The organism is Musicola paradisiaca NCPPB 2511, from assembly GCF_000400505.1.
In the GTDB taxonomy this organism is placed as follows: Bacteria; Pseudomonadota; Gammaproteobacteria; order Enterobacterales; family Enterobacteriaceae; genus Musicola; species Musicola paradisiaca.
Genome location: NZ_CM001857.1, coordinates 347,490 through 442,485, shown reverse-complemented (window position 1 = coordinate 442,485; position 94,996 = coordinate 347,490). Strand labels below are relative to the sequence as shown.

The following is a 94,996-nucleotide window of genomic DNA, read 5'->3' as shown; positions in this document are numbered from 1 at the left end:
GTTTTTTCACGTAGTCGGCGTGCCCTGGGCAGTCAACGTGTGCGTAGTGACGAGTCGGGGTATCGTATTCAACGTGAGAGGTGTTGATGGTGATACCACGCGCTTTTTCTTCCGGCGCGTTGTCGATCTGGTCGAATGCGCGAGCCTGACCACCGTAGGTTTTAGCCAAAACGGTGGTGATGGCAGCGGTCAGCGTTGTTTTACCATGGTCAACGTGGCCGATAGTACCGACGTTAACGTGCGGTTTTGTACGTTCAAATTTTTCTTTAGACACGGCTATATTCCTTACTCAAATGCTCTTTCCTGACAGAGAGAGCACGGGATCAATGTGTTGTTAAACCCGAATTACTTACCACGGGCTTCAATAACGGCCTGGGCAACGTTGTTCGGCGCATCATCGTACTTCAGGAACTCCATGGAGTAAGAAGCACGACCTTTGGTCAGAGAACGCAGCTGAGTTGCGTATCCGAACATTTCAGACAACGGAACTTCAGCGTGAATCACAACGCCAGTAACGTTGGATTCTTGACCACGCAGCATACCACGACGGCGGCTCAGGTCACCGATGACGTCGCCAGTGTTCTCTTCCGGCGTTTCTACTTCAACCTTCATGATAGGCTCAAGCAGAACAGGATTCGCTTTACTGAACGCGGCTTTAAAGGCGAGAGAAGCGGCCAGTTTAAACGCCAGTTCAGAGGAGTCAACGTCATGGTAAGAACCGAAGTGCAGACGCACGCCGAGATCAACCACCGGGAAGCCAGCCAGCGGACCGGCTTTCAGCTGTTCCTGGATGCCTTTATCAACGGCCGGGATGTATTCGCCAGGAATCACACCACCTTTGATATCGTTGACGAACTCATAACCTTTCGGGTTTGAGCCCGGCTCCAGCGGATACATATCGATAACGACATGACCATACTGACCACGACCACCAGACTGCTTGGCATGTTTACCTTCAATATCGGTAACTTTGGCGCGAATCGCTTCACGGTAAGCAACCTGCGGTTTACCCACGTTTGCTTCCACGTTGAATTCACGCTTCATGCGGTCAACGATGATGTCGAGGTGCAGCTCACCCATGCCCGCGATGATGGTCTGGTTAGATTCTTCGTCAGTCCATACACGGAAAGACGGGTCTTCCTTCGCCAGACGGCCCAGAGCCAGACCCATTTTCTCTTGGTCAGCTTTGGTTTTCGGCTCTACCGCGATGGAGATAACCGGCTCCGGGAATTCCATACGTTCCAGAATGATCGGGTTGTCCGGGTCACACAAGGTGTCACCGGTGATCACATCTTTCAGACCGATAGCAGCTGCGATATCGCCCGCACGAACTTCTTTGATCTCTTCACGTTTGTTGGCGTGCATCTGAACGATACGGCCAAAACGCTCACGCTCAGATTTTACTGAGTTCAGTACGGTGTCACCGGAATTAACCACACCAGAGTACACACGGAAGAACGTCAGGTTCCCCACAAACGGGTCGGTTGCGATTTTGAACGCCAATGCAGAGAAAGGCTCATCATCGCTAGCGTGACGCTCAGCCGGCGTATCTTTACCGTCGTCCAGCATACCGTTGATTGCCGGTACGTCAGTCGGAGCCGGCAGGTAATCGATGACGGCGTCCAGCATTGCCTGTACGCCCTTGTTCTTGAACGCAGAACCACAGGTTACCAGGATGATTTCGTTGTTCAGAACGCGCTGACGCAAAGCACCTTTGATTTCAGCTTCAGTCAGTTCCTCACCGCCCAGATATTTCTCCATCAGCTCTTCTGAAGCTTCTGCGGCAGACTCGATCAAATTCTGGTGCCATTCAGCGGCCAGATCCTGCATATCAGCAGGAATATCTTCATAAGTGAAGGTAACGCCCTGATCAGCTTCATTCCAGTTGATGGCTTTCATTTTCACCAGGTCAACCACACCGGTGAAGTGTTCTTCTGCGCCGATAGCCAACTGCAACGGAACCGGGTTCGCACCCAAGCGCACTTTAATCTGATCAACAACTTTCAGGAAGTTCGCGCCCATACGATCCATTTTGTTAACGAACGCAATACGCGGAACTTTATATTTGTTTGCCTGACGCCATACGGTTTCAGACTGCGGCTGAACACCACCTACTGCACAGTAAACCATCACTGCGCCATCCAGAACACGCATGGAACGTTCTACTTCAATAGTGAAGTCAACGTGCCCCGGGGTGTCGATGATGTTGATACGGTGCGGTTCATACTGCTTAGCCATACCAGACCAGAAAGCAGTGGTCGCAGCGGAGGTAATAGTGATACCACGCTCCTGTTCCTGCTCCATCCAGTCCATGGTGGCGGCGCCATCATGAACTTCACCGATTTTGTGGTTCACACCGGTGTAGAACAGGATACGTTCAGTAGTAGTGGTCTTACCGGCGTCGATGTGTGCGCTGATACCGATGTTACGATAGCGCGCAATGGGTGTTGTACGAGCCATTTGTTTCCTCTATTCCTAGGGCGTTCAAAGTAGTAAACCCAGGCGGGTCAGCCTTTGAAGCGCCCGCCGGGTTATTAACGTCTACGCAGGGATTACCAGCGGTAGTGAGCGAACGCCTTGTTGGCTTCAGCCATACGGTGAACGTCTTCACGTTTCTTCACAGCAGTACCTTTATTGTCTGCTGCATCAGAAAGTTCGTTCGCCAGGCGCAAAGCCATGGATTTATCACCGCGTTTACGAGCAGCTTCAACGATCCAACGCATAGCCAGTGCATTGCGACGAACCGGACGAACTTCAACTGGAACCTGATAAGTAGAACCACCAACACGGCGCGACTTCACTTCGACAGTCGGGCGCACGTTGTCCAGCGCTGCTTCAAAGGCTTCCAGGTGGTCTTTACCAGAACGCTGAGCCAGGGTCTCCAGCGCGGTATAGACGATTGTTTCTGCAGTAGATTTTTTACCATCTACCATCAGGATATTGACAAATTTAGCCAGCAGTTCTGATCCGAACTTCGGATCCGGCAGAATTTTACGCTGACCAATGACGCGACGACGTGGCATGGAAATACTCCGTTGTTAATTCAGGATTGTCCAAAACTCTACGAGTTTAGTTTGACATTAAAGTTAAAACGTTTGGCCTTACTTAACGGAGAACCATTAAGCCTTGGGCTTCTTCACGCCGTATTTGGAGCGGGATTGCTTACGGTCTTTAACACCAGAGCAGTCCAGCGCGCCACGTACAGTGTGGTAACGCACACCTGGCAAGTCTTTAACACGACCGCCACGGATCAGGATCACGGAGTGTTCCTGCAGGTTATGACCTTCACCACCGATATAGGAGGTAACTTCAAAACCATTGGTTAAACGAACACGACATACTTTACGCAGTGCGGAGTTCGGTTTTTTCGGAGTGGTGGTATATACGCGAGTACATACGCCACGTTTCTGCGGGCAAGCTTCCAGCGCAGGGACGTTGCTCTTAGCAACCTTCCTGGCGCGTGGTTTGCGTACCAGCTGGTTAATTGTTGCCATTAAAAACTCCTGGTTTTTGCATTTTGCTTCGTAAACACGTAATAAATCGACCCATATCAGCCCAAAGGCGGAATATAGGGACGCAGAATTTTAGGGCTGGCCGGATAAGGAGTCAAGAAATATACAAAAATGGAATTACCAGGCCAGTTGCCGGGCGTGTTTAACCGTTAATTGCACAAATTCAGTATAGTCGATGAGCTGAATTTCAGTTGAAATTTGGTTCCCCAAACCACGCGCGTCAACATCAGACCGCAACGCATAAACTCGCACGCCGGACTGCTGTAATCGGGACAAAACCGATGCCGCGCCAAGCGCCGCGATCACGCCATCCTGCAACAACAGCACCGCATCACCAACACCCAGACTGTCCAGCAGGGCATCAATATCGGTTTGGTAGGGGGAGTGAGAAAACGTATGCAACATGTCGGGCCCTTAGAATGTCAACACGGCATCATAGGTATTCAATGCGGAGCGCCAGGCGTCCGGCGTCAATAACTCCACGTCCAGCACCCAATTGGTATTTTCCGGAATTCCACGCCGTTGCAGCGATGAACGACAGAGATAACAACGCTCGACATCATACAATGGCAGAACGCCAAAAGTGGCGATGTAGTTACGCATCAGAATGAGATCCGGCTGTTGATGCGGCAGCAGTTGCAACACGCCGTCCGAAATAAAGAACACGCCTATCTCGTCCGTCAACGCCGACATCGCCAGCAACGCATCCAGACCTTCTCGTCCTGCAGCGCTGCCGTGGGGAGGTTGGGTAAAAACGAACGCAACACGCTTCATCGTCAGAGGGCCTCTTCTGGTCAGAACTGGACGACGCGATCGCAGGTCAGCACCGACTGCGACAACTCGCCCAACCCGCTCAACACAAACCCCGGCTGCAGATTATCTGCGGGAAGTCGCAGTTGATCCGCCTGTTGACGATCGGTGACACCGCGCCGCAGCGCCGCCGCCACACACACATTCAACGTAACCGAATGTTCGCTGGCCAGTTGTCGCCAGGCTCGCACGAGATCAAACTCATCATTGGCCGGAGAAGTGAGTTGATTGGCATTCAACACGCCTTCTTGATAGAAAAAAACGCTTTGTAATGCATGCCCCGACGCCAGCAACGCTTGTGCAAACTGAAAAGCACTACTGGCCTGCTGGGTGCCATAGGCAGGGCCGGTGACCAGCAGACAATAGCTCAGCATCAGCGGTCGTGCCCGCTGAAATCGCCGCTTTTGAATTGGCGGATATAGAGGTAGACCGTGTGCTTGGAAATGTTCAGACGATCGGCGACCTGATTAATAGCATCCTTGATATCGAAAATACCTTTTTCGTAAAGGTTCAGCACAATCTGCCGGTTCTTGGCATTGTTGGACACATTACGGTCGGCATTGACCTCTTCGATAGTGAACTCCAGCGTCTGAGCGACCAGGTCATCCACCGAAGAGGCAAAATTGACTGACGAAGCCACTTCCTTGATTTCCGGTGGCATAAAGGTCTGCATGATCTGCGAAAAAGGCACATCCAGATTCATATTGATGCACAACAGCCCAATCACACGTTGCTCGCGGTTACGAATGGCAATCGTGACCGATTTCATCAGTACGCCGCTTTTAGCTCGGGTGAAATAGGCTTTTGAAACGCTACTGTCCTCCCCCGCCATATCATGCAGCATACGCAGCGCCAAATCGGTAATTGGCGAACCAATCTTACGGCCAGTGTGTTCACCATTGGCGATACGAATTGCCGAACACTTAAGGTCATCAAGCGAATGCAACACTATCTCGCAATGATCGCCGATCAGCATCGCCAGACCATCGACCACCGCCTCATAGGATTTCAGGATTTCGTAATCCGTTTGCGTAAACGGACGCTCATCCAGCATATCAAGATCACCGGATTCGCCGTTAACAAGCGAAGTAGACATGGCAGACACCACCCTCAACGTCATCATAATCAATCGTCCCGACAGGCCTGCCAGTCTAACAAAGAAGCCTGACGTCGTCCCTGTATTTCATGGCGGATGATTTTACCGCGCAGGTATACATTTCTTAAGGTTGACTTAATTTATGCTCCCCAAAATGCTCTACAATTCTCTTTTTCTGCATGGATGTCATGGTTGTAATGCGTAAATTTCCTTTCTCTTTCGTTCGTCCCACCTGGAGCAGCCTCACCTACAATCTGGTGTTCACTGCCTTTATCACTGCCATACAAAACATCGCTTATTATCGTCAGGTTATGCATCTGGTCGCCATCGACTCCTGGCGTGAAGTGGTTTTCGTCATGACCATGCCGACCGTCATCTTCGCCGTGCTGAATATTCTGCTGACGCTGATCTTTCTGCCCTGGCTACGCCAGGGCGTACTGGCGATATTGTTGATTGCCGGGGCTGCCGCCCAATATTTCATGATCAGCTACGGCATCATTATTGATCGCACCATGATGCAAAATATCTTTGAAACCAATCTGGCGGAGTCCATGGCACTGGTGACGCCGCAATATATTATCTGGCTGCTGCTGACCGGTATCCTTCCCGCTCTGCTCGCACTGTGGATCCGGATAAAACCGGCATCGCTGACTTGGCTTACTGTCGGCGCTCGCCTCTTTAGCATCATGGTTTCGGTCATCACCATCCTGCTGGTCGCCACTTTCTTCTACAAAGATTACGCTTCGCTGATGCGCAATAATAAAGAGCTGGTGAAATCCCTGACGCCCAGCAACCTGATTTTGGCGAATATTTCCTACTATAAACATCGCGCAGAGGCCAACCTACCGCTGGTGCAAATCGGTCTGGACGCACATCAAAAACCGGCGGCGGCCAATGCAGCGAAAAAGAACCTGCTCATCCTTATCGTTGGAGAAACATCCCGGGCCGGTAATTTTTCACTGGGTGGCTATGCCAGGCCCACCAACCCCCTGTTGAGCAAAGACAACGTCATCTACTTCGGGCAGACGTCCTCTTGCGGCACATCTACCGGCGTATCGGTTCCTTGCATGTTTTCCAATATGCCGCGCTCTGGCTACGACGAACAACTCGCCAGCCATCAGGAAGGGTTGCTCGATATTCTGCAACATGCGGGGGTTAATGTGCTGTGGCAGGAGAACGACGGCGGCTGCAAAGGCGCCTGCGATCGCGTGCCCAATCGTGACGTCACCAAATTGAATACGCCGGGGCTGTGCAGCGGCGGCGACTGCTACGACGATATCCTGTTTGATGGGCTGCAACCAGTTGAACAGCGACGGCATTATCGTCCTGCACACCATGGGCAGCCACGGGCCGACTTATTACCAACGCTATCCGGACGCATTCCGAAAATTCACGCCGACCTGTGACACTAATCAAATCCAGACCTGTTCGCAGGAAGAATTAATCAACACCTACGACAATACCGTGCTTTACGTAGACTATATTGTTGATAAGGCGATAAACACGCTGAAAACGCATCAGGATAAATTTAACACTGCGCTGGTCTATCTTTCCGACCATGGCGAATCGCTGGGAGAAAACGGGGTTTACCTGCACAGCATGCCGTATTCGGTAGCCCCCGAACAACAGACCCATGTTCCCATGTTGATGTGGCTGTCCGGCGATTACCAGCAACAGTTTGCCATCAATGATACCTGCATGCGGAGTAACGCCAACCAGCAGCGCTTTTCTCAGGACAACCTATTTCATACCGTTCTGGGGATGTTTGACATCGAGACTACCGAATATCAGGGCCGGCTTGATATTCTCCAACCGTGTCGGGGCCATTCATGAAACTTTTGATTGTTGAAGACGATGCATTGTTACAGGAAGGATTACTGCAGGCGATGCGCAACGAGGGTTACACCTGTGATTGCGCCACCACCGCCAAAGAGGCCGATGCGCTGATCAACAGTGCCCACTACAGCCTTATTGTGCTTGACCTGGGGCTGCCGGATGGCGACGGACTGACATTGCTGACGCGCTGGCGCAACAATCAACATTCTCAGCCGGTGCTGATCCTCACCGCGCGCGATACGGTGGACGAACGAGTCACCGGCCTCAACATCGGCGCGGACGATTACATGATCAAACCCTTTGCGCTCTCGGAACTGCTGGCGCGGATTCGCGCCCTGATCCGTCGCCATCAGGGTTCCAGCGAAAACCTGATTCAGGTCGACAACATCACGCTCGACCTGAACAGCCAACAGGTCATGCTCGACAGCAAACCGGTTATTCTCACCCCGAAAGAGTTCGCCATTCTGTCCCGTCTGATTCTGAAAGCCGGCTCGCAGGTGCATCGCGAGGTACTGCATCAGGACATCTACAACTGGGATGACGATCCGTCGTCCAACTCGCTGGAAGTTCATATTCATAACCTACGCCAGAAAATCGGTAAAAACCGCATCAAAACGCTGCGCGGCTTCGGGTATCTGTTGACCAAGGATGACCAGCAATGACCCCCGTCCCTGAAGGACAGACCGCCAGCATCCGCACCCGGTTGATTCTGACGCTGGGCAGTATCCTGCTGGTGTGTCAGGTATTAAGCGTGGTCTGGCTTTGGCATGAAAGTGAAGAGCATATTCAATTGCTGGTAGAACAAACGCTGACGGCAAAAGATCTCAACCATGACATTCAGTTTGAAATCAACGAAGCCATCGCCTCGTTAACCATCCCCAGCCTGGTGATGATTATCGCTGCGCTGGTGATGAGCACCCATGCCATCAACCGCATCACCCAGCCATTGCTGACGTTACAGGATGAGCTGCAACAACGTTCTTCAGAAAATCTGGAGCCGCTAAAACAGCGCAGCGATGTCACCGAAATTGCCGCGGTCATCACCAGCATGAACCAGCTTTTTGTCCGTTTCAGCGAATCCTTGCGCCGCGACCGACAATTCGCCTCGAACGTTGCGCACGAACTGCGCACCCCGCTGGCCGGCGTCCGGTTGAGCCTGGAACTGCACGAACAATTGCACCATATCGACTGCCAACCATTGATAAAGCGCGTCGACTACCTGACCAAAGTCATCGAACAGCTTCTGTTGCTGGCCAGAGTCGGAAACGCGCTTGCCGCCGGGCATTACGACAACGTATCGCTGGTCAACGATGTGATTACACCCAAACAGGAAGAACTGCTGGAAATGGCGGCGCTGCGGCATCAGCAGCTTGACTGGCAATGGGATACCGCGGCGGGAACGGTGCCGGGCAATACAACCCTGCTCCAACTGCTACTGCGAAATCTGGTGGAAAACGCTTATCGCTACAGCCCGGAAAGCAGCACCATCCGGGTACGGATCATTCATCTTGACGACGATAGCTGCGAATTGCGGGTAGAAGATGAGGGCCCCGGCATTGACGAAGCCCAGGTAGGCGAACTGACCAAAGCGTTTGTCCGCATGGACACGCGCTACGGTGGGATCGGGCTGGGCTTGAGCATCGTCACTCGTATCGTCCAACTGCACCACGGCGAATTCTTTCTTGAAAACCGGAAGGATTGCAGCGGCACCTGCGCCCGCGTGGTGCTGCCTACGCATCTCTGATTCTGGGCCGAGCCCCACCAAACGGCGGTGAGCATGATTGGCCAACGCGGAAGAACTTCCGGCCCGCCGATATTGTCTTGACCAACGCTATCAACAGGCCGGAAGTGGACACACCCGGAGTCAACCGATATCCCGGCTCAGATAAAACGACTAAGGAACGCCTGAGTACGCGGGTGGCGAGGATTACTCAGCACCGCTTCGGCGCTGCCTTGCTCCACCACCACACCCCCATCCATAAATACCACCCGATCGGCCGCTTCCCTGGCGAAACCAATTTCATGGGTAACGACGATCATCGTCAGTCCCTGCTCCGCCAACGTGCGCATGGTGGCCAAAACCTCCCCCACCAGCTCCGGATCAAGCGCCGACGTCGGTTCGTCAAACAGCATCAACCGCGGTTTGACTGCCAGCGCGCGGGCGATCGCCACCCGTTGCTGCTGGCCGCCGGACAAATGGCGAGGCCAGGCGTCAATCTTATCGCTCAGCCCAACGGTGGTTAGCAGCTCTTTCGCATAACGAACCGCTTCCTCTCTGGGCTGTTTATGCACGCCGATCGGCGCTTCGATAATATTCTGCAGCACTGTCATATGGGGATACAGATTGAACTGCTGAAACACCATGCCGATCTCCTGGCGCTGCCGTGCGATACGGCGGGGCGACAAACGATGCAGGCGGCCGTGTTTCAGTTCGTAGCCAATTTGTTCTTCCCCCACCATGATCGAACCGGCGTCCATATCCTCCAGGTGATTGATACAACGTAAAAACGTCGATTTACCCGAGCCGGAAGGCCCCAGAATCACCACCACTTCACCTGGATAGACATCCAGATCGATCCCTTTCAGGACATCATTATCGCCATAACTTTTCTGGACATTGCGGGCACGTACCAACGGCGTGATATCGCTCATGCCTCCTCCTTCTTCATCCAGGGCTGCCCGGCGACGGCAGACACGCGCTCCTGTTCCTGGCCCGACGTTTGTCGCCGTTTGCCGACCGACACCGTGCGGCGCGAGCCGCGGGCGTAATAACGTTCGATCGCCGACTGGCCGACATTCAGTATCGAAGTAATCAGCAGATACCAGATCACCGCCACCATCAGCATCGGAATAATTTCGAAGGTTCGGTTATAGATGGCCTGCACCGAATACAGCAGGTCGCCCATAGCGATGACGCTCACTAACGAGGTCGCTTTGATCATGCTGATTAACTGGTTGCCGGTCGGTGGGATAATGGCGCGCATCGCCTGGGGAATAATAATGCGACGCAGCGCCCGCACCCGGCTCATACCGAACGCCTGCGTGGTTTCTATCTGCCCTTGATCGACCGACAACAGCCCAGCGCGGATAATCTCCGCCATGTAAGCCGCTTCGTTCAACGCCAGACCGGCGATAGCAGCGGTCAGCGGCGTAATCAGATCATTGGTTTTCCAGCTGATGAACGTTGGGCCGGTAATGGGGATCGCCAACGAAATGGTCGGAAACAGCGTGGACAGGTTGTACCAGAAAATCAGTTGCACCAGCAGCGGCGTCCCCCGGAAGAACCAGATATACAAACCAGACAACCCACTCAGCAACCGGTTGTCCGACAAGCGGGCCACCGCCAACAGCAACCCCAACGCAACACCGAGCAGCATGGCGATAACCGTCAGCCCCAGCGTGACCTCCAGCCCTTTCATCACCGAACCTTCGGTAAACCACTGCACCACGACTTGCCATTCAAAGTTGGGGTTGGTCGCCACCAGCCAAAAAAAGTCGGCGGCGACCAGCGAAACCACAATCCAGGAAACCAGACGCCCATAGCGCGGCGCGCTGTGGGCAAACGCCACGTCACGCGCCTTTACATCAGCATTTTCGCTGGTTCGAGAATCCGTGGCGTCGTCAATCATTTTGCCGCCCCCTTCGCCAGATTCACTCCCGGTTCGGCGATAGTGTTATTGTCCAGCTTCCACTTTTTCATGATGGCGGCGTAAGTGCCGTTTTTAAACAGTTCCTTATAGGTGTCCAGCAGCACTTTCCCCAGTTGCGAATCCTTCGGTACGACCGAGCCCTGGAAAATATCGCCGAAACCGTTTTTCTTGCCGACGGCGGTCAGTTCAAGCTGGCCATTGGCCTGATCCACGAAATACACCAGCGGAGCCTGAGAAGAGAAAAATGCATCAGAGCGCTTGGATCTTACGGCCAAAATCGACGAAGGCTGATCCGTAAACGACTGCACCGTTACCGCGGGTTTACCGGCATCGGTACATACTTTGGACTGCTGGCGGATGACCTGTTCAGCGGAACCGCCAGCCATCACCGCGATACTTTTGCCACAGGTGTCATCCAACCCATTAATTTTTTGTGGATTGCCCTTCTGCACGGCAAACACCACGAACTCCTGTACGTAGTCGATGAAGTCATTCTCTTTTTGACGATCCGGGTAATCACCCACCGGGCCAATCGCCATCTGATACCGGCCGGACTTAATCCCCGCCAGTACCCCGGACAGACCGCTTACCGTCGCATGTTCAATCTTGACCCCCAGCAATTGTCCCACCGCTTCGGCCAGATCGGCGCTGGCGCCATCCATCTCGGTCGGGCTTTTGACAATCTCATACGGAGGGAAAGAACCATTATTAACCGCAACGATTTTCCCGGCTTGTTTGATATCGTCCGGCAGACGGTCGTGCAACGCCTGATCCACCTTCTGTACCGGAATACTTTCGGCGGCATAACCGACGCCAGTCACCATTCCCAGAGCCAAAGCCAGTGCGTAGGCACTCTTCTTCATCATAAATATCTCCCTGTCTATTATTGAGTGTTTAATTCAGGACGAGCAAAACGACGATTCTTCAAAACCGGCAGCGCATCACGCGCCGAGGCGATACGTGCCGGGTCAAGCTCAGCCATCACCAACGCCGAACCTTCAGCAGCTTTAGCGATAGACACGCCCAGCGGATCCACCACCATACTATTACCAATATTGCGCGGCCCGCACTCACCGACCGCCACCATATAACAGGTGTTCTCCAGCGCGCGAGCCGTGACCAATACGTCCCAGTGCATCTCTTTAAGCGGCCCTTTTACCCAGGCGGCCGGCAGCACCAACACATCGGCGCCGTCCAGCACCAGCCGGCGAGCCAGTTCAGGGAAACGCACGTCATAACAGGTCATCAATCCCACTTTCATCCCCGCGACATCCACCAACGGCGGCACCACATCGCCCGGCGTCACTCGTTGCGACTCCTGCATGGAGAAGGCGTCGTAAAGATGCAATTTGTCGTAGCGAGCGACAATCTCACCATCACGGATGGCAATCAGCACATTCAACGCGCGCTGATTCTCCGTCGGCACATGCACGCTCATCATGGTCGTCAGCTTATTGCCGCGGCTGGCCGCCAACAGCTGGCTAACGAACGGGCCATCCAACGGTTGTGCCGCTTTCAGCACCAAATCCGGATCGGCGATATCGCGCGCCAGCACGCCTTCCGGCATCACCAGCAGATCGGCGCCGGCCTCAAGCGAACGGGCCATCAGCGACAAACAGATATCGGCGTTTTCTTGCCATTCGCGACTGACGGCAAATTGTCCCATGGCTACTTTCATGTTTTAGGCTCCCTGAGAGGCAAAGGCCGGGAATATGACTTCCGGCGTCAGCAATGTAGCGGTGATCTCTTGCTCGTAGAGTTCACGGGCGAAATCGGCAATCATGTTGCGGTTGGCGTCAAAACCGTTGTCATTCCAGTTAGCCGGCAGATCCTGCGCGGTGCGGCGCAGGTCGTCCAACAGCCATGGCGTGGTGTCCGCATACTTCTCACGCTTCTGTTGCCAAACCTGGGCGGACTGCTCGATAAGCTGGCTCAGTTCCCCCGGCAGCCACGGCAGCGATTCAACCAACGCCGGCTTGATCCCCAACATATGGATACCCGGCACATAGCCTACGCGGCGAAAATAGGCCAGTTCGGCCTGACGGAAATCAGCCTGTACCTGACGTAACCCGGACGCCGGCAGGAAGAACCCCTGCGGCATGAACGGGGTGAAGACGGCGTCCAACTCGCCGGCGTGCAGCAATTCGATCAGCGGACGCTCACCCGGCGCAGCTTCAATACGACCGGGACGGCCAAACCGCCCCAGCCGATCGACAATAGGATGATCCTCCGTCAGTCGCCCTGCATACCAGTGCACATCCTCAATACCCACGCCGACTTCCCGCAGCAAGGCGCGCGTCCAGGTATTGCCGGAATCCTGCCAACCGGTCACGCCGATGCGCCCGCCTTTCAACTGCTCCAGCGAGGTAACGGGATTCTCTGCAGTGGTGATAATGCAGCGCTGACGAAACCCCCGCATCAAAAAATGGGGTACGCCCAGCAATGACGTATCACCTTTAGCGCGTGCCTGTGCATAACGGCTAAAAGACACTTCACCGGCGTCGTAATGCTCGCTGGTGGCCAGATCGTCCACCAGCGTATTCACCCGGTGTACCTCGATATGGAACCTTTCCGACCTGACGTCGCCGAGCGCCAGTGGCGTGAAATAGTCCCAATCCCGAACTGCCAATCTGATTGTTATCATTATATTTTTTCCTTACTTTCCCGGTGTTGCGCACAACCCACATTTAAGCAGATCGTTTTGCATCCAAATATCGCTTGAATTTGATACTATGGCGATAGCATTATCTGTACAATAATTTATTTGTTACTGAACAAAGTTTTTTCTTATGACAAACACACTGGATTCAGCCTGGCTGGCAGAACAGATTGATGATGCCTCGACCAAAGGGATCGCTCAGATTACCGCCACCCTGATTCGCGAAGGGCGCATTCCTATCGGCACTCAACTCCCTGCAGTGCGGGAGCTGGCGGAGCGCCTGGGGGTTAGCCCGGCGACGATTTCCGCCGCCTGGGGGCAGTTAAAACGGCAAAAAACAATCGCCGGGAAAGGGCGCAGCGGTGTCTGGGTTTGTGGCGATCACGCCACGCCCCGACCAGTACGCTTCGAGAAGATCGGTAATTACGGCTGTGGTATTCAGGCTGATCTGGCGATGGCATGCCCAGATCCGCAATTACTGCCCGATTTGCAGGAGGCCATGCAACAGGGGGTTCGCTCCGGCAAGTTGAACAGCTATCAACGCGATCTGATCACGCCGACGTTGCGTCAAGCGCTGGCGCCGCGCTGGCCGTTTCAGGCACAGGCTTTCATGGCTACCGACGGCGGCTTCGACGCCATGAACCTCATCATCCAGACACTGGTGTCGCCGGGCGACAAAGTCATGATTGAGGATCCCACCGCGACCCGGCTGCTGGATATGCTGGATAACGTCGGCGCCGAGTTGCTGCCATTGGCCTGCGACGAGCAAGGGCCACAGCCCGAGATCCTGGAAATGCAGTTGAAGAAATCGCCGGTCATGTTTATCTACCAGCCCCGCACCCACTCCGCCGCCGGGCATACCGTCAGCGAAAGCCGCAGCGCCGAACTGGCGCGCCTGCTTGCCGATAGCGCCACCCTGGTGGTAGAAGACGACGGCATCGGCGAACTGTCCGCCTGGCCGGTCTGGAGCCTCGGGCGTTACTATCCGGAAAGAACACTGCACGTCCGTTCGTTTTCCAAAGCCTACGGCCCTGATTTGCGGCTGGCGGTACTGTCCGGCCCGGAATCGCTGGTCAAACGTCTGCAATCGTTTCGCAACTTCGGCGCCAGCTGGACCAGCCGCATTCTGCAGGACGCCGTCGCCTGGATGCTGACCGACCCGGCAACCCAACGCAAACTGCAACGGGCCCGCGACTGCTACGCCGATCGCCGCCGCCAACTGCTGAACGCGCTGGCCCAGCGCGGCATGCCCCTGCCCGACCGCGACGGATTAAGCATTTATCTTCCGGTCGCATCCGAACAGTTCGCCATGATTACCCTGGCCGCACGCGGCATTGCCGTCTTGCCGGGCGAGCGTTGCCGCTGCGGCAGCGCACAGTTTATTCGCGTCAGCACCTCGATGCTGAACAAGGAGCAGGTGGAAAGCATTGCCGATGCGCTCGTCCTCGCCGCCGGCATGGAAATAGGCGGGCACCACGCCGACCTCTGATCGCGTTGCGATACGCCGCGCGTGTTGGGCCACATATAACGAACGCGCTGTCAGATGACGAGCATCAGCCATATCGCGTGGTTTTTTCAACGACGCTAACGTCAGCCCGCAGAACGACGGGTGGAATCCCTGCCATAAAAAAACCGCAGACTTTCCTGCGGTTTTGTTCCAACGTCCAGGCTCATTACTGGGCGCTTTTCTTGGCTTTGGCATCAGCCGGTTTTTCACCTTTGGCATCAGCCGCCTTGTTCGCCGTATCGGACTTGATATCCAGCAACTCAACGTCAAACACCAATGTGGAGTTGGCTGGAATGCCCGGAACGCCGGATTCGCCGTAAGCCAGTGACGGCGGGATGACCAGCTTGATCTTGCCGCCTTTCTTCACATGTTTCAGGCCTTCGGTCCAGCCCGGGATCACGCCATCCAAACGGAAGGACAACGGCTCGCCGCGTTTGTAGGAGTTATCGAACTCGGTGCCGTCCACCAGCGTACCTTTATAGTTTACAACCACGGTATCGCTGTCTTTCGGCGCTGCGCCGGTACCTTCTTTATCCACCTGATACAGCAGGCCGGATTCGGTTTTCTTCACGCCTTTGTCTTTAGCGAATTCATCACGGAACTTGGTGCCTTTATCCGCATTGTCCTTGGCGTCCTGCTTCATCTTGGCCTGTGCCGCTTCTTTCACACGGCCTTCGAACGATTGCAGGGTCTTTTCGATATCTTCGTCGGACAGCTTGCTCTTATCAGCAAACGCATCCTGAACCCCTTGAATCAGCAGTTGTTTGTCCAGCTTGATGCCGAGTTTTTCTTGTTCTTTCAGAGAATTATCCATATAACGCCCCAGAGAGGCGCCCAGAGCGTAGGCCGCAGCCTCTTCATCGCTCTTAAATTGTGCAGCTGGCGCTTTCGCGGCATCCGTGGCGGCAGCGACAGGTTTTGCGGCTTCTTCAGCCATCGCGCCGGTATTCAGAGCCAGGGTCATGGCCGTTGCCAACAAAGTGACTTTAAACAGTGATTTCATCCATCTCTCCAACATCCGGAGCAATGTTCTCCGGCAAGCATTGACATTCCGACAGCTACTATAAAGTCGCGCACAAAGACAATACAACGACTGTCGGCATTATAGGGAGAAATCCGTGATCGCGCCTCATACAGACCGGTTTTGCTACCAGAAATTTACGCTTTCTGACAAACTCTGGCGGTAAAAATGAAGAGAGGTATTCAGGATGTCGCAACAACAGCTGGAACAGCGAATAGAACTACTGGAAAGCCGCCTGGCGTTTCAGGAGCTCACTATTGACGAGCTCAACCAGACGGTGGTGCAGCACGAGCTGGAAATGACCCGTCTGCGGGAGCAACTGCGCATGTTGGTGGAAAAACTACAGGCGGCGTCGACATCCATGATCGCCTCGCAATCCGAAGAAACACCGCCGCCGCACTATTGACGCTCAACCCGCCCGCGCCGGGCATCACGCCTTGCGCCACTGCCGCGGGCTGATGCCGAACCAACGGCGAAATGCGCGGGAAAACGCGCTGACTTCGGAGTACCCCAGCAAAAACGCCATTTCAGAGATAGAAAGCTGGCGCTGCTGGAGATAGTGGGTCGCCATCTCACACCGCACCTTCTCCACCAGCTGGGTAAAGTTGATACCCTCCTCTTTCAGCCGGCGTTGCAGCGACCAGCTGGACAGGCCGATATTTTCCGCCACCTCATCCAGCGAAGGCTCCCCTTGCGGCAATATCTGGCGCAAGCGGGCGCGCGCCATATCCACCACGCTCTGCTGATGCACATCGCCATTCAACTGACGCAGCGCATCCTGAACCAACAATTGCAGCAATGGATCGTGATCCGGCATGGTTCGTAGCAGATCGCGTTTGGGTATCAACAGCGAATTAAACGGCTGATCGAAATAAACCGGCGCATCAAACACCTTACAGTGCTCATGCCACTGTTCCGGACGAGGATGCTCGAAATGTACCTCTCTCGGCGCCCAGGACTTGCCCGCCGCGTGGCGAATCAGGTTGAGGATCATCCCCAGCGTCAGCTCGGCATCCTGACGGCAGTGCAGAATGGCGCCGTGCCGCACCTGATAGTCGAAACGCCAGCAGTCCCCTTTGTCCACCAGGCGAATCAGGGTGTCATGCTGATGCAGGGGAAAGGCATTGACTACGTTATGCAATGCCTGCTCCAGAGTGGCACTGCATAACCCAACATAGCCTATCAACCCGAGCGCCTGCGGCTTGAACTGCCTGCCGTAGTGCAAACCGAAATTATCGCAATCCGAATAGCGAGCCGCTTCCTCCAGCACCCGGCAGTAATTGACCAATCCCAGACTGAGGGTCGGGCAGGCCAACAGTTCAGGGTCGACGCCGCTGACGCCGAGAATACGGTCGGCATCGCCGCCCTTCTCGCCGATGAACCCGGCCAGGCCGGATGCGGCCGCCGCCAGGATACCGCGATGCCCGATGGAAAGATCCGCCATCGGTGGAAGTCGAAAAGACGTGGTTTCCATGATCCCTGCCTCACACAATCAACGGAATAGCAAAAGCTAGCAAGTTCCATACCACTCACAACACATTGATTTTCAAGAATCATAAAAACAAAAAAGCACCACTGCGGGACAGTGGTGCGCTGAAGTGGTGCACAACCGGCGATTCAGGCGCCGACGGGCAACGCACGTCTTTCGAGATAACGCCGGCATAACCGAACGGTATGCGCGCTCCACTGTGCTCCCAGACTGACAGCCTGTTCCGTCTGGCGGTGGGAGCCGGCCCAGGCCATCAGTTGGATGCGGCGCTGGATCAGCAACGACGGAATGACCGCCAGATCGGCATCATTCAGGGAACATACGCGCTGATAGCCGTTGATCCACCCTTCCACCCAGGCCGGTGCGCTGGGATGATGTTCGACAAAACTGATCGCGGCGGCCAGATCGTGCAAATACCAGCCAAATCCGCAATCGTCAAAATCGATCACCCGGGTTTCGCCCCGGTGCAGCAGCAGGTTGGTCAGCCGCAGATCGGCATGGATCAGGCCGTAACGCTGGCTGTCTTTCCCATAAACAGCGACGGCGTCACCCACCTGTTGCAGCGTTTCCTCGATAACGCCGTGATCAGACACGGCCAGATTCGGCGCATCCTGCCAGCGGCCCCAGTGACTTTCCCGCCCCACCATGGTGTCGTGATCCCAGATGATTCGGCGAAAACCGGCCGGTTGCGTCCAGCGACGGCTATGTTGGTGCAGGCGCGCGGTAATCATCCCCAACTGTTCAAAGGCGCCGGCGTCCACCTCCGTGGTGGGCATTTCACCGTCAATCCAGTGGAACAGCACCACGTTACGCTGTGTACCGTCCGCCAGCGTCACCCGTTGCACGGTTTCGCCGTCCAGCCCGCGCAACGGCTCCGGCACCATAATTCCCTCTTCACGCAACGCGGTAAGCCACTGCAGTTCGCAGGCAATCTCCTCGCGCTGGTGATATCCCGGACGGTGAATACGCATCGCATAACGTTTACCGCCCGCCGCCAGACGGTAGGTCGCGTTTTCCGAACGGCACAACAGGGTCAGTTTGCCCTGTAACGCGGGCGGATAACGTTTCATCGCCAGCCCGGCCAGATGATCCAGCGTGGTGTTGTCAAGCGTATCGTACTGTTCTGCCATAGTGTCGTCTCAATCCTGAACTCAATTACGAAGAAGTACCTCACTGTCCCTCAGCATGGAACGGCGGCCCAAACCGCGCTTGACGTCACAAAACCGGGAGTTGACCGCGCATGACATCCCGGCAGGCACGGCATACGGTTTGACCGCAGAACGCAAAAATCACCGTGCAGATGTCAAGTCTCCAGCCTTACCCCGGCGGCATTATCGGAACCTTGCGGAAGTACCGGGCGTGTCCCGTCGCAGAAGAGTCAAAAGAAAAGCGTGTTTTTAAAACTTAAACAATGGGTTACATGAATGCTTACGCTTCTGACCCACCTTTTGTATGGGAGACAGTCATGACAATGCAGTTGAAACCCACCTTGGGGACGCTTCATTTGTGGGGCATTGCCGTCGGCCTGGTCATTTCCGGCGAATATTTTGGCTGGAGCTATGGTTGGGGCGTCGCCGGCACGCTTGGTTTTCTGATCACCACTCTGATCATCGCCGCCATGTATACCTGTTTTATTTTCAGTTTTACCGAGCTGACCACCGCCATTCCTCACGCTGGCGGCCCGTTTGCCTATAGCCGCCGCGCCTTCGGCGAAACCGGCGGCCTGATTGCCGGCATGGCGACGTTGATCGAGTTCGTGTTCGCACCGCCGTCGATCGCCATGGCCATCGGCGCGTATCTCAACGTGCAGTATTCCTCGCTGGATCCGCGTTACGCCGCCGCTGGCGCCTATGTGATCTTCATGACATTGAATATTCTGGGCGTCAGGCTGGCGGCGATGTTCGAGCTGTTTGTCACCGTGCTGGCGGTAATCGAACTGCTGGTGTTTATGGGCGTGGTGGCGCCGGGCTTCAGCATCAGCCACTTTGTGGCCAACGGCTGGGCCGGCAGCGATAGCTTCGACAGCCCGGCCATTTCCGGCATCTTCGCCGCCATTCCTTTCGCCATCTGGTTCTTTCTGGCGATTGAAGGGGCTGCCATGGCGGCCGAGGAAGCCAAAGATCCGCAACGCACCATTCCCAAGGCCTACATCAGCGGCATCATTACACTGGTGGTGCTGGCGCTTGGAGTGATGATCATGGCGGGCGGCGTGGGCGACTGGCGCACCTTGTCCAACATCAACGATCCACTGCCGCAGGCGATGAAAGCGGTGGTAGGTGAAAACTCCGGCTGGATGCACATGCTGGTGTGGATCGGGCTGTTCGGACTGATCGCCAGTTTCCACGGCATCATCCTCGGCTATTCCCGCCAGTTCTTTGCGCTGGCCCGCGCCGGCTATCTGCCCGCCGGGCTGGCGAAACTGTCCCGCTTCCAGACGCCGCATCGCGCCATTCTCACCGGCGGCGTCATCGGTATCGCCACTATCTTCAGCGATAGCTGGATCAACCTGCAGGGACTCAGTCTGACCGCCGCGATGATCACCATGGCGGTATTCGGCGCCAACGTCATGTATCTGATGAGTATGCTGAGCCTGTTCCGCCTGCGCCGTACCGAACCGGGTTTGCATCGTACCTTTTACGCGCCGGGCTATCCCATCATCCCGGCTATCGCACTGGTGCTGTCCGTCGTGTGCCTGTTAGCCATGCTGTGGTTTAACCCGGTGATCGGCGGCCTGTTCATCGTGCTGATGCTGGCGGGTTACAGTTACTTCCTGATGACCCGCAGCCAGCGCGACAACGCGCCGCAGGATGCAATGCTGATGGGAAAAGAGTGATTCCAGCCGTACCGGAGACACAAAAAAGGCCGCGAATGCGGCCTTTTTCATACGTTGCGATGTCGGGCAATCAGTGGCAACCGCAGCCGCCATTACCGCCGCAACCGCCTTTGCCGTGTTCATGACTGTGGTCATGGTCATGACCACCGCAGCAACCATCGTGGTCGCCATGACCGCCGCAGCAGCCGTCGTGATCGTGGTCATGAGCGCCATGAACATGGCCGTGGGCCAGTTCTTCTTCAGTCGCTTCACGAATCGCCACGACTTCCACATTGAATTTCAGGTTCTGGCCGGCCAGCATGTGGTTGCCGTCAACCACAACGTGTTCATCCTGAACTTCGGTGATTTCTACCGGTAAGGGGCCCTGATCGGTTTCCGCCAGAAAACGCATGCCGACTTGCAGCTCATCGACACCCATGAAGACGTCTTTTGGTACGCGCTGTACCATATTTTCATCATATTCGCCGTAGGCGTCGTTCGCGCCGACGCTCACATCGAAACGTTCGCCGACATCACGGCCTTCCAGCGCCTTTTCCAGGCCGGAAATCAACGATCCATGGCCATGCAGATAGTCCAACGGTGCGCTCACCGGAGACTCATCAACTAATACACCATCTTCTGTACGTACCTGATAGGCCAGGCTGACCACCAGGTCTTTTGCTACTTTCATGATATCTCCTAGCGTTGGAAATCGATTTGGCGCAAATTGTAGCGGAAAAATACGCCCATGTACTGTCCGGGGTAAAAAATCACGCGGCTGTCGCACAGGCGACGCTTACTGCGGACGGAAAATCCCGATCAGCCGATCGGAAGCCGCCTCTTCCGGTTTCTGCCCGGCTTCCGGCTGACGCTGGCGGTAGCCGCAACGCACACACACCACCACGTCCTGCTCGTCTTCCCGGCCCACGGCCAGCGTATCCTGCGAGTGGCATTGGGGACACACCGCCCCGGCGATAAAACGTTTTCGCATATCACAATCCGCCTTTGTCTACTTCAGCCCGGTGTCGCACGGGGCGAAACACGGTTTAATACTCATCCCAGTCATCCGGGCGCCAGCGTTCGCGTTGCATCTCGCGTTCGAAAATATCTTCCAGCTCGCGTCGCGCTTCCTTAACGCGGGAAATCTGCGAAACATCACCCATATGCTGGGGCATCAGTTCGCGCAACATACGCATATCCAGCCGTCGAAAGTGCTGTTGGGCACGGTAAGCCTGATGAGGGTGCACGCCAAGCGAAATCAGCGTTTTACGCCCAAGTTCCAGGGCGCTGGAGAATGTCTCGCGCGTGAACTGGGTCACGCCGGCCTGCAGCAGTTCGTGCGCCTCCACACGCCCCCGGGCACGCGCCAGAATGGTCAGGTGCGGAAAATGCTGTTGGCAAAGGCGCACAATGGTCATCAAATGTTCCGGATCGCTGCACGTAATAACCAGCGACTCCGCCTGCTCTGCGCCGGCTGCGCGTAGCAACTCCAGTTGCGTCGCATCGCCGTAATACACCTTATAACCATATGCTCGCATCAGCCGCACTGCGCTGATATCCCGATCAAGTACGGTAATGCGCATCTTGTTCGCCATCAGCAGGCGGGCGACGACTTGCCCGAAACGACCGAATCCCACGACGATCACCTGTGGTTTGTCGTCTTCCACATAATGGGCCTCATCGTCGTGCTCTTCCTGATGGTTGAAGCGACGCTTCAAGATTCGATCGATCACCTGCATCAACAAGGGCGTCACCATCATCGACAGCGTGACTGTCACCAACAGCAACGGCAACTGATTGCCTTTCAAGACGTTATGAGCAGCCGCAGCGGAAAACAGCACAAAGGCGAACTCGCCGCCCTGGCTCAGTACGCCGGCAAACTGCATCCGCTCAGAAGAGCGCAACCCATACATACGCGCCAGCAGGTAGAGAATCGCCCCTTTCACCACCACCAGGATCACCACGGCGGTCAGTACCAGCAAAATATTGGCGTACAACACCCCGAGATTGAGCGACATGCCCACCGAGATAAAAAACAGCCCCAGCAGCAGTCCCTTGAAGGGCTCAATGGCGATTTCCAGCTCGTGACGATATTCGCTTTCCGCCAACAGCACGCCCGCCAGAAACGTCCCCAACGCCATCGACAGACCCAGCGCTTCCATGAACATCGCCGAACCCAGCACCAACAGCAGCGCGGCGGCAGTAAACACTTCCCGTACACCAGAAGCGGCGATAAAACGGAATAACGGACGCACCAGATAACGGCCGCCCACCAGCATGCCGGCAAACGCCATCACCTTGAAGGCTATCTGCCGCCAGTCCCCCAATTCGCCCTGCACGCCAGCCAGTACCGGGATCAACGCCAACGCCGGGATCACCGCCAAGTCCTGAAACAGCAGCACGGAGAAACCCAGTTGCCCCGATTCGCCGCGGTGCATGCTCTTTTCACGCATCAGTTGCAACGCAATCGCAGTGGAGGACATCGCCAGACCGATACCGCCAATCAGCGCCGCCTGCCAGGAAAACTGGTTGACATACAACACGCCACCCAACACCGCCGCGCTAAGCGCCACCTGCGTGGCGCCGGTACCGAAAATGGAACGCCGCAAACGCCACAGTTTGGCGGGCTCCAGCTCCAGACCGATGATAAACATCAGAAATACCACCCCCATTTCGGAGAAATGCAGGATAGCTTCCACATCGCGAATAAACCCCAACCCCCACGGGCCGATGGCGATCCCGGCCATCAGGTACCCCAGCACCGCGCCGATGCCGAGGCGACTGGCCACCGGCACCGCCAATACGGCGGCGAACAGAAACAGAATGATCGCGCTTAATACGGCTGACGACTCCATGATTAACGATCTCCCTGCGGTAAAGGCGACATCAGCCAGTCGCCATAGGCCCTGGCGTGTTCCACCAACACATCGCGCGGTAAACGGCGGGCCCAGTAGATGACCAGCGGCGACAACCAGTGCATATGGCACATGGCTGCGGTCATTTCGAACGGCACTAATGCTTCAGACAGCGTAAAACGGTTCACGCCGGATGGATGGTAAGCGCTCTCCGGCTCGCCGGTGGTGATCACCGAACGCCAGTATTTCCCCGCCAGCGCGTTGCCGCCCACACCATTGGCAAAACCGCGAGTCAACACCCGATCGAACCACTCTTTCAGCAGCGCCGGGCAACTATAGGTATACAGCGGGTGCTGAAACACGATCACCTGATGCTCGCGCAACAGTTGTTGTTCGTAGTGAACGTCGATAAAAAAATCCGGATACTGCGCGTAGAGGTCGTGCACAGTGACATGCCCCAAAGGCCGGGCAGATTGCAGTAACAGCTTATTCGCGATCGAATCCTGTGATTCAGGATGGGCAAACAGCAGCAGAATCTTCGGTGGCTGCAACATCATTCCCCTCCCAAGCGTCGTCATTGCAGGTATTTTCGGCTACCATGCTGCGCAACACTACATGGGCGCAACATCCTGATACCCGAACCGTAATTTAACATAGTTGAGCATTTGGCGCGTTATGATTGTTTTATCCTCCTTACAAATTCGGCGCGGTACGCGGGTACTGCTGGACAACGCCACCGCCACCATCAACCCCGGCCAGAAAGTCGGGCTGGTGGGTAAAAACGGCTGCGGCAAATCGACGCTGCTATCGCTGCTGAAAGGAGAGCTCAGCGCCGACGGCGGCAACCTGACGTTCCCGCAAAATTGGTCGCTGGCCTGGGTCAACCAGGAGACACCGGCGCTTGACCGCTCCGCACTGGATTACGTCATCGACGGCGACCGTGAGTACCGCCAACTGGAAGCCAGTCTGCAACAGGCCAACGCGCATAACGACGGCAACGCCATCGCCACGCTGCACGGCAAGCTCGACGCTATTCACGCCTGGTCGATCAACGCCCGCGCCGCCAGCCTGCTCAACGGTCTCGGTTTCCAGCAAGAACAGTTGCAGCAACCGGTCAGTGCGTTTTCCGGCGGCTGGCGCATGCGGCTCAATCTGGCGCAGGCGCTGATCTGTCGCTCTGATTTACTGCTGCTTGACGAACCGACCAACCATCTGGATCTGGACGCGGTGATCTGGCTGGAAAAGTGGTTGAAGAACTATCCGGGAACGCTGATCCTGATCTCCCACGATCGCGATTTCCTCGACCCCATCGTCAATAAGATCCTGCACATCGAGCAAGAAATCCTGTTCGAGTACACCGGCAACTACACCTCGTTCGAACAGCAACGCATCACGCGGCTGGCCCAGCAACAAGCGCTGTACGAACACCAGCAGGAACGGGTTTCTCACCTGCAAAGCTATATCGACCGTTTTCGCGCCAAGGCCTCCAAAGCCAAGCAGGCGCAAAGCCGCATCAAGATGCTGGAGCGCATGGAGCTGATCGCGCCGGCGCATGTGGACAACCCGTTTCGCTTCAGCTTCCGTGCGCCGGAAGCATTGCCGAACCCACTGCTGCGTATGGAGAAAGTCAGTGCCGGTTACGGCGAACGCCTGATCCTCGACTCGATCAAACTCAATCTGGTGCCCGGTTCGCGCATCGGTTTGCTGGGCCACAACGGCGCGGGCAAATCCACATTGATTAAACTGCTGGCCGGAGAACTCCAGCCGTTCAGCGGCGAAATCGGTCTGGCCAAGGGCGTGCGTCTGGGCTATTTCGCCCAGCACCAACTGGAGTTTCTGCGGGCAGACGAGTCTCCGTTGCAACATCTCACCCGGTTGGCGGATCGGGAAACCGAGCAGCAATTGCGCGACTATCTGGGTGGGTTCGGTTTTCGCGGCGATAAAGTCACCGAAAATACCGAGCGTTTCTCCGGGGGAGAGAAAGCGCGGCTGGTGCTGGCGCTTATCGTCTGGCAGCGCCCCAACCTGCTATTGCTGGACGAACCGACCAACCACCTGGATCTCGACATGCGTCAGGCGCTGACCGAAGCATTGATCGATTTTGACGGCGCGCTGGTGGTGGTTTCGCATGATCGCCACCTGATTCGCTCCACCACTGACGACCTCTATCTGGTACACGATGGCAAAGTCGACCCCTTCGACGGCGACCTGGAGGATTATCAGCGCTGGTTGCTGGATGCACAAAAAACACAGGGCAACGCCGCAGACGACACGAAGGACACCAACGCCAACAACGCTCAGGCCAGAAAAGAGCAGAAACGGCGCGACGCCGAGTTGCGCGCCATGACCCAACCGTTGCGTAAAGAGATCGCCCGGCTGGAGAAGCAGATGGAAACACTGCAGAACACGCTGGCCGGGGTGGAAGCGCGCCTGTCGGACAACGCCATTTACGAGGCGGATCGGAAAAACGAACTGACGGAATGCCTGCAAACGCAGAGTAAAACCAAAGCCGAACTGGAAGAGGTGGAAATGGCCTGGCTCGACGCGCAGGAACAGCTTGAAGCCTTGTCCCGCAGCACGGAAGACTGACTATGACGTATCGCGGCACGCGAAACTCACCGTGCGTGCCGCGCCGTTCTCCCGGCGCTTAATGCCAGATCATCAACACGCAGGCGGCCGTCAGGATCCCCATCGAAATATTAAAGCGCTTCCAGGCGACCGGGCTACGCAGCAGACGGCCGATGGCGGCGCCGAACGCCAGCCAGACGGCGCCCGCGACCGCGTTCACCAGCGCCATCGCCACGCTGATCGACAACACCGACCCGGTATAACCATCGCCCGCCAGACTGAAACCGGCAACCGCGCCCAGCGACATCAGCCACGCCTTGGGATTGAGAAACTGCAACAACCCGCCCTGATACAACGGCATCGGCGCCGACGGCGCGGTGTCCAGATCCAGCCGTTCGTAGGCTGCGGAGGCTATTTTCCACGACAGCCACAACAGATAAGCGCTACCCAACACTTTCAACGCCAGATGCAAAGGCGGATAGAGCAGAATCAAGCTGCCCAGCCCCAGCGATACCAACAGCAGAATGCTCTGCATGCCGATCATGATCCCCAGCATTAACGGCAGAGAGCGCAAAAAACCAAAATTGGCGGCGGATGCGGTGAGTAGCATATTATTGGGGCCGGGAGTAATCGCTGCGACCCACAAGAAACCCAACATAGAAAGAAACAGGCTGACGTGATCCATGAAACGGCAATCCTTTAAAGCCGGAAGGGATTAGCAGAAAGCCATCAACCTAGCAGCGCGACGTCACCCATACAAGTTTTTTGCCATGAATACTTATCCACTACACAACAGCGCTTTTCAGCCGTTGGGCGGGATGCGCAACCCACATCTGCAAACACTGCTGCCGCGGTTGTTTCGCCGACGCCCCAGCCTGACGCCCGTCTGGCAAACGCTGGATACCCCCGACGGCGACTTCGTCGAACTGGCCTGGAGCGAACCGCCGCAACCTGCGGCGCATAAGCCGCGCGTGGTGCTGTTCCACGGCTTGGAGGGGAACTTCCGCAGCCCTTATGCGCACGGTTTGATGGCCGCCTGTCGGGAACGCGGTTGGCTGGCGGTGATCATGCATTTCCGCGGCTGCAGCGGGGTGCCTAATCGCCGGACGCGCATCTATCACTCCGGCGAAACCGGCGATGCCGACTATTTCCTGCAATGGCTGGAAAAAACGCTGGGGCCGGCGCCCACGGCGGCGATCGGCATTTCGCTCGGCGGCAATATGCTGGCCTGCCTGCTGGGCCGTCAGGGGGAGCGCTGTTCGCTCAACGCCGCCGCCGTCGTCTCGGCGCCGTTGTTGCTGGAGCCTTGCAGCCGCCGCATCGAACAGGGGTTTTCCCGCATCTATCAATCTTATCTGGTCAATTCGTTGCGCCAGAGCGCACTGCGCAAACTGGCGGCGTATCCCGGCACCATTCCGGTATCGCCGTCCCGCATCAAACAGGTACGCGGGTTGAGGGAGTTCGACGACCTCATCACCGCCCGTCTTCACGGCTTTCACGACGCCGCGGATTATTACCGGCGTTGCAGCGCCATGCCGCTGCTGCCGCAGATCCGTACTCCAACCCTGATCATCCAGGCAAAGGACGATCCTTTTATGACGCCTGAAGTCATTCCCGATCCCTCGCAGTTACCGCCCTGCGTCGAATACCAACTGACAGAGCATGGCGGGCATGTCGGCTTTGTCAGCGGATCATGGCGCCACCCTGAAATGTGGCTGGAACATCGCATCCCCGATTGGTTCACCCCTTATCTGGAGCAATAAAATGATCATTCCCTGGCAGGCGCTGGCGCCCGACACGCTGGAAAATTTGATTGAATCATTCGTACTGCGGGAAGGCACCGACTACGGCGAACATGAACGCTCGCTGGCGGAAAAGGTGGAAGACGTACACCTGCAACTGCAACGCGGCGAGGTGGTGCTGGTCTGGTCCGAACTGCATGAAACCGTCAACATCATGCCGCGTAACGCCTTGCGCAGCGGCGTGATTCACGACGGCTGACACGCCCGCTGGAAAACGTAAATTGGCGTGTCAGGCCGGAACAAACATGATAACAATAAGGATATTGCGTTATGGTCGATCACGACCCGCGCCGCCTGACCGACCGGAGTTTGCATCATGTCGCATCAACACCCGATTATTGCAGTAACCGGCTCCAGCGGCGCCGGCACTACCACCACCAGCCTGGCGTTTCATAAAATTTTCCAGCAGCTCAATATCCGCGCCGCGCAGGTCGACGGTGACAGCTATCACCGTTATACCCGTCCGGAAATGGACATGGCGATCCGTAAAGCGCGGGATCTGGGCAGGCACATCAGCTACTTCGGCCCGGAAGCCAATGATTTCAGTTTGCTGGAACAGGCGTTTATCGACTATGGTCGCAGCGGCAGCGGTAAAACCCGCAAATATCTCCACACCTACGACGAAGCCATTCCCTACAAGCAGGTACCGGGAACATTCACCCCCTGGGAACCGATGCCGGAACCCACGGATATTCTGTTTTACGAGGGGCTGCACGGCGGCGTCGTGACGGAATCCCATAACGTCGCCCAGCATGTGGACTTACTGGTCGGCGTGGTGCCGATCGTCAACCTGGAGTGGATGCAGAAACTGGTACGGGATATCAACGACCGCGGCCACTCACGCGAAGCGGTGATGGATTCGGTGGTTCGCTCGATGGAGGACTACATCACCTATATCACCCCGCAGTTTTCACGCACGCACATCAACTTCCAGCGCGTCCCGACAGTCGATACCTCCAATCCGTTTGCCGCCAAATCCGTTCCATCCATGGATGAAAGTTTTGTCGTGATCCACTTTCAGGGGATGAGCAACATCGACTACCCCTACTTGCTGGCCATGCTGCAAGGTTCGTTTATTTCGCACATCAATACGCTCGTGGTGCCGGGAGGGAAAATGGGGCTGGCGATGGAGCTGATTATGACGCCGCTGGTACAGCGGCTACTGGCGGGCGATAACATCGGTTAAAGCGTGGCGCGGCAGCCGTACAACCGCCGCGCATGATGTGCAACCGACCGGGTCATTCCAGTTCGACGACTTCATGGCTGTGAGTGATATGTACCGTTTTTCCCAACATCAGCGCGACGGAACAATATTTTTCCGCCGACAGCGCGACGGCGCGCTCAACTGCTTTGTCGGTCAAGCCGCGCCCTTTCACAATGAAATGCAAATTAATCGTGGTGAACATACGCGGCGCTTCTTCGCGGCGCTCCGACGTTAATCGTACTTCGCAATCCGCGACATCCTGACGCCCTTTCTGCAAGATGGATACCACGTCGACGGCGCTGCATCCACCCGCCGCCATCAGCACCATTTCCATCGGACTCGGCGCTTTGTCTCCGGCGTTTCCATCCATCAACACCTGATGCCCGGAGGCGGACTCGCCAAGAAACGTTAACCCTTCAACCCACTTCACCCGCGCCTGCATAACATTGACCCTCAACTATTTTTTAAAAATTACATCGCTTATGTATAAACCCGACTAAAATCAGAGTTTAATCATGCTGAAGCGAGACAACACGAGACACTACACACAACCTGTGTTAAAAACGGGGAAATAATCCGGTGTGTGAGCCTCTACCAGACACATCCTGATTATGACGTCACCCGATAGACAGCCTCAGTATATTCCCTGACGTCATTCCGCCTGAGTGGAATTTAAATATAACTATGTTATCACGCCGTACAGGGAACTCTGAGCCCTGTGATTTGCGCAGTGAATTACAACAGAGGATAACAGCGAATGGTTCTCGGCAAACCGCAAACAGACCCGACTCTCGAATGGTTCCTTTCTCATTGCCATATTCACAAATACCCATCGAAGAGCACGCTTATTCACCAGGGTGAAAAAGCAGAGACGCTTTACTACATCGTGAAAGGCTCGGTCGCCGTGCTGATCAAGGATGAAGAAGGTAAGGAAATGATCCTGTCCTATCTCAACCAGGGAGATTTCATTGGTGAACTCGGCCTGTTTGAAGAAGGTCAGGAACGTAGCGCCTGGGTTCGGGCCAAAACCGCCTGTGAAGTCGCCGAAATTTCCTACAAGAAATTCCGCCAGCTGATTCAGGTCAACCCCGATATTCTTATGCGTCTGTCTTCACAGATGGCGCGCCGTCTACAAGTCACGTCCCAGAAAGTGGGAAATCTGGCGTTTCTTGATGTAACGGGCCGCATCGCCCAAACACTGTTAAACCTGGCCAAGCAACCCGATGCCATGACGCATCCTGACGGCATGCAGATCAAGATTACCCGTCAGGAAATCGGTCAGATCGTCGGATGTTCTCGTGAAACCGTCGGCCGTATTCTGAAGATGCTGGAAGACCAGAATCTGATTTCCGCGCACGGCAAAACCATTGTGGTGTACGGTACACGCTGAGTCATTGCGACGCCGGATCAAAAAGAGCGTGCTGCGGCACGCTCTTTTATTTTCAGCAACAGACGAACTTATTGCTCCACAACCTTCGCGACCGCCTGTTCGAACAGCGCCATGCCTTGATCGATATCGTCCAGTTCAATCACCAGCGACGGCACAAAGCGAATCACATCCGGCCCGGCGACCAGAATCATTAACCCCAGTTCGGCCGACGCCGACAGGAAATCGCGCGCACGACCATGCCACGCTTTCTTGAGTTGTGCGCCAATCAACAGCCCCATACCGCGGACTTCATCAAAAATGCCAAACCGCTCATTGATACGGTGCAACGCCGCCGCAAAACGTTCATGACGAGCTTCCACCCCAGACAGCACTTCCGGCGTATTGATCACATCCAGCGCCGCTTCCGCCACCGCGCAGGCCAGCGGGTTGCCGCCGTAGGTGGTGCCGTGCAAACCGACGCTCATGACGGACGCCACTTCCTCGGTGGTCAGGCAAGCGCTGATGGGGAAACCGCCGCCCAACGCCTTGGCGGTGGTCAGGATATCCGGCCTCACGCCGTAATGCATGTAGGAGAACAGCTTGCCGCTGCGGCCCATGCCGCACTGCACTTCGTCGAACACCAGCAGCGCGTTGTACTGGTCGCACAATTCACGCACACCGGTGAGGAATTCCGGCGTCGCCGGCGTAATACCGCCCTCGCCCTGGATCGGTTCCAACACCACGGCACAGGTATGATCGTCCATCACCGCCTTCACCGCCGCCAGATCATTGAAAGGCACATGGATGATATCCGCCGGTTTCGGCCCGAAGCCGTCGGCGTACTTGGCCTGCCCGCCTACTGAAACCGTGAACAGCGTCCGGCCATGAAACGCCTGATAGAAAGCGATGATCTTGGTTTTATACGGACTATGGCGCTCGATGGCGTAATGACGAGCCAGTTTGAACGCCGCTTCATTGGCTTCCGCCCCCGAGTTGGCAAAAAACACCCGGTCGGCGAACGTGGCGGCAATCAGCTTGGAAGCCAGACGCAAAGCCGGCTCGTTGGTAAACACGTTGCTGGTGTGCCACAGGGTTTCGCCCTGCGTTTTCAACGCCTCAACCAGCGCCGGATGACAATGTCCCAGCGCGGTAACGGCAATACCGCCGGAAAAATCGATGTATTCTTTGCCCTGCTGATCCCAGACACGGCTCCCTTTACCCTTCACCGGCACGAACTGCGCGGGCGCATAAATCGGAAGAATGACCTTGTCGTATGTTTCCCGCGTTACTGCTGATTTTTCTGTCGCCATCTGCTGCCCCGTGATGATATCCCATTGTCCAACATGAAAATATAGTCAATAAATATGCATAAAAAATCACACGAGCGCAATCGATAAATCCGCTCGCCCGTCGACGCTATTCACTATCCGTTTATAAATTCATGAAATTTTTCAACAACTGATGCCCCTGTCGGCTAAGAATACTCTCCGGATGAAACTGTACACCTTCCAACGGCAACGCTCGGTGGCGAATACCCATGATTTCATCCGGTCGCCCATCCCGTTCCGTCCAGGCGGTCACGTCAAAACAGGCCGGCAACGTTTCAGATGCCAGAATCAGCGAGTGATAGCGAGTCACCGTCAACGGATTTTCCAGCCCGAGAAACACCCCTTGTCCGGAATGACGAATCGCCGATGTTTTGCCGTGCATTACCTGCCGGGCCCGGATCACCTGAGCGCCAAACGCTTGCCCTAACGCCTGATGACCAAGGCATACCCCCAGAATCGGCAGTTTGCCGGCAAAGTGACGGATGGCAGCCAGCGAAATCCCGGCGTCGTCCGGCGTACAAGGGCCGGGCGAGATCACCAGCCGCTGCGGCGCCAAACGCTCAATATCCGCCAGCGTCAATTCGTCATTACGCATAACCGTTACCTGCGCGCCCAGCTCGCAAAAATATTGGTAGAGGTTATAGGTAAAGGAGTCGTAGTTATCGATAATCAAAAGGCTCATCGTATTAACCTGTGGATATTATTTATGTAAATCAATGCGGTAACTCCCGTTACCGTACGATGCCCGTCACGGGATAGGAGTATAGCGGGGGTGGCGGAAACGTGTCGACCAGACGGGGCGGATTTCACCTTACCGGAACCCTCCGTTGCGCCATAAACGTCATTTGCCTGCATCAGTTTGGACGAGAACGGTGCGAAGACAACATACAACGCCTGTTCAACGGACAGGGTCATGTTCGCGCCAACGGAACGAATGAGTGCAGCGAGTAAACCGAGGCGTACACGCCGTGCGTGAAGATTTAGGGCGTCACCCTGGGCAATAGAATAGCCTGGCGGGATCGACCGGGCAGCACCATGGCGGTGGCCCGGTACCGGGAATATCGCTACAAAGCTCTCCCCGTCATCATTCAACTTATCGCTATGTTTGCCTCACGACTTCAGGCGCTGATCAGGCAAGACAGGCGCAGATTCTGCCCCCAGCCTTTGCCGCCGTTATCCACGCGCCAGATATTGACGGTAAATCCCGTATTGTTGATGCCAGTGATCGTCAGCGCGAAGGTGTCCGGAATACTGCCCGGCGCATACTCGGAGCCCTGCAACGGCGTCACCGCCACCACCGGCGTCACGCCAGCGGCCAGCGGCTGGGGGAAACTAACCCGCACCTGCTGCGCACCGGCAGTAGTACGATTGGATGAACCAACGCCGGCGACAAACGCCAGAACCTTGGGCATTTCGAGAGATGGCATAGTCATATAACCTCCTGAATAGATTGAATTATACCTGAAGTCAAATTCGCTCAGGTGGTCATATACTGCCGCGGTATTCTTCGGCTGGATTGGCGAAAACCGGGTGTTTTACCGCCAAAATAACGGTGCCATCATCCATGAATTCTCAGCCGTCAGGCGTAGAAAATCCTATCCGTCGTCGAGTGCGGCTCAACGCAGATGCAGACGGTGACGGCAGCGTAGCCAGAATGAAGGCTTCAGGGCCGGACGCGCAGCCGCCAGCGGATAGAAACTGTGCACCCTCAATGGTCCCCTGTCCGACGTCAACCAGAATCGTTGCTGCTCCTGATACAGCCATACTGTCCGTTGCTGCATCGGGTCATGACATTCCAATCGCAGTGCGTCCGATTGCGCGACCAGCAACAATGCCAGGCTTTGCCAGGGCTTGCCGTCGGGAAATACCCGCAACGGCAACCAGCAATGCTGTGCGGCGGCCTGACACAACATAGGCCAGTGCCGCTGCATGGTATCCAGCCCCAGCCGGTCGCCATCCGCCAGCGAGGGCTGCAATGAAACGTCCAGCTCCACCTGCCGGAGCAGCTCGAAGCGCCGCAACCACTGCTGCAACGCCGCGACAACTTGCTGTGCATCGGGGTATACCGGGGAACCGGCAAACTGACAAGCCCACTGAAACCAGAGATCTCCCGCTTCCTGTTCCAGTTCCGGCAGGTCGACGAGGATATCCGCTGGCCAGCGCGGCTGGCGTTTGCCGCCGTGGCACAGCGACCGCCAGAGCACCCAGAGACTCAGTGTCTGTTGATACCAGCGCCCCCAGTGGTCGTTGCAACCGTAACCCTGCCACCACCAGCTACCGTCATACTGTTCAGGATGCTCAAAAAACGCCTGTTCAAGCCGCACTTTCAACGCCGGACGAATCACCTTCCAGCATTGTTGCAGTCGCTGTTCCACCAGGGTCTGCCGGTTCAACACCGAGGGCGGCATGCCCTTCAACCCATAGAAATCCGCGCGGAACATCAGCGCCTCCCGGGAGGCATCGCAGCCAGACGCCGCCGCTCTGCATCGTCGAGGCGAGTATTCAACTGCTCCGCCGCATCCAGCGCGTCGGCGGAACTGGCTCGATCGAGTTCCAGCGTCAGCCCGCAATGCGCGCAGCGCGGGTTGACGCCCTGTTGCAGCAATTGCCAATGTACCGCGATCGGGTGCTGACACCCTGGGCAGGCGATGGAGCCCGCGTCGATAAATTGTTTCCGACTCATGCTTTATTCTCCCCTTCCGGCAACGGGCGGCTATAGCCCGCCTCATCCATCAGCCGTAACAACCGGCTGATACCGTTAGGAAAATCCCCCGGCTGGATTGTCAGCTTGATGCGCATATCCATCTGGGCGCCGCGGTGCTGTCCGCCGTCTCCCGCGTCCATACGCCCCAGCGAGGCTTTCATCTGCAAACGCCGGGGCGCCATAAAGCCGTTTTCTTCCTCGGTCGAGGCCAGGCCGGGAGAGGTGGCAGACAACTCAAAATCATTGATTTTTATACCGAACTCAAGATCGGCATGCTTGGTCTGCATCATCGGGATCGGCATCAGCGACAGAATGGGAATCTGGTGCTCCGTGCGTTCAATCCTGCCGTCCGCACCACACTTCTCCGTAAAAAAGGCGGTGGTTCGCAGCCGTTTTCCCTCGCTGGTGTGCTCGAAACCGAGCTGTTCCACCATTTCCAGCGTCGCTTGCGCCGCCTGATGTTCTGCCTGAACAAACCCAAGCAGCGGGGCGCCAATCAGTTCGTAGAACTCGATGGAGTCTTGTTTTGACATACATCCACTCCTTATTCATGCACCAGTTTCTGCACCAGGGTGCCATCCTGCTGATGACTCTGCGTCCAGACATAGTTTTTGAAACCGCCTTTTAACTTCAATGTCGACAACGTATTCACCGGACGCTCACGTAAACGATCAGCACAAACTTCTACTTCCAGATTGAAATCTTCGCTGCACTCCATCAGAAAACGCACCGAGTTTTCCAGCTCATCCAGCTCGCGATCCGTCACCTGCTTCAGTTCGTTGCGCAGCTCCGGCATCACCAGTCGCAGGCTTTCCGACAGCTCCAGATCCTGGGTCGCTATCTGCACGAAACGGTCAACCAGCAGCGGCGCCGCCTTATCGGACTGAAAATGCCCTTCCTCGTCCACCAGCTGCGCTTCGTTAAGCAGTTGAATCAGCGATTGGCTCAATTTGCTGCGCTCGGAACTATTGCGCAGACGCATCAGCAACGTGCGCACTGCGGGCTGCATGGTGTCGATGCCGTCGCGGTTGGTGAGGTATTGATCGCTGTGCTGGCACATTTTCTCCGCCAGTTGCAAACCACCGCAGGCGTACATGCGTTCCAGTTTAAGTTTGTCGTCGTAATCGTTTTTCCGTACCTTGACCCCGGTGATGGCGAACTGCAGTTCAAACTCGAACGAATCCAGCGCCACCCGGGGGACGGAATAGCTGCGCAGCACCGGATCCTGCTGATAGAAGCGGCTGGTGTCGCGGGAACAGATATCGGATGTCACGCGCGCTTGGGTCAGGTCGGTCAATACCGTGCCTAAAAATTGGTCTAGCTGTGCCATGATGCTCCTCGTGATAGATCAATAGGCGGAACCTCGTTTGAGGTTCCGCCTGGCGACGGATTACGCGCTGGCCGTTGTCGTGGTGGCGCTGGCGGGTTTGCTGGTAATGCACTCCTGCAGAATATTCAGCACCTTGTTCATCCCTGCCGGCATGTCGTCCTGAACCGCATGCAGGTTGATATCCATGGTGTATTCCACGTTGTATTTGGAATCACGCGCGCTGCTGGAGTCCTTCTTGCTGGAATAGGCGGCAGAAAAATTGACTTTCGCCCCCCAGCCAGACCAGGAAGCATTCGCCTTCACATCCAACTGCGAGCTGGAAGAGCTCTTGTCGCTGGTGGTGGTGGAGGCGGAGATGTTGGCCTTGAAGGCGATATCCAGATAATCGATGCGCAGATACGGGATCGGCACGATGGTTAACACGGGGACGGACAGTGTTGCGTTCTGGCCTTCTTTTTCATACTTGAACACCACGGAACGAATCTGCCCATCCTCGCCAATCGCCACCTGGCGGATAAAATCCACACTGCTTTTCGCTGCGTTGGCCTGTGCTTCTACCGCTGCATTCAACGGGCCGCCGATCAGAGTACCAAACGGAATATTACCCAATTGCGCAGTGGCGCTGTCCTGAACACTAGAATCAGCCATGACTTTACTCCATATATAGTAGATGAATTGGAATGCTCATTCAGACTCCGAAGATTCTGCGTGAACATATTCAGTCTATATTTCCATTAATAATAAATATTGTGCTTTCGTGTAGAATAATTGTTGTTTCATCATTATTTGTTCGCATGAAAAATACATGACTGCCTATATTCTCGTGGGGAAATCCCATATTTTAATTTAAATGAATGGCAGAAATTCGCCGCATCTGAAAACCCCAATTCAACGGCAACAAGACAAACTGACATATCAGTGAGATATAACAACTCCGCTGCTTTTTTTAATCGTTGCTCTCGTAACCAGCGGGCCACGCCATAACCACAACGAGCACGAAATAACGCCGAAAGTTTATTTCTATTGGTACCGACAGCCTGACATACATTATCGAGCGATATTTTTTCGCACAAATGTTTAAGCATATAATCACACGCCTGCTGAAAAAGACGATCCTGACAGGAAAGTGGCATTACCGGAGTAAGAATATCTGTTGCTGCTGGAACCATCGCCGACATAATTAAGTATCCTCCCTTACAATAACCGGCTTGAGGGTTTTTCTAAATTCTACCGGTGTGAGGCCGGTATAACGTTTAAACATCTTTTCAAAATGGCTCAGATCGCCGTAACCGCAATCCAGATACAGATTAGTAATCCGGCTTAACGGACGACATTTCAGTTGCTGGCAGGCATAGAAAATACGTATCTGATTCAGGATCTGTTTAAAAGACAACTTCAGGCTGTGCTTCAACAGATAGGAAAGATGCGACGGGCTGATATGGGCTTTTTCCGCCAGCGCCGACAATGTCAGTTCCCGCTGGAAATTTTCCCCCAGAAACAGCAACGCCTTGCTGACGGAGGGATGAAACTGCCGCAACGCCTGCTCATCACACTTGAGTAGCGTGTCGCACAGTACCGGATCCGTCACAGCCAGAGACGCCGAGGCGGACACGGCAGGCAAGCGGATAATCTCCGGCAGAATGCCGTGCGCCTGATTGAGCCCGATTTCCCGATTGTCGCTCAACATCAGCAGACGGGCGATACTGCGTCGCAGTTGCTGGGCATTCCCCGGCCAGTCGTAATGCTGGAGCTGCTGCAACACGTCCGGGTGGATCTGCTGGCTGCCGGACTGACGGAATTCCCGACAGGCGATGTGCAACAGTTCGACGACATCCTGCGGCCGCTCGCGCAATGGCGAGATATACACCTGGTGATAATCAAGATGTCTGCCCAACATCACGCTCAGCCGGCCGCTTTGTTGGCTCTGCGCCAGCGTATGGCGTAAACCGAAAATCAACCGGGCGAAATGCAGCGGCGTGCGGCCGATAAAACGCAGCATCTTCAGCCGGTTCATAATATCCTGCTGTTGATCGGCGGAGAACTCATCGAAATTCTGGAAAAAAAGCGTGAAATTTTGTTGCCGATTTAATTTTCGAATAACGTCATCCAACATGGCTGGCTGGTAGGTTGCATGATGAAATTCAATATACCCGGCTTGCGGTTCTTGCGTCTGCATAAAAATATAGGCGGCGACATCCGATAATTCCGTGCCGGGCTCGCCATAAAGAATAATACTTTTCTTCAATGCGGCGATCTTCTGTATCTGATTACGCAGAGAGGCGGATAAAGAAATAAATTCCGGCAATGCTGTGGCGACCGGGATTTCCCATCGATTTACCTGCCCAGTTCTAAAAACATTAATCTTACTTTTTTTAAAATATTGCCTGCTGTTTTCATGACACCTTCCTTTTTTAGGTTATGGCATTCCCTCCCCTAGGGAAATTCATGCTAAACCGAACTATCACGCATAATGAGAGGTAATTTATTAATAATTACGCTGAAAGAATGGCAATATTTTTACCACAATTGAATAAACAGAAAGGGCATTCGCTGCATCATCCACAATGAAGCAATGACTATCCATACGATTTGCGACAAACCGAAGGGGAAGGAACTATCGCAAGACTACATCCTTATATTTACGCCATTATTACTCAATACGCTTTCAGCATCAGTGATAACGCGATCAGTCCTGGTGTTCATTAAAAACAACAATATGATTTCCGTACTTCCGGCAGTTGCTCTGCCAGTCATTATTTATTTCATCCACAGACCCAGGGACGGCCGCCATACCGCACGGCTCGACGCCGCAGGATGACGACCTGCCGCGAGAAAACGCCTCTTCGCGAGGCCTCCCCTCGCCGGAATAACCTGGATAGGTATTAAAACAGACGTTTGGCTTTTTCCAGATACGCTTTCCGATCCTCCAAACCATTCAGGCCGCCGTTGATACGGCGCGTAATCGCATTCAAATCATCCTGATCCGCCAACACATTGAGTTGGTTCCGGTTCCAGAACCAGATGGCTACCGCCACAGAAATCTCTGGTTTCTGACCGATCACGTCCGGATCGTCGGTCAGCTTGTGGCCAATCGCCTCGCCGCATGTGCGGTAGTTATCCCGCCCGGTCAGTTGGATTAGACCGCGGCCCCGGAACGCCCAACCGTCGCCGGATTCAGTCGCGCCGTTTCCCAGCCGATTAGCGTACACAACATTGGCGATCGCCTCCGGCTTGCGGGCATACTGCTCCGCCATCTGATCGGTGGTGAAGTAGCGTCCGAATACCGCCCGCAACCCTTTGGCACTGTAATTCAGGTTTTCCGAACGGGCGCGCAATTCGGCGCTTTCATGCGCAATCTGGGCAATAAAATGCGCGAAGCGCAACGACGTATTGATGCCCGCCTCAAGACACTCCTGTTGCAGTGCCGGCTGAAACAACGCAATATCCTCCGCGCTGGCGTTAGGCATGAGTTGTTGCAGTTTTTCCTGAGTAATATCAAGAGCCATGATGTCCTCCTCGTTATGTTTGCCATGCCAGTGTGCAGAAGAAACCAAGCGCCATTCTTGGGTAAATGTCGGCAAAAGACAGGGAAAAACCATAAGCCCGGCAAACCTGGCCTCATCATGACAGAAATACCGCCGCAGCCGGTTACTGAAAAGGTGTCCTCATCTCGGTCAGTTCCCAGACCAGGTAACACAGGAACGTACAGCCCACCACCACCAGCACCATGGTCATGCCCTCGGTTCCCATGACATCCATCATCAACCCTATGCCGATCAAGCCGACGATACCGCCCAGCGAATCCATCATGGTGTAACTCATATTGGCGGACATCTGCTGCTGTGGGTGGAACCTGTCGCCAATCAACGATAACCCGATGCTGTAAACGCCGCCCATGCAGCCGCCCCAGACGTAAAGCAGCCCGAGCGTAACGCCATAGTCGGAATACACCGCCAGCGTCAGGAATACCGCGCACACCACCGCGCAGAAAATGCAGGAAACCACGATCCACTGTCGGTTAACCCAATCCGACAACAAGCTCACCAGCATGCCGAGCGTCACGCTGCCTAACATGAACATGGTCATCAGCAACGAGGCGCGCTCCTCCGTGAGCCCATCACTCATCCCGTATAACGTCAGGAAATTGGGCAACCCGTAAAAACTGACGCCGCCCACCAGCGCAGAGACCAAAATGGCGCGAGCGTGACGGTGCACGAACCGAAAGCGTACCGCCGCCATCCCACCGGACTGCGGGCTGACAAACGCCACCCACACCAGCGTCAACTCTCCCAGGCTCAGCAGCGCCGTCAGCCAGAATCGTTCCGCCAGCGTCATCGACAACATTTGCAGCAACACCGGCCCCAGCGCCACCCCCAACGACAGCGCGGCGGAAAACATCCCCATCACCATCCCTCGTCGGCGCAACGGCAACCGGTTAAGCCAGGTCTGCAACAAAATCAGTTGCATCCCGGTACACAGGCCATATCCCAGAATGGCGACCAGCCACCCCAGAAAAAATTGCTGCCACATCATGCTGGCACACAGCGCGGCTCGTAATAACACCAGCAGCAGCGTGACCCACACCAGCCCGACTTTGCTGATCATCAGACTCAACCGCTGGTGGAACAGCAGAACGCCGACGATCTCGCACGCCATGGCGATGCCAATCCACAAATTACTGTTGCCTTGCTGGTTCATGAGCACGGGAATGGTGACGTAATTAATGCCGGAGACCAGTTGCAGTACAAAGGTCTGGAATATCAGTAGCGCGGGCAGGAAACGTTGTATCATAGCGCCTCCTCAAATTTCGGCACCCGCCAGTCAAGGCACAGTTGACCACGCGCCACTTCCCGAATGACGACCTGCTCCGCCGCCGCCTCGCCCTGCCAACGCAGAAAACGATTCCACCAGTCGCGATCGTCATCCGATAAGGCTTCCGGCTCGCAGGTTAACGTCAGACGGATATCCAGCACCCAATGCATCAGGTCTTCGTCTTTCACGCCAACCACAATCGTCAGCGGCTGTCGGGCCAGCTGGCGCCACAGTAAAAAACTGCGCTGCCAGAACGCATGCAGATGTTCCGGCGCAAAACAGGCTTCAGTGGCGTCATTCAGGTTCACGACCAGTTCAGACGCCGCGCAGGGGCGCAGCGACAATGTCTGTGACAACCACCAGTCGCGCAAGCTTGCCTGCCGCACGTCCCGCGTGGCGCCGCCTGGCGAGGCGTCATCCGATGGCAGCGCCTCCATCAGCCTGGGGTAAGCGCCGCCGCGCAGAAACAGCAGCGGCAGCGGCCAGTCATACACCCGTCGCAGTTGCAAAGGCTCGGTCGCCTGTTGCAGCGACTGATAATCCTGTTCGCGGCTGGCCAGCTGTTGCCTCACCTGCTGACTGCTGCGGCGCAGCCAACACACCATCAAACCGACCATCAGGCCGAGAAAGGCGATGGTGACGTTAGCCTTGCTGAAGACACGGTTGATGGCCTCCAGCCGCTGATAGAAGCTCGACAACTCGAGATCCATCGCTAGAATGCCGCTAAACCGCCCTTGTCGATCGTAAAACGGCGCATACGCGCTGATAAAAGTCCCCCACTGATCGCGGTACGGTTCCACCGACACGCCAGTCTGATGTTCACGCAACGCCGTCACCAGTTCCGGCGGCGCATTGTCATACACCTGCATCAACGCCGGCGCAGGATCCGGCAGACCATCGCCGTCGTTGTCATTCTGCGGGCTGGGATTGACCACAAAACGCACCGTATCGCCATCCAGCACGGTGGTATAGATATAACGAACATCCTGAGACGCCTCGCGCATCCGTTCCATCTCCGCGGCCAGTTGCTGATAGACCGGATCATCCGGCGATGTCTGCCCGGTAATGCGCTGATGGAGATCGCCCGAGAGGGTCGACGCCGCCGAACGCACGTTGGACAGCAACCCGATTTTTATCTCCTGTTCCAGCGCATTGATCGATTTGTGGTACACCATGTACGTGGAAAAACCGAGCAGGCCGACAAAAATCAGGCTGGCGAACAGCGCTTCCAGCAACACGGATTGCCATGATGAGTGCCTCATAGCCCCATCCCTCTGACAATCAGCAACCCGCAGAACAGCACCACCGCGACCGGAAATATGACCCGGCAGCGGCGTATCAAGACCCGATCGGGAGTCCCCTCCATTTGGTGGTGATAGGCGAAAATAATCAGCAGGATCGAGGCGAAGATGCTGCCGTAACCGGTGATGATCATCTGATCGATAATGGTGGTGTAAGGCAGACGCGGCAGAATATTGCTGGTGTAGAAGGCATAGGCCACCACCGTCAGCATCAACGTAAAGGCGGTTTGCAGTTGTTCGGAAAAGGACTCCAGCCAGAAAACGCTCCAGGACGCGGCGATAATCAACCCCAGCGGCAAAATGAAACTCCACAGGTAATAAGACGGGTTGCGACGCGCATCAATCTGTACCGTTACCCGCGAGTATTCGTTTTCGCCCGCGTCCAGATGATCGTAATGGACATTACTGATACGAGTGACGGGCGTCCCGGTCATCCACCATTCATCGATATCCTGATTCCCGACATTCTCGTTATAGACCGTTACCTTGCTGAAACGCAGATGCTGGTTGCTGTAGGAAAAGGGTTCCAGCTCCAGCACGAACTGCTGACGATCGAACGGAAAACGTCGGAAATCCATGTCATTGCTGAAGGTGCCCAGAAAGCGGGCGTTGTAGATCACCCGTCCGTCCGGATACAGCACCAACCGTTTGTTGCTGGTATCCGGGCTGCCCACCACATTGATGAATTCCAGCGCGGGAACCCATTGCCCTTTGGCGATGAAAGGATCGATTTGGTTGTTTTCAATGATGAGCGGCTTATTGTTCGGCGTCTTGCGCGGCGCGTCCGTCCACTGGGCCACCATGTAGCCGTCCACCTTGTAGGTCTGCTCCAGCGTGTTCACGCTATAAATTTTGTTGATAAATATACTGACTTCCACGCTCGTCGGCCGCGCGTCAGACTGGCTATTCTGCGGCAGTGACCATGCCGGCAGAGAAATAAAAAACACCATACATAACCATAAGATACGCATATCACTGCCCCCCAACGGATGTAAATGCCCCGGGTTGTTCCAGCCTGCGTACCAGCTCATCAATCAGAGCACGACGACAATGGGGCAATAGCACCAGGTGGCACACCTGCGTCGGCTGTCCCCGCCACATCCGCTGTTCGGTCGACAGCGAGAAGTAGTCGATAACCGCCGGCGACGGCGCCGTAAACTGCACCATCAGTGAACCGCAGACCAGGGGATACAGACAGAGACGCACGCCCATAGGATCCAGCCGGGCAAACAGCTGCTGTAGTTGGCTGTGGGCATATTCCCTCACCGCGAAACAGTGGCGGATTAACGCCTGTTGCCCCTGCTCACCCAGACGGGACAACATTTCCCACAGCACGACGGCGGTCAACCCGGGGCGGGAGCCGGACAAGGTGGCGTCCCGGCTGCCGATGTAGTCCGGTCGCGCGCGCGCCGTTACCTGAAACGCTTCCGATAACATGACCACCCCGCACGGCCACGACATGCCCAGCCATTTGTAGGGGCTACAACAGACGGAGTGCAACGCTGACGCTTTGCCGTGCACCGCCAGATGTCGGCCATCCGGTTCCGGCCAAAACGACAAATAATTCGCGGACAGCGCGCCGTCGATATGTAACCAGTAGTGCCGCTGTTGTTCCGTATTCGGCGGCAACAACCGACGCAGGTGTTCCGTAATTTGCGGCCAGTCATCGCAGGCGCCGCTAAACGTGGTACCGCAGGTCAGGCAGAGGATCACCGGCCGCCCGTGGCGATAAAAAAACGTCGTCAGTCGCATCAGTTCGTCTACCTTGACGCGCCCGGCGGCGTCGCACCCGACCGTGGGCGACCACACGCCGTCGTTCACCGGGCAGCGTCCCAACGTCGGCCCGATATCGGCGGGGGTCGGCAACTGTAAGAGTTGTGCGGCTTTGGCCAGCGAGTAATGGCCGCGATCAGAATAGAGCACCACCGGCGTCGTGGGCGCCGTCGCCGCGCCGCAGAGATATTCACGCGCATTCCATAACGCAAACAGGTTGCCTTCGGTGGACCCCATCGCGGTCAGGTATCCCCAGGCACTCAACGGCATGTTCCACAGGCGGGCATAGTAGTCCAGAACCGCCAGTTCGAAGGCTTTACTGTTCACCTGATAGGCGCCAGGCTCCGTGTTATCACCCAGATTCAGCAAATTCATTTGCAGCAACGGGCGCAGATCCTCCTGAAAACTGCCGGACTGATTAGTCTGAAAGCCGACGAAGTGGCTCCGTCGTTCATGCATGTTGGCCATATAGGCCCGCAGGATGTCTTGCCGTTGCGCATCCGGGATCCCTTCAGGAGGGATCATGAGTGTTTTATCCAGTTTCATTTTCTTTTCCCGCCTATCTTCAAGGTGTTAGCGGCAGCGTACAAAACGAACTGACCGCAGGCGCGGCGGTTAAACGTGGAAATACGGTGAAATGCGTGAGGCGGGCGCGCGTTATCCCAAAAAAACAGGAACAACCGCACAGAAATAGTAAAACAAACTTAACAATTTCATTTGTAAAATAACTGGATGTTCATTCGTCATGGGTTCGTGACAGTGATCAAATCTCTTGTAAATCACACCAATTTAAAGAATGAAATTGCATTTCAACTCTTGAATTGTTCATTTTTTACGCCAAAACTGACAACGGGTTGCGCCGAATACATTGTCCTTATTTATCTATTTTTGCCGGTGCGACCATTAATCTGGGCAACAGGAATGAATATGCCCGATACGTTTTACTCATTTGCAAACAGGAACACTTCCCATGAAATCATTAGTGACCCCGATCGCTACGGGCCTGCTGTTGGCCGTCGGCCTGCCGACGCTCGCCGCCAGCACCGACACCGGCGGCTATGCCACCACCGCCGGCGGTGACATCACCGGTGCCGTCAGCAAGACCGCCACATCGATGCAGGATATCGTGGATATCATTGCCGCCGCCCGTTACAACGACAGCGGCAAGAAGGTCAAAAACGGCGCCTATCCGCTGATTATCACCTATACCGGCAATGAAGATTCGCTGATCAACGCCGCCGCCGCCGACATCTGCAGCCAGTGGAGCAAGGATGCGCGCGGCGTGGAAATCAAAGAGTTCACCAAAGGCATCACTATCATCGGCGCCAACGGTTCTTCCGCCAACTTCGGTATCTGGATTAAAAAATCCTCCGACGTGGTGGTACGGAATATGCGCATCGGGTACCCGCCGGGCGGCGCCAGCGACGGCGACATGATTCGTGTGGACGATTCCCCGAACGTATGGATCGACCATAATGAGCTATTTGCCGCCAATCATGAGTGTGACGGCACGCCGGACGGCGATACCACATTCGAAGCCGCAGTGGACATCAAAGGCGACTCAGAGTACGTCACCGTTTCCTACAACTACATCCACGGCGTCAAGAAGGTTGGTCTGGATGGTTCCAGCTCCAGCGATACCGGTCGTAACGTCACCTATCACCATAATCTCTACAGCGATGTGAACGCCCGTTTGCCGCTGCAACGCGGCGGCCTGGTGCATGCCTACAACAACCTGTACACCGGTGTGACCAGCTCCGGCCTGAACGTTCGACAAAATGGCCTGGCGCTGATCGAAAGTAACTGGTTCGAGAATGCAGTCAATCCGGTGACTTCCCGCTACGACGGCAAAAATTTCGGTACCTGGGAGCTACGCAATAACAACATCACCAGCGCGAGCGACTTCACCACCTACGGCATAACCTGGACATCCGACACCAAGGCTTATGTCAACGCCGATACCTGGACGTCTACCGGCACCTTTCCGACCGTCTCTTACAGCTATAGCCCGGTCAGCGCCCAATGCGTGAAGAACAAACTGGCTAGCTATGCCGGGGTCAGCAAAAATTTGGCGGTGCTGACCAGCTCGGCCTGTAACTGACACTCCGCGACAAACGGGCTGCGGCCCCTTGTCGCTCATCGACAGGAAAATACACAGAGAGGCCCAGAAGGCCTCTCTTCTCTATGCAAACACCCGGGGTGTAGCGCCTCATGGCGCCAAAGACGTCGCCCTGCACCTCGCTCTTCCCACGTTTTTGTTATTAAACGTATTGAACGATAAATAATTAGTTATCAATTAATATTGATGATTGATAATTAGCGAATATGAACTCAGACCACTGAAAGTGACTGCCGTCAAAACTCTGAAAAAAACACCATTCCCTTAATAATGAACCCGTGTTTCATCAATTGAAATATTCCTCTTTTCCGCTAACACTGAGTCAGGGTCATGCTGCATATACGGGTTCTATTTACCCCTTTTTTTATGCGCTCCCCAACCGGGCATCAGGAACAGAACATGCCCACTCATCACTTTTCTTAAACAGGAACACGACGCATGAAAGCACTTATCACACCTATCGCTGCAGGTCTGCTGCTGGCGCTGAGCTTGCCCGCCCTGGCTGCCAGCACGGGGGGCTACGCCACCACTGCCGGCGGCAACATCTCCGGCGCCGTCAGCAAAACCGCCACATCCATGCAGGATATCGTGGATATCATTGCCGCCGCCCGCTACGACTCCAGCGGCAAGAAGGTCAAGAACGGCGCTTACCCGCTGATCATCACCTATACCGGCAATGAAGATTCGCTGATCAACGCCGCCGCCGCCAACATTTGCGCCCAATCCGCCAAGGATGCACGCGGCGTGGAAGTCAAAGACTTCACCAAAGGCATCACCATCATCGGCGCCAACGGGTCTTCCGCTAACTTCGGTATCTGGATCGTTAACTCTTCCGATGTCATCGTTCGCAACATGCGCATCGGTTACTTGCCGGGCGGCGCCAGCGACGGCGATATGGTTCGTATCGATAATTCGCCAAACGTATGGATCGACCACAACGAACTGTTCGCCGCCAACCACGAATGCGACGGCAGCAAAGACGGCGATACCACCTTTGAATCCGCAGTGGATATCAAAAAAGGCGCCACCTACGTGACCGTCTCCTACAACTACATCCACGGCGTGAAAAAGGTTGGGCTGTCGGGCTTTAGCTCTTCCGATACCGCCGAGCGTAATATCACCTATCACCACAACGTCTATAACGATGTGAACGCTCGTCTGCCGTTGCAGCGCGGCGGCAATGTTCACGCCTACAACAACCTGTACACCAACGTCACCAGCTCCGGTCTGAACGTTCGCCAGAGCGGCAAGGCGCTGATCGAAAGCAACTGGTTCCAGGATGCAGTCAACCCGGTCACATCGCGCTACGACGGCAGCAACTTCGGTACCTGGGTATTGAAGAACAACAACATCACCAAACCAGCTGATTTCACCACTTACGGCATCACCTGGACCGCCGACACCAAGGCATACGTCAACGCTGACAGCTGGACGTCTACCGGTACCTACCCGACGGTGTCTTACAGCTACAGCCCGGTTAGCGCCCAGTGCGTGAAGAACAAACTGGCCAACTATGCCGGCGTGAGCAAAAACCTGGCCGAGTTGACCAGTTCATCGTGTAACTGATCCCATCAGCCGACGGGGCAGCGGATTATTCGCGATCCGGCGCCCCATCCATGCCATGGAATGGCTGAAATACCGGTGCAGGTCTGATAGACCTGCACCGTGATATCCGACTCTCCCCCCAGGAAACACACCACCATGAAACGCAATCTTCTGTTTGCCGTACTGTGCGGCGCCAGCGTACTGAGTGCACAGGCTGCCAGCACCGCGGCGCCCGACCTCAAAGGATTCGGCACCGATACCGTTGCCGGCAGCGGCGGAAAAATCATCCGCGTCACCACGCTGGCGGCCAGCGGTTCCGGCTCCCTGCGAGAAGCGCTCGCCACCAAAGGGCCTCGCATTATCGTCTTTGAGGTAGGCGGCGTGATCGACCTTAACGAAGCCGACCTGAAACTCAGCGAGCCATACGTCACCATCGCCGGACAAACCGCGCCGTCACCCGGCATCTCGCTCATTAAAGGCGGTATGGTCATCTCCACACATGACGTGCTGATGCAGCACATCCGCTTTCGCATCGGCGACGCCGGGCACGCCAAAAAGAGCGGCTTTGAAAAAGATGTTTCCCTGTACGGCCCGAACGCCTACAACGTCGTCGTCGACCATTGCAGCTTCGCCTGGGGAACGGATGAAAACCTGTCCGTCTCCGGGCCGCGCTATGATGGCCAGTCAGGTACCGCGCACAACGTCACCTTCTCCAACAACATCATCGCCGAGGGGCTTTATAACGCCAGCCACTCCAAAGGGATCCATTCCATGGGAACCCTGGTGCACGATAACGTTACCAACGCCGCCATCATCGGCAACCTGTATGCACATAACAATGAGCGTAACCCTTGGTTCAAGGGCGGCAGCACCGGCGTTGTTGTCAACAACCTGATTTATAACCCCGGCGTCTGGGCAATTCGCGTCGGCGCGATTCAGAGCGAGTGGGAAGGCAAGACGCTGCCGGAAAACCCGAAAGTGGCGATCGCCGGAAACGTGATGTACTACGGCGCGAATACCCCCTCCGGGCTGGCGCTGGTCGGCAGCAACACCACCGGCGGCAACGTGTGGATGAATGACAATCTCGCCTATAACGCTGCGGGTAAAGCCGTATCGCAGACCTCCGGCACCGACATCACCCAGTTGAAAGCCGCGCCGGTCTGGCCGACCGGTCTGACCGCCATCAGCGCCAGCTCCGTCGCAAGCCAGGTCACGCAGAAAGCCGGCGCACGTCCGAACGATCGCGACAGCGTGGATCAGCGAATTGTGAGCAACTTCCAGAAACGCACCGGCGCCTTCGTCGACAGTCAGGACGATGTGGGCGGCTACCCGACGGCAACCACCGTCAAACGCACGCTGACAGTGCCGTCCAGCAACGTGGATGCCTGGTTACAACAGCTCGCCAAGGCGTTGGAAGAGTAACGCGCGGTCATCTCCTGGCGCTTCCGGCATGGGGGCCTATCATGGCATCCACGGTTTCCGGCGTTTTACCCATGCAAAAGCCGTTGTTGTACAACGCGAAGACGGCGCGTCCAATTTACGGCTGCGCGCGCCTTATGCCGATAAGCTGGCCCGACTCGACACTGCCCTGAAAGGGTAATCACCTAAACAGGTAAGACATTCATTGCAATCAAGGAATTAACATAATGAACGTATTGATGGTTTTAACTTCTCACGATCAATTAGGTCATACCGGCAAGAAAACGGGGTTTTGGCTTGAAGAGTTCGCGGCACCTTATTACACCTTCAAAGACGCCGGGATGAATGTCGTATTGGCCTCGCCGGCTGGTGGACAACCGCCGTTGGATCCGAAAAGCGATTTACCCGATTTTCAGACCGCGTCGACCCATCGTTTCAAAGCCGATGCCGCGTCACAGCATGCGTTGGCCACCACAGTGAAGCTGGATACCGTAAACATGGATGATTTTGATGCGGTGTTCTATCCCGGTGGCCACGGCCCGCTGTGGGATCTGGCGGAATCCGCAGACTCCATCGCACTGATCGAAGCCTTCGAGCGCGCCGGCAAACCCATTGGCTTCGTCTGCCATGCACCTGGCGTACTGCGTCATGTAAAAGCAGCCAACGGCGATCCGTTGATCAAAGGGCGCCATGTCACCGGATTTACGAATAGCGAAGAAGCTGCGGTTGAACTCAGCGCTATCGTCCCCTTTCTGATCGAAGATGAATTCCAGCAGCTGGGTGGGCTGTATACCAAAGGCTCAGACTGGACGCCTTATATCGTTGAAGACGGTAAATTGATTACCGGCCAGAACCCGGCCAGTTCAGAAGGTGTCGCTGAAGCATTGTTAAAACAACTTCAGTGAAAGGGCATCACGATGATGCCTGAGGCTACGTCATTTGAACGAGTCTCGCTCAATATGCGTTCTTTGGTTACTGGAAGCGGCACATATTCCTTATGAATTGATCATCTACCAAAGGAATCAAGACAATCCACTGGCGCCTGATACATTGAAAGCGACCCCTCCGTTGGGAAAATCGCCCGAGCTGGAAGACAACGGAGAAATCATCGTTGAGTCAGGCGCCATCGTTGAATATTGGATAAAACGCTACGCCAGCCAGTTTGCCCCCGCCGAGCACAGTGAAGATAACATTGCTTATTTGCAATGGATTCGCTGTGCGGAAAGCGCAGCAATGACGCCGATGTTATTCATATTATTCAACGGTACGTTAAGCCAACCATGTCATCCTTCTCGGGCTTATTTCTCATCATGACCGCCGCCGGCGGTCATATCATTCATTCTCGAGATGACCTCGCAATGAATTTCCCATATTTCCCTGCCTTGTCTTTCCCTTACGCCAACCAACGACGCCGACATGTCTGTCGAAATGGTGACAAATGAAAACCCATGACGCCACGGTTTCACGAAATAGACAGCGATAAAATCCTGTCACTATTAAGGAATACTCTATCGTTGCGACAATCCATTATCATATTGACAAATTCCATGAGCCCCCCGTATACAGAATGGTATATCCACAGCAATGCTTATCTCTGGCAATATTTCCAGCCGACATATTTCACAGAGATATCATGATGAATACGCCATCCACTATTTTGATAATGCGTAAGTAATGACGGCAATTTTTCCTGTCATGTTGAGGTGATTGCATGCACGCCGATGTTCCAACTATGTTCATGATGATCATCGTTTGCAGCAGTGCACTCGCTATCTGTATGCGCTGGTCGGCTCATGGCATAAAGGATCGCGCGCTGATCATCTGTACCCGGGCTCTGGTCTGTCACGCAACCGCCTATAGCCTGTACGCCTTACGTGGCACGATCCCAGATGTGATTTCTATCGTGGCCGCCAATATTCTGATCGCCACCACCTACTCGACGCTGCTGTTGGCCATTACCCAGTTTCAACAACGCCATATTCGCCCGGTCATTCTCTGGTTGCCGGTGATTTTTACCGCCGGGTTCTTTTCCATCATGCTCGACAACCAGTACGCGCGAACCCTGGCCAGTTCGCTAATCTGCCTATCGCAAGCTATTCTCGTCGTCACTTATCTGATGACCCAGGATCAAAGCCTGCCAACGCGCGGACGCAACTTGATGGTGCTGGGACTGACGATAAACGTCATGGCTTTTATCGTGCGGATTATCCTGTTGATATATACCGGCGCCACCCCGTTTTCCGTACTGTCCAGCTCGACAGCTCAAACCGTCACCTATATGACCAGCTTTATGACGCTGCTGTTTATCGCCAACGGTATGATCATGATGGCCAAAGATCGCGCCGAGCACCTCAACAACCTGATGGCGCGGCAGGACAGCCTAACCGGCTGTTGGAACCGCATTCGTATTCAGGAAATCGCCAGACAGGAAATGGAGCGGCTGGAACGCTACGGGTATCCGGTATCGCTTCTGATGTTCGACCTCGATCACTTCAAGGAGGTGAACGACAAATTCGGACACAGTGTGGGAGATAAAGTATTAAAAGGGTTTTCCGATACCGCGCTCGCCTTGCTACGCACGACTGACGTCTTCGGACGCTGGGGAGGAGAAGAATTCGTCGCCATCCTGCCCGCCACCGGCTTTACCGGCGCAGTGCAAACCGCCGAACGTATCCGGGCCGCGTTGGAGGCTCAAACCTTTCCCGGCGGGGTCAAGATCACGACCAGTATCGGTGTTTCCGTTTGCCAATCCACCGACCATTGGGAAAGCTGGCTTGGCCGCGCCGATGCTGCATTGTACCGGGCCAAGGCCGCGGGAAGAAACCGAACCGAGACGGAAACGTTGGTATCTCAGGGCCATGATGTCTCTCTGCCGGACAGCAACCTGGTCAGACTCATATGGAACGACGCCTACAACATAGGCAACCAAGCCATCGACCAGGAACACCGCCAACTGTTCAACAGGGCTAATCAACTGCTGCAGGTGATCGTCCTAAACGGTTCGCAGACAGCGTTTATGGTGCAATTACGCGAGCTGATCGATGAACTCAGCGATCACATGCAACACGAAGAACAGTTTCTCTGGGACGCCCACCATCCCGACGCCGATCAACACGCCAAAATCCACAACCATCTGTTGTGGCGGGCGGAAGAGATGGTGCAACGCTACGAACAGCAGCAGATAGGGCTCATCGAGCTGTTCCATTACGTCGTTTATGAAGTTATCACCCAGCACATGCTGATCGAAGACCGAAAGCTGAATCTGTCCAGCTATAACGTTGAAGTACATCACGCACTGCAGGAATAAAAACAGCCCTCACCGAATGGCGAGGGCTGCTTACCCGGCAAGAATGCCAGACAAAAAACGTTATTTTTTAATGACTTTGGCAGACTGAATCACAATAGGTTTGATGGGAACGTTCTGGTAAGGCCCAACATTTTCGGTCTGCACCTGAGAAATCTTATCGGCGACGTCCATGCCTTTCACCACTTTGCCAAATACCGCATAGCCGAAATCACGTTGACCGTGATCCAGAAACGCATTGTCGGCTACATTGATGAAAAACTGGCTGGTTGCACTGTCTTTCTCACTGGTACGCGCCATGGCAATGGTGCCGCGCAGGTTACGCAGGCCGTTATCTGCTTCATTTTTAATCGGTGGATTCGGCGACTTTTGTTTCAGGTCGCTGCTGAAGCCCCCGCCTTGCACCATGAAGCCTGGGATCACCCGGTGAAAAATAGTGCCGTTATAAAAACCACTGTTCACGTAATCAACGAAATTTTTTACCGAGCCCGGCGCTTTTTGATCTTCCAGCGCCAACTCGATATTTCCGGCTGACGTAGTCAACAACACATGGGTAGAGCCAGAGGCGGCAAAGGCCGGAGAAAAAGCAGTCAGCGAAAGCACCGTTGCGACGGCTGCCAGTATACGTTTTGACATGGAGAATTCCTTTTGAGGCCTGACTATAGAAAGCGCAATGATTTTAAATAGCGATCTCTTCCTGCGCTACCTATTTACTTTTTTTTACCCATAATTCTCGGTCGCGCTCAATAAAAAAGCACTAATTGCGCGCCATTTTTACAATCGCAGATGTTGCGATTCCCTACTTCACGACGTTTCGTTGCGTAACCACGCGCGGGCGAATGTCTTTATAGCAACGGCTACTGGGGAAATCCCGGGAATTAAGAAAGACTGGAAAGAAAACCAATCAGATACAGCCAACTGGCGTGGAGGACTTCCCCGGCGGATTACCGGGGAATCAGGCAGGCTAGCTCACATTCATGCTTTGCTTATGGTATGAGCGTCAATCCACGCGAAGTTGATGTCTTCACCTAAACCAGGGGCTTGCGGCAAATGAACAAACCCATTTTCATCCATCGGATCAACCAGCGCGTTCAGGTATGCGGCCGGCTCGTCATAGTTCAGGAATGGATGCAGCAGACCACGTTCGTACCAGCGGCAATTTTTGATCGCACCGACCACCGCCAGGTTCGCCGCGCCGTTGCCATGAATTTCGCAGTCCATCCCGAAAGACTCCGCCAGATGCGCCACTTTCACACAGGGAGCTATCCCGCCAACGCCCTGCACGCCGGCACGTAAGATATCGCAGGCGCCTTCCTTCACCCAGTCGGCGCGGCTGAAGTATTTGCCGCCCAGGCTTTCCGGCCCAATCACGTCAATCTCAAGGTTTTTGCTGAGCCAACTGTAGGAAGCCATGCTTTGCTCCTCCATCGGCTCTTCAAACCAGGTGAAGTTCAGCTTCTGCAACTCCCGGCCGATATAGAGCGCATCGCTGCGGCTATACCAGTGATATCCATCCAGCATCAGGCAGATATCAGGCCCGACCGCTTCGCGCACGGCGGCGCAAGCTTTGACGTCCATTTTCGGGCTGGGCGCGAAAGAAACCGGCGGCATCCAGGTGTGCAGCTTGATGGCTTTATAGCCGCGCTGTACCAGTTTTTCAGCAAACAACCCATACTCTTCCGGCGTCGACAGCCCTCCAGACAGTTCATCGCCGCACATGGTGCTGCCATAGGCGGGAACCTTGTCGCGATACCCTCCCAATAATTGATAAACCGGGACATTCAGTTTACGGCCAATCAGATCCCACAATGCCTGTTCGACAATCGCCAACGCCCGATCCGTCAGTTGATGCGCGCTGCCGCGCTGCCAGTGCACCAGATCCTGCCAGAGGCGTTCACGCTGGAAAGGATCCTGCCCAATCAACACTTTACGGAAAAATGCATTCACGACGTAAGGCCGGACAACTTCCACCGGTGAAAACGCATACCCTTTGCTGCCCTCATCTGCCGTAATGGTCAGCAACGCCATAGATGCCTGGTGTTCATCGCCTGGATGAGAATGCCCAGCGCTATCAGAAACCCGACGTGTAGGATAGGTGAAGACGGTGACATCAATAGATTCTATTTTCACGTTAATACCTGCCTGAATGATGGTTTTTCTCAATGAACATTAGCGACACAAAACACAGTAACATTTTTAATAAAATGGTGTTTTATTTATTATCAAGAAGCATAAAGGGCACGTCATCAGGCAATTTGTGCATTTTCAAGAAAATATAGCGTGATAAATTGTGCAATAGACCACATCACAACGTATTGTAAAAACAACAAAGCCCTGTAGCCTCACGGCATACAGGGCTTTTTTATTGCGACGGGCGCATCAAGGGCGGGCAACGAACCCAACGACGTCATACACCTTACGCAGCGTTTCCTGAGCACGGGCGCCGGCTTTGGCTGCGCCGTCACGCATCACCTGCTGCAGGAAGGCTTCGTCATTGCGGAAACGGTAATAACGCTCCTGCAATTCACTCAACATGCCCGAAACGGCATCCGCCACAGCGCCTTTCAAATGCCCGTACATCTGGCCTTCAAACGCCGTCTCCAGTTCCGCAACGGTCTGGCCGGTCACAGCAGAGAGAATATCCAGCAGGTTGGAAACCCCCGGTTTATTCTCCAGATCATAACGCACTACCGGCGGCTCATCAGAATCAGTGACCGCGCGTTTGATCTTCTTCACCACCGATTTCGGATCTTCCAGCAAACCGATCACATTGTTGCGATTGTCGTCCGACTTGGACATCTTTTTGGTCGGCTCCAGCAGCGACATGACACGGGCGCCGGACTTCGGAATAAACGGTTCGGGCACCTTGAAGATATCGCCATAAATCGAGTTGAAACGCTGCGCGACATCGCGGCTCAGCTCCAGATGCTGTTTCTGATCTTCGCCCACCGGCACTTGATTGGTCTGATACAACAGAATGTCCGCCGCCATCAGCACCGGATAATCGAACAGACCGGCGTTGATGTTTTCCGCATAACGGGCGGATTTATCCTTGAACTGGGTCATACGGCTTAATTCACCGAAATAGGTATAACAGTTCAACAACCACCCCAGCTGCGCGTGTTCCGGTACATGGGACTGAACAAAAATCGTGCTTTTTTGTGGATCAATACCGCACGCCAGATAAAGCGCCAGCGTATCCAGCGTCGCTTTTCTCAGTTGCTGCGGATCCTGACGCGCGGTAATGGCATGCTGATCCACAATGCAGTAAATGCAGTCGAACTCATCCTGCATGTTAACCCACTGACGTAACGCACCCATGTAGTTACCAATGGTCAACTCGCCGGACGGCTGTGCGCCGCTAAATACAATGGGCTTACTCATAATGCATCCTGATGGTTTGAAAGTGATGCCCCGACTAAGGGCAATAAATCCGCGAAACGATCGAGCACCACATCAGGGCCGCTCAGGGCGATCGCTTCACCATAGTTATATCCATACGTCATGCCGACACAAGGGCAACCTGCTGCCTGGGAGGCCTGTATATCATTGCGCGAGTCGCCGACAAACAGCAACTCGTTTGCCCGCAGCCCCAGTTTTCCCATTACCAGGTAGAGCGGCGCCGGATGCGGTTTTTTCTGCGGCACATCATCGCCGCCGACGATCAGCGAAAAGTAATGACCGATACCCAGCACCTCCAGCAACGGCGCAACAAACGGCGTCGGTTTGTTCGTCACCACCGCCAGCGGTACGCCCTGAGCAGACAATGCAGCCAGCGTTTCCTCTACGTCGGGAAACAGGCTGCTGCCGCTGTCGACCGTTCGAGCGTAATACTTATCGAACAGTGAACGAGTATCCTGAATCAGCCGCGTCGTTATCTCTCCGCCAGCCCAACGCAAGGCGCGTTCCACCAGCACATCCGCACCGTTGCCGATCCAGGTGATCACCCGCGCTTCTCCCGCCGGAGTGAGCGCCATGGCGCGTAATGCCATATCGACCGCGTCGGCCAGCCCCGGCGCACTATTCACCAACGTACCGTCAAGATCGAACGCTATACCGCGAATCGACGTCAAATCAGCCATGAGACACCTTCGCCAGTTCCTGTCGCATACGCGCAATCACCGCCTGATAATCCGGTTGACCAAAAATGGCGGAGCCAGCAACAAACATATCCGCACCCGCTGCCGCGATGTCGGCAATGTTATCCACCTTCACACCGCCATCCACTTCCAGATGGATATCATAACCACCGTCGTCAATCCGTCTGCGCACCTGGCGCAGTTTGTCCAACGTAGCGGGAATGAAGGATTGCCCGCCGAATCCGGGGTTGACGGACATCAGCAAAATAATGTCCAGCTTGTCCATCACATAGTCGAGGTAACTCAGTGGCGTCGCCGGGTTAAATACCAACCCGGCTTTGCAACCGTTATCTCTGATGAGCTGTAAAGTGCGGTCGACATGTTCGGATGCCTCTGGATGGAAGGTGATGAAATTGGCGCCCGCCTGGGCAAAATCGGGAATCAACCGATCTACCGGCTTCACCATCAAATGAACATCAACCGGGGCCGTTATGCCATAGTCGCGCAGCGACTTGAGCACCAGAGGCCCGATGGTCAGGTTTGGAACATAGTGGTTATCCATTACATCAAAATGAACCACATCCGCTCCCGCCTTCAGCGCTTTCTCAGTGTCTTCGCCAAGCCTTGCGAAATCGGCAGACAAAATAGACGGAGCAATCAAAAACGGTTTCATTCGCTTCTCCAAACTCGTTGAGTCCGCGCTGCCGGGCCTGGCGACCACATAACGACACTCCCGAACAGCAGCTGTTTTCCAGGGGCATCAGTTGCCCATCGGCAGTGGATTTGACTCCACGACCTAACAGTATAAGGCCAGCAGCTCATTCACTTTGCTGCGCCCGGTAATATTACGACTGATGGTTCGACGCGCTCTGACCACATACAGCGAGGAAGCATCCTGATACCACTCACGTGTCAGCAACGTGTCATGATTGGATATCAATACCGGGATCCGGCTTTCCGCCGACAGCCTTAACGCCAGCCGCGCCAGATTCAGTTGATCCTGATTATTGAAATTATTGGTGTGGTAAGCCGTAAAATTGGCCGTTGCCGACAGCGGCGCATAAGGTGGATCGCAATACACCACCGAACCGGCCGCCGCGTTGATCAATGTCTGATGATAATGTTCGCAGACGAAAGTGGCATTCTGGGCTTTTTCCGCAAACCAGTGTAATTCCTCTTCCGGAAAATAAGGCTTTTTATAACGGCCAAATGGTACGTTGAATTCGCCCCGCATGTTGTAACGGCATAAGCCGTTATAGCAATGACGATTGAGGTACAAAAATAGCAACGCCCGTCGATACGCATGTGTGCAAATATTGAACTCGTCCCGTAATAAATAAAACGCATCCGGGGTATTTACGCGATCAATAAAAAGCTGACGGGCATCGCCAATAAATTCGTCCGTTTCATTTTTGACGATGTTATAGAGATTGATGAGATCACTATTAATATCGGCCAAAATATAGTGGCTATAGTCGGTATTGAGAAACACAGAGCCCGCACCGACAAAGGGCTCGATGAGGCACTCTCCCGCTGGCAAATATCGGCGAATCTCTTCTACCAGCGGATATTTCCCACCAGCCCATTTTAAGAAAGCGCGGTTTTTCTTCATGCCGTCGTTAATTACTCATACATTGCAGAGCCGCGGATTGTACTCTGTTTCAGACAGCACATCAGGGCCAATTGAAGTTATTTGGTTAAGTCCTGCTTCACCTGGCGGATTGGCTTGACCCACGGTTTTTTCGCCTGTACATCGGCAGGCAACGATGCAATGGCACGCTTGGCGTCATCGGATGACGCATACACGCCATTCACCAATACATACCAGGGCTTACCATCACGTTTCGTTTCATACACCCAGTAGTTTGCTAACCGCTGGTCGCGAGCATAGGCCTTCAGGGACTCCTCCCGGGAAGCGCTACTCAGTTGCAGCGTGAAAGCGCTAACAGGCGCACTCTGAATTGAGCCGCCGTGACCACTGGCAGCAACAGTCGCCGGTTTAGATACTGCAGCAGGCTTGCTGGCAGGAGCCGGTGTAATCGCCGTCGTCGGCATTTTATGAACATTGTCAACAACATGCCGGGATGTTTCTTTATCGGCTTTGATTTCCGCCGGTTTAGTCGGTTGCCGCATCGTTGGCGATTTATCCATCGATTGAGTATGCCCTTTCCCCGTCGGAACGACGGTGGCTGGAGCGGTTGGCAAACCGGATATAGCGCCATCCCCCATCGCCCCTTGGGACAATGCATTCACTCGATCCTGCTGTTGAGGCTGGGAGAGCGCGTCCGTAATATTGCCGGGCAATTCGATACGTTGTTGGTTGCCATTCGGGCTCGACGGCACGGCTTGCGTCGGCGAACTGGAGATAGGCTGGCCACTGAGCGACTGCGGATCGGCAGCACTCTGATTGCCGGAAGGTACTGACGTAGTCTGGGCAGGGGCGGTCGGCGGCGGCAGCGAACCGCTTTGTTGGCTCTGGGTCATGGAGGATGACAAATCGATATTTTTCGCCGCGCCTGACTGTTGCGTCGGGCCTTGTCCTGGGGACTGTAGGGCAGAACCAATACCGACGATAAGCAGCAGCAATACCACAATACCAATACCGATCATGGTATGTTGCCGGGACAACGACACGCTGGGCATCGAAAAGCCTGCGCTTCTGTTTCTGCTCTGCGGGCGCGTCGGCCGACGATCGCTGGCATCCGGCTTCAATTCTTCTTCCGGATTGAACTCATCCATTTATACCCTCCAACTGAAAGGCCAGTTTCCGCTGACATTTTACGCAACGGAAGACTAAATCATAAGGCATTGTATTTTAAACGTAAACCATCACAGTCCCTCGACTGTGATTTATCTGGGTGGGGGCTGGCGTCAGGGGAGACAATCTGCTATCGACGCCAGAACCAGCTCATGCGGCACGCCGCCACGCATTTCTGACCGTCCAATCGCCGTAGGGAGCACCAAACGCAGTTCGCCCGCCAGAACTTTTTTATCTCTCATCATATGGGGAAGATAGGATTCCGGCGCCATTTCCGCAGGCCCAGTCACCGGTAGACCCGCGCGCAGCAACAACGAGGCGACACGTTCGATATCTTCGACGCTAAACTGACCGAGCCGATGCGCAGTATGGGACGCCATCATCATGCCCGCCGCGACAGCTTCGCCGTGCAGCCAATTGCCATAACCCATTTCCGCTTCAATAGCATGCCCGTAAGTATGGCCCAGATTCAGCAATGCGCGCAGCCCAGATTCACGTTCATCCGCAGCGACAACGTCAGCTTTCAGTTCGCAACAACGACGGATACAGTAAGCCAAAGGCCCTTCCTTCAACGCACGCACCTCTTCAATATGCCCTTCCAGCCATTCAAAGAAAGCGCGATCGAGAATAATCCCATACTTGATGACTTCCGCCAGACCAGAAGACAACTCGCGAGCGGGCAACGTTTTTAGGCAGTTGATATCGATAACGACGGATGCAGGCTGATAGAACGCGCCGATCATATTTTTGCCCAGCGGATGGTTTACCGCCGTCTTGCCGCCGACGGAGGAATCCACCTGAGACAACAGTGTCGTGGGAACCTGAATGAAACGCACGCCCCGCTGATAACAGGCCGCAGCAAAGCCGGTAAGATCGCCAATCACGCCGCCACCCAGCGCTATCAGAGTAGTATCACGACCATGGGGCTTCTCCAGCAGCGCAGAAAACACCTGTTCCATAACCGCCAGCGATTTGTACTGCTCGCCATCCGGCAGAATCACCTGATCAACGCGAATACCGCCTTTTTCCAGCACGCTGCGCACAGTATCCAGGTAGAGAGGCGCCAGTGTTTCATTCGTCACCAGCATCGCCTGATCGCCGGTTTTCAACGGCATAAAAGAACCCGGCTCCTGGAAGAGTCCGGCTGCTATCGTAATGGGGTAGCTGCGCTCCCCAAGAGTGACGGTAATTCTTTCCATGCACGTTCCATGATCGTTCGGAAAACCTGCGACAAGCAGGTATTGTTAAAAAATCAGTTGTTTTCCAGCATGCTGATGATCTGGTTGGCAACTACCTTGGCGCTTTGTTCATCGGTGCGAATAGTGACATCGGCAATCTCTTCGTATAATGGATTACGCTCTCTTGCCAATGCTTCAAGGACTTCGCGTGGAGGGTTTTCTACCTGAAGTAACGGGCGTTTTTTATCCCGTTGCGTGCGAGCCAGTTGCTTTTCGATTGTGGTCTCCAGATAGACCACCACGCCCCGCGCGGAAAGACGATTGCGGGTCTCGCGTGATTTCACCGAGCCACCGCCTGTAGCCAAAACAATTCCTTGTTTTTCCGTCAGCTCATTAATAATTTTCTCTTCGCGCTCGCGGAAACCTTCTTCGCCTTCTAAATCGAATACCCAGCCAACATCAGCCCCGGTACGTCGCTCAATTTCTTGATCGGAGTCGAAGAATTCCATGTTGAGCTGCTGAGCTAACTGACGGCCAATAGTGCTTTTGCCGGCACCCATGGGCCCAACAAGAAAGATATTGCGTTTCTCTGCCATTTTTTTGGTATTACTAAGAAATTCGTTAATGATAACCCGCCCCGCCATAGAACCTGCGGCGGAACCTAAACTGAAACCTCATGAGCGATAGTGCGAGAATCAGACAAAAAATTATCTCAATACTCTGGGTAGTTTGGCAACCGAATAAAATGCCACACGAACCAAGCGGCGGTAAACCATATGCGCTATCAACACCGGGAAGGGACACGCCCGTCGCCAGGTGGCCAATTGGCTACCCTTGTATGCTAAAACCGGGGCATCGTCAAACCATGAAGAACACGATTTAACGAAAAACATTGAGATACCAGAGAAATCGGCAACCGTCGTGTCAGGGCTGTTTCGTCGGCAACGAAGCTTGAATCAACGTCGGCGTGATAAAAATCACCAGTTCTCGTCGTGTATTCTGCCGGTCACTGCTGCTGAATAATCGACCGATACCCGGCAACGCCCCCAGTCCAGGAACTTTCCGCTCAGTCCTGTTCTTTTGCTGCTGAAAAATGCCGCCAAGAACAATGGTCTCCCCATCCTTTACCGTAACCTGCGTCTGGATTTCCTGTTTATCAATCGCCAGCATTTCCCCCTCGCCCTGCTTGATAGAACGCCCTGGCATATTCTGACTAATCAGTAAATTCAGGGTAATAAACCCACCCTGCAAAATTCTGGGGGTGACTTCCATCCCCAGCACCGCCTCTTTGAACTCAATCGATGTGGAACCACTGGCGCCGCTGGAAACCTGATAAGGAATTTCGGTTCCCTGCTTGATACTGGCGGTTTGCTGATGCGCGGTGAACAGACGGGGGCTGGCGATAATTTCCACTTCATCTTCTTGCTCCAGCGCCATGAGTTCGAGATCCAGCAATCGTCCGTTAAGACGAGCAAGATGAAAACCGGCGTTCACGGTCGGCGTTTCCACAGGCAGGTTGATGTTGAAGTTGTTCATCCTTAGCGCCTGTTTCGTTGCATCGCCAGCATCCAGCCCCCAGTTCACACCCAGCGCCTTGAGATGCTCGCTGCTGATGGTGACAATGTGTGCCGCCAGTTGAACCTGAGCGAGGGGCTTGTCCAATACGTCCAGCCACGAACGGATCTGCTCCAGCGCGGAGGAGACATCCCGAACAATCAGAGTATTGGTGCGTTTATCCACGGTGACGCTGCCGCGTTCGGTCAGCAAGGTGCCCCGCTGACTCTGCAAACTGGCGGCCACTTCCGTTGATTCCGCATGCCGCAAGGTCACGGACAAATTCAGTAACGCCTGCTGCTGCTGTTTCCGTTCATCCTCCTCAGCCTGTTGCAGGCGAAGCATTTCAAGATGTTCTCGTGGGTAGACCATCAGAACGCGCCCTTCCCGTTCCAGCGTGAGATCCCCCATACGCAAAATAATATCCAACGCCTGCCGCCACGGTACGCGCTCAAGAGTCAGACTCACATTCCCCTCCACGCCCGGTGCGATCACCAGATTCAGCTGCTGATGCTCAGCCAACGCCTGCAAAACCCGTTGTACCGGCACATCATCGAACGCCAGCGAAACAGGCGTCTCTGCGTTAGCCCACGTATCAGCGCACTGCGCCGCCATGACCAGCGTCATACCGTATATGAACATCCCTTTCATCGTTGTATCCCTATTCCGCGTTTTTTTGCCCAGTTTCATCGATGCTGTGCTGCAACGGTGCTACCAGATAGACATCTTCATTTTTACAGGCAGCATCCCCGCCCTCGGGACGAAAGACACCGCCCTGACGCCCGAGTTGCACGACCCGCCATCCTTCGGGTTGCAGCACATCTCCCAGCCGAATGCGACGCCACGCTTGTTGCGGCTGTTCCAGCCAGCCGCTCCAACGCAATCCATCGCCAATAACGCCTTTTAACCGCCATGATGCGGCCGACTCCTGTTCGCACGCCCGGCTCGCTATAGGCTGAAACGGATCACGCCACTCCGTCGCTTGTGCCCCTGCCAGTAGAAACCCGCAGGCAGCCCCCCAAAGCAACCTCATACCGACCGCTCCGGGCTATCGGGCACTGGCGCTGACAACAGCACCTCAACACGTAATTCATGCTGCATCTTACTGATATGCAGGTGCTCAACGCGCAATGCACCGGGAATGGCATCCATGCTCCGTAAAAAACGTAAAACGCCTTCATAACCGCCCGCAAAGACCAACAACCAGCCGGATGTCACTCCCGACGCATTCTCGACGTCCCGAGACTGCCAACTCACCAGGCTAACGCCGGCGTCGCGTAATGACTGCTCCACAAGCGCCACCACCACCTCCGTCGTTAGCGTGCGTCCGGATACCGAATATTCATCCCGCTGTCGCCGCAGGTCGCTAATCGCAGGCATCGCAATCAGCTTTTGCCGCCATTCGGCAATTTGTCGCATGCCCTCCTCCTGCTGCTGCCGTAGTTCGCGCAATTGATTACGTTCATGGGCCGCCAACAGGATGCCAAAAACGATGGATAACGCCATTACACCCAGCGTTTGTACCGGCAGGGAAACCCGTAACGGTACATGCAGCCAGCGGGAAAACCGTAAAAGAACCCCTTCGATCATGGCTGTCTCTCCGCATCGGTTACAGGTTTCCAGTAAAGGCGCAACGAGAATTGCAGCCTGGATGCATCGCTGTGGTCTCGTTGTGCCTCCTGCAACTCAGCCACTGTAAATACGGGTAATCCGGCAAGTCTTTTCGAAAATTCGACCACAGAAGAATAGTGATTACTCACTCCGGATAATCGTATCGCCGCATTGCTGTCACTGACCGATGTCAACCAAATGACATCGGGGATAACGCGGGGAAGCTGTTCCAGCAACGTAAGATAACGCTGGTTCCGCTGCTGATTCTGACGTTTTTGATCCAACAAAGCCTGCTGGGCGAGCACTTGCCGACGAAGATCAGCGGCCTGAAGGGACAGCCCGGCATACTGTCGTTGTCCATCCGAGATCTGCACGATCAGTTGCCGCAATACATGTTGCTGCTGGCGAAACTGCAACCGCATGGCGAATAACACGATCGATGTCGCCGCAAACTGTATGACCAGTGCGCACACGAGCCGGCGCATACGATATTGCCGCCGCGACTGACGCCAGGGGAGAAGATTGGTCATCGGCATCAGACATCCTCCGGTCTGATGGCCAACCCGCCAGCGATAACGAATGCCGAAGGGAACGCCGGTAAAGGAGGCTGCTGCTGACTAAACGCCGGCAAGGGCGACCACAGCGTGAAAGACGATGAGGCCTCCGGCAGAAAATCAGGAGCAGAGGTGCTCAGATATATTGGCTCAGAAGCCATAGGCTCATAGTGAGCACTAACATACGATAACAATGCGGAGAAGTCCGCAGCGTCATCCACATGCACCGTCCCAAAAGCCAGCGGCGCATTCAGCGACGATATCCATAGCCAGCGATCTTCAAAACGGTGCACCAGCATATTGTCAGAGGCCAGCCCTGCCTGGTGCGCCATACAACGTAGAGCGCAAGGCGTGATATCCACGGCATCCAGCTGTAACCCGGCGTGTCGAAAACAGTCCAACCAAAGAGCCAGCTCAGCCTTACGCGCTGCGGTCACTAGCACAGAATCGGCAACAGCAGGATCGATGCGGTAATCAAAAATCAGAGCGTCGCTGCTGACGGGCAGTTTCTTTGCCGCCATTTTTTCGATGTACCACCCTCGCTCAGGCTCCCGCAGCCGGCCATCTGGTTCGGAAAGTCGCTGTTGCAACACCCGGTCAGCGGGGAAAGCCAGCCGGAGCGACACATAATGCGGCAATTCGCGTTTCCACCGCTGCAGAACCGCACATAACGCCGCCGGATTATGTAAGCTGCCGCCGCGCAGCGTGTCGCCCGGCAAAGGCAACTGCCACCACTGCCGCAGTTGCCAGCCGTGGCGTCGACGCTGTACCGCCAGCGCACGCAAAACACCGTTTTGGACATCCATGCCAATCTGCCAGACGGGATAAGCCATAATCGTTCGATCTCCTTATCGTTTAGCAAAAGAACGTATCCACCTTGCTGGCTTACCTTTATACTAGCGCCCGTCTGTCTATAAACTATTCAAACGCTACTGAATGGAAAATCCCAGGTGAAGTTCGTAAAGTATTTACTCATCCTTGCAGTAAGTTGCATTCTGCTGGGAACCGCCTCGCTCTATGGCCTTTATCGCTATATTGAGCCTCAACTACCCGATGTCGCGACGCTGAAAGATGTTCGTCTGCAAACACCGATGCAGGTCTACACCGCCGATGGCGAGCTGATCGCCCAGTTCGGCGAAAAGCGCCGCATCCCGCTAAAACTCGATCAGATCCCGCCAGTGATGGTACGGGCGTTTATCGCCACAGAGGACAGTCGTTTCTACGAGCACCACGGTATCGATCCGCAGGGCATCATTCGCGCCACGATGATCGCATTGACGTCCGGCCACGCTTCGCAAGGTGCCAGCACCATTACCCAACAGTTGGCGCGCAATTTTTTCCTCAGCCCGGAAAAAACGCTGCTGCGTAAAATAAAAGAGGTTTTTCTGGCGGTTCGCATCGAACAGATGATGACCAAAGATGAAATTCTCGAACTCTATCTGAACAAGATTTATCTGGGGTATCGCGCCTACGGCGTCGGCGCCGCTGCACAGGTTTATTTCGGCCGGACGATCGACCAGTTGACGCTGGGTGAAATGGCGATGATCGCGGGCTTGCCCAAAGCGCCGTCGACATTTAACCCGCTCTATTCCTACGACCGCGCAATTGCCCGCCGCAATGTGGTATTGGCCCGTATGCTGGATGAAAATTACATCACCCAGGCGCAATACGATCAGGCCCGCAATGAAAAACTCAATGCGGACTACCATGCTCCGGAAGTCGCATTTTCCGCGCCTTATATGGCGGAGATGGTACGGCAGGAAATGGTGAAACGTTATGGTGAAGATGCCTATAACGATGGGTACAAGGTCTACACCACCATTACCCGCAAGCTACAGCAGGCTGCGGATGAAGCTGTCCGCAACAATGTGATGGCTTACGACATGCGCCATGGCTATCGCGGCCCGGATCAGGAATTGTGGAAACCGCGCACCGCAGCCTGGCCGCAGGACAAGATCACCGAAGCGTTGAAAAAACTGCCAACCTACGGGCCGCTAATGCCGGCGGCAGTGCTTGATGCTACCGCTGATAAGGCGCATGCCATGCTGCCGAGCGGCGAGAAGATCGAGCTGACGTTGGCGGGTGTGCGTTGGGCGCGAGCCTATCGCTCCGATACCGAACAAGGCCCGACCCCCAAACGTGTCATGGACGTGCTGGATGCCGGCCAACAGATTTGGGTACGTAAAGTCGACAAAGAGTGGTGGCTGGGACAAGTACCGGACGTCAACTCTGCGCTGGTGTCCGTCAATCCTACCAACGGCGCCATACTGGCACTGGTCGGCGGGTTCGATTTCAGCCAGAGCAAATTCAATCGCGCTACCCAGGCGCTGCGTCAGGTCGGCTCCAACATCAAGCCATTCCTTTATACCGCCGCGATGGATAAAGGCCTGACGCTGGCGACCATACTGAATGATGCCCCAATCACCCGTTGGGATCCCGGTGCCGGCTCCGACTGGAGTCCCAAAAACTCGCCGCCGGTTTATGACGGCCCGATTCGTTTGCGTCAAGGTTTGGGACAGTCGAAAAACGTGGTGATGGTGCGTGCGATGCGCGCCATGGGCGTCGATTACGCCGCAGACTATCTGGAGCGTTTTGGTTTCCCGGAGCAGAACATCGTCCATACGGAATCTCTGGCGTTGGGCGCCGCGTCCTTCACGCCATTGCAGGTCGTTCGCGGTTATGCCGTTATGGCGAATGGCGGTTATCTGATCGACCCTTACTTCATCAGCAAGATCGAGAATGAAGCGGGGGCTACGGTATTCAGCGCCAGCCCGAAAATTGTCTGCGATACCTGCAACCTACCGGTGATCTACGGCGAGACGCAGCGATCTGCCGTGCTGTCCGACGACAGTATGGAAAATGTGGCCACCTCGCAGGAAAATCCGGTGCAAACCGCGCCGCAGGCTGACCCGATCACACCATCTGAGGTTGCCAGACAGGCAAATCAGTCTTATGCGCCGCATGTAATCAGCACGCCGTTAGCATTCCTCATTAAGGACGCGCTCAACAGTAACGTGTTCGGCGAACCCGGCTGGATGGGGACAGGTTGGCGGGCAGGCAAAGTGCTGCAACGACATGATATCGGCGGCAAAACCGGGACAACCAATAACTCGAAAGATGCCTGGTTCTCCGGCTATGGGCCCAACATCGTGGCATCGGTATGGATCGGCTTCGATGACCACCGCCGCGATCTGGGCCGTTCGTCCGTTTCCGGCGTCATCCGCGATCAGATCTCAGGTTATGAGGGCGGCGCTAAAACGGCGGAACCGGCTTGGGACGACTTCATGAAAGTTGCGCTGGCCGGCCTCCCTGAACAGAAGACACCGACACCGCCGGGAGTGGTCAGCGTAGTGATCGATCGCAGTAGCGGCAAACTCTCTGATGGCGGGGGTAACAGCCGTCAGGAGTATTTCATCGACGGCACTCAGCCAACGGAAAAAGCAGTCCACGATGCCGGTACGACATTATTCAATACCAGCAGTGGTCAGGCGGAAGAGTTGTTCTGACAGACGGAAGTCAGCAAAAAGGCGCATTCGCGCCTTTTTGTTTTGCTACTTTGTTTTTCTACCAGGGGACATGGTTAGTCATCCCGGCTGAGCCGCTGTTGGGCCAAAAATAGCGCGCTAACGTTGCGAGCCTCGCGAAAATCAGGCTCTTGCAGCAAAGTCATCATGTCCCGCAACGGCCAGCGAACCTGTTGTAACGGTTCCGGCTCATCCCCTTCAAGCTGTTGGGGATAAAGACCCCGGGCTATCACCACATTCATTGTGCTGGAAAAGTAAGACGGCGCCATGGTTAGGGTGGATAACAGCTCGAACTGCTCTGCACCGAACCCGGCTTCTTCCATCAGTTCGCGATTAGCCGCTTCAAACACCGTTTCACCCGGGTCAATCAATCCCTTCGGGAAGCCCAACTCATACTGTTCAATACCCACCGCATATTCACGAATCAGCAATAATTCGTCATCAATGACCGGAACTATCATGACCGCTTCGCGGCCGGATGGCCGCATGCGTTCAAACACCCGGCGAGCGCCATTGCTGAACTCCAGATCAACGGACTCCACGTCGAAAAGACGCGAACGGGCAACCGTCTCAACCTTAAGAATCCTGGGTTTTTGCAGGTTATTATTCATCGTAGCCCCTAAGTAAGGAAACGCTCCGGCATCCGGCTATGCACCTAATGAAAACCACGGAAAGCCGCACAATCGTTCACCTTCCTCACACTATGTTTAATCTTTTACATTGTGCGTTAACATTAACGATTGCCGCAACGTCATCATGATAATTTTACATAACAGCAACAAAGACCATACATTAGTTTTTTTATAAATAATCCGCATTTTTGATTTCCTAAAAACGGAAACCGCCCCCATCTTAAAAATTCGGATTATCCTCATTCCTGATAAAAGTCTTGATTGTTATCATCATGTGTTCCACAGATAATCGTGGGTGAATTCAGTCAGTAAAGGCCACTAACAAAGTTGTATGGATTAACACAAAACGTGCATTTCTGTTAGTATCCGAGCATAACAGAGGGAGCCTTACGCTGTTGGATGGCAATAATATGAGCACAATACTCATCATATTGGCTGTATTGTTTACCACTCTGATCGCGATAGGGGCGTTCATTGGCTATCGCATGCATCGTCGTACTATTTTTGCCAAACGTTTACCAACTACACCTGCGGGGCATCGCCAACTGACCCCGGAAGAGTGTATTGCCGTTGAACATTATCTGGATATGAACGTCCAGAATCGTGCGTCCTCAGCATTCCCCTCTCCGGCTCCATGCCGTCCCCGTCTGCTGCAAAACAGCCGGGTTTATCAGATATCCCACAGCATCAACCGTTACGGATTGGGCACCGATGCGCCCAATCAATGGCGCTATTTCATCGATACACAGGAAATTTATCTTCCCGCTCAGTGGGAACAGTACATCGCGCAGGATAATCAGATCGAACTGATAAAAACCCGTTCTATTCCACTCGTGATCTCGCTGAATGGTCATTCGTTGTCTGAACTCGTCGACAATCTCCATACCACAGCAGGGCGCGACATCCCTGGCGATCGCGCATCCATCAGCGCTGAACAGCACGAGCACACCGAACTGGTTTCCATCCGTAAGGAGACGCAGGAAGAGCACGCGATACACCGTTCCCGCGGCATCAGGGACGCCAGCTTGCTGGGATTGGCATTCCTGCTGCTGGTTTTTAGTCTGAACAGCCCGATAACTATCCTGCCTTGGTTGGCGGGCACAGCGCTCCTTATCGCCATCTGGTGCTGCTGGCAGTTGTTCCGCCCGCCGCTGTCGCGGGAATTGCGAGACGTACATTGCCTGAATGGCACCCCGCAATGCCTGGGATTATTCAGCGATATGGGGCAAACCCCGCTCAAAAACGTCTCACTCGGCAATATCGATCTGATCTATCCGCCACACTGGCAACCTTATATCGGCTACGATCTCGGTAAAAAAACGGATGTTGATATCTATCTCAATCGGCAGGTGGTAAGGCAGGGCAAATATCTGTCGCTGCATAACGAAGTGAAATTCTTCCCGCTGCAACACTGGGGACGCAATCTGGTGCTCGCGTGCGGCTCCCTGATAAGTCTGCTCCTGCTGTTGGTATACATACCGCTCGACCTTCCCCTGAAATTGAGCATGGCCTGGATGCAAGGCGTTGAGAATATTCATGTGTCACAGGTTGACGAGCTGGAGCGTATGACGCTTCATATCGGCGATAAACTGCAGATTCAGGGTTCCGGCATGTGTTACGTGCCGCCGCTCAATCACGATACGCCGGCGCCGAAATCGTCTTCGTTCTCGCCGTTCGACTGTTCGGCCATTTACTGGAACAAGGCAGCCCCCCTGCCATTGCCGGAATCTGAGATTATCGATAAGACCATCGCGTTGAAAAAAACCCTGAACGATCAGTTACACCCGCCGGCGAACAATGACAGTTCGGTGAATTCACCGCTTGCCAACACCATTCAGAAATCGGGCATGATCCTGCTGAATGATTTCTCGGATATCGTATTGAAAACCGATGCGCTCTGTGAAAAAGACGACGATTGTGTACGCCTCAAAAACGCACTGGTAAATCTTGGAAACGCGAAAAACTGGGACATGTTGGTTAAACGCGCACGCACCGGCGCGCTGAAAGGCACCAGCGTCATACTCCGCCCGGTCAGCGCCGAGTCGCTGGAGTCTCTGGTCAATAATGCGGCGGACAGCTTCTACGGCCGGGAAATCAGCGCCGCCACCAACTCATTGAACAGCCCGTCGCCGGGTGGTTTCCTGATTCGTAGCGACGAGGGCCGGCAATTCGTGACCCATCCCTTGCCGGGCACGCCACTACGTGATTTTCCGCCTCAGGAACAGTGGCAGGAGCTGCAACGGCTGTCCTCGTTGTTGCTACGCACACCATTCTCAGCCAATGGCGTAATCACCCAGATTAGCGTTGATGCCAATGGTACCCGCCATCTCTCGCTGCACAGCGAACCCGACGCCGTCACGTTATGGCGTTCGTTGGGCAGTTGCCTGCTGTTGTTGATGTTCGGCGTCATTGTGGTGCTCAACCTGGCGCTGATCATCATCAAATATCGACGCGGCCAGCAACGCATCGCCAATATTCAGCAATATTATGCCCGTCATCTGGCACCAGAAGCGCCAGCCTCCGCCGTCGTTTACGGCAACACGATTCACTCTTAGGCGGCACCCTGCGAATATGCTACCCTGACGCGCGTTGTCTGCCGTCATGCCGGTCTTTCTGGATGACGGCATTTTTTCAGGAGTGCGTATGAGTTCCGAACTAAACTGGAGTGAAATCGACACCGTCCTGCTGGACATGGACGGCACCTTGATCGACCTGGCGTTCGACAGCTATTTCTGGCTGCAACTGGTGCCGCAGACCCTCAGTCACCGGCGGGGCATCAGCCTGGAACAGGCACACCAGTTGGTTGAACGGGAGTATCATGCCGTGCAGCATACGCTGAACTGGTACAGCCTGGATTACTGGAGCAAACAGCTAGAGCTCGATATTTACCAGATGACCAGCGATATCGGTCATCGCGCCAGTTTGCGTCAGGATACCGCGCCCTTTCTCAATGCATTGCGCACCCGCGGTAAAAAAACCATCCTGCTGACCAATGCCCATCCCCATAGCCTGTCAGTCAAGGTGGAACATACCGGACTGGATCAATACCTTGATTTACTGCTTTCCACCCATACTTACGGATATCCGAAAGAAGATCAGCGGTTATGGCATGCCGTTCAAGCTCAAACCGGTTTTAACCCGGCCCGGACGCTGTTTGTAGACGACAGCGAACCGATTCTGGATGCCGCTAAAACCTTCGGTATTCGTTATTGCCTGGGCGTTAGCAACCCAGATTCCACCAGCCGGAAAGAAAAACAGTTCTTCCAGCACCCGTCAATGAACGATTACCGGGGGCTCTTGCCGGCGCTTGGTCAACCCTAACGGAGGCTTCATGAGCAAAAAGCCCGAATCTGATGACGATCACGCGGTTCGTCTGGATAAATGGCTGTGGGCTGCCCGGTTTTACAAAACCCGCGCTATCGCCCGGGAAATGGTGGACGGCGGGAAAGTGCATTACAACGGCCAGCGCAGCAAGCCAAGCAAGCTGGTCGAGCTGGATGCCGAGATCACGCTGCGGCAGGGAAACGACGCACGAACGGTTATCGTATGCGCCATCAGCGATCAACGGCGATCCGCGCAGGAGGCGCAAACCCTGTATCAGGAAACGCCGGCCAGCATCGAAAAGCGAGAGAAACTGGCGCTGGCCAGAAAACTGAATGCGTTATCCATGCCGCATCCGGATCGACGCCCGGATAAAAAAGAGCGCCGGGATCTGATTAAATTTAAATACAGCGACACCGAATAAACCGGTGCCGACGCGAGAGAACCATTATGGCCAATCATGACCAATTACATCGTTATCTGTTCGAAAACTACGCCGTGCGCGGCGAGCTGGCGACAGTCAGCGAAACATTCCAGCATATGCTGGCTAATCACGACTACCCGGCAGCCGTAAAAACCTTGCTGGGAGAACTGCTGGTCGCTACCAGTCTGCTGACCGCCACGTTGAAATTCAGCGGCGACATTACCGTTCAGGTACAAGGCGACGGCCCGCTAAAACTGGCGGTCATCAACGGCAACCACCAGCAGCAAATGCGCGGCGTCGCCCGCCTGCAAGGCGAGGTAACACAGGGCAGTTCGCTGCGGGAGATGGTGGGCAACGGTTATCTGGTGATCACTATCACGCCGACCGAAGGCGAACGTTATCAGGGGGTGGTCGGTCTGGACGGCGACACTCTCGCCGCTTGTCTGGAAAACTACTTCCAGCAATCCGAACAACTGCCGACGCGGCTATTCATTCGCACCGGCGAGCACGAAGGCAAGAGCTGTGCGGCAGGTATGTTGCTGCAGGTGCTGCCGTCGCAGCAGGGCAGCCGCGACGATTTCGACCACCTCGCGCAACTCACCGCCACCGTCAAAGGTGAAGAGCTGTTTGGGCTGGCGGCCAATGACGTGCTCTATCGTCTATACCATCAGGAGAGCGTCACACTGTATGAACCGCAACCGGTCGAATTTCAGTGTCACTGTTCTCGGGAACGTTGTGCCGATGCGCTGATGACACTGGCGGAAAGCGAAATCCAGGAGATTCTGGAGCAGGACGGGCAGATCGATATGCACTGCGACTATTGCGGCAGTCACTACCTGTTCAGTCAGTCTGACATCGCGGCGCTGCGTCAGGCGCGCCCGACACAAACCCTGCACTAATCCGCGCACTCTGGCGCGTCGGTTCAGCGCCCACGTATGTTGCAACAGAAGCGAGGCATTCTCCGGTAGCCTCGCTTCTGCTTTTTCTCCACCACGGGAGCGGGCGCCATCCATTTCGTACACAAAACGACCACATGATTACTTTCCATTCACATGGATAAGCAAAGTTATTAATGAATTTATTTAATTTTATGATTGTATGCGTGGTTAAAATAAGCTCGTCCCTTACACTTGTTAACAGCATGATTATAACAATCGAGGAGTAGCAATATGCAGATTACCGACATTCGGCCAGAAGCATTGTTGGTTTATGGCATTCATGATGTCCGTGAAATTGTCTACAACCCAAGCTACGATTTGCTTTTTGAAGAAGAAACATCCCCTGCCCTGCAAGGTTATGAACGCGGCGTCGAAACCCGTCTGGGTGCCGTTGCCGTAGACACCGGTATATTCACCGGTCGTTCGCCGAAGGATAAGTATATCGTTCGTGATGACGTCACCCGGAACACCGTCTGGTGGTCCGATCAAGGCAAAGGCAAGAACGACAACCACCCGCTCAGCCAGGAAACCTGGCAGCACCTCAAGCAGCGGGTTACTCAACAACTGTCGGGCAAACGTTTGTTTGTGGTGGACACATTCTGCGGCGCCAACGCTGATTCCAGGCTGAAAGTCCGGTTCATCACTGAAGTCGCCTGGCAGGCGCACTTTGTGAAAAACATGTTCATCCGGCCGAGCGATGAAGAACTGCAAAGCTTCGAACCCGATTTCATCGTGATGAACGGCGCCAAATGCACCAACCCGCAATGGCAGGAACAGGGGCTGAATTCCGAGAATTTCGTCGCGTTCAACCTGACCGAACGGATCCAGCTCATCGGCGGAACCTGGTACGGCGGCGAGATGAAGAAAGGGATGTTCTCCATCATGAACTACCTGCTGCCGTTGAAGGGCATTGCCTCCATGCATTGCTCCGCCAACGTGGGCGAGAAAGGCGATGTCGCGGTCTTCTTCGGGTTGTCCGGCACGGGCAAAACCACATTGTCCACCGATCCGAAACGTCAGTTGATTGGCGACGACGAACACGGTTGGGATGACGACGGCGTATTCAACTTCGAAGGCGGTTGCTATGCCAAAACCATCAACCTGTCCGCCGAAGCAGAACCGGATATCTATCACGCTATTCGTCGCGATGCGCTGCTGGAAAACGTCACGGTACTGACTGACGGCACTGTGGATTTCAGCGATGGCTCCAGGACGGAAACACTCGCGTGTCATACCCGATCTATCACATTGATAACATTGTGAAGCCGGTATCCAAGGCCGGGCACGCCACCCGCGTAATCTTCCTGACCGCCGACGCATTCGGCGTGCTGCCGCCAGTATCCCGCCTGACGTCCGATCAGACCCAATACCATTTCCTGTCCGGCTTCACCGCCAAACTGGCAGGCACCGAGCGCGGTATCACCGAGCCGACGCCCACCTTCTCCGCCTGCTTCGGCGCGGCTTTCCTCTCGCTGCACCCGACCCAGTACGCCGAAGTGTTGGTCAAACGGATGCAGGCCGCCGGCGCGAAAGCCTATCTGGTCAATACCGGCTGGAACGGCACCGGTAAACGTATTTCCATCAAGGATACGCGCGGCATCATCGACGCCATTCTGGACGGCAGCATTGACGACGCGGAAACCACCGAGTTGCCGATCTTCAACCTGGCGATCCCGACATCACTGCCGGGCGTCGATCCGGCCATTCTGGATCCCCGCGATACCTATGCCGATCCGGCGCAATGGCAAAGCAAAGCAGAAGATCTGGCCCAGCGTTTTGTCGCCAATTTCGACAAATACACTGACACGCCGGCCGGTGCCGCTCTGGTGAGCGCAGGCCCGCAGCGATAAGCACGCAAGAACCGCCAGCGACATCAACGGCAAGGGCGTTCCTCTCGGGGAACGCCCTTCACTTCAAACTGATGGCAAACCTGGCAGCCTTCATCAAACGGTGATGGGCCTGGAAGAGCAACGCGTTCGCGCTGACAAAGACGTACTGGCAGCGCCTTTACGAACTATTCATTATTGCCGCTTGCCGCGCGTTGTCAGCAACCTTACCCGCCCTTTTTCGCAGCAACCGCCACCGGGGATGAAAAGGTCAACGGCAAGTAAGCTCGAATTCTCAAGCCGCCGCGTTCACTGGTGCCGATATCCAGCGAACCGTTATGGGCATCCACGATACGCTGCACAATCGCCAGCCCCAACCCGGTGCCGCTGGTACTACGGGCACTGTCGCCGCGCACAAACGGTTGAAACAGATGTTTGAGTTGCAAAGGATCGATGCCGGGGCCGTCATCCTCAACCTGAAACCAGGCCCGTTGCAACTCCCGACCACTACTGACACGGATCCACCCGTTACCGTAGCGGGTGGCATTCACCACCAGATTCAACGCGGCGCGCTTGATGGACAACGGACTGATCCTCACCGTCAGTTCACCATCGGCAAACTGACTGTCAATGACCCGCTCATAGCCGCTTTCCGCCGCCACAACCTCACCCAAAATCGAATTCAAATCCGCGACTTCCATCTGCATTTCCTGCCCGGTTCGCAGATAATCGATAAACTGCTCGATAATGGCGTTGCACTCTTCAATATCCTTATTGATCGATTCCGCCAGATAGTCGTCTTCCTTGCTCATCATCTCCGTCGCCAGGCGGATGCGCGTCAACGGCGTGCGCAGATCATGGCTGACGCCGGCCATCAGTAAAGTACGATCATCCGCCAACAGCTTGACCCCGGCAGCCATATGGTTGAAAGCTCGCGTCACCGAACGAACCTCCGAGGCGCCGTATTCACGCAGCGGCGGCGGAATAATGCCTCTGCCGACCTGGGTCGCCGCATGTTCCAGCTCCACCAATGGCCGGTTCTGCACCCGGATGAACAACCAGGCGCCGCCTATCACCAGCAACATAATCGCCAGGGTATACCGGAACAGCGGTGAAAAATCGCCCTGATGGATTTCCGTCAACGGTACGCGCACCCAAATATCCGGCGACAACCAGGTCTTCAGCCATACCACCGGCGTATTTTTGCTGACTTCGACCCGCACTTCCGTCGGGCCGCCCAGTTGCTGCGCCATTTGTTGACTCAGAAATTTATAGTGCTGCGCCCAGCGCAAACCGCTCTCCTCCGCCGCCGCGTTGGTGTACAGAGAAATGCCCAGCTCACGGTAGATTTCCCGACGAAAGGCGGGGGGAACTTCGAGCGTGGAGCCATCCTCCAACTGCAGCTTGTCGGTCATCAGCATTCTGACCTCGTAGGCCAGAACCTTATTGAATTGCTGCAAGCTGGGCAGGATGGCGAAATTGAGCACCACCAGATAGGTGGTGACCAGACTGACAAACAGCAGTGTAACAATCAGCAACAGCGTGCGGGCGAAGGCGCTGCGCGGAGAGAAGCGCCATCGAATCATGCTTTACTGCCGTCAGGCACAAACACGTATCCCAGACCCCACACGGTTTGGATATAACGCGGATGCGCTGGATCTTCTTCCACCATACGGCGCAGTCGGGAGATCTGCACGTCAATGGAGCGTTCCATCGCGCTGTATTCACGACCGCGCGCCAGATTCATCAGCTTATCGCGGGATAAGGGTTCACGCGGATGGCTGACCAACGCCTTCAATACGGCGAACTCGCCGCTGGTCAACGGCATCGGCTCATCGTCACGGAACATTTCGCGCGTCCCCAGATTCAGTTTGAACTTGCCGAACGAAATGATGGCTTCTTCCTGAGACGGCGCGCCCGGCAGTTCGTTGGCCTGACGACGCAACACCGCCCGAATGCGGGCCAACAGTTCCCGCGGATTGAACGGTTTGGGAATGTAGTCATCCGCACCGATTTCCAGCCCGACGATACGGTCTACTTCTTCCCCTTTCGCCGTCACCATAATGATCGGCATCGGGTTGCTCTGGCTGCGCAAACGACGGCAAATGGACAACCCATCTTCGCCCGGCAGCATCAGGTCAAGCACCATCAGATGGAAAGACTCGCGCGTCAGTAAACGATCCATCTGTTCGGCATTGGCTACGCTGCGTACCTGAAAACCCTGTTCGGTCAGATAACGTTCCAACAGCGCGCGCAGGCGCATATCGTCATCCACTACCAGAATTTTATAATTCTCTTGCATCTCTAACTCTCCAAAGGCGTAAATCGCCGCCGAACCGACCGTCAGCAAGTGCCCGCGATAGCGACGCGGCTCACGCTGATATTGTTCAGAAACCGACAGCGAACGGACAGTCGTTTCTGGTATATATTCTAAGCAAAATTGTTACAAAGGATATAAAAATACGTTGTAATCAAACGTTTCCTTTGTTCAACACCGCCGGTCATGCCATAAATGGCAGCATATCCGCTATCTTATCCCTGTACCCATAAAACCACCGCGATTCCAGTACCGAATATGAAGACTGATTTGATCACCCGCGAAGGCTACGAAGCCCTACATCAGGAACTCAACTACCTGTGGAAAGAACGTCGTCCCGAAATTACCGAAAAAGTCGCCTGGGCCGCCAGCCTGGGCGATCGCAGCGAAAATGCCGACTATCTCTACAATAAACGGCTGTTGCGTGAAATCGACCGCCGGGTTCGTTATTTGCGAAAGCGTCTGCAAATCGTACGGGTCGTGGACTACTCGCCCCAACAGGAAGGCAAAGTGTTTTTCGGCGCCTGGGTGGAAGTGGAAAACGAAGCGGGCGACATCAAACGCTTTCGTATCGTCGGCCCCGACGAAATCTACGGCCGTAAAGACTACATCTCCATCGATGCGCCGATGGCGCGCGCCTTGTTGAAAAAAACGGTCGATGAAGACGTCGTCGTCAATACCCCGGCAGGGCCACGGGTGTGGTACGTCAATAAAATCGACTACCGCAATCCCATGGTGTGATCCTCCCTACCGCCGTCGTCCGGACGGCGGTGCGAACGCCTACCATTCATATTTTCTTCATCTTAGCGACACTTTACTGAGATTTTTCTGTCATAGCACCGTAGCATTCCGCTCCTGACGAGATGTAGAGAATAAAAACAAATATGTATCAACAGCGTACCCGTATCTTTTTGAGAACCTTGTGGTGGCAGGTTTTGCTGCTGAGTCTACTGCTTTCGGGCGCCCGGCTGACCATGTTTCAGGTATTCGCCGACAAGCAGCAATTGCAACAATATGATGCGGCGGTGAAGCTGATGTGGCTCACCGGACTGCGTTACGATTTACGCGCCGTGTCCATCATTCTGGCGCCGTTACTGGTCATCGGTTTGCTGCTGGGGCTGCATCGCGCCGGATGGCGCTGGCTGCAACGCCTGACGCCCGGGTACCTTGGCGTTAGCGCCTTACTGGTCAGCGCCATCGCCATCATCAACTACTTCTACTACCAGACGTACCATACCTACATCGATATCTTCGCGTTCGGGTTGATCGATGACGGCCCAAGCGCCGTATTAAGGAACATCTGGCAAGACTACCCGGTTGTTATCTCGTTATTACTGGTGTCGCTGTGCGCCTGGTGCGCCTCCCGGCTGGGCAAACGCATACTGCGGACACCCCCGCCATCGGGCATGCTGTCCACAACCACATTTATTGTCTATCTGCTCATCAGTCTGCTGCTGTTCTTCGCCATGATCCGCGGCAGCATGAGCACCTTCCCGCTACGGCGCAACGATTCGCAAATCTCTTCCGTCACTATTCTGAACAAACTGGCGCCCAACGGCCTGATGGCTTCGGCGTGGGCGATTGGCGATCGGGACGATGATATCCGCTTCGAGCCGGTAACGCGCACGGCGGGAGAACAGTTGCGCCATCAAAGCGGGTTGCCGACGCTGGACGCCCGCACGCCGGATAATCCCTGGCTGGCGGCGCACCGCCCCAACGTCGTCGTCGCGCTGATGGAAAGCATGGGCAGCAACATGCTGGTTTATGACCGTCTGCCGGATAACGACATGTTGGGCGCTCTGCGGCCGCACTTCGCGTCGGACTTTGTGTTCCGCCGTTTCGTGTCCGAAGGCAACGGCACCGCGCCGTCATTTGCCGCATTGTTTTTCCACAGCCCGATTCAGAATCTCAGCCACTCATCCGCACAGTACACCGCGTTGGACGACACCCCTTACGCCACCTACAAAAAAGCGGGCTACAAGGTGATTTTCATCACCCCCGGCAGCGGTATGTGGCGTAATTTCGGCAACTATCTGCCCCGGCTGGGCGTTGACGAAATCTACGATCAAAGCTCGCTGATGGAGCGCTACCCGGAGTCACGCGCCATGCTGACCGACTGGGGCGTACCGGACGAATTCGCGTTTCGTCTGGCGCAAAAACTGCTGGCGGAAGCCCGCCAGCCGCTGTTCATCAGCATCCTGACCGTGACCAACCATCCGCCCTACCAGGTCCCCGCCAGTTATCGCCCGCAGCCGGTGCGCGCCGGGCCGGAGATGATGGCGCACGCGGAAGTCGGCCAGCAAGAGCAGGAGTCCATCGCCGCGACCTACCAGTACGCCACCAATGCGCTGGGCGATTTCATTGCCGCCGTCAAAGCCTCCTCCATGGGCGAATCGACGCTGATCGCCGCCACCGGCGATCACCAGATGCGCCGGCTAAAAGCCCAGTACCCGCACGAACAGTTCCTCGACCGTGCCGTGCCGTTCTATCTGTACATACCGAAAACCATTCTGGCGCAGACCGCCTGGCGTTTTGACGCTTCTCGCCCCGGTTCGCACAAAGACATCTTCCCGACGCTCTACGCCTACAGCCTGTCCGATACGCCCTATTACGCGCTGGGCGGGCGCAACATGCTGGCGCCGCAGGATGATGCGACGCGCGCGTTTGGTTACAACCAGGTGTTATGGATCGACGAACAAGGGATTACGCCTATCGGCAGCGGCGGACGCTACCCCTGGGATCCCGCCAACCCGATGCTGACGCAGGCCGACGCGCAACCTATCAGCGCGGAGCAACAACAGCGCACCGTCGCCTACCCGGCACTACTGCGCTGGCAGATCAACGCCCGCGAACAGGGCATCATCGACCAATAGCCGTCAGGCGGCGTCCGGCCCGATCGGACGCCGTTTTTCTTCCACGCCATGTCAGTTACGTTCAGAAAAATTTATTCCGGCTTTGACATAAAGATGTCATTTCCCTCCCTTACCGTGACATCGGTGATTATGGAGGCCCGTATATGTTTAGCCTGGATACCATTCTGCAAGATATCGCTCCGCATCGTCCTACGCCGAACTGGCAGCGTTCCATTCTGAGTGCGCTGTTGTTTGAAACCGAAATGCAGGACTTTGCCCAACGTTATCCCCATCTGAAAGGCCTGGATCTGGTGGAACAGATTCTGGATTATTTCCACCTGAACTGTGAAATGACGGATGGCGCGCTGGAAAATATTCCCAGCCGTGGGCCGGTGGTACTGGTCTCCAACCATCCTATCGGTTCGCTCGACGGGCTGGCGTTGCTGCGCGCAGTCGCGACGGTGCGCCCCGATGTGCGCATCGTCGCCAGCCAGTTGTTGTCGTATGTCGAGCCGCTGAAGAAGCTGTTCTTCGCCGTGGACAATTTCAGCAACCGTACCCGACGCCAGCAAATCACTGCGATACAGGAGCACCTGGGCAATGACGGCGCGGTGATCCTGTTCCCGGCTGGCGAAGTCTCCCGCATGAGCCTGAAGGGGATCCGCGACAGCCACTGGCACAGTGGTTTTATCCGGCTGGCGGCCAAAGCGCGCGCGCCCATCGTTCCCATCCACGTCAGCGGGCGCAACAGCAACCTGTTCTACCTCTCTTCGCTGATCTATCGCCCGCTGTCCACGTTGTTATTGGTGCGGGAGATGTTCCGTCAGCAAGGCAACCGGCTACGCATCCGTATCGGCGCCCAGATCCCCTACGCGACCTGGAGTCAGGGCGAATGGTCGCCAAACGATCTGGCCGCCCGTTTCCGCCGCCATGTCTATCGACTCGGGCAGGGCAAACCCGGCTGCTTCGCCGGCGAAAAACCGATCGCGCTGCCGGAAGACCGCACCCTGCTGCGGCGCGCGCTGTCCGATTGTGAAATTCTCGGCACCACGCCGGACGGCAAGACCATTTATCTCTACCAACGCCGTAACGAAGACTACGTGCCGATCCTGCGCGAGCTGGGACGGCTGCGCGAGATCGCCTTTCGCGCCGTAGGCGAAGGCTCCGGCAAACGCCGCGATCTCGATAGCTTCGACGACGACTACCTGCACCTGATCCTGTGGGATGAACGGGAACTGGACATCGTCGGCGCTTACCGCTTTGCACCAACGGCCAGACTGCTGGCGGAAAAAGGCCTTAACGGGCTCTACAGCCACAGCCTGTTCCAGTACGGCGAAGAGATGGCGCCGATATTGGCAAACGGCATCGAATTAGGGCGCAGCTTCATTCAACCCAAATACTGGGGCAAGCGCGGGCTGGATTATCTGTGGCTCGGCATCGGCGCCTATCTGGCCCGCTATCCACAATACCGTTATCTGTTCGGCCCGGTTTCCCTGTCCGGTTCGCTGCCGTCGCCGGCGCGCGACTTGCTGATTGCGTTTTATCGCATCCACTTCGCGCCCAGCCAGCAGCTGGCGCAGTCCCGCCGCCCTTATCCAGCGTCGTTGCCGGATGTGCTGCGCCAGTTTGAAGGCACCGACTATCAGCAGGATTTAACGCGGCTGAAAAGCATGCTCAACAACATCGGTTGCTCGATCCCGACGCTGTATAAACAGTATTCGGAACTGTGCGAACCCGGTGGCGTACAGTTTATCGACTTCGGCGTCGACCCGGATTTCAACAACTGCGTCGATGGGCTGGTACTGGTCGATCTGCAACAGTTGAAAGCCTCCCGCCATCAACGCTACATCGCACCGTTCATCAACGAATAAAGTGCTCTCCGGGCGGCATCGCCGCCCGTTTCCTCCCGTTGTCCGACTGGCATTTTGCGTCATCTATCCGTATAACTGTCCCCCAGAAATTCATCCTTTTCATGTTCATTATTTAGCCGACAAAACCATGACGAACGCATTAAGCCAGATTATTGCCCACGAACTGCAGGCGCGGCCGGAGCAAGTCAGCGCCGCGGTTCAGCTGCTGGATGAAGGCAACACCGTGCCTTTTATCGCCCGCTACCGTAAGGAAGTGACCGGCGGGCTGGACGACACCCAGCTGCGTCAACTGGAAACGCGCCTTGCCTATTTGCGCGAACTGGAAGAACGTCGCCAAACCATCCTGAAATCCATTGATGAACAGGGGAAACTGAGCGACGGACTGGCGGCGGCGATCAACGCCACGCTCAGCAAAACCGAGCTGGAAGACTTGTATCTGCCCTATAAACCGAAGCGCCGCACCCGCGGGCAGATCGCCATCGAAGCCGGGCTGGAACCGCTAGCGGATAGCCTGTGGAACGATCCGTCGCGGCAACCGGAATCGACGGCGCAAGCCTATGTCGACGCAGACAAAGGCGTCGCGGATGTGAAAGCGGCGCTCGACGGCGCCCGTTACATCCTGATGGAGCGTTTCGCCGAAGACGCCGCGCTGCTGGCCAAGGTGCGTGATTACCTGTGGAAAAACGCCCATCTGGTCGCCGCCGTGGTGGAAGGCAAAGAAGAGGAAGGCGCCAAATTCCGCGATTACTTCAACCACCGCGAACCGCTGTCGCAGGTGCCGTCGCACCGGGCGCTGGCGATGTTTCGCGGCCGCAACGAAGGCGTGTTGCAGCTGTCGCTCAATGCCGATCCGCAGTACGACGAACCGCCGAAAGAAAGCTACTGCGAGCAGATCATCGCCGACCATCTGGGCGTGCGCCCGGCCGGCGCGGCGGCAGACGGCTGGCGGCGGGCAGTCATTAGTTGGACTTGGCGCATCAAGGTGCTGTTGCATCTGGAAACCGAACTGATGGGCAGCGTGCGGGAGAAAGCGGAAGAAGAAGCCATCAATGTCTTCGCCCGCAACCTGCACGACCTGCTGATGGCGGCGCCGGCGGGCATGCGCGCCACCATGGGGCTGGATCCGGGCCTGCGCACCGGGGTGAAAGTCGCCGTGGTGGACGCCACCGGCAAACTGGTCGCTACCGATACCATCTATCCCCACACCGGGCAGACGGCCAAGGCGGCCGCGGCGGTGGCGGCGCTGTGCATCAAACATCGGGTGGAACTGGTGGCGATCGGCAACGGCACCGCCTCGCGTGAGACCGAGCGCTTCTTCCTCGACACCCAGAAACAGTTCCCGGATATCAAGGCGCAGAAAGTCATCGTCAGCGAAGCGGGCGCCTCGGTGTATTCCGCCTCCGAACTGGCGGCACTGGAGTTTCCCGATCTGGACGTATCGCTGCGCGGCGCGGTTTCCATCGCCCGCCGCTTGCAGGATCCGCTGTCCGAACTGGTGAAGATCGATCCGAAATCCATTGGCGTCGGTCAGTACCAGCACGACGTCAGCCAGACCCAACTGGCGAAAAAGCTGGATGCGGTGGTGGAAGACTGCGTCAATGCCGTCGGCGTCGACCTGAATACCGCATCGGTGCCGCTGCTGACCCGCGTCGCCGGGCTGACCCGCCTGATGGCGCAGAATATCGTCGCCTGGCGCGATGAAAACGGCCGCTTCAACAACCGCGACCAACTGCTGAAAGTCAGCCGCCTCGGGCCGAAAGCCTTCGAACAGTGCGCCGGCTTTTTGCGCATCAACCACGGCGATAACCCGCTGGACGCCTCCACCGTGCATCCGGAAACCTATCCGGTGGTGGAGCGCATTTTGTCTGTGACCGAACAGAAACTGCAGGAACTGATGGGCAACGCCAATGCGCTGCGCACGCTGAAAGCCGCCGACTTCACCGATGAGCGCTTCGGGGTGCCGACCGTGACCGACATCATCAAAGAGCTGGAAAAACCGGGCCGCGACCCGCGTCCGGAATTCAAAACCGCCAACTTCGCCGACGGCGTAGAAACCCTTAACGATCTGACGCCGGGCATGATTCTGGAAGGTGCCGTCACCAACGTCACCAACTTCGGCGCGTTTGTGGATATCGGCGTTCATCAGGATGGGCTGGTGCACATTTCCTCGCTGGCCGATCGCTTTGTCGACGACCCGCATAAAGTGGTGAAAGCCGGCGACATCGTCAAAGTGAAAGTGCTGGAAGTGGATTTACCGCGCAAACGCATCGCGCTGACTATGCGGCTGGACGAACAGCCGGGCGAAGGCAATACCCGCCGCGGCGGCGGGCGTGACAACAACAATACCCCGCGCCAGCAACCATCGACCAACAAGGCGCGTCCGCGCCAAAACACGACGCCTGCCGGCAACAGCGCCATGAGCGACGCGCTGGCGGCGGCGTTTAAGAAGCGGTAGCACGTTGCAAAAAGCCCCTGACGCAGTCAGCTCGCGTCAGGGGCAACACGCATCGTCCGGCGATCACGAGAGAAGTTTTCATGTCGCATCCGTCCTCGAAAGCCATCATCGGTATCTATCAACGTCACGCTCACGAGTGGGACAAGATCCGACAGCGTTATTTTGGCGAACGCAACTGGCTCGACCGCTTTCTGGCACTCCTACCTGAACACAGCGCCATCCTGGATATAGGATGCGGCTGCAGCGCGCCGAACGGCGCTTATTTCATGACCTACTGCCATCGAATGACCGGCATTGATGCCTCTCCGCCGCTGACGGCGCGTTGCCGTTCAGGCTCATCGTTCTCCATGTTGTCGGGCAAACGCGACCAGATGCTCCACAAAAGGCTCTGGGTGGGAAATAAACGGCGCATGGGAAGCCTTCGGCATCACCACTGAAGTGGAATGCGGGAATTGTTCGTCCATCAGCATGGCGACCTTGCGCGGCACCAAGCCGTCCAGCGCGCCGTACAGTCGCAGGAAGGGCGTGGTCAGCCCGGCCAGCTCCTGACGTAAATCCGCCCGGCGTAAAATCTCCAGCCCGCCGCTCAGAACCGCCGCCGTCGGGGAGGGTTGCTCGGTGACTACCGACTTCAGCAACCGCGCATCCTTTCTGGCGCTTTCGGTGCCCAGCGTCTGCAACGCCAGAAACCGTTCGATCGTACCGGCGAAATCTTCGTTCAGCAGTTGCTGAAAACCGGACAGCACCAGCGGTTTAATGCCGGGCCATTCATCCCTGGCCTCAAAACAGGGAGAGGACGCTACTGTCACCAGCGCGCTAACTCGCTCCGGCGCCCGAAGCGCCGCCAGGCTGGCCACCAGCCCGCCCAACGACCACCCCAGCCAGACCGCCCGCGCCGGCGCGCCCGCCAGCACCGTCGTGGTCATCTCCTCCAACGACAGGGCGCCGAACCCCTGACTGCGCCCATACCCGGGCAGGTCTACCCGATGCAGGCGAAAATGCGGCGCCAGCCGCACAACGATGCTGTTCCACACCTGCGCATTCATTCCCCAGCCGTGCAGCAACACAAGTTCGCATTTTCCCGAACCTTCCGTTTGCCAGTGCAGTGATTCCATCGGTTATTGTCCTTGTTCAAATGTGGTCGAGACCGGATTAATCAGGGAAGACAAGATGCTTACGCCTATGGCGCGGTGCTGGCTCTGCCAGCAATCGCTTTATGATAGTCATCACGGAATTTGCAGTCACTGCCTGCGTCATCTGCCCCAACCACCTGTTTGCTGCCCGCGCTGTGGTCTGCCCGCCGCCAATCGCGTTCTGCCCTGCGGCCGTTGCCTGCAACATCCGCCCGCCTGGCACAGGTTACTGTTGGTCGGCGATTATCAGCCTCCGTTCAACCAGTTGATCTGGCATTTTAAATTGCAGGGGAAAACCGAACTGGCGCCGGCGCTGGCGCGGCTGTTGCTGCTGTGCTGGCTGGAAAGACGACGGCAAATGGCGCTGACCCGCCCCGACGACCTACCGCGACCGGACATGTTGCTGACCGTTCCCTTGCACCGCTGGCGACACTGGCGACGCGGTTTCAATCAATCCGACCTGCTGGCCCGGCATCTCGCGCATTGGGTTGGCTGCGCATACCATCCTGACGTGCTGGCGCGAACACGAAACACGGCGCAACAGCGGACGCTGCCCGCCGCCGCCCGGCGTCGCAACCTGAAGGGCGCGTTCGAATGCCGTATGGCGCTCGACGGCAAGCGGGTCGCCCTGCTGGACGACGTCGTGACTACCGGCAGTACCGTGGAAGAAATCAGCCGGACACTGCTGGCTGCGGGCGCAGCCCAGGTGCAGATATGGTGTTTGTGCCGCACCTTGTAGTCACCGCGAGGATGGGCGTATTATAACCAACTAATGTAGTCAACTATTGAGTTAACATCATGATTCGTATTACCGACTCTGCTCAGGAGCATTTTGCCAAACTGCTGGCAAAACAAGAGGAAGGCACCCAGATTCGTGTTTTCGTCATCAACCCCGGCACGCCCAACGCTGAATGTGGGGTGTCCTACTGCCCGCCCGATGCGGTCGAAGCTAACGACACCGAGCTGAAATTCGAAAAATTGTCCGCTTATGTGGATGAGCTCAGCGCCCCTTATCTGGAAGAGGCGGAAATAGACTTCGTCACCGACCAACTAGGCTCCCAACTGACGTTGAAAGCGCCTAACGCCAAAATGCGCAAAGTCTCCGATGATGCGCCGTTGATGGAGCGGGTGGAATACGTACTGCAATCTCAGATCAACCCGCAGCTGGCCGGTCACGGCGGCCGGGTAACGCTGATGGAAATTACCGAAGAAGGCTACGCCATCCTGCAATTCGGCGGCGGCTGCAACGGCTGTTCCATGGTGGACTACACGCTGAAAGAAGGCATTGAGAAAGAGCTGCTGCAAAAATTCCCCGAGCTGAAAGGGGTTCGCGACCTGACTGAACACCAGCGCGGCGAACATTCCTACTATTGATGGGGCTCCACGGCACTCGTGATTGCCGGAAAGAGCGACCAACGGCGGCCAAACGGCCGCCGTTTTGTTTGACATCCCGACATCACACTTACGCATCCGCCGACGGCGTGGCATCAGTTTTTTTCTTACGTCCGCGTACCGGTACCGGCCCACCGCGCCGCAGATCGATATCACGGATCAGACGTTCCAGATTGCGATCGGTAAAAATGGAGTCCAGAGTACGGCTCAATTTGCGCCGCCAGTTGGGATATTCCCGATCGGTACCCGGCACATTGACCGGCGTCGCCATATCCAGCCAGTCCTCCAGTTGCAACCCCAACAACGCACTGGCGCTATCCGCCAGATAGCGCTGAACACCGCGGTTCAGGTGCGAACTCATCGACGTCAGAGCCGCATTGCGCCCGACCCGCTGCGGCAACAACCCTTGTTCATGCAACGCATCCAGCATGCCCTGCTTAGCAAGTTCGCGCTCCTCCAGCTGAAGTTGCAAAATTTCATCGCTGGGATAGAGCCCCAAATCCTTGCCCAACGTCAGATCCATCCCTTGCCAGAAACCACGCAGCGTCGGCAAATCGTGCGTGGTGATGGTCGCCATCGAGCGGCGAGGATATTCGCACGGCGCACGGTAGCGATTTTTCCGATCCTTTTCGAAAAACAGCACCTTATAGGAATAGATACCGTTCTCCTCTAGCCGCTGCACCACCTCTTCCGGGACGGTGCCCAGATCCTCGCCGATCACCAGACAGCGATAGCGCTGGCTCTCAAGCGCCACGATCGCCAACAGGTCATCCACCGGGTAGCGCACATAGGCGCCGCCCGCCGCGGTGTCGCCGCCTGGGATCCACCACAGACGCAGCAACCCCATGACGTGATCGATACGTAACGCGCCGCTGCTGGCCATATTACGGCGCAACATATCGATAAACGGCTGGTAGCCACGCTGTTGCAACGCATACGGATGCATCGGCGTCAGGTTCCAGTTTTGCCCCTGCGGCCCCAGCGGATCAGGCGGCGCGCCCAGCGTCACATCCAGACAGTACAGCTGCCTGTCCCCCCAGGTATCCACGCCGCCCTGCGCCCCACCGACCGCCAGGTCGCGGTACAATCCGATGGGCATACCCAGTTGGCGGCTACGCTCAAAACAGGCGGCCAACTGTTCATGCGCCACCCATTGCAGCCAACAGTAAAACTGGATCTCCTCGGCATTTTCCTGACGAAAACGCATGACTGCGTCCCCGCCTGCCTCACGGTACTCCTCCGGCCATCGCCGCCAGTCCGCCGGAATGTCGCCTTGCGCTTTCAGGTAAACCAACAACGCATCATAGGTCGCCTGTTGCTGCAAACTCTCACCGCCATTCCTGATGAACTGCTGCAACGCCGTTTTGCGATGATCCAGCGGGCTGCGACGGCAAAAATGCTGGAACGCCAGACGCAACGCCGCCAGCTTCAGCGTCGTCACCGAGGTATAGTCCACCCAGCGGTTGGTGCGGGCGACCAACACCTGTCGCTGAATATCGTCACGCCGCCACCACGCCTGGGCGGCTTCGCTGTGGTGAAAATCCTCCACCTGATTGACATCGATATAGATGATGTTCAACCAGTGGCGGGATGATGGGCTGTAGGGGCTGGCGGCTTCCGGTTCCGCCGGGTAGAGCGAGTGCAACGGATTGAACCCGACGAAAGCGCCGCCCCGGCGCGCCACATTTTCCACCAGCGACTTCAGATCGCCAAAATCGCCGATGCCCCAGTTATGCTGTGAACGCAGGGTATAAAGCTGCACGGTGATCCCCCACCAGCGGCGGCCATTCGTCAGCGGTTCGGGCTCATAGCAACCCGACGGCGCAACGATGATCCGGCATGACCACTGTTTTTCCCCTTGCTCCAACACCAGCTGGTGATAACCGATAGGCAATGTGTCGGGTAACGACAGTACCTGCCCAGCCGATACCTTCCCTTCCGTCCCGCCCCCTTTTTCATAAGTGATAATCCATCCGTAGTCTCCTTCCCCCCCAGGCTTCAACGTCATGGCCTTGCCCTGACGAAAAACGCACACCGGCGGCAAGCGCGCCCCGGCGATATCCTGTGGGGCGAGCAATTGCATCAGCTTCTCCCGGGTCTCTTCGGCTATCACCTGTTCATTGCCATAAGCATCTTTATAGGTGTCAACGAGCCCTACCGGATAACGAACGGATTTCTTTGCCTTTAACACCATGGTATTCATTCCTTAACGACGCACGATCCAGATGCGTTGCTGATAATCATGAATCGCCCGATCGGCACTGAACATTCCCATGCGAGCGGTATTCAAGATGCAACGACGAGTCCATTCTTCAGGTTTACGATAAAGCGCATCCACACGCTGTTGTGCCTGGCAATAGGGCGTGAAATCCGCCAGGACCAGATAGGGATCGCCGTTTTTTAACAGACTTTCCAGCAGTGGAGCGAATGCGGTTCGGTCGCCGTGGCTGAACACCCCGGACGCCAGCTCATCCAACACCGACGCCAGCAATGGATGGCCTGCGATATAGCGCTCGGGCTTGTAGCCCTTGGCCTGCAACGCTTTAACCTGATCCACCGTATGCCCAAAGATGAACAGGTTCTCCTCGCCCACCTGCTGAGCCATTTCCACATTGGCGCCATCCAGCGTGCCAACCGTCAGAGCGCCGTTCAGCGCTAATTTCATATTGCCGGTGCCGGATGCCTCCTTGCCCGCCGTCGAAATCTGTTCCGACACGTCCGCCGCCGGAATAATCCGCTCCGCCAGAGAAACCCGATAGTCCGGCAAGAACACCACCTTCAGGCGATCGTTGACACGCTTGTCCCGGTTGATACGCTCCGCTACGCCGTTAATCGCGTGAATGATGTTCTTGGCCAGCACATAGCCCGGCGCCGCCTTCGCGCCGAACAAAAAAATGCGCGGAACTATATCCAGCCCTGGGTTATCGCGCAATTGCCGGTACAACGAAAGAATGTGCAGCAGATTCAGGTGCTGACGCTTGTATTCATGCAAGCGCTTAATCTGCACATCAAACATCGCCGACGGGTCGATCAGGATGCCATATTCTCGTTGTATGAATCGGGCGAGATCAGCCTTATTGTCCTGTTTGATTTTCCGGTAGCGCGCTTGAAATCCGGCGTCATCGGCGTAGTCCGCCAACGTCTCCAGCGCCGTCAGGCGGTTAGCCCACGGGGTATGCAGCGTTTCATCGATCAACGACGACAGCGCCGGGTTGCATTGCAGTAGCCAACGGCGCGGCGTAATGCCATTGGTGACGTTATGAAATTTTTCCGGCCACAGTTGGTGGTACTCGGGGAACAGATCGCGAATGATCAAATCGGAATGCAGCTGCGCCACGCCATTGACGGCAAAGCAGGCCACCACGCACAGGTTGGCCATTCTCACCTGACGGCGATGCAGCACCGCCACCCGCGGCCATAGACGGCGATTGCCGGGCCAATGCGCTTCCACCTGCTGACGAAAACGCGCATTGATGATTTTGATGATGGAAAAATGCCGCGGCAGCAAGCGGCGGAACAGCCGCTCATCCCAGCACTCCAGCGCTTCCGGCATCAGGGTATGGTTGGTGTAGGCGAACAGGCGGTGGGTAATATCCCAGGCCTGCTCCCAGGGCAACTGGTGTTCATCCAGCAACAACCGCAGGGTCTCGGGGATCGCCAGCGTCGGGTGGGTATCGTTGAGCTGGATAACCTCCAGATTCGGCAAGGTCTCCAGCGCTCTGCCGGCCTGCAGATGGCGTCGGAAAATATCCGCCACTGCGCAGGCGCACTGAAAATATTGCTGCATCAACCGCAGACGCTTGCCGGCCGGGTGGTTATCGTTCGGATAGAGCACCTTGGTCAAGCTGCTGGCGGCGATGCCCTGCTGCTCGGCGCGCAGATAGTGGCCCGCGTTGAACTGCGCCAGATCGAACGGCTGCGGGTGCGTCGCCTGCCACAAGCGCAGCGGCAACATCACGCCATTGTGGTAGCCGATGACCGGGATATCGGTTGCTTCGCCAATCACCACCTGCGCCGGCACCCAACGCTCGCCGCCATCCGGCTGCGGGATCAAATCGCCGCCAAACCCGACTTCCACCGCCAGTTCCGGACGCGGGTGCGACCAGGGATAACTGTCGCGTTGCCAGTCGTCCGCCGTTTCATGCTGCTCGCCCGCGTCAAAATGCTGTCGAAACAGACCGTATTGATAATGCAGACCGTAGCCAATCGCCGGCTGCGCCGCCGTCGCCATCGCGTCCAGATAGCAGGCGGCCAGTCTCCCCAGGCCGCCGTTGCCTAACGCCGGGTCGGTTTCCTGCTCCAGGATGTCGCTCAGCGCCAGTCCATGCCGTTCCAGCACTTGCGCCACCACGCCATACCAACCCAGATTGATCAGGTTGTTGGCGGTCAGGCGGCCCGGTAAGAACTCCATCGACAAATAATTCACATGCCGGTATTCGACCGGCGCTCCGGCGAGGCGGGCATCCGAGTCCGCCGCCAGGGCATCCACCTGTTCCGACAGCGCGGCGCACACCGCCTGCCAGCACTGACGCGGCGTCAGCTCCCGCAGGGATGAACGACCATAGGCATTGAGTTTACGAAATAGAGAATCGGAGAATTGCGACAGGTTAAACGAGGATGACATCGTGCCTCTCTCCTCTGTGGGCTATGGGAAAAAGGCACGGCGGGATCAGCACAACTCCAACTGTACCTTATGTTGTTCAATAATTTTCAGCACACTGGGTGGTGGTAACTGATCGGTAAAAAGATAGTCGATCAGATCCATATTGCCCAAATTGACCATGGCATTACGGCCAAACTTGGAGTGGTCTGTCACTAACATGACGCAACGGGAGTTTTCAATAATCGCGCGTTTGGTACGAACTTCGTGATAGTCGAACTCCAGCAGCGAACCATCCATATCAATCCCGCTGATCCCCAGAATGCCGAAATCCAGCCGGAACTGGGAAATAAAATCCAGCGTCGCTTCGCCGATGATGCCGCCGTCCCGGCTACGTACCTCGCCGCCCGCCAGAATCAGACGAAAATCTTCTTTGGCGGTCAGCAGCGTGGCCACATTCAGGTTGTTGGTGACAACCCTCAGCTCCTTATGGTTCATCAACGCATGCGCGACGGCTTCCGGCGTCGTACCTATGTCTATAAAAAGCGTAGCACCATCGGGGATCAGACTCGCGACTTGCTTCGCAATCCTGGCTTTTTCGTCCGACCACATCATTTTCCGGTCATGGTAAGCCGCATTGACGGAGCTGGAAGGCAGCGCCGCCCCGCCGTGATGACGATGGATCTTACTCTGCTCGGCCAGATCGTTCAGATCGCGGCGAATCGTTTGCGGGCTGACCGCGAAGTGTTCCACCAATTCTTCCGTACTGACATACCCCTGCCGACGTACCAACTCAATGATCGCGTCATGCCGCTGTGTCTGCTTCACATTTCTCCCCTCGAACCGTTGGGATCATCGGCGTTTGCCGTAAGTATCCCACCAGGCCATCAGCAAGCCGATGACCAACCCCGCGACATGCGCTGCATTCGCGATAGACAGACCTAAAATATCGAAATACCCCGCTATCAACCACAGCAGAGCAAAAATCATCAAGCCCCGTTGCAGATGCAGTTCCCCATCAGGCTCCCGCTCGCCGCGCAACCAGACGTACCCCATCAGCGCGTAAACCACCCCGGACAGGCCGCCGAAATAAATCCCGCTGAACCCATACTGCACCCAACCGCTCACCGCTGCCGACAACAGCAGGATCAAGCACAACCGGCGCGTCCCCAGCACCCGCTCCACCGGGCCGCCGAGATACCACCACCACATCAGGTTGAACAACAGGTGCAACAACGAAAAATGCATCAGCGCATGACTGAACCAGCGCCAGAGTTGCAGACGATGCGCCGCGTCGGGAAACGCAAGCACCAGCAACATCCGGTCTACGCCGTAGAGTTGCATCAACAGATAGACGACGACGGTCGCCAGCATCACGCCCAACGTCAACGGCCCGGCGCGCTGACGCAACATCGTCAGATAGGAGAATGACTGATAACGCAACCCCGCCCCGGTAGAGCCGGTCTGCCAACTGGCCGCCTGATAACGCGCATGCCAGGGTTCGCGCAGAAACTGCTCCAGCTCCTGTTGCACCCGAGCCTGCTGGCTCTCATCCGGCAACCAGATATCGGCCTGGTCGCCATCAAACTGAATCACCAGCCGAACCTGGTGCGTGCGCATATAGTCCACAAACGCCTGCGCCAGACGCGGGTTGGACAGCGAAATAATGCGGATCATGCCGAAGGCCCACCACTGCTTATCAATAATTTCTACAATTCTAAAACATTTACCGCATCCCGCGCAGCGCAATAACCGGAGAGAATGTGGCCCATTATTCCTTTGGGTGTGACGGCATTCACATCTCTGAAACCCCCATGCCGTAAAGCATTCCTCTATGCGCGTGGATTTTTGTTTACTTCCGTTTTGTCGGACGTCCTATGATCGCGGTCACTTTTCGACCACGGGGGGCTCCTTTACTCTCATTGTGGAGGCGTTAACAGTATGTTTCTTGAAGAACGAAGAAGCCGGATTCTTGACTATCTGGACAAGTACGACCGTGCCAGCGTGGAATACCTGGCCTCACTCTTCACTGTCACCAGAGAAACCATACGCAGCGACCTGAACGCACTGGCGAAACAGCAGTTGATCCAGCGTTGTCATGGCGGCGCCGTCATCATACGACGCAGTCTGCAATCCAAGCTGATTACCGAAACCGGCAAAGATTTCGAAGTGCTGCTGAAAAAACTCCAGCACCAGACACGGCATAAAAACCAGCGGAAAAAAGGGCTCCCCATGAGCAATCACGCCATGAAAGGCAAAGTCTGTATTCTCGGTTCATTCAATGTGGACATCGTCGCCAAGGTGGATCGCTTCCCCAAAGGCGGCGAATCACTGCTGGCAAAAGGCAGTACGCTGGGGCCGGGCGGCAAAGGTGCCAATCAGGCGATGGCGGCCAGTCGCGCCGGTGCCAAGGTGCATTTCGTTTCCAAAGTCGGTAAGGATCAGTTCAGCCACTTCGCCTACGAACATCTCTCCACCTCCGAGATCCACTCGTTCCGCTTGTATCAGTCTGAAACCGAGCCCACCGGCAACGCCATCATCTACGTCTCGCAACAAAACGGCGAGAACATGATCGCTATCTATTCCGGCGCCAATCAAACCATTACCGACGAGGAAATCGCCGACATCACGCCGGAACTGGAAGACGCCGATGTGCTGCTACTGCCGTGGAGAATAACTATCTGAGCAGCACGGACAAGAGCCGCCAGACATATCTCAACCACAAAGAAAACCTGACCGAGCAGGAAAAACAAGAGCGTGATGCGCTGAACCGTAAGGATGCGCAAACCAGTAAGGAACTGGTCACTGCTTGTATGGATGGCAGTGCTTCAGCCTGTAGTGCCGCCCGTCAGGATGCACTGGAGAAACAGGCAACCTATCAAAATCTGGGCTATCAGAATCCGAAGGAAACGCAGGACGGTTATCAGCAGATACAGCAGTTACTGGTGAGTACCGGCGAGGAAGCGAAACAGACGCGGGAACTGTTCAACGGTATGGTTGCGGCGTATATGCGCACCGGGATGAGTGAGGAGGCGGCGAAATCGGCGGTGGGCTACCAGATGGGGGCGATGTATATCGCCGGTGGTCTGGCCGGAATCGGTGCAGGTAAAGCGGCGGATGAAGGATTAACGCCAGGTGTGAAACCATCGGCACCGTCAGAAAAACCGGGAGCAGGCAGCACGCAGACAGAAGGTAAACCGTCGAGCGGCGCGGAGAACGTGGCAACCTATCCGAAGCTCAAAGAGGATTTGGTGCAGCAAAATCTGGACAATATTGCGAAGCAGGATCCGAGACTTGCAGCGGTGGTTCAGGGTGATAACGGGAAGTTGAATTATGGTGTTGGTTCTGGCACCAAAGCAGAAGCGGATCGATTAGGCCAAATCTGGGTTGGTGATGGAGCAAGGGCGACAAGCGATGGTTCTGGTCTGGTTAGTGCTGATGGAACTCGTGTATATCGTTTCCCTAAAGAAAAGCCAAATGCTCCTGAGTCTCTTAATCCGACAGGAACCCAAGCAAATTTTGAAACTTATCGAATAAACCCTGCCACAGGTGATAGAACTAGGGTTGGTGATGCTCACCTCAGTGTATTAGCGGAGAAATAAAACGTGAAGGCCACACTAAGAACTTTAGGATGTGATATCTGCAACTTAGAAACGTTTATGCCAGAAGAAGTAAATGATTTTAATCTCTCATTGGTCCTGTCTATTGGACCTGTTGATGAGGTTGGAACGAATTACTTTTATCTAAATGTTTGTACCCCTGAATGGCTCTGCAAGCACCGATGGCTGCCAGAGCTAATGCGGCACACGTTGCTGGTTCGTAAATACGATCTGGATGAGATTAAAAAGACCATCACAGACTATATCGATCAGTGCGAAGGTGAAGACTGGATGGAGATCGCACAGAAGCTCTCCCGTGTCTTTGCCTGGGAATATGAAGATTATCAGCCTTGAGCAAGATCCCGGCCCCGTGCCGGGATCGTCGTTTTTAGCGGTCAGACTCTCCGTGCTGCCGTCATCCTGCTGTCCTTGAGTCTGATCGGCGGGGTTGCCTGAAAAACTTCAACCCCCGGACAGGAAATGTTTGTGGCCACCGCCAGTGGGCCGTGTCCCCAAACCACCCGGTCAGGGCCATGCCCGACACCCCACCGTT

General features: G+C 55.6%; 88 protein-coding genes and 4 pseudogenes. 33 read left to right on the top strand and 59 right to left on the bottom strand.

The window, feature by feature from the left end; genetic code table 11:
• From DPA2511_RS22320 to DPA2511_RS02010, 8 genes are all read right to left on the bottom strand, one after another.
• The coding region (locus DPA2511_RS22320; protein ID WP_023638111.1) for a GTP-binding protein at positions 1-274 on the bottom strand (274 nt) is incomplete at its 3' end.
• Positions 275-345: 71 nt separating this feature from the next.
• Positions 346-2,460, bottom strand: coding sequence for an elongation factor G (fusA, locus tag DPA2511_RS02040; RefSeq protein ID WP_012764036.1), 2,115 nt, complete (start codon positions 2,458-2,460; stop codon positions 346-348).
• Between the two features lie 92 nt (positions 2,461-2,552).
• Positions 2,553-3,023 (bottom strand): 30S ribosomal protein S7, encoded by a 471-nt coding sequence (gene rpsG / locus DPA2511_RS02035; RefSeq protein ID WP_012764035.1) that lies wholly within the window; start codon positions 3,021-3,023, stop codon positions 2,553-2,555.
• A 96-nt stretch (positions 3,024-3,119) separates the two neighbouring features.
• Positions 3,120-3,494 (bottom strand): 30S ribosomal protein S12, encoded by a 375-nt coding sequence (rpsL, locus tag DPA2511_RS02030; RefSeq protein ID WP_012764034.1) that lies wholly within the window; start codon positions 3,492-3,494, stop codon positions 3,120-3,122.
• Between the two features lie 135 nt (positions 3,495-3,629).
• Positions 3,630-3,917 carry a sulfurtransferase complex subunit TusB gene (gene tusB, locus DPA2511_RS02025; RefSeq protein ID WP_012764033.1) on the bottom strand — a complete coding sequence of 96 codons (288 nt, stop codon included), beginning with the start codon at positions 3,915-3,917 and terminating at the stop codon, positions 3,630-3,632.
• 9 nt (positions 3,918-3,926) lie between these two features.
• A complete protein-coding gene (gene tusC / locus DPA2511_RS02020; protein WP_012764032.1) occupies positions 3,927-4,286 on the bottom strand; it encodes a sulfurtransferase complex subunit TusC in 360 nt (119 codons plus the stop codon).
• A 20-nt stretch (positions 4,287-4,306) separates the two neighbouring features.
• A complete protein-coding gene (gene tusD, locus DPA2511_RS02015) occupies positions 4,307-4,696 on the bottom strand; it encodes a sulfurtransferase complex subunit TusD (RefSeq protein WP_012764031.1) in 390 nt (129 codons plus the stop codon).
• Complete coding sequence (locus DPA2511_RS02010) at positions 4,696-5,418, bottom strand: helix-turn-helix transcriptional regulator (RefSeq protein ID WP_023638110.1); 723 nt, start codon at positions 5,416-5,418, stop codon at positions 4,696-4,698. Before DPA2511_RS02010 ends, tusD begins: the two co-directional genes overlap by 1 nt.
• Positions 5,419-5,615: 197 nt before the next feature.
• Between DPA2511_RS02010 and eptA the strand changes: the two are divergent.
• From eptA to pmrB, 3 genes and pseudogenes are all read left to right on the top strand, one after another.
• Positions 5,616-7,251 (top strand): annotated as a pseudogene (gene eptA / locus DPA2511_RS20905) (phosphoethanolamine transferase EptA).
• Positions 7,248-7,916, top strand: coding sequence for a two-component system response regulator PmrA (gene pmrA, locus DPA2511_RS02000; protein ID WP_012764029.1), 669 nt, complete (start codon positions 7,248-7,250; stop codon positions 7,914-7,916). Before eptA ends, pmrA begins: the two are co-directional and overlap by 4 nt.
• Complete coding sequence (gene pmrB, locus DPA2511_RS01995; protein WP_012764028.1) at positions 7,913-8,998, top strand: two-component system sensor histidine kinase PmrB; 1,086 nt, start codon at positions 7,913-7,915, stop codon at positions 8,996-8,998. Before pmrA ends, pmrB begins: the two co-directional genes overlap by 4 nt.
• Positions 8,999-9,135: 137 nt before the next feature.
• On the opposite strand, the gene DPA2511_RS01990 is transcribed toward pmrB, so the two are convergent.
• From DPA2511_RS01990 to DPA2511_RS01970, 5 genes are read right to left on the bottom strand one after another with little or no spacing between them, the layout of a single operon-like run.
• The gene (locus tag DPA2511_RS01990) at positions 9,136-9,906 is read right to left on the bottom strand and encodes an amino acid ABC transporter ATP-binding protein (protein WP_012764027.1); all 771 of its coding nucleotides are present in this window, start codon (positions 9,904-9,906) and stop codon (positions 9,136-9,138) included.
• Positions 9,903-10,883, bottom strand: a complete 981-nt coding sequence (locus DPA2511_RS01985; RefSeq protein ID WP_012764026.1) for an amino acid ABC transporter permease — start codon at positions 10,881-10,883, stop codon at positions 9,903-9,905. The genes DPA2511_RS01990 and DPA2511_RS01985 overlap by 4 nt, the downstream gene beginning before the upstream one ends.
• A complete protein-coding gene (locus tag DPA2511_RS01980) occupies positions 10,880-11,767 on the bottom strand; it encodes an ABC transporter substrate-binding protein (protein ID WP_026595101.1) in 888 nt (295 codons plus the stop codon). The genes DPA2511_RS01985 and DPA2511_RS01980 overlap by 4 nt, the downstream gene beginning before the upstream one ends.
• 20 nt (positions 11,768-11,787) lie before the next feature.
• Positions 11,788-12,582, bottom strand: coding sequence for a deaminated glutathione amidase (locus DPA2511_RS01975; RefSeq protein ID WP_012764024.1), 795 nt, complete (start codon positions 12,580-12,582; stop codon positions 11,788-11,790).
• A gap of 3 nt (positions 12,583-12,585) precedes the next feature.
• A complete protein-coding gene (locus tag DPA2511_RS01970; RefSeq protein WP_012764023.1) occupies positions 12,586-13,548 on the bottom strand; it encodes a substrate-binding domain-containing protein in 963 nt (320 codons plus the stop codon).
• A gap of 145 nt (positions 13,549-13,693) precedes the next feature.
• Between DPA2511_RS01970 and DPA2511_RS01965 the strand changes: the two genes are divergently transcribed.
• Positions 13,694-15,052 carry an aminotransferase class I/II-fold pyridoxal phosphate-dependent enzyme gene (locus DPA2511_RS01965; RefSeq protein ID WP_012764022.1) on the top strand — a complete coding sequence of 453 codons (1,359 nt, stop codon included), beginning with the start codon at positions 13,694-13,696 and terminating at the stop codon, positions 15,050-15,052.
• A gap of 184 nt (positions 15,053-15,236) precedes the next feature.
• Here the strand turns inward: DPA2511_RS01965 and fkpA are convergent, their stop codons facing one another.
• Positions 15,237-16,073, bottom strand: coding sequence for an FKBP-type peptidyl-prolyl cis-trans isomerase (fkpA, locus tag DPA2511_RS01960; RefSeq protein WP_012764021.1), 837 nt, complete (start codon positions 16,071-16,073; stop codon positions 15,237-15,239).
• Positions 16,074-16,278: 205 nt separating this feature from the next.
• On the opposite strand from fkpA, the gene DPA2511_RS01955 reads away from it, so the two are divergent.
• The gene (locus DPA2511_RS01955) at positions 16,279-16,497 is read left to right on the top strand and encodes a SlyX family protein (protein WP_012764020.1); all 219 of its coding nucleotides are present in this window, start codon (positions 16,279-16,281) and stop codon (positions 16,495-16,497) included.
• 24 nt (positions 16,498-16,521) lie between these two features.
• Here the strand turns inward: DPA2511_RS01955 and qhpR are convergent, their stop codons facing one another.
• Positions 16,522-17,565 carry an AraC-like transcriptional regulator QhpR gene (qhpR, locus tag DPA2511_RS01950; RefSeq protein WP_012764019.1) on the bottom strand — a complete coding sequence of 348 codons (1,044 nt, stop codon included), beginning with the start codon at positions 17,563-17,565 and terminating at the stop codon, positions 16,522-16,524.
• A 143-nt stretch (positions 17,566-17,708) separates the two neighbouring features.
• Entirely contained in the window at positions 17,709-18,710 is a 1,002-nt protein-coding gene (locus tag DPA2511_RS01945) for a phosphotransferase enzyme family protein (RefSeq protein WP_012764018.1), read from the bottom strand.
• A gap of 335 nt (positions 18,711-19,045) precedes the next feature.
• On the opposite strand from DPA2511_RS01945, the gene eat reads away from it, so the two are divergent.
• Positions 19,046-20,413, top strand: coding sequence for an ethanolamine permease (gene eat / locus DPA2511_RS01940; RefSeq protein ID WP_012764017.1), 1,368 nt, complete (start codon positions 19,046-19,048; stop codon positions 20,411-20,413).
• Positions 20,414-20,483: 70 nt separating this feature from the next.
• Here eat and slyD read toward each other — a convergent pair whose 3' ends face one another.
• The 4 genes from slyD to kefG form a co-directional block, all read right to left on the bottom strand.
• A complete protein-coding gene (gene slyD / locus DPA2511_RS01935; RefSeq protein ID WP_012764016.1) occupies positions 20,484-21,083 on the bottom strand; it encodes a peptidylprolyl isomerase in 600 nt (199 codons plus the stop codon).
• 105 nt (positions 21,084-21,188) lie between these two features.
• Positions 21,189-21,383, bottom strand: a complete 195-nt coding sequence (locus DPA2511_RS01930) for a YheV family putative zinc ribbon protein (protein ID WP_012764015.1) — start codon at positions 21,381-21,383, stop codon at positions 21,189-21,191.
• 55 nt (positions 21,384-21,438) lie between these two features.
• Entirely contained in the window at positions 21,439-23,247 is a 1,809-nt protein-coding gene (gene kefB, locus DPA2511_RS01925) for a glutathione-regulated potassium-efflux system protein KefB (protein ID WP_012764014.1), read from the bottom strand.
• A gap of 2 nt (positions 23,248-23,249) precedes the next feature.
• The gene (gene kefG / locus DPA2511_RS01920; RefSeq protein ID WP_012764013.1) at positions 23,250-23,801 is read right to left on the bottom strand and encodes a glutathione-regulated potassium-efflux system ancillary protein KefG; all 552 of its coding nucleotides are present in this window, start codon (positions 23,799-23,801) and stop codon (positions 23,250-23,252) included.
• Positions 23,802-23,922: 121 nt separating this feature from the next.
• Between kefG and DPA2511_RS01915 the strand changes: the two genes are divergently transcribed.
• Positions 23,923-25,836, top strand: coding sequence for an ABC transporter ATP-binding protein (locus DPA2511_RS01915; protein WP_012764012.1), 1,914 nt, complete (start codon positions 23,923-23,925; stop codon positions 25,834-25,836).
• A 58-nt stretch (positions 25,837-25,894) separates the two neighbouring features.
• Here DPA2511_RS01915 and DPA2511_RS01910 read toward each other — a convergent pair whose 3' ends face one another.
• Positions 25,895-26,500 carry a LysE family translocator gene (locus DPA2511_RS01910; RefSeq protein WP_012764011.1) on the bottom strand — a complete coding sequence of 202 codons (606 nt, stop codon included), beginning with the start codon at positions 26,498-26,500 and terminating at the stop codon, positions 25,895-25,897.
• 85 nt (positions 26,501-26,585) lie between these two features.
• On the opposite strand from DPA2511_RS01910, the gene DPA2511_RS01905 reads away from it, so the two are divergent.
• The 3 genes from DPA2511_RS01905 to DPA2511_RS01895 all read left to right on the top strand — a co-directional run bounded on the left by DPA2511_RS01905 (position 26,586) and on the right by DPA2511_RS01895 (position 28,803).
• Positions 26,586-27,578 carry a hydrolase gene (locus tag DPA2511_RS01905; protein WP_012764010.1) on the top strand — a complete coding sequence of 331 codons (993 nt, stop codon included), beginning with the start codon at positions 26,586-26,588 and terminating at the stop codon, positions 27,576-27,578.
• A gap of 1 nt (position 27,579) precedes the next feature.
• Positions 27,580-27,816, top strand: a complete 237-nt coding sequence (locus DPA2511_RS01900) for a YheU family protein (RefSeq protein WP_012764009.1) — start codon at positions 27,580-27,582, stop codon at positions 27,814-27,816.
• A 117-nt stretch (positions 27,817-27,933) separates the two neighbouring features.
• Positions 27,934-28,803, top strand: coding sequence for a phosphoribulokinase (locus tag DPA2511_RS01895; protein WP_012764008.1), 870 nt, complete (start codon positions 27,934-27,936; stop codon positions 28,801-28,803).
• Positions 28,804-28,855: 52 nt separating this feature from the next.
• On the opposite strand, the gene DPA2511_RS01890 is transcribed toward DPA2511_RS01895, so the two are convergent.
• Entirely contained in the window at positions 28,856-29,263 is a 408-nt protein-coding gene (locus DPA2511_RS01890) for an OsmC family protein (RefSeq protein ID WP_012764007.1), read from the bottom strand.
• A gap of 315 nt (positions 29,264-29,578) precedes the next feature.
• Here DPA2511_RS01890 and crp point away from each other — a divergent pair, with 315 nt between their 5' ends.
• Positions 29,579-30,211 carry a cAMP-activated global transcriptional regulator CRP gene (crp, locus tag DPA2511_RS01885; RefSeq protein ID WP_012764006.1) on the top strand — a complete coding sequence of 211 codons (633 nt, stop codon included), beginning with the start codon at positions 29,579-29,581 and terminating at the stop codon, positions 30,209-30,211.
• 68 nt (positions 30,212-30,279) lie between these two features.
• Here crp and argD read toward each other — a convergent pair whose 3' ends face one another.
• The 15 genes from argD to DPA2511_RS01805 form a co-directional block, all read right to left on the bottom strand.
• Complete coding sequence (gene argD / locus DPA2511_RS01880; RefSeq protein ID WP_012764005.1) at positions 30,280-31,500, bottom strand: bifunctional acetylornithine/succinyldiaminopimelate transaminase; 1,221 nt, start codon at positions 31,498-31,500, stop codon at positions 30,280-30,282.
• A 121-nt stretch (positions 31,501-31,621) separates the two neighbouring features.
• A complete protein-coding gene (locus DPA2511_RS01875; protein ID WP_012764004.1) occupies positions 31,622-32,200 on the bottom strand; it encodes an aminodeoxychorismate synthase component II in 579 nt (192 codons plus the stop codon).
• Positions 32,201-32,636: 436 nt separating this feature from the next.
• Positions 32,637-32,951, bottom strand: coding sequence for a hypothetical protein (locus DPA2511_RS22315; RefSeq protein WP_012764003.1), 315 nt, complete (start codon positions 32,949-32,951; stop codon positions 32,637-32,639).
• 183 nt (positions 32,952-33,134) lie between these two features.
• Positions 33,135-33,959 (bottom strand): hypothetical protein, encoded by an 825-nt coding sequence (locus tag DPA2511_RS01860; protein ID WP_012764002.1) that lies wholly within the window; start codon positions 33,957-33,959, stop codon positions 33,135-33,137.
• Positions 33,959-34,201 carry a hypothetical protein gene (locus DPA2511_RS01855; RefSeq protein WP_012764001.1) on the bottom strand — a complete coding sequence of 81 codons (243 nt, stop codon included), beginning with the start codon at positions 34,199-34,201 and terminating at the stop codon, positions 33,959-33,961. The genes DPA2511_RS01860 and DPA2511_RS01855 overlap by 1 nt, the downstream gene beginning before the upstream one ends.
• Entirely contained in the window at positions 34,198-34,755 is a 558-nt protein-coding gene (locus DPA2511_RS01850) for a DUF2589 domain-containing protein (RefSeq protein WP_012764000.1), read from the bottom strand. The genes DPA2511_RS01855 and DPA2511_RS01850 overlap by 4 nt, the downstream gene beginning before the upstream one ends.
• A gap of 11 nt (positions 34,756-34,766) precedes the next feature.
• On the bottom strand, positions 34,767-35,552 hold the full coding sequence (locus DPA2511_RS01845; RefSeq protein WP_012763999.1) for a hypothetical protein: 786 nt from the start codon (positions 35,550-35,552) through the stop codon (positions 34,767-34,769).
• Positions 35,553-35,612: 60 nt separating this feature from the next.
• On the bottom strand, positions 35,613-36,200 hold the full coding sequence (locus tag DPA2511_RS01840; RefSeq protein ID WP_012763998.1) for a DUF2589 domain-containing protein: 588 nt from the start codon (positions 36,198-36,200) through the stop codon (positions 35,613-35,615).
• Positions 36,201-36,334: 134 nt separating this feature from the next.
• Positions 36,335-36,730, bottom strand: coding sequence for a helix-turn-helix domain-containing protein (locus DPA2511_RS22540; RefSeq protein ID WP_012763997.1), 396 nt, complete (start codon positions 36,728-36,730; stop codon positions 36,335-36,337).
• Positions 36,731-36,732: 2 nt separating this feature from the next.
• Positions 36,733-37,857, bottom strand: coding sequence for an AraC family transcriptional regulator (locus tag DPA2511_RS20895; RefSeq protein WP_023638108.1), 1,125 nt, complete (start codon positions 37,855-37,857; stop codon positions 36,733-36,735).
• Between the two features lie 577 nt (positions 37,858-38,434).
• Complete coding sequence (locus DPA2511_RS01825) at positions 38,435-39,058, bottom strand: glycoside hydrolase family 19 protein (RefSeq protein ID WP_012763995.1); 624 nt, start codon at positions 39,056-39,058, stop codon at positions 38,435-38,437.
• A gap of 142 nt (positions 39,059-39,200) precedes the next feature.
• Entirely contained in the window at positions 39,201-40,343 is a 1,143-nt protein-coding gene (locus DPA2511_RS01820; protein ID WP_012763994.1) for an MFS transporter, read from the bottom strand.
• A complete protein-coding gene (locus tag DPA2511_RS01815; RefSeq protein ID WP_012763993.1) occupies positions 40,340-41,626 on the bottom strand; it encodes a PDC sensor domain-containing protein in 1,287 nt (428 codons plus the stop codon). Before DPA2511_RS01815 ends, DPA2511_RS01820 begins: the two co-directional genes overlap by 4 nt.
• The gene (locus DPA2511_RS01810; protein WP_012763992.1) at positions 41,623-42,636 is read right to left on the bottom strand and encodes a ligand-gated ion channel; all 1,014 of its coding nucleotides are present in this window, start codon (positions 42,634-42,636) and stop codon (positions 41,623-41,625) included. The genes DPA2511_RS01815 and DPA2511_RS01810 overlap by 4 nt, the downstream gene beginning before the upstream one ends.
• 1 nt (position 42,637) lies before the next feature.
• Positions 42,638-43,984 (bottom strand): pyridoxal-dependent decarboxylase, encoded by a 1,347-nt coding sequence (locus DPA2511_RS01805; RefSeq protein WP_012763991.1) that lies wholly within the window; start codon positions 43,982-43,984, stop codon positions 42,638-42,640.
• Positions 43,985-44,408: 424 nt separating this feature from the next.
• On the opposite strand from DPA2511_RS01805, the gene DPA2511_RS01800 reads away from it, so the two are divergent.
• The 7 genes and pseudogenes from DPA2511_RS01800 to DPA2511_RS01775 all read left to right on the top strand — a co-directional run bounded on the left by DPA2511_RS01800 (position 44,409) and on the right by DPA2511_RS01775 (position 51,828).
• Positions 44,409-45,539: a polysaccharide lyase gene (locus DPA2511_RS01800; protein WP_012763990.1), complete on the top strand. Its 1,131-nt coding sequence runs from the start codon at positions 44,409-44,411 to the stop codon at positions 45,537-45,539.
• Positions 45,540-45,995: 456 nt separating this feature from the next.
• Positions 45,996-47,123 carry a polysaccharide lyase gene (locus DPA2511_RS01795; RefSeq protein WP_012763989.1) on the top strand — a complete coding sequence of 376 codons (1,128 nt, stop codon included), beginning with the start codon at positions 45,996-45,998 and terminating at the stop codon, positions 47,121-47,123.
• A 135-nt stretch (positions 47,124-47,258) separates the two neighbouring features.
• Positions 47,259-48,524 (top strand): pectate lyase family protein, encoded by a 1,266-nt coding sequence (locus DPA2511_RS01790; protein WP_012763988.1) that lies wholly within the window; start codon positions 47,259-47,261, stop codon positions 48,522-48,524.
• Between the two features lie 16 nt (positions 48,525-48,540).
• Positions 48,541-48,702: pseudogene (locus DPA2511_RS22535) on the top strand (coniferyl aldehyde dehydrogenase); the annotation flags it as partial.
• Between the two features lie 46 nt (positions 48,703-48,748).
• A complete protein-coding gene (locus DPA2511_RS01780; RefSeq protein WP_012763987.1) occupies positions 48,749-49,426 on the top strand; it encodes a type 1 glutamine amidotransferase domain-containing protein in 678 nt (225 codons plus the stop codon).
• A 34-nt stretch (positions 49,427-49,460) separates the two neighbouring features.
• Positions 49,461-49,835 (top strand): glutathione S-transferase N-terminal domain-containing protein, encoded by a 375-nt coding sequence (locus DPA2511_RS22530; RefSeq protein ID WP_012763986.1) that lies wholly within the window; start codon positions 49,461-49,463, stop codon positions 49,833-49,835.
• A 397-nt stretch (positions 49,836-50,232) separates the two neighbouring features.
• Complete coding sequence (locus tag DPA2511_RS01775) at positions 50,233-51,828, top strand: diguanylate cyclase (protein ID WP_012763985.1); 1,596 nt, start codon at positions 50,233-50,235, stop codon at positions 51,826-51,828.
• 60 nt (positions 51,829-51,888) lie between these two features.
• On the opposite strand, the gene ppiA is transcribed toward DPA2511_RS01775, so the two are convergent.
• The 14 genes from ppiA to pilM form a co-directional block, all read right to left on the bottom strand.
• Positions 51,889-52,461: a peptidylprolyl isomerase A gene (gene ppiA, locus DPA2511_RS01770; RefSeq protein ID WP_012763984.1), complete on the bottom strand. Its 573-nt coding sequence runs from the start codon at positions 52,459-52,461 to the stop codon at positions 51,889-51,891.
• Between the two features lie 339 nt (positions 52,462-52,800).
• Entirely contained in the window at positions 52,801-53,955 is a 1,155-nt protein-coding gene (locus tag DPA2511_RS01765; protein ID WP_012763983.1) for a mandelate racemase family protein, read from the bottom strand.
• Between the two features lie 249 nt (positions 53,956-54,204).
• Positions 54,205-55,209, bottom strand: a complete 1,005-nt coding sequence (gene trpS / locus DPA2511_RS01760) for a tryptophan--tRNA ligase (protein WP_012763982.1) — start codon at positions 55,207-55,209, stop codon at positions 54,205-54,207.
• Complete coding sequence (locus DPA2511_RS01755) at positions 55,206-55,907, bottom strand: phosphoglycolate phosphatase (RefSeq protein WP_012763981.1); 702 nt, start codon at positions 55,905-55,907, stop codon at positions 55,206-55,208. The genes trpS and DPA2511_RS01755 overlap by 4 nt, the downstream gene beginning before the upstream one ends.
• Positions 55,900-56,577 (bottom strand): ribulose-phosphate 3-epimerase, encoded by a 678-nt coding sequence (gene rpe, locus DPA2511_RS01750; RefSeq protein ID WP_012763980.1) that lies wholly within the window; start codon positions 56,575-56,577, stop codon positions 55,900-55,902. The genes DPA2511_RS01755 and rpe overlap by 8 nt, the downstream gene beginning before the upstream one ends.
• A 123-nt stretch (positions 56,578-56,700) precedes the next feature.
• Positions 56,701-57,516: an adenine-specific DNA-methyltransferase gene (dam, locus tag DPA2511_RS01745; protein WP_012763979.1), complete on the bottom strand. Its 816-nt coding sequence runs from the start codon at positions 57,514-57,516 to the stop codon at positions 56,701-56,703.
• Between the two features lie 77 nt (positions 57,517-57,593).
• Positions 57,594-58,643, bottom strand: a complete 1,050-nt coding sequence (locus DPA2511_RS01740) for an SPOR domain-containing protein (RefSeq protein WP_012763978.1) — start codon at positions 58,641-58,643, stop codon at positions 57,594-57,596.
• A gap of 132 nt (positions 58,644-58,775) precedes the next feature.
• A complete protein-coding gene (gene aroB, locus DPA2511_RS01735) occupies positions 58,776-59,861 on the bottom strand; it encodes a 3-dehydroquinate synthase (RefSeq protein WP_012763977.1) in 1,086 nt (361 codons plus the stop codon).
• A 53-nt stretch (positions 59,862-59,914) separates the two neighbouring features.
• A complete protein-coding gene (gene aroK / locus DPA2511_RS01730; RefSeq protein WP_023638105.1) occupies positions 59,915-60,436 on the bottom strand; it encodes a shikimate kinase AroK in 522 nt (173 codons plus the stop codon).
• Between the two features lie 328 nt (positions 60,437-60,764).
• Positions 60,765-62,036: a DNA uptake porin HofQ gene (gene hofQ, locus DPA2511_RS01725; protein ID WP_153247125.1), complete on the bottom strand. Its 1,272-nt coding sequence runs from the start codon at positions 62,034-62,036 to the stop codon at positions 60,765-60,767.
• Between the two features lie 19 nt (positions 62,037-62,055).
• A complete protein-coding gene (locus DPA2511_RS20890) occupies positions 62,056-62,427 on the bottom strand; it encodes a HofP DNA utilization family protein (protein ID WP_012763974.1) in 372 nt (123 codons plus the stop codon).
• A complete protein-coding gene (locus DPA2511_RS22310) occupies positions 62,424-62,984 on the bottom strand; it encodes a hypothetical protein (protein WP_012763973.1) in 561 nt (186 codons plus the stop codon). Before DPA2511_RS22310 ends, DPA2511_RS20890 begins: the two co-directional genes overlap by 4 nt.
• A complete protein-coding gene (locus tag DPA2511_RS01710; RefSeq protein ID WP_012763972.1) occupies positions 62,981-63,541 on the bottom strand; it encodes a PilN domain-containing protein in 561 nt (186 codons plus the stop codon). Before DPA2511_RS01710 ends, DPA2511_RS22310 begins: the two co-directional genes overlap by 4 nt.
• Positions 63,541-64,392 (bottom strand): type IV pilus biogenesis protein PilM, encoded by an 852-nt coding sequence (gene pilM, locus DPA2511_RS01705; RefSeq protein ID WP_012763971.1) that lies wholly within the window; start codon positions 64,390-64,392, stop codon positions 63,541-63,543. The genes DPA2511_RS01710 and pilM overlap by 1 nt, the downstream gene beginning before the upstream one ends.
• A gap of 117 nt (positions 64,393-64,509) precedes the next feature.
• Between pilM and mrcA the strand changes: the two genes are divergently transcribed.
• Positions 64,510-67,065, top strand: a complete 2,556-nt coding sequence (gene mrcA / locus DPA2511_RS01700) for a peptidoglycan glycosyltransferase/peptidoglycan DD-transpeptidase MrcA (RefSeq protein ID WP_012763970.1) — start codon at positions 64,510-64,512, stop codon at positions 67,063-67,065.
• 74 nt (positions 67,066-67,139) lie between these two features.
• On the opposite strand, the gene nudE is transcribed toward mrcA, so the two are convergent.
• Positions 67,140-67,694: an ADP compounds hydrolase NudE gene (gene nudE / locus DPA2511_RS01695; RefSeq protein ID WP_012763969.1), complete on the bottom strand. Its 555-nt coding sequence runs from the start codon at positions 67,692-67,694 to the stop codon at positions 67,140-67,142.
• A gap of 431 nt (positions 67,695-68,125) precedes the next feature.
• Between nudE and DPA2511_RS01685 the strand changes: the two genes are divergently transcribed.
• The 5 genes and pseudogenes from DPA2511_RS01685 to pckA all read left to right on the top strand — a co-directional run bounded on the left by DPA2511_RS01685 (position 68,126) and on the right by pckA (position 74,248).
• Positions 68,126-70,270 carry an IgaA/UmoB family intracellular growth attenuator gene (locus DPA2511_RS01685; RefSeq protein WP_012763968.1) on the top strand — a complete coding sequence of 715 codons (2,145 nt, stop codon included), beginning with the start codon at positions 68,126-68,128 and terminating at the stop codon, positions 70,268-70,270.
• 88 nt (positions 70,271-70,358) lie between these two features.
• The gene (gene yrfG / locus DPA2511_RS01680; protein WP_012763967.1) at positions 70,359-71,036 is read left to right on the top strand and encodes a GMP/IMP nucleotidase; all 678 of its coding nucleotides are present in this window, start codon (positions 70,359-70,361) and stop codon (positions 71,034-71,036) included.
• A 10-nt stretch (positions 71,037-71,046) separates the two neighbouring features.
• A complete protein-coding gene (hslR, locus tag DPA2511_RS01675) occupies positions 71,047-71,460 on the top strand; it encodes a ribosome-associated heat shock protein Hsp15 (protein WP_012763966.1) in 414 nt (137 codons plus the stop codon).
• A gap of 26 nt (positions 71,461-71,486) precedes the next feature.
• Positions 71,487-72,359, top strand: coding sequence for an Hsp33 family molecular chaperone HslO (gene hslO / locus DPA2511_RS01670; RefSeq protein ID WP_012763965.1), 873 nt, complete (start codon positions 71,487-71,489; stop codon positions 72,357-72,359).
• 270 nt (positions 72,360-72,629) lie between these two features.
• Positions 72,630-74,248 (top strand): annotated as a pseudogene (pckA, locus tag DPA2511_RS20880) (phosphoenolpyruvate carboxykinase (ATP)).
• A 203-nt stretch (positions 74,249-74,451) separates the two neighbouring features.
• Here the strand turns inward: pckA and envZ are convergent.
• Entirely contained in the window at positions 74,452-75,810 is a 1,359-nt protein-coding gene (envZ, locus tag DPA2511_RS01660; RefSeq protein WP_012763963.1) for a two-component system sensor histidine kinase EnvZ, read from the bottom strand.
• Positions 75,807-76,526 (bottom strand): osmolarity response regulator transcription factor OmpR, encoded by a 720-nt coding sequence (gene ompR / locus DPA2511_RS01655; RefSeq protein ID WP_012763962.1) that lies wholly within the window; start codon positions 76,524-76,526, stop codon positions 75,807-75,809. Before ompR ends, envZ begins: the two co-directional genes overlap by 4 nt.
• 273 nt (positions 76,527-76,799) lie before the next feature.
• Here ompR and greB point away from each other — a divergent pair, with 273 nt between their 5' ends.
• The 4 genes from greB (at position 76,800) to DPA2511_RS01635 (ending at position 83,719) form a co-directional block, all read left to right on the top strand.
• Entirely contained in the window at positions 76,800-77,282 is a 483-nt protein-coding gene (gene greB, locus DPA2511_RS01650; RefSeq protein WP_012763961.1) for a transcription elongation factor GreB, read from the top strand.
• Between the two features lie 143 nt (positions 77,283-77,425).
• The gene (locus tag DPA2511_RS01645) at positions 77,426-79,414 is read left to right on the top strand and encodes an LTA synthase family protein (protein ID WP_012763960.1); all 1,989 of its coding nucleotides are present in this window, start codon (positions 77,426-77,428) and stop codon (positions 79,412-79,414) included.
• A 143-nt stretch (positions 79,415-79,557) separates the two neighbouring features.
• On the top strand, positions 79,558-81,264 hold the full coding sequence (locus tag DPA2511_RS01640) for a lysophospholipid acyltransferase family protein (protein ID WP_012763959.1): 1,707 nt from the start codon (positions 79,558-79,560) through the stop codon (positions 81,262-81,264).
• A gap of 127 nt (positions 81,265-81,391) precedes the next feature.
• The gene (locus DPA2511_RS01635) at positions 81,392-83,719 is read left to right on the top strand and encodes a Tex family protein (RefSeq protein WP_012763958.1); all 2,328 of its coding nucleotides are present in this window, start codon (positions 81,392-81,394) and stop codon (positions 83,717-83,719) included.
• A gap of 335 nt (positions 83,720-84,054) precedes the next feature.
• Here the strand turns inward: DPA2511_RS01635 and bioH are convergent, their stop codons facing one another.
• Positions 84,055-84,834 carry a pimeloyl-ACP methyl ester esterase BioH gene (bioH, locus tag DPA2511_RS01630; RefSeq protein ID WP_012763957.1) on the bottom strand — a complete coding sequence of 260 codons (780 nt, stop codon included), beginning with the start codon at positions 84,832-84,834 and terminating at the stop codon, positions 84,055-84,057.
• Positions 84,835-84,889: 55 nt separating this feature from the next.
• On the opposite strand from bioH, the gene gntX reads away from it, so the two are divergent.
• Positions 84,890-85,591, top strand: coding sequence for a DNA utilization protein GntX (gntX, locus tag DPA2511_RS01625; protein ID WP_012763956.1), 702 nt, complete (start codon positions 84,890-84,892; stop codon positions 85,589-85,591).
• 59 nt (positions 85,592-85,650) lie between these two features.
• Positions 85,651-86,226, top strand: coding sequence for a Fe-S biogenesis protein NfuA (gene nfuA, locus DPA2511_RS01620; protein WP_012763955.1), 576 nt, complete (start codon positions 85,651-85,653; stop codon positions 86,224-86,226).
• Between the two features lie 88 nt (positions 86,227-86,314).
• On the opposite strand, the gene malQ is transcribed toward nfuA, so the two are convergent.
• Genes malQ through glpG form a run of 4 tightly spaced genes read right to left on the bottom strand, consistent with a single transcriptional unit; the run spans position 86,315 to position 92,521 of the window.
• On the bottom strand, positions 86,315-88,438 hold the full coding sequence (gene malQ / locus DPA2511_RS01615; protein ID WP_012763954.1) for a 4-alpha-glucanotransferase: 2,124 nt from the start codon (positions 88,436-88,438) through the stop codon (positions 86,315-86,317).
• Positions 88,439-88,450: 12 nt separating this feature from the next.
• The gene (gene malP / locus DPA2511_RS01610; protein WP_012763953.1) at positions 88,451-90,868 is read right to left on the bottom strand and encodes a maltodextrin phosphorylase; all 2,418 of its coding nucleotides are present in this window, start codon (positions 90,866-90,868) and stop codon (positions 88,451-88,453) included.
• Positions 90,869-90,913: 45 nt separating this feature from the next.
• On the bottom strand, positions 90,914-91,672 hold the full coding sequence (locus DPA2511_RS01605; protein ID WP_012763952.1) for a DeoR/GlpR family transcriptional regulator: 759 nt from the start codon (positions 91,670-91,672) through the stop codon (positions 90,914-90,916).
• 24 nt (positions 91,673-91,696) lie between these two features.
• Complete coding sequence (gene glpG, locus DPA2511_RS01600; protein ID WP_012763951.1) at positions 91,697-92,521, bottom strand: rhomboid family intramembrane serine protease GlpG; 825 nt, start codon at positions 92,519-92,521, stop codon at positions 91,697-91,699.
• A 264-nt stretch (positions 92,522-92,785) separates the two neighbouring features.
• Between glpG and DPA2511_RS20875 the strand changes: the two are divergent.
• The 3 genes and pseudogenes from DPA2511_RS20875 to DPA2511_RS22525 all read left to right on the top strand — a co-directional run.
• A pseudogene (locus DPA2511_RS20875) lies at positions 92,786-93,508 on the top strand (PfkB family carbohydrate kinase); the annotation flags it as partial.
• 2 nt (positions 93,509-93,510) lie between these two features.
• The gene (locus DPA2511_RS23795) at positions 93,511-94,446 is read left to right on the top strand and encodes a DUF6862 domain-containing protein (protein WP_012763950.1); all 936 of its coding nucleotides are present in this window, start codon (positions 93,511-93,513) and stop codon (positions 94,444-94,446) included.
• A gap of 3 nt (positions 94,447-94,449) precedes the next feature.
• On the top strand, positions 94,450-94,797 hold the full coding sequence (locus DPA2511_RS22525; RefSeq protein WP_012763949.1) for an immunity 8 family protein: 348 nt from the start codon (positions 94,450-94,452) through the stop codon (positions 94,795-94,797).
• The last annotated feature ends 199 nt before the right edge of the window (positions 94,798-94,996 follow it).

What these genes read in the sequence shown, in the direction of transcription:
- fusA (WP_012764036.1), bottom strand. Translation starts at nt 2,460, where the DNA reads ATGGCTCGTACAACACCCATTGCGCGCTATCGTAACATCGGTATCAGC.
- rpsG (WP_012764035.1), bottom strand. Translation starts at nt 3,023, where the DNA reads ATGCCACGTCGTCGCGTCATTGGTCAGCGTAAAATTCTGCCGGATCCG.
- rpsL (WP_012764034.1), bottom strand. Translation starts at nt 3,494, where the DNA reads ATGGCAACAATTAACCAGCTGGTACGCAAACCACGCGCCAGGAAGGTT.
- tusB (WP_012764033.1), bottom strand. Translation starts at nt 3,917, where the DNA reads ATGTTGCATACGTTTTCTCACTCCCCCTACCAAACCGATATTGATGCC.
- tusC (WP_012764032.1), bottom strand. Translation starts at nt 4,286, where the DNA reads ATGAAGCGTGTTGCGTTCGTTTTTACCCAACCTCCCCACGGCAGCGCT.
- tusD (WP_012764031.1), bottom strand. Translation starts at nt 4,696, where the DNA reads ATGCTGAGCTATTGTCTGCTGGTCACCGGCCCTGCCTATGGCACCCAG.
- DPA2511_RS02010 (WP_023638110.1), bottom strand. Translation starts at nt 5,418, where the DNA reads ATGTCTACTTCGCTTGTTAACGGCGAATCCGGTGATCTTGATATGCTG.
- pmrA (WP_012764029.1), top strand. Translation starts at nt 7,248, where the DNA reads ATGAAACTTTTGATTGTTGAAGACGATGCATTGTTACAGGAAGGATTA.
- pmrB (WP_012764028.1), top strand. Translation starts at nt 7,913, where the DNA reads ATGACCCCCGTCCCTGAAGGACAGACCGCCAGCATCCGCACCCGGTTG.
- DPA2511_RS01990 (WP_012764027.1), bottom strand. Translation starts at nt 9,906, where the DNA reads ATGAGCGATATCACGCCGTTGGTACGTGCCCGCAATGTCCAGAAAAGT.
- DPA2511_RS01985 (WP_012764026.1), bottom strand. Translation starts at nt 10,883, where the DNA reads ATGATTGACGACGCCACGGATTCTCGAACCAGCGAAAATGCTGATGTA.
- DPA2511_RS01980 (WP_026595101.1), bottom strand. Translation starts at nt 11,767, where the DNA reads ATGAAGAAGAGTGCCTACGCACTGGCTTTGGCTCTGGGAATGGTGACT.
- DPA2511_RS01975 (WP_012764024.1), bottom strand. Translation starts at nt 12,582, where the DNA reads ATGAAAGTAGCCATGGGACAATTTGCCGTCAGTCGCGAATGGCAAGAA.
- DPA2511_RS01970 (WP_012764023.1), bottom strand. Translation starts at nt 13,548, where the DNA reads ATGATAACAATCAGATTGGCAGTTCGGGATTGGGACTATTTCACGCCA.
- DPA2511_RS01965 (WP_012764022.1), top strand. Translation starts at nt 13,694, where the DNA reads ATGACAAACACACTGGATTCAGCCTGGCTGGCAGAACAGATTGATGAT.
- fkpA (WP_012764021.1), bottom strand. Translation starts at nt 16,073, where the DNA reads ATGAAATCACTGTTTAAAGTCACTTTGTTGGCAACGGCCATGACCCTG.
- DPA2511_RS01955 (WP_012764020.1), top strand. Translation starts at nt 16,279, where the DNA reads ATGTCGCAACAACAGCTGGAACAGCGAATAGAACTACTGGAAAGCCGC.
- qhpR (WP_012764019.1), bottom strand. Translation starts at nt 17,565, where the DNA reads ATGGAAACCACGTCTTTTCGACTTCCACCGATGGCGGATCTTTCCATC.
- DPA2511_RS01945 (WP_012764018.1), bottom strand. Translation starts at nt 18,710, where the DNA reads ATGGCAGAACAGTACGATACGCTTGACAACACCACGCTGGATCATCTG.
- eat (WP_012764017.1), top strand. Translation starts at nt 19,046, where the DNA reads ATGACAATGCAGTTGAAACCCACCTTGGGGACGCTTCATTTGTGGGGC.
- slyD (WP_012764016.1), bottom strand. Translation starts at nt 21,083, where the DNA reads ATGAAAGTAGCAAAAGACCTGGTGGTCAGCCTGGCCTATCAGGTACGT.
- DPA2511_RS01930 (WP_012764015.1), bottom strand. Translation starts at nt 21,383, where the DNA reads ATGCGAAAACGTTTTATCGCCGGGGCGGTGTGTCCCCAATGCCACTCG.
- kefB (WP_012764014.1), bottom strand. Translation starts at nt 23,247, where the DNA reads ATGGAGTCGTCAGCCGTATTAAGCGCGATCATTCTGTTTCTGTTCGCC.
- kefG (WP_012764013.1), bottom strand. Translation starts at nt 23,801, where the DNA reads ATGTTGCAGCCACCGAAGATTCTGCTGCTGTTTGCCCATCCTGAATCA.
- DPA2511_RS01915 (WP_012764012.1), top strand. Translation starts at nt 23,923, where the DNA reads ATGATTGTTTTATCCTCCTTACAAATTCGGCGCGGTACGCGGGTACTG.
- DPA2511_RS01910 (WP_012764011.1), bottom strand. Translation starts at nt 26,500, where the DNA reads ATGGATCACGTCAGCCTGTTTCTTTCTATGTTGGGTTTCTTGTGGGTC.
- DPA2511_RS01905 (WP_012764010.1), top strand. Translation starts at nt 26,586, where the DNA reads ATGAATACTTATCCACTACACAACAGCGCTTTTCAGCCGTTGGGCGGG.
- DPA2511_RS01900 (WP_012764009.1), top strand. Translation starts at nt 27,580, where the DNA reads ATGATCATTCCCTGGCAGGCGCTGGCGCCCGACACGCTGGAAAATTTG.
- DPA2511_RS01895 (WP_012764008.1), top strand. Translation starts at nt 27,934, where the DNA reads ATGTCGCATCAACACCCGATTATTGCAGTAACCGGCTCCAGCGGCGCC.
- DPA2511_RS01890 (WP_012764007.1), bottom strand. Translation starts at nt 29,263, where the DNA reads ATGCAGGCGCGGGTGAAGTGGGTTGAAGGGTTAACGTTTCTTGGCGAG.
- crp (WP_012764006.1), top strand. Translation starts at nt 29,579, where the DNA reads ATGGTTCTCGGCAAACCGCAAACAGACCCGACTCTCGAATGGTTCCTT.
- argD (WP_012764005.1), bottom strand. Translation starts at nt 31,500, where the DNA reads ATGGCGACAGAAAAATCAGCAGTAACGCGGGAAACATACGACAAGGTC.
- DPA2511_RS01875 (WP_012764004.1), bottom strand. Translation starts at nt 32,200, where the DNA reads ATGAGCCTTTTGATTATCGATAACTACGACTCCTTTACCTATAACCTC.
- DPA2511_RS22315 (WP_012764003.1), bottom strand. Translation starts at nt 32,951, where the DNA reads ATGACTATGCCATCTCTCGAAATGCCCAAGGTTCTGGCGTTTGTCGCC.
- DPA2511_RS01860 (WP_012764002.1), bottom strand. Translation starts at nt 33,959, where the DNA reads ATGTTCCGCGCGGATTTCTATGGGTTGAAGGGCATGCCGCCCTCGGTG.
- DPA2511_RS01855 (WP_012764001.1), bottom strand. Translation starts at nt 34,201, where the DNA reads ATGAGTCGGAAACAATTTATCGACGCGGGCTCCATCGCCTGCCCAGGG.
- DPA2511_RS01850 (WP_012764000.1), bottom strand. Translation starts at nt 34,755, where the DNA reads ATGTCAAAACAAGACTCCATCGAGTTCTACGAACTGATTGGCGCCCCG.
- DPA2511_RS01845 (WP_012763999.1), bottom strand. Translation starts at nt 35,552, where the DNA reads ATGGCACAGCTAGACCAATTTTTAGGCACGGTATTGACCGACCTGACC.
- DPA2511_RS01840 (WP_012763998.1), bottom strand. Translation starts at nt 36,200, where the DNA reads ATGGCTGATTCTAGTGTTCAGGACAGCGCCACTGCGCAATTGGGTAAT.
- DPA2511_RS22540 (WP_012763997.1), bottom strand. Translation starts at nt 36,730, where the DNA reads ATGTCGGCGATGGTTCCAGCAGCAACAGATATTCTTACTCCGGTAATG.
- DPA2511_RS01825 (WP_012763995.1), bottom strand. Translation starts at nt 39,058, where the DNA reads ATGGCTCTTGATATTACTCAGGAAAAACTGCAACAACTCATGCCTAAC.
- DPA2511_RS01820 (WP_012763994.1), bottom strand. Translation starts at nt 40,343, where the DNA reads ATGATACAACGTTTCCTGCCCGCGCTACTGATATTCCAGACCTTTGTA.
- DPA2511_RS01815 (WP_012763993.1), bottom strand. Translation starts at nt 41,626, where the DNA reads ATGAGGCACTCATCATGGCAATCCGTGTTGCTGGAAGCGCTGTTCGCC.
- DPA2511_RS01810 (WP_012763992.1), bottom strand. Translation starts at nt 42,636, where the DNA reads ATGCGTATCTTATGGTTATGTATGGTGTTTTTTATTTCTCTGCCGGCA.
- DPA2511_RS01805 (WP_012763991.1), bottom strand. Translation starts at nt 43,984, where the DNA reads ATGAAACTGGATAAAACACTCATGATCCCTCCTGAAGGGATCCCGGAT.
- DPA2511_RS01800 (WP_012763990.1), top strand. Translation starts at nt 44,409, where the DNA reads ATGAAATCATTAGTGACCCCGATCGCTACGGGCCTGCTGTTGGCCGTC.
- DPA2511_RS01795 (WP_012763989.1), top strand. Translation starts at nt 45,996, where the DNA reads ATGAAAGCACTTATCACACCTATCGCTGCAGGTCTGCTGCTGGCGCTG.
- DPA2511_RS01790 (WP_012763988.1), top strand. Translation starts at nt 47,259, where the DNA reads ATGAAACGCAATCTTCTGTTTGCCGTACTGTGCGGCGCCAGCGTACTG.
- DPA2511_RS01780 (WP_012763987.1), top strand. Translation starts at nt 48,749, where the DNA reads ATGAACGTATTGATGGTTTTAACTTCTCACGATCAATTAGGTCATACC.
- DPA2511_RS01775 (WP_012763985.1), top strand. Translation starts at nt 50,233, where the DNA reads ATGCACGCCGATGTTCCAACTATGTTCATGATGATCATCGTTTGCAGC.
- ppiA (WP_012763984.1), bottom strand. Translation starts at nt 52,461, where the DNA reads ATGTCAAAACGTATACTGGCAGCCGTCGCAACGGTGCTTTCGCTGACT.
- trpS (WP_012763982.1), bottom strand. Translation starts at nt 55,209, where the DNA reads ATGAGTAAGCCCATTGTATTTAGCGGCGCACAGCCGTCCGGCGAGTTG.
- DPA2511_RS01755 (WP_012763981.1), bottom strand. Translation starts at nt 55,907, where the DNA reads ATGGCTGATTTGACGTCGATTCGCGGTATAGCGTTCGATCTTGACGGT.
- rpe (WP_012763980.1), bottom strand. Translation starts at nt 56,577, where the DNA reads ATGAAACCGTTTTTGATTGCTCCGTCTATTTTGTCTGCCGATTTCGCA.
- dam (WP_012763979.1), bottom strand. Translation starts at nt 57,516, where the DNA reads ATGAAGAAAAACCGCGCTTTCTTAAAATGGGCTGGTGGGAAATATCCG.
- DPA2511_RS01740 (WP_012763978.1), bottom strand. Translation starts at nt 58,643, where the DNA reads ATGGATGAGTTCAATCCGGAAGAAGAATTGAAGCCGGATGCCAGCGAT.
- aroB (WP_012763977.1), bottom strand. Translation starts at nt 59,861, where the DNA reads ATGGAAAGAATTACCGTCACTCTTGGGGAGCGCAGCTACCCCATTACG.
- aroK (WP_023638105.1), bottom strand. Translation starts at nt 60,436, where the DNA reads ATGGCAGAGAAACGCAATATCTTTCTTGTTGGGCCCATGGGTGCCGGC.
- hofQ (WP_153247125.1), bottom strand. Translation starts at nt 62,036, where the DNA reads ATGTTCATATACGGTATGACGCTGGTCATGGCGGCGCAGTGCGCTGAT.
- DPA2511_RS20890 (WP_012763974.1), bottom strand. Translation starts at nt 62,427, where the DNA reads ATGAGGTTGCTTTGGGGGGCTGCCTGCGGGTTTCTACTGGCAGGGGCA.
- DPA2511_RS22310 (WP_012763973.1), bottom strand. Translation starts at nt 62,984, where the DNA reads ATGATCGAAGGGGTTCTTTTACGGTTTTCCCGCTGGCTGCATGTACCG.
- DPA2511_RS01710 (WP_012763972.1), bottom strand. Translation starts at nt 63,541, where the DNA reads ATGCCGATGACCAATCTTCTCCCCTGGCGTCAGTCGCGGCGGCAATAT.
- pilM (WP_012763971.1), bottom strand. Translation starts at nt 64,392, where the DNA reads ATGGCTTATCCCGTCTGGCAGATTGGCATGGATGTCCAAAACGGTGTT.
- nudE (WP_012763969.1), bottom strand. Translation starts at nt 67,694, where the DNA reads ATGAATAATAACCTGCAAAAACCCAGGATTCTTAAGGTTGAGACGGTT.
- DPA2511_RS01685 (WP_012763968.1), top strand. Translation starts at nt 68,126, where the DNA reads ATGAGCACAATACTCATCATATTGGCTGTATTGTTTACCACTCTGATC.
- yrfG (WP_012763967.1), top strand. Translation starts at nt 70,359, where the DNA reads ATGAGTTCCGAACTAAACTGGAGTGAAATCGACACCGTCCTGCTGGAC.
- hslR (WP_012763966.1), top strand. Translation starts at nt 71,047, where the DNA reads ATGAGCAAAAAGCCCGAATCTGATGACGATCACGCGGTTCGTCTGGAT.
- hslO (WP_012763965.1), top strand. Translation starts at nt 71,487, where the DNA reads ATGGCCAATCATGACCAATTACATCGTTATCTGTTCGAAAACTACGCC.
- envZ (WP_012763963.1), bottom strand. Translation starts at nt 75,810, where the DNA reads ATGATTCGATGGCGCTTCTCTCCGCGCAGCGCCTTCGCCCGCACGCTG.
- ompR (WP_012763962.1), bottom strand. Translation starts at nt 76,526, where the DNA reads ATGCAAGAGAATTATAAAATTCTGGTAGTGGATGACGATATGCGCCTG.
- greB (WP_012763961.1), top strand. Translation starts at nt 76,800, where the DNA reads ATGAAGACTGATTTGATCACCCGCGAAGGCTACGAAGCCCTACATCAG.
- DPA2511_RS01645 (WP_012763960.1), top strand. Translation starts at nt 77,426, where the DNA reads ATGTATCAACAGCGTACCCGTATCTTTTTGAGAACCTTGTGGTGGCAG.
- DPA2511_RS01640 (WP_012763959.1), top strand. Translation starts at nt 79,558, where the DNA reads ATGTTTAGCCTGGATACCATTCTGCAAGATATCGCTCCGCATCGTCCT.
- DPA2511_RS01635 (WP_012763958.1), top strand. Translation starts at nt 81,392, where the DNA reads ATGACGAACGCATTAAGCCAGATTATTGCCCACGAACTGCAGGCGCGG.
- bioH (WP_012763957.1), bottom strand. Translation starts at nt 84,834, where the DNA reads ATGGAATCACTGCACTGGCAAACGGAAGGTTCGGGAAAATGCGAACTT.
- gntX (WP_012763956.1), top strand. Translation starts at nt 84,890, where the DNA reads ATGCTTACGCCTATGGCGCGGTGCTGGCTCTGCCAGCAATCGCTTTAT.
- nfuA (WP_012763955.1), top strand. Translation starts at nt 85,651, where the DNA reads ATGATTCGTATTACCGACTCTGCTCAGGAGCATTTTGCCAAACTGCTG.
- malQ (WP_012763954.1), bottom strand. Translation starts at nt 88,438, where the DNA reads ATGGTGTTAAAGGCAAAGAAATCCGTTCGTTATCCGGTAGGGCTCGTT.
- malP (WP_012763953.1), bottom strand. Translation starts at nt 90,868, where the DNA reads ATGTCATCCTCGTTTAACCTGTCGCAATTCTCCGATTCTCTATTTCGT.
- glpG (WP_012763951.1), bottom strand. Translation starts at nt 92,521, where the DNA reads ATGATCCGCATTATTTCGCTGTCCAACCCGCGTCTGGCGCAGGCGTTT.